73 protein-coding genes and 2 pseudogenes are annotated in these 103480 nt (G+C 62.4%); 38 read left to right on the top strand and 37 right to left on the bottom strand.

Annotated elements, in window-relative coordinates; translation table 11 throughout:
- The first annotated feature begins 138 nt into the window (after positions 1–138).
- The 14 genes and pseudogenes from AC1A0G_RS06900 to AC1A0G_RS06835 all read left to right on the top strand — a co-directional run bounded on the left by AC1A0G_RS06900 (position 139) and on the right by AC1A0G_RS06835 (position 20259).
- Positions 139–3399, top strand: coding sequence for a tubulin-like doman-containing protein (locus AC1A0G_RS06900; protein WP_476528462.1), 3261 nt, complete (start codon positions 139–141; stop codon positions 3397–3399).
- A 75-nt stretch (positions 3400–3474) separates the two neighbouring features.
- On the top strand, positions 3475–3789 hold the full coding sequence (locus AC1A0G_RS06895; protein WP_476528461.1) for a hypothetical protein: 315 nt from the start codon (positions 3475–3477) through the stop codon (positions 3787–3789).
- The gene (locus AC1A0G_RS06890) at positions 3725–5512 is read left to right on the top strand and encodes a hypothetical protein (protein ID WP_476528460.1); all 1788 of its coding nucleotides are present in this window, start codon (positions 3725–3727) and stop codon (positions 5510–5512) included. Before AC1A0G_RS06895 ends, AC1A0G_RS06890 begins: the two co-directional genes overlap by 65 nt.
- Before the next feature lie 10 nt (positions 5513–5522).
- Positions 5523–6197, top strand: coding sequence for a hypothetical protein (locus tag AC1A0G_RS06885; protein WP_476528459.1), 675 nt, complete (start codon positions 5523–5525; stop codon positions 6195–6197).
- Positions 6198–6272: 75 nt separating this feature from the next.
- Entirely contained in the window at positions 6273–7829 is a 1557-nt protein-coding gene (locus AC1A0G_RS06880; protein ID WP_476528458.1) for a TRAFAC clade GTPase domain-containing protein, read from the top strand.
- Between the two features lie 14 nt (positions 7830–7843).
- A complete protein-coding gene (locus tag AC1A0G_RS06875; protein ID WP_476528457.1) occupies positions 7844–10627 on the top strand; it encodes a hypothetical protein in 2784 nt (927 codons plus the stop codon).
- Positions 10628–10630: 3 nt separating this feature from the next.
- Positions 10631–11878 (top strand): hypothetical protein, encoded by a 1248-nt coding sequence (locus AC1A0G_RS06870; protein WP_476528456.1) that lies wholly within the window; start codon positions 10631–10633, stop codon positions 11876–11878.
- A gap of 2 nt (positions 11879–11880) precedes the next feature.
- Positions 11881–13461 carry a DoxX family protein gene (locus AC1A0G_RS06865; RefSeq protein ID WP_476528455.1) on the top strand — a complete coding sequence of 527 codons (1581 nt, stop codon included), beginning with the start codon at positions 11881–11883 and terminating at the stop codon, positions 13459–13461.
- A gap of 41 nt (positions 13462–13502) precedes the next feature.
- A complete protein-coding gene (locus AC1A0G_RS06860) occupies positions 13503–15284 on the top strand; it encodes a hypothetical protein (protein ID WP_476528454.1) in 1782 nt (593 codons plus the stop codon).
- 132 nt (positions 15285–15416) lie between these two features.
- Entirely contained in the window at positions 15417–16220 is an 804-nt protein-coding gene (locus AC1A0G_RS06855) for an amino acid ABC transporter ATP-binding protein (protein ID WP_476528453.1), read from the top strand.
- A 62-nt stretch (positions 16221–16282) separates the two neighbouring features.
- Positions 16283–17083: a glutamate ABC transporter substrate-binding protein gene (locus tag AC1A0G_RS06850; RefSeq protein ID WP_214373340.1), complete on the top strand. Its 801-nt coding sequence runs from the start codon at positions 16283–16285 to the stop codon at positions 17081–17083.
- Complete coding sequence (locus AC1A0G_RS06845) at positions 17083–17760, top strand: amino acid ABC transporter permease (protein ID WP_476528465.1); 678 nt, start codon at positions 17083–17085, stop codon at positions 17758–17760. Before AC1A0G_RS06850 ends, AC1A0G_RS06845 begins: the two co-directional genes overlap by 1 nt.
- Positions 17761–17766: 6 nt before the next feature.
- A pseudogene (locus AC1A0G_RS06840) lies at positions 17767–18864 on the top strand (amino acid ABC transporter permease); the annotation flags it as partial.
- 630 nt (positions 18865–19494) lie between these two features.
- On the top strand, positions 19495–20259 hold the full coding sequence (locus AC1A0G_RS06835; RefSeq protein ID WP_476528452.1) for a 4'-phosphopantetheinyl transferase family protein: 765 nt from the start codon (positions 19495–19497) through the stop codon (positions 20257–20259).
- Between the two features lie 55 nt (positions 20260–20314).
- On the opposite strand, the gene AC1A0G_RS06830 is transcribed toward AC1A0G_RS06835, so the two are convergent.
- From AC1A0G_RS06830 to AC1A0G_RS06785, 10 genes are all read right to left on the bottom strand, one after another.
- Positions 20315–20584 (bottom strand): acyl carrier protein, encoded by a 270-nt coding sequence (locus AC1A0G_RS06830; protein ID WP_476528451.1) that lies wholly within the window; start codon positions 20582–20584, stop codon positions 20315–20317.
- The gene (locus AC1A0G_RS06825) at positions 20577–22076 is read right to left on the bottom strand and encodes an AMP-binding protein (protein ID WP_476528450.1); all 1500 of its coding nucleotides are present in this window, start codon (positions 22074–22076) and stop codon (positions 20577–20579) included. Before AC1A0G_RS06825 ends, AC1A0G_RS06830 begins: the two co-directional genes overlap by 8 nt.
- 1 nt (position 22077) lies before the next feature.
- On the bottom strand, positions 22078–23112 hold the full coding sequence (locus AC1A0G_RS06820) for a protein kinase domain-containing protein (protein ID WP_476528449.1): 1035 nt from the start codon (positions 23110–23112) through the stop codon (positions 22078–22080).
- A 15-nt stretch (positions 23113–23127) separates the two neighbouring features.
- A complete protein-coding gene (locus AC1A0G_RS06815) occupies positions 23128–24750 on the bottom strand; it encodes a GNAT family N-acetyltransferase (RefSeq protein WP_476528448.1) in 1623 nt (540 codons plus the stop codon).
- The gene (locus tag AC1A0G_RS06810) at positions 24740–25963 is read right to left on the bottom strand and encodes a glycosyltransferase family 4 protein (protein ID WP_476528447.1); all 1224 of its coding nucleotides are present in this window, start codon (positions 25961–25963) and stop codon (positions 24740–24742) included. Before AC1A0G_RS06810 ends, AC1A0G_RS06815 begins: the two co-directional genes overlap by 11 nt.
- A gap of 4 nt (positions 25964–25967) precedes the next feature.
- Positions 25968–27128: a DegT/DnrJ/EryC1/StrS family aminotransferase gene (locus AC1A0G_RS06805; protein WP_476528446.1), complete on the bottom strand. Its 1161-nt coding sequence runs from the start codon at positions 27126–27128 to the stop codon at positions 25968–25970.
- 97 nt (positions 27129–27225) lie between these two features.
- Positions 27226–27996: a Rossmann-fold NAD(P)-binding domain-containing protein gene (locus AC1A0G_RS06800; RefSeq protein WP_476528445.1), complete on the bottom strand. Its 771-nt coding sequence runs from the start codon at positions 27994–27996 to the stop codon at positions 27226–27228.
- 186 nt (positions 27997–28182) lie between these two features.
- A complete protein-coding gene (locus AC1A0G_RS06795) occupies positions 28183–28413 on the bottom strand; it encodes a zinc-ribbon domain-containing protein (protein WP_476528464.1) in 231 nt (76 codons plus the stop codon).
- A 190-nt stretch (positions 28414–28603) separates the two neighbouring features.
- The gene (locus AC1A0G_RS06790; protein WP_476528444.1) at positions 28604–31489 is read right to left on the bottom strand and encodes a hypothetical protein; all 2886 of its coding nucleotides are present in this window, start codon (positions 31487–31489) and stop codon (positions 28604–28606) included.
- A gap of 210 nt (positions 31490–31699) precedes the next feature.
- Entirely contained in the window at positions 31700–33271 is a 1572-nt protein-coding gene (locus AC1A0G_RS06785) for a glycosyl hydrolase family 28 protein (protein ID WP_476528443.1), read from the bottom strand.
- 302 nt (positions 33272–33573) lie between these two features.
- Here AC1A0G_RS06785 and AC1A0G_RS06780 point away from each other — a divergent pair, with 302 nt between their 5' ends.
- From AC1A0G_RS06780 to AC1A0G_RS06765, 4 genes are all read left to right on the top strand, one after another.
- Entirely contained in the window at positions 33574–37569 is a 3996-nt protein-coding gene (locus tag AC1A0G_RS06780) for a 5'-nucleotidase C-terminal domain-containing protein (protein WP_476528442.1), read from the top strand.
- Between the two features lie 901 nt (positions 37570–38470).
- Positions 38471–38977, top strand: coding sequence for a hypothetical protein (locus AC1A0G_RS06775; RefSeq protein WP_476528441.1), 507 nt, complete (start codon positions 38471–38473; stop codon positions 38975–38977).
- Positions 38977–41484 (top strand): hypothetical protein, encoded by a 2508-nt coding sequence (locus AC1A0G_RS06770; protein WP_476528440.1) that lies wholly within the window; start codon positions 38977–38979, stop codon positions 41482–41484. Before AC1A0G_RS06775 ends, AC1A0G_RS06770 begins: the two co-directional genes overlap by 1 nt.
- The gene (locus AC1A0G_RS06765; RefSeq protein ID WP_476528439.1) at positions 41481–42230 is read left to right on the top strand and encodes a hypothetical protein; all 750 of its coding nucleotides are present in this window, start codon (positions 41481–41483) and stop codon (positions 42228–42230) included. Before AC1A0G_RS06770 ends, AC1A0G_RS06765 begins: the two co-directional genes overlap by 4 nt.
- Positions 42231–42242: 12 nt before the next feature.
- Here the strand turns inward: AC1A0G_RS06765 and AC1A0G_RS06760 are convergent, their stop codons facing one another.
- Positions 42243–43454, bottom strand: coding sequence for a caspase family protein (locus tag AC1A0G_RS06760; protein WP_476528438.1), 1212 nt, complete (start codon positions 43452–43454; stop codon positions 42243–42245).
- Between the two features lie 76 nt (positions 43455–43530).
- On the opposite strand from AC1A0G_RS06760, the gene AC1A0G_RS06755 reads away from it, so the two are divergent.
- Together AC1A0G_RS06755 and AC1A0G_RS06750 are read left to right on the top strand one after the other, a co-directional pair.
- Positions 43531–45810, top strand: a complete 2280-nt coding sequence (locus tag AC1A0G_RS06755) for a WD40 repeat domain-containing protein (RefSeq protein WP_476528437.1) — start codon at positions 43531–43533, stop codon at positions 45808–45810.
- An 18-nt stretch (positions 45811–45828) separates the two neighbouring features.
- On the top strand, positions 45829–48057 hold the full coding sequence (locus AC1A0G_RS06750; RefSeq protein WP_476528436.1) for a toll/interleukin-1 receptor domain-containing protein: 2229 nt from the start codon (positions 45829–45831) through the stop codon (positions 48055–48057).
- Between the two features lie 49 nt (positions 48058–48106).
- Here AC1A0G_RS06750 and AC1A0G_RS06745 read toward each other — a convergent pair whose 3' ends face one another.
- Positions 48107–49642 (bottom strand): PKD domain-containing protein, encoded by a 1536-nt coding sequence (locus AC1A0G_RS06745; protein ID WP_476528463.1) that lies wholly within the window; start codon positions 49640–49642, stop codon positions 48107–48109.
- A gap of 93 nt (positions 49643–49735) precedes the next feature.
- Positions 49736–50542, bottom strand: a pseudogene (locus AC1A0G_RS06740) (SGNH/GDSL hydrolase family protein); the annotation flags it as partial.
- On the opposite strand from AC1A0G_RS06740, the gene AC1A0G_RS06735 reads away from it, so the two are divergent.
- Positions 50523–50720, top strand: a complete 198-nt coding sequence (locus tag AC1A0G_RS06735; protein ID WP_476528466.1) for a hypothetical protein — start codon at positions 50523–50525, stop codon at positions 50718–50720. The pseudogene AC1A0G_RS06740 and the gene AC1A0G_RS06735 overlap by 20 nt on opposite strands.
- 222 nt (positions 50721–50942) lie before the next feature.
- Here the strand turns inward: AC1A0G_RS06735 and AC1A0G_RS06730 are convergent, their stop codons facing one another.
- The 7 genes from AC1A0G_RS06730 to AC1A0G_RS06700 form a co-directional block, all read right to left on the bottom strand.
- Entirely contained in the window at positions 50943–51419 is a 477-nt protein-coding gene (locus AC1A0G_RS06730) for a hypothetical protein (RefSeq protein ID WP_476528435.1), read from the bottom strand.
- A 45-nt stretch (positions 51420–51464) separates the two neighbouring features.
- Positions 51465–51896 carry a hypothetical protein gene (locus AC1A0G_RS06725; protein ID WP_476528434.1) on the bottom strand — a complete coding sequence of 144 codons (432 nt, stop codon included), beginning with the start codon at positions 51894–51896 and terminating at the stop codon, positions 51465–51467.
- A 53-nt stretch (positions 51897–51949) separates the two neighbouring features.
- Positions 51950–53062, bottom strand: a complete 1113-nt coding sequence (locus AC1A0G_RS06720; RefSeq protein WP_476528433.1) for a zinc ribbon domain-containing protein — start codon at positions 53060–53062, stop codon at positions 51950–51952.
- 109 nt (positions 53063–53171) lie between these two features.
- On the bottom strand, positions 53172–53978 hold the full coding sequence (locus AC1A0G_RS06715; protein ID WP_476528432.1) for a hypothetical protein: 807 nt from the start codon (positions 53976–53978) through the stop codon (positions 53172–53174).
- Between the two features lie 87 nt (positions 53979–54065).
- Positions 54066–55307 carry a zinc-ribbon domain-containing protein gene (locus AC1A0G_RS06710; RefSeq protein WP_476528431.1) on the bottom strand — a complete coding sequence of 414 codons (1242 nt, stop codon included), beginning with the start codon at positions 55305–55307 and terminating at the stop codon, positions 54066–54068.
- Positions 55308–55340: 33 nt separating this feature from the next.
- Positions 55341–55865 (bottom strand): hypothetical protein, encoded by a 525-nt coding sequence (locus AC1A0G_RS06705; RefSeq protein WP_476528430.1) that lies wholly within the window; start codon positions 55863–55865, stop codon positions 55341–55343.
- 18 nt (positions 55866–55883) lie between these two features.
- A complete protein-coding gene (locus AC1A0G_RS06700; RefSeq protein ID WP_476528429.1) occupies positions 55884–56315 on the bottom strand; it encodes a hypothetical protein in 432 nt (143 codons plus the stop codon).
- 379 nt (positions 56316–56694) lie between these two features.
- Here AC1A0G_RS06700 and AC1A0G_RS06695 point away from each other — a divergent pair, with 379 nt between their 5' ends.
- Positions 56695–57192 carry a macro domain-containing protein gene (locus AC1A0G_RS06695; protein WP_476528428.1) on the top strand — a complete coding sequence of 166 codons (498 nt, stop codon included), beginning with the start codon at positions 56695–56697 and terminating at the stop codon, positions 57190–57192.
- Positions 57193–57551: 359 nt separating this feature from the next.
- Here AC1A0G_RS06695 and AC1A0G_RS06690 read toward each other — a convergent pair whose 3' ends face one another.
- The 3 genes from AC1A0G_RS06690 to AC1A0G_RS06680 all read right to left on the bottom strand — a co-directional run bounded on the left by AC1A0G_RS06690 (position 57552) and on the right by AC1A0G_RS06680 (position 61415).
- On the bottom strand, positions 57552–58547 hold the full coding sequence (locus AC1A0G_RS06690) for a hypothetical protein (RefSeq protein ID WP_476528427.1): 996 nt from the start codon (positions 58545–58547) through the stop codon (positions 57552–57554).
- A gap of 365 nt (positions 58548–58912) precedes the next feature.
- Entirely contained in the window at positions 58913–59461 is a 549-nt protein-coding gene (locus AC1A0G_RS06685; RefSeq protein ID WP_476528426.1) for a hypothetical protein, read from the bottom strand.
- Positions 59462–59519: 58 nt separating this feature from the next.
- Entirely contained in the window at positions 59520–61415 is a 1896-nt protein-coding gene (locus AC1A0G_RS06680; protein ID WP_476528425.1) for a hypothetical protein, read from the bottom strand.
- 1644 nt (positions 61416–63059) lie between these two features.
- Between AC1A0G_RS06680 and AC1A0G_RS06675 the strand changes: the two genes are divergently transcribed.
- On the top strand, positions 63060–64088 hold the full coding sequence (locus tag AC1A0G_RS06675; protein WP_476528424.1) for a PPK2 family polyphosphate kinase: 1029 nt from the start codon (positions 63060–63062) through the stop codon (positions 64086–64088).
- A gap of 334 nt (positions 64089–64422) precedes the next feature.
- Positions 64423–67053: a family 78 glycoside hydrolase catalytic domain gene (locus tag AC1A0G_RS06670; RefSeq protein WP_476528423.1), complete on the top strand. Its 2631-nt coding sequence runs from the start codon at positions 64423–64425 to the stop codon at positions 67051–67053.
- Here the strand turns inward: AC1A0G_RS06670 and AC1A0G_RS06665 are convergent.
- Positions 67043–68317: an ATP-binding protein gene (locus AC1A0G_RS06665; RefSeq protein WP_476528422.1), complete on the bottom strand. Its 1275-nt coding sequence runs from the start codon at positions 68315–68317 to the stop codon at positions 67043–67045. The genes AC1A0G_RS06670 and AC1A0G_RS06665 overlap by 11 nt on opposite strands.
- Positions 68318–68513: 196 nt before the next feature.
- Between AC1A0G_RS06665 and AC1A0G_RS06660 the strand changes: the two genes are divergently transcribed.
- Positions 68514–71084 carry a DEAD/DEAH box helicase gene (locus AC1A0G_RS06660; protein WP_476528421.1) on the top strand — a complete coding sequence of 857 codons (2571 nt, stop codon included), beginning with the start codon at positions 68514–68516 and terminating at the stop codon, positions 71082–71084.
- 68 nt (positions 71085–71152) lie between these two features.
- On the opposite strand, the gene AC1A0G_RS06655 is transcribed toward AC1A0G_RS06660, so the two are convergent.
- Both AC1A0G_RS06655 and AC1A0G_RS06650 read right to left on the bottom strand, forming a co-directional pair.
- On the bottom strand, positions 71153–71929 hold the full coding sequence (locus AC1A0G_RS06655) for a hypothetical protein (protein WP_476528420.1): 777 nt from the start codon (positions 71927–71929) through the stop codon (positions 71153–71155).
- 10 nt (positions 71930–71939) lie between these two features.
- Complete coding sequence (locus tag AC1A0G_RS06650; protein ID WP_476528419.1) at positions 71940–72482, bottom strand: matrixin family metalloprotease; 543 nt, start codon at positions 72480–72482, stop codon at positions 71940–71942.
- Between the two features lie 199 nt (positions 72483–72681).
- Between AC1A0G_RS06650 and AC1A0G_RS06645 the strand changes: the two genes are divergently transcribed.
- Both AC1A0G_RS06645 and AC1A0G_RS06640 read left to right on the top strand, forming a co-directional pair.
- Positions 72682–74061 carry a replication-associated recombination protein A gene (locus tag AC1A0G_RS06645; protein ID WP_476528418.1) on the top strand — a complete coding sequence of 460 codons (1380 nt, stop codon included), beginning with the start codon at positions 72682–72684 and terminating at the stop codon, positions 74059–74061.
- A gap of 275 nt (positions 74062–74336) precedes the next feature.
- A complete protein-coding gene (locus AC1A0G_RS06640) occupies positions 74337–75911 on the top strand; it encodes an MFS transporter (RefSeq protein ID WP_476528417.1) in 1575 nt (524 codons plus the stop codon).
- 337 nt (positions 75912–76248) lie between these two features.
- On the opposite strand, the gene AC1A0G_RS06635 is transcribed toward AC1A0G_RS06640, so the two are convergent.
- Positions 76249–77115, bottom strand: coding sequence for a D-hexose-6-phosphate mutarotase (locus AC1A0G_RS06635; protein ID WP_476528416.1), 867 nt, complete (start codon positions 77113–77115; stop codon positions 76249–76251).
- 152 nt (positions 77116–77267) lie between these two features.
- A complete protein-coding gene (locus tag AC1A0G_RS06630; RefSeq protein ID WP_476528415.1) occupies positions 77268–78656 on the bottom strand; it encodes an FAD-dependent oxidoreductase in 1389 nt (462 codons plus the stop codon).
- 566 nt (positions 78657–79222) lie between these two features.
- On the opposite strand from AC1A0G_RS06630, the gene AC1A0G_RS06625 reads away from it, so the two are divergent.
- The 4 genes from AC1A0G_RS06625 (at position 79223) to AC1A0G_RS06610 (ending at position 84165) form a co-directional block, all read left to right on the top strand.
- The gene (locus AC1A0G_RS06625) at positions 79223–80479 is read left to right on the top strand and encodes a trans-sulfuration enzyme family protein (protein ID WP_476528414.1); all 1257 of its coding nucleotides are present in this window, start codon (positions 79223–79225) and stop codon (positions 80477–80479) included.
- Between the two features lie 441 nt (positions 80480–80920).
- Entirely contained in the window at positions 80921–81985 is a 1065-nt protein-coding gene (locus AC1A0G_RS06620; RefSeq protein WP_476528413.1) for an ABC transporter substrate-binding protein, read from the top strand.
- Between the two features lie 213 nt (positions 81986–82198).
- The gene (locus AC1A0G_RS06615; RefSeq protein WP_476528412.1) at positions 82199–83350 is read left to right on the top strand and encodes an ABC transporter permease; all 1152 of its coding nucleotides are present in this window, start codon (positions 82199–82201) and stop codon (positions 83348–83350) included.
- Positions 83347–84165: an ABC transporter ATP-binding protein gene (locus AC1A0G_RS06610; protein WP_476528411.1), complete on the top strand. Its 819-nt coding sequence runs from the start codon at positions 83347–83349 to the stop codon at positions 84163–84165. The genes AC1A0G_RS06615 and AC1A0G_RS06610 overlap by 4 nt, the downstream gene beginning before the upstream one ends.
- Before the next feature lie 487 nt (positions 84166–84652).
- Here AC1A0G_RS06610 and AC1A0G_RS06605 read toward each other — a convergent pair whose 3' ends face one another.
- Positions 84653–85960: an O-acetylhomoserine aminocarboxypropyltransferase/cysteine synthase family protein gene (locus AC1A0G_RS06605; RefSeq protein WP_476528410.1), complete on the bottom strand. Its 1308-nt coding sequence runs from the start codon at positions 85958–85960 to the stop codon at positions 84653–84655.
- Between the two features lie 462 nt (positions 85961–86422).
- Here AC1A0G_RS06605 and AC1A0G_RS06600 point away from each other — a divergent pair, with 462 nt between their 5' ends.
- The 7 genes from AC1A0G_RS06600 (at position 86423) to AC1A0G_RS06570 (ending at position 93698) form a co-directional block, all read left to right on the top strand.
- Complete coding sequence (locus AC1A0G_RS06600; protein WP_476528409.1) at positions 86423–87811, top strand: M20/M25/M40 family metallo-hydrolase; 1389 nt, start codon at positions 86423–86425, stop codon at positions 87809–87811.
- A 153-nt stretch (positions 87812–87964) separates the two neighbouring features.
- Positions 87965–89158, top strand: a complete 1194-nt coding sequence (metK, locus tag AC1A0G_RS06595) for a methionine adenosyltransferase (protein ID WP_476528408.1) — start codon at positions 87965–87967, stop codon at positions 89156–89158.
- Complete coding sequence (locus AC1A0G_RS06590; protein WP_476528407.1) at positions 89155–89880, top strand: class I SAM-dependent methyltransferase; 726 nt, start codon at positions 89155–89157, stop codon at positions 89878–89880. The genes metK and AC1A0G_RS06590 overlap by 4 nt, the downstream gene beginning before the upstream one ends.
- Positions 89881–89915: 35 nt before the next feature.
- Positions 89916–90368 carry a hypothetical protein gene (locus AC1A0G_RS06585; protein WP_476528406.1) on the top strand — a complete coding sequence of 151 codons (453 nt, stop codon included), beginning with the start codon at positions 89916–89918 and terminating at the stop codon, positions 90366–90368.
- A gap of 382 nt (positions 90369–90750) precedes the next feature.
- Entirely contained in the window at positions 90751–91479 is a 729-nt protein-coding gene (locus AC1A0G_RS06580) for a class I SAM-dependent methyltransferase (protein ID WP_476528405.1), read from the top strand.
- 36 nt (positions 91480–91515) lie between these two features.
- Positions 91516–92715 carry a MalY/PatB family protein gene (locus tag AC1A0G_RS06575; protein ID WP_476528404.1) on the top strand — a complete coding sequence of 400 codons (1200 nt, stop codon included), beginning with the start codon at positions 91516–91518 and terminating at the stop codon, positions 92713–92715.
- An 89-nt stretch (positions 92716–92804) separates the two neighbouring features.
- Positions 92805–93698 (top strand): MetQ/NlpA family ABC transporter substrate-binding protein, encoded by an 894-nt coding sequence (locus AC1A0G_RS06570; RefSeq protein ID WP_476528403.1) that lies wholly within the window; start codon positions 92805–92807, stop codon positions 93696–93698.
- 653 nt (positions 93699–94351) lie between these two features.
- On the opposite strand, the gene AC1A0G_RS06565 is transcribed toward AC1A0G_RS06570, so the two are convergent.
- The 8 genes from AC1A0G_RS06565 to AC1A0G_RS06530 form a co-directional block, all read right to left on the bottom strand.
- Positions 94352–95218, bottom strand: coding sequence for a MetQ/NlpA family ABC transporter substrate-binding protein (locus AC1A0G_RS06565; RefSeq protein ID WP_476528402.1), 867 nt, complete (start codon positions 95216–95218; stop codon positions 94352–94354).
- Positions 95208–95885, bottom strand: coding sequence for a methionine ABC transporter permease (locus AC1A0G_RS06560; RefSeq protein ID WP_476528401.1), 678 nt, complete (start codon positions 95883–95885; stop codon positions 95208–95210). The genes AC1A0G_RS06565 and AC1A0G_RS06560 overlap by 11 nt, the downstream gene beginning before the upstream one ends.
- The gene (locus tag AC1A0G_RS06555; protein WP_476528400.1) at positions 95882–97006 is read right to left on the bottom strand and encodes a methionine ABC transporter ATP-binding protein; all 1125 of its coding nucleotides are present in this window, start codon (positions 97004–97006) and stop codon (positions 95882–95884) included. Before AC1A0G_RS06555 ends, AC1A0G_RS06560 begins: the two co-directional genes overlap by 4 nt.
- A 173-nt stretch (positions 97007–97179) precedes the next feature.
- The gene (locus AC1A0G_RS06550) at positions 97180–97623 is read right to left on the bottom strand and encodes a GNAT family N-acetyltransferase (RefSeq protein ID WP_476528399.1); all 444 of its coding nucleotides are present in this window, start codon (positions 97621–97623) and stop codon (positions 97180–97182) included.
- 717 nt (positions 97624–98340) lie between these two features.
- Complete coding sequence (locus AC1A0G_RS06545) at positions 98341–99366, bottom strand: D-2-hydroxyacid dehydrogenase (protein ID WP_476528398.1); 1026 nt, start codon at positions 99364–99366, stop codon at positions 98341–98343.
- 132 nt (positions 99367–99498) lie between these two features.
- Positions 99499–100713 (bottom strand): pyridoxal phosphate-dependent aminotransferase, encoded by a 1215-nt coding sequence (locus AC1A0G_RS06540; protein WP_476528397.1) that lies wholly within the window; start codon positions 100711–100713, stop codon positions 99499–99501.
- Positions 100714–100808: 95 nt separating this feature from the next.
- Positions 100809–101879, bottom strand: coding sequence for an Ldh family oxidoreductase (locus AC1A0G_RS06535; RefSeq protein ID WP_476528396.1), 1071 nt, complete (start codon positions 101877–101879; stop codon positions 100809–100811).
- An 851-nt stretch (positions 101880–102730) separates the two neighbouring features.
- A partial coding sequence (locus AC1A0G_RS06530) for an IS256 family transposase (RefSeq protein WP_476528395.1) occupies positions 102731–103480 on the bottom strand: 750 nt, incomplete at its 5' end.

Raw genomic sequence — 103480 nt, 5'->3', positions numbered from 1 at the left:
CCATGCTGATCCTGTCTTCCATAAGACAAGCCAAACAGGACCGATACCGTTCGCGCTCATTCCCGATGAGGCACCACCACACCCTACGCGCTCAAAAAACGTGAGGCACGTCGCTGCCTGCGCAACCTCAAGCGGAAGATGTACAATCGCGTCAAGCCCGATGACCCGACGGCAACGGTGCCGCAGTACTCGCACGTCAAGTATCTTGCGGTGGACACCGACCTGCAGGACATGAAGAAGAAGAGCGAAATGGCCCGTCAGGGCGCGGACGGTTCGCTGGGCGCCATCAACCCGGACACCGAATTCTTCGATCTGTCCTACGCCGCACGTATTGAAGATCTATTCTTGCAAACCCGTATACAGCTGGCAAAAAATCCGGTATATCGCGAGTGGTTGCAGTTCGACAAAATTAAGACAGGTACTGTAGCTACCGCCGGTGCAGGTGCCATCCGTCAGCTCGGGCGTTTCCTGCTGATGCAAAAGGCCCGAGAATTTGTGACCAAGGTGCAGCAGCTTGTTGCCGAGGCAAAGACCGGCTTGGGAGGATGTGACGTTTACGTGCACATTTATTCCGGCATCAGCGGCGGCACCGGTGCCGGCACGTTCCTTGATGTGTGCTATCTGGTGCAGAAGGCGCTGGAATCCGAGAACAGATTGAAGGTACTTGGCTACTTCTTCCTGCCGGATGTGAACCTGTCGAAGTCGACGCTGCCGAAGGAAGTGCGAGATTATATCAGGGAAAATGGCTACGCGTCACTGCAGGAACTGGATTACTGCATGAACTTCCCGAACAACGGCGATGAGTGGCATCAGAACTACGGTGCCGGCCTTGACGTGCGCAGTTCGAAGCAGCCGGTTGACCTGTGCCATCTCATTTCCGCGACAACCGCCGACGGTGCGGTGATTCCGGAGGCTTACCAGTATGCGATGAACGTGGTGACCGATTACACTATGGACTTCCTCGTCAAGTCCACAAGCCCGGATTTCAACCTTGAATCCCATCTAATCAACGTGGGTAAAATCAAGCAACAGATATCTAAGAACACTGGTTCTGTCTATGATTATGTGGTGCTTGGCGCCGCGAGCACGATGGTGCCGTTCAAGCAGATGCTGACGTATCTGGCGGCGAAGGTGTTCGAGGGCTTTGCCGGCGTGCGCAATCTGGTGCCGAGCGATCAGGCGTCGGAACAGTTCCGCAAGGAGATCGGATTCGAGTTCGATCCGATCCTGCACAAGATGGAGAGCGGCGTGAACATGTCGTTCCCGATGCCGGATGTCAAGCCGAACGATGCGCTGGAGAACGAACGTCTGTATGAGGACTGGTTCGCGAATCTGCAGTCCAAGGCGCAGGGTGCTCTGCAGCAGAACTTCGAGAACCTGTCGGCTGCGTTGACGTCGTATTCCACGACGGTGGGCGGCGGTGCGACGAATATGCGCTCGCTGATCGGTTCGGTGCTGGACGCGATCCGCCCGGTGATGGTTGATCCGAAGCGTGGCCCGTATTATGCGGCGGCGCTGGTGCGCGGCCTGAGCGGTTCCGATCTGCTGGCCGCGGCGCAGGGCATCCGCGAAACGGCACTGACTCGTTTGAACTATGAGCGTCAGAATCTCAACAACATCATTCAGCCCCGTTATGAGCAGGCGAAGACCGCGTTCCGTGGCTCGAACTTCCTCAACCGTAACCGTACATGCAATGAGTGCCTGAACGCGACCCGCAATCTCGTGATGTCGGACACACGGTGCGTCGAATACCAGCACATCGTCAACCTCATGGATGCGGTGAGCGACCAGCTACGCAAGATGGCCGATGCATACACGGACCCGTTCACGAAGACGATCGGCAACCTGTTTGATACGTTTGAGGCTGATCGTGCTGAGTTGGAGGTGTTTGCTGATCGTAAGAATCCGTATGAGTTGCCGTTGGTGACGATGCAGGAGATGATGCCTTCGTTGCAGCAGACGATCAAGAGCATGGATATCGACGGCCAGGCGTCCGAGGTCATGTCCCTGTTGCTGAGTGACGAGGGTTTGAAGGGCTGGATGAATGGTGGTGACGAGGCGTTGCTGTCGCATCTGGTGTCGGATTATTTCGTGAATCGTTTCCAGCAGTATTCGAACCGTTCGTTGACGTCGTTCTTGGAGGATAAGTATCAGACGACTGATCCGGATAAGCTGTCGGATTATGTGCGTAATGATCTGTTGCAGACGGTGAACGAGAACGCGTCGCCGTTGTTCGCGACGGAGACCGGGTATACGACGGCGGATGCGTCGGAGATCGGGTATTTCACGGTGCCGCAGACGGCTCCTGTGGTGATCGACGCGGCGAAGAAGCTGGCATTGGGCAACCCGGAGTTGGTGATTCGTGAGACTGATGTGCGTGATCGTATCAGTATTCTGCGGTTCCTGACTGGTGTGCCGATGTGGGGCTACCGTGGCGTACGAGAATACGAGCTGGAGAACGCCACCAAGCCGACTCCTGGCAAGCATCTGTATGAGCCGGCGGAGTATGTTGATGACGTGTCGTCCGACGCCGAGTCCCGTGATTGGTCGTTGCTGCCGTCCCCGACGCCGTTGAGCGCGATGAACGCGAACACGAACCCCGAGATGCGTGCCCGCGCCGAAGTGGCGAAGGACCTGTACCAGCAGGCCGTGGACGCGAAGGTTGTGGAGAAAGTCAACGGCCGCTATGAGATCCACGCGCTGTCCGACTCGTTCGTGCAGCGGTTCCGCGCGGCGTTCGACGCGGCGAAGAACCAGCCGAACGACGTGAAGTACGAGGCAAAGACGACGCTGGAAGGCATGCTGGCGAACCCGGAGTTCGAGAAGCCCGTTCCGACGCTGTCGACCGAAACCGGTGGCGTGTCCGAGCAGGACATCTGCATTGACCGCATTGACCAGTCTCTGGTGTTCCAGAGGCTCATCTCCAACGAGCTGAAGGTGCGGCAGGAACTGCAGGACGACCTGAAGGCCCTCGAACCGAAGATTGATACGGATGCTGACGGATTCCGCAAGGCCCTGTTCTCCGGTGTGATTGTGCTCGACATTCCGCTGATCACCTACACCGACAAGGAGTTCGGCGACGAGACGCTGCTGTCGAAGCCTCAGATGCCGCACGGCGGTGCACCGCTCTACCAGGCGTATCTGACGTTCAAGTCGTTGGACGCCGACGTGCGTTCGTCCATCGTCGAACAGGCCGGCGAAGTCCTGAACATGGACCGCTTGCCCGCCGAGGTGACGACCGCATGTCAGGCGGTGAAGGCCGAGCTGGATCGCAAGAAGGACTATGTGATGATCGCGAACGCGACCTTCCCGCAGGAGACCCAGGAGCTCAAGTCCTTCATCAAGGAGCTGGAGAACGCGCTGAAGCTCTTCACGGCCCAGTACTTCATCAAGCTCTAACCAGCACCCTATAACCGGCTTCCTCCCAGTACCGTGGGAGGAAGCCGGTTCCGCACTTCAAGGAAAGATACGGGAATGGAAACCGTCAATGATCTGGTCAATGCCGCGATTGGCGACCTGCGCACGCGGCGTAGCACCGAACTTATCGATTACTCCGCGCCGCAATACCCGGCGTGCATCTTCTTCTTCGGCCAACGGTCCGCGGATTTCTATCAGGACATCTACCGGGGCCTGAGCGACGGATGGGGCGACAACATCACGACCATTCCCTTCTTCGCGCTCACCGACCCGACCGGTCTCGCCCCAGCCGCATCGCAGCCGGCCGATGCCGTCGCAGCCGGCCGATGCCGTCGCAGCCGCGCCGGCGAGCGATCAGCAGCCGCTGCTTGATCTGACCAACGGCAGCCATGTGGGTGTTTCGGCTGTGCAGCAAGCCGTAATGAACATGCTCAGCCATCAGACGTCCTTCGGCAAGATGAACCAGGTCGCGGTCTACTGCGTACTGGATTCCACCGGATTGACGCCCGATCAGTTCCGCCAGTGGTATCTGGCCGTCAACGACATCAACAAGGCCCTCGCCGGCATGCAGACGCGCACCATGCTGATGGTGGTGCTCAACAATTCGCTCGGCACCGCCAACGCATCGCAGATCACCGAACAGCTGGCCGATCTGTATGCGGACGAGAGCATCGGCGGAGCGGGCCGTCATCTATACGACAGTGTGTTCCTGTACGGCAACCAGCGCAAGGACGGTTCGTATATCAACCTGTTCAGCACCGACGACGTGCAGTCCTGCGACGAGCGCAACCTGTTCGCCGATCTGGTGCTGCTCACGAACTCGCAGACCGATTCGGTGGAGGAATGTGAAAGCCGTCTGTTCTCCACCGGTCGGCCGGCCATGACCGCCGCGTTCTCCTACGTGGACAAGCCGCGCCGCGACATCGTCGTGGTGGCGCTTAAGGTCATCGTCTCCGTGCTCGGGCAGCTGATGGAAGGGCTGTCGCGCAGCGTGCCGAGCAATGACGACATCAACCATGCGCTGGGCATCGAATCCGGCCATTCGCTGATCGCGGAGGAATACCAATCCACGATCGACGACATCAACGCGCAGTACCAGAACTTCCTGCAATGGGTGCCGACGCATCAGCTGCCGTCCAATATCGCCGGCATGCCGTTCGACCAAGCCGACAGCGAATCGTTCGGCTGTCTGAGCGCATTCCTCAAGGAGAACCAGTACCGCAAGCTGAATCGTGCCCTGAACGGTTCGTCCGGTTCCGGCAGCCTTGACGCGCGCATCACCGCGCAGCTCACGCGATCGTTGAACGCGGTGCAGTTGCTTGCGCTGCCCGAACAGGAATGGGATCGCAAGATCGCCACGGCATTCAACGATCTGGCGCTCAACGAACAGACCGCACGTCGCGCCCCGACCCCGGCCGCGATCAGCCAGATGATGCTGTGCGCGGTCACCGATCAGGTTCGCGAGCACACGCTGCAGATCGTGCACAAGCTGCGTGCCGCCGCCGAACGCACCGTCAACGACTTCATCGCCATCCAGCGCAGCATCGCCCGTGCCGCTTCCGTGCAGGAGGACGGTACGCACATGGATGTCGATTCGTTCTACCGCAGCTGCGTCGAATCGTTCTTCGCGGATGCGCAGCGCCGCAACGACGTGTTCGCCAAACTGCTGCGCATCGGCAACAGCGCCGGCGACATCCTCGACGTGCTGCACAAGGAGGCGCTGCAGCCGCTGTTCGTCAGCGAATACAATGGCCGCCACATCTTCGAAATGGACTTCATGGACGAGATGGTGGAGCGTCTGGCCGCAGGCAAGGCGTCCGACGCCGCACTGCAGGTCGTTGGCAAGGAACTGGTCATGAACGTGTCCGATTACGTGGGCTACCGCACGCTGATCCCGTTGCAGGAGCGCACGATGGAGGCGTACATGCTGCACATCGACAACAACCCGCTCAGTGCCGCCGGCAAGCTGTACCGCTTCCTGGACGAGTACAGTCTGCCCGCCGGCGTGGGCCGCGTGTTCTTCAACTCCGGTTCGCGTGACAACGCGACCTCGATCTGGTTCTACCAATTGACCGAGCAGAATCTGAGGGCATAAGGGAGCAGTCATGAACATCATCAAGCGCGAAGCGAACAGCGAACATTACGCGGCGCATCTGAAGAACCTCGGTACCAGCCTGAGCTGGTCGCAGATCGGCTGCACTCACGTGCTGCTGGTCCGTGGCACGTTCGATACGCCGATTGATTTCGACAGGGACGCCATCGCCACGTTGCAGTCATTGGACCCGCGCGATATGGAACGGCTGCTCGACGGTCGTGTTGTGGAGCCCGACGGCGGTTCCGCCCTGCAGCTGCTGCGCGACGGACAGGTCCCGGCGCAGCCGGTGCCGCACAGCCGGTACGCCGCCTACGGCTGCGTGATGGATGGCGATACGTTGGCCGTATATAAAAGCGACGAGAATTACGGTGCGCAGCGTGACATCCCGGCGAAGGTGCATGTCACGCGTCGCCCGGTGATTCACGTGGTCGGCAGCGGATTCCTTGGCCTGAAGAAAACCGAGACCGTGGTCGGCTACAGTCTGGAGATCGACAAGATCGCGGGCTACCAAGGCGGACTGTACTATCGGTTCGCCGGCCTGAACGAGGACTGGGCCTATCCGATCACCCCGCAGATGCTGGGAACCAGGGTCATGGTGCCGGTATTCGCGAAAGGCACCGTTGAACCGCCCGAGATCGGCGGCGACGAAAAAGGCTACACGATCACCGTATCGGATGCGCGGTAGCCGTCCGTTTCTGACATTGGTCACTCCCATTTTCAAGCGTTAGTTGTTATCCCATACGAGAAGAGGACCCCGTTCATGGTTATGATTACCTGTCCGTACTGCTTTGAGTCCTTCGGCGACGACGAAGTGATGTTCCGCATGCCGACCGTCACCAAGGAGATCAGCGAGAAAAAGCTGGAAGACCGGCTGAACAACGGCGAGATCACCGATAACGAATACAAGAACCAGCTGGCCCAGGCACAGCTGAACAACGCTTTCGCTCCGAGGCAGGACCCGGTGTACACCCAGTGGTGGAGCGCGTTCGGCGGCACCACCGAAAACGACGCCAGTCTTGATGGCGTGGCACCGTACCTGCATCGCGTCTACAGCTTCGCGCACGATCCGCAGTATTTCAATACCAACAGGGGACTGTTGCGCACGGCCGAAGGCATGGTGTACGCGGCATACGATCGATTCGACAAGAAGACCGACAACCGTGTATGCCCGCACTGCCATAATCCGCTGCCGGGTCTGTTCGGGCAGTATGATGTGGTGTCGATCGCGGTCATCGGCATCACCGGTGCCGGCAAAACCGTGTACCTGTCGCAGCTGTGCCAGTGCATCAGCTCGCAGCTGGCGAACTACGGCATCACGGTGAACATGGCCAACACCGCGTTGCAGCAGTTCATGACCGACAACCCGGTGCGTGCCGGCAAGCCGTTGCCGACGCCGACGGAAAGCGAACGATTCCAGCAGCCGGTGGTGTTGGACCTCGGGCTGAACGATCCAGCGACGGGAATGTCATGGCGCCGCACGTTGGTGTTCTACGATATCGCAGGCGAAAACACGGTGCCGAACGCGGCCGGCGTGGCCGAAGGCATGAAGCAGTTCGGTCCGTTCATCGGCCATGCGAACGGCATGATCCTGCTGATCGATCCTGATCAGCTCAAAAGTGCCACCGAAGACCGGCAGAAGAACCTCAATGCCGTCACCCAGACACTGCATAACTATTTCCAATTCGACGAGAGCAAGCTCAGGAACATGCCGTTCGCCGTGTGCCTGTCCAAGGGCGATATGGCGGTTGAGGACATCTTCGGTTCCGATGATCCGCTGCCCGATATGACGTTCCTGACCGACCGGTACGGCGAAGATGTTCCCACCTTCAACGCCGGGGAATACAACAAGCTGCGTGCCAATGTCTCGAAGTACATCGAGGATCGGGCGATCGCCGTCGGCTTCAAGGATTTCATCCTTGGCCTGCACAGAAACTATCTGTTCAACTACTTCATCGTCTCCGCCATCGGCGGCAATACCACGATGATCACCAACGAGCAGGGCGCGAAGGTCGCCGTTCCGGTGGCTCCGCAGCAGATCCGACTCATCGAGCCGCTCGCATGGATTCTGTACCAGCTCAAGCTGATCGGAGCATCTGAGCACGTGATGCAGTCCGACGAATGGCAGTGCCCGAAGTGCCATAACTGGTACGAACTGTACAAGGTCGAATTCTGCCCGAACTGCCGCATTAACGACAAGGGCCAGTGGCAGTGCCCGAAGTGCCAGACGATGAACGACGATTCCGCCGAGATGTGCGTGACCCGAGGCTGCAAGACCAATCGATATGGGCAGCACAAGGGCCTGTTCGGCTGGAAATGATGGAAAGAGGGACCATGACTGAGTCATATGCGGTGCAGGATCGGCAGATCTGCTTCTCCCGTCTGGGACGTCAGGGTTCAGGCTCCGGCTGGCAGACCTTCAACATCACCCCGGGCACCGATCAGCGCGCGGTCGATGCGTATCGACTGATCCAGAACGGCAACGCGCCGAGCGCGCAGATGAACATCGATTCGGACGACCAGACCGTGACCGAACTGCGTATCGCGAACGGCTATGCGTTCATGTCGCGGCTGAACTACGGACTGGCCGATCCGTTCGGACGCAAGATCGTGTTCTCGCACGGCTATGTGTTCGATCTCGACCGGTTCCGCAGCGATCCGCAGATCGCGCTGAATCTTGATCGGTCGGACTTTTCCTTCAGCGAGGAAAGCACCTCGTCGCTGCCCGATCCGGTGGTTCGTGCGCCGCGCATGTCCTTCGTACAGGCCATGCATGCATTGAACCTGCATGGCGAACAGGGCAAGACCGTGTATGCGAATCTGATCTACTCGGTATACGGCGCGATGCTAGACGATACCGGCAACTCGCTGACCGTGATCTGCGACTGCACGCCCGAAACGATCCGCGCCGTCATGGTCACGATCTACGCCGCCGTCCCAGTGCGTATGCGCGGCGGACTGTCGTTCTCCACATTCGTCACCAATCGTGCGGCACCGACAACGCTGGTGTTCGCCACAGCCCGTCGTTCCGCAACCGATATCTGCGTAGACCTCACACAGTCGCCGCAGAGCAATGATTTCAGCGAATCGTATGAGGATACCGGCGTCATCACGCATATCATCGACGAACTGATGGCGGTGGCTGATGCCGGCACGTCTTCTGATGCGTCGCCACTTGATGGTGCATATCAGCAGTGGGATGCCATCATCGCCCAACTGACCGATCTCGATCGCGCTGAAGAGAGCATCAGACTGTACGATCTCGCCTTTGACCTGCAGCAGGAGGAGACCGAGACTCCGCACCAGCCCACTCGCGTTGACTGCTCGCGCCGGCTGAACAAGTGCCTGTCGGTCCCGGCCAAGCAAGGGGGAGTACGCAGCTCGGTATTGGATCAGCACATCGCACAGGTACTCGGCCAAATCAGCGAATACGGCTATCCGATACTCGGCAATATCCCGAACCGTCTGCTTATGGTGCTTAAGGCCACCTCCGACGAGGATCTGCTTGCGCTCGGCTACGCATGCCTGGCTCGTGACATCAGCAATGATTCGGAAGACAAGGCGGAAGCGCGTATCGACGAACTGGCGAAGCGTGATGATTCCTTCCAAGCCGTCAAGGACGGCATCTTCCGGCAGCTGGCCACAACGCCTGCCGGTCGAGTGCGCTTGGCCCGGTATTTCGTTCGCATGTGCGAACACCTGCGTGGTGGTGCAACGACTCCGGATATGGCACTGGTGCAACGCATGCATGCCGTTATCTCGCGGTATTTCGACATGTCCGATGCCGCCGCAGCGTCGGGAGACCAAGTGACGTTGAGTCTGCGTGGCGAACTGTACACGTTGGCCGAGTCCACATTGACGGTGTGGCTGTCGCAGGCCAAGGGACTGACATGGGCCCAATACCGGCAAGGTGCGTCTCAGATCGCCGCCGTGGCCGGATTCGGCGAACAGTCCGGGGAATACGGCCGGCTGGCCGATCTTGCCACGCGTGCGTACTGGAAGCAGACGCCGTGGGAATCCTTTGACGTCAAGCAGTTCGTGTGGGACGACCGCATGAATGTGCCGGGCGATGCACACTGTGCGCTGATTCATCATGTCGTACTGGCTTGGCAGGCGTACCAGCAGCGTGATCTCGTCCTGTTCGACAGCACCATGAAGGCGCTGCAGTGGAGCGGGCCGACAACCCAGACTGCTCAGACGGCGGATTCGGAAACCACCGTGAAGGACAAGGTGTGTCTGAATCTGGTCGATACCTGCATGAACGCGATACCGCAAGGCGGCTATGCCAGCGATCCCCGCATTCTTGATTGCTGGCTGAGCATTCTGGCTCGGTGCTACGGCATGAATGCCGCATGGCTTCTGCTCACTACGCCAAGATTGACCTCAGTGGTGCCGTTGCTGGACGAATGGCCGAATGCATTGCAAACCTCGCAGCTGATCGCCGATACGGAAGTGCGGGGCATACTCGCTCAGTCGTTCGAACAGGCCGCGCACGTGTTCGACCATAATATCGAAGCATTGGAGGAGCAGATCCGGGCTTCCAAGGGCCCGATGCACCGTGAGGACGACGGCACGGTTGCACAACTGAGCCGTCAGCGCGAGCAGTACAAGCAGAAGCGCGTGTATGCCATCACGTTCAGGCGTGTTCTGGAAGAGATGGCGCGTACGCGGCAAGCGGCTGCCCAGGCATCCGCCGCGCAGGCCCTGCAGAATGCGCAGAACGGAGACGCCGGGCTGGCGAATCTGGCGGCATCCACGTCGGCCGCGACACCTACGCCGGTCGCGCAGCCGGCCGTCTCCCAGCCGTTGCAGCAACCGGATTCCAAGCAGTCCGCCGCACAGCCGGCAGTCTCTGTGCAACCTGTCGCCTCCGCGCCGCGGAATGCTTCGATGCCATCGGCCGAACCCGTGTATCAGCCGGTTGCGCCGGTTGCTCCACCTGCACCTCCGACTGCCACACCGGCTCCCGCCGCACCGAAGGCCGCTCAGCCGCGCGAACAGCTGGTTCAGCCGCCGGTGGTGGAGCCCCAGGTGAAGAAGACCAGTCACAAGGAAGAGAAGCACAAGAAGGATGAGGGCCTCTTCGGTAAGATCTTCGGATTCGGAAAGAAGCACTGATTCATGACGGACAATCAGAACTTCGGCTCGGTCACCGTCCCGTACGGCGGCTATGTGCGCAGTCTGCTCGGTCCGCGCATGTACGCCGTCGACGAGACGTCGTCCGCATCCTTCTCTCCCAGCGACCAGCAGTACACGCCGGACGGCAAAACCGCGACCTCCATCAAACGGTACATGTGCGTGTCCGATGGTCGTAAGCAGTATGTGCTCGTCCCCTGCACGCCGGCCATGCCGGCTTGGGCGTGGCCGAACAGCACGGAGAAAACGGATACGTACACGGCCATCAGAGACATGATCGACGACATCACCGGTACTCAGCACCATGATCGTGCCCACTGGCTGTCGCTGCTGAACAATCCGCCGGATACCGGCGTCATGCCGTGGCCGGTCGATGTGGTCGGCGTGGGACGTGATGGCACGCAGGAGGCCCTGCTATTCGAGCCGTTCGACGAGCGGGACTACCTGCCTGTTGCGCATATGAGTACCAATGTGCTGCGTAGGCCGCGTCCGTGGTTCGCGAAGCATGCCGCCGTGCAGGGAGACAACGATTCACGAACGATCCTGCGCGGCGTGCTCGACATCTGGGCACAGCTGGAACGCCAAGGGTACATATTGCCTGGGTTCAACGCGAACAGGACGTTTTACCGGCGTGACGACCATACCGGCGGCCATGCGAACGTGATGATGGACTTTTACGCCAACTGGGCGGATTCGCTCTACCAGCATCTGCCCACGGTGTCGGTTAGCCCCATTGGATTCGTTGATGTGGACCGCGACTATGCGGACCCGCTGTGGTATCGATACAACGGAAAAGCGAGTGAGGACCGCTCGTCGAATACGTGCAAGCTTTCCAAGGGCAGCGCCTACTTTTCGCTGGCGGCCGGACTGTTCCGCCTGCTGGTGGGACGTTTGCCGTTCGACGGTGCGATGATGAACGGTACGGTCGCGGAACTCACCGCCGGAGGCAACGGCAACGACAGTGAGCACGAACTGTGGCTCGACCGCTACCACGACATACGCAATGCGGTGTTCATCTTTGATCCGGCCCATACGGAAAACGCCATCGGCGGAGAAGACCGTCCGCAGGAGGAGCAGGAGTTCGTGGACAACTGGCATAAGGTTCCCAAGCAGGCGCAGGACATGTTCGTGAACATGTTCCGTACGGCCAAAGTGCCCAACCCTAGCATCAGCACACAGATGACGGCGCAGGCATGGCAGCATGCGCTGCGCGACATCATAGGAGAAAAGTAGACATGGCAAACGAACAGAACGCTATGCGACCTCGGCAGTCGCAACCTGCGCCTCAGCCGGCTCAGGATTTCGGGTCGTCGGATTATCTGCAGTCGCTGCTCGCGCAGCCGGGTTCCGCGCAGCCGACCCCGGCACAGTCCGGTTCCACCCAGCCGGCACAGCCGACCCCGATGCCGTCGGCTCCATCTCCGACTCCCGTCCAGCAGGACCAGGCCGAGCCGCAGCCGGCCATCCAACAGTCCGAAGCCGCAACGATACCGTCCGTCGAACCGGCCCCCGCCGCGGATGCCGCGCCGACTCAGCCGGAAACGTCCCAGTCAGCACCCCAGTCGGCAGCTGACCACGAGACCCAGCAGCCGGAAACGACGCAATCGACAACTCCGCAGCCGGCAGCGTCCCAATCGAAGCCATCGCAGCCGGCCGCCGAAACCCCGCAACTGGCATTGCACGCCCGAACGCTGGGCCATTCGGAGTATGCCGAACAGCTACGCGACATCATCGCCAAGGCCGGCGGCCCGGCACAGTTCTGGCGCGCACAGTCCAATGCGGTTAAGTCCGATCCGACCCACAGGGATACGTTCTCCCAGCCTCAGGCCGAGGTGACCATCACCACATTGCCGATGCCGGCCGTCCGCCGGGACCAGCTGTTGCTGATACTGCACAGCGGCGCAGTGGTCAACGTGCTGGCCAATATCAAGCCGGGTGATGCCGATTCCAGCAACATGACAGCCTTCGACAATGCCATCCGCGATGCATACCGTGCGACCGGACTGTCATACGGCACACTGGTCTCCTGCATGGCCGACCTGTTCTATGCCAGCGGCTGTGACATACTGTGGGAATCCGCGGTCAGCATCGATGCCAATGGCGATGCCGTCCATTGCACGCGCCAGCCGATGTCCGACGACGATACGGCGAAGGCATGCAAGGATGGTGCCCATATTCTGGCCCAGTACAGTCGAATCAGTGACAGCGACAACCCCGACGAGTCCTCGCTGAACGCACTCGGCGTACAGCTGCAGGACATCGCGACCAAGCTGTGCGACGCGGCCGTGCCGTTCGGCTTCTTCCTGCGCGGCGTGTGCTACCAGCAGGGACTCGGCAGCACCGCCGTGGATGCCGATAAGGCCATCGAGAATCTGAACATCGCGGCGAACCACGGTGTTCCCGAGGCGGCCACCCTGCTGGGCGATACGTATTTCCACGGGGAACCGGGCTACGGTGTGTCCAACTACACCAAGGCCCGCGCATACTACACCATGCCTGGCGGCGCCCCGCTGACCGACGAACGTGCCGAAGCCGTGCGCACCATCGAGGCGCAGGGCAAGGAGAACAAGCTCACTTGGGTGTTCGCCGCGGTGCTGGCGGTGCTTATGGTCGTGTTCATCGTGTTCTTCCACGCCGGGCTGATCGGCGGCGGCGCGTTCGTCGTGCGGACGATCCTGTGCATCGTGCTTGCATTGCTGGCGGTCGGCGGATACGCGTACGTCTACCGAGGCGCGGTGTATAACAATATCCGCACGCTGATCGCGGTGCTGTTCATGATATTCATGCTGTACTGCGTGTTCCTGTTCGTCGCGTGACCGTATCATCGGTCTTTTTTGGTGTGTAAAGGCATATCGTTATGAAACCGTCATTGAAAAGCAATCTGTGCCCGGCGGTGCTGTCCATCGCCATCGTCGCTTGGTACGCCGTCTCCAGTTCGGCCCCGAGCCTGTATCTTGGAATCGCGGTCACGGCGATCCTCTCCGGTGCATTGTTGGCATACCGGGGCAACAAGGACATGTTGGCGGCCACCGGCTGGGGAATGTATTTCCTGAGCGCCGCAATCGGATGTCTGCTGAGCTGGCATGAGATCATGCTGCCCGGTTGGAAGAGCGTGTTCCAGAACATATCCGCCGCGCAGCTGCTGTCCACCCTGTTCTTCATCGCAGTGCTTGTGGTGGTTGCCGGCTTCATGTCGGGCGGCAGAGTGCTGGTATTGGTGCTGGCGACGCTCGCCGGATACATCGCCTGCGCGGTGATCGGCAAGACTTGGCCTCAATCGCTGTTGACGTCGAGCGTGACCCCCTATGGTCTGGGATGGGCGCTCACCGCGCTGATCGTGTTCGTTCCGCTGGGAGCCGCGTTATATGCCCGCGCGGCGCAAAGCCCGGATGCGTCCCGTGTACGCAACACCGCGTTCCAAGGCTATGCCGTGGCGATGATCATCGCCGTGCCGAAGACGATGTTCGGACAGTGGAACCCGCTGTCGATGACATGGAGCGCGTACATCGACAAACTGCTGACTTGGCCGATGCTGATCGTGCTGTTCATCGTCGTAGTCGTCTGGTGCATCGTCCTTGCGCACGATCTGCCGTTGCCGGGAACCGATAATGCGGCCGGCGCCGGACTGAGCGCCGATATGGACTGCTTGGTGCCGGCGGTGTTCGTCGGCGTGCTGTGGACTGTCAAGGCGACACTGGCCTATCCGTTCCAGTTCGCGCTGCTGGTGCCCGCGGCGTATGCGATCGTACTGCTGGTCGTGGTGCCGTCCTTCGGCAAGATCGCATCGGGGCCTCGTCAACAGGCGATCGCCAAGAACGACTCGCGGGTCGGTGTGATCTTCCGGATGGTGTGGTGTTCGATCCCGGTGACGGTGACCGCGCTGCTGACGCCGCTGGCGCTGACCGCGGTGGCCGCGTTGACGTACCACGGCTACGGGCTGACCGTACTTGCCGTGGTGCTGGGCATTGTGGCCTGCGCGTGCGTTCGCCCGCGTGTGCGGACGTGGGGCGGTGATGGTCTGTACTGGCAGCTGGTGTTTGCGGCGATTGCCGTGACCGCGTGGACCATCGCTCTGCAGCATGCGGATCTCAAGAACAAGACGGTCGTCATCGTCGCCGTGTTTATCGTTGCCAGCGTGGCGATGTGGATGATGAACGTGCATGAGGAAATCGGCCGCAACCGGTTCCCGGTGCTCAAGCCGGTCATGGCAGTGGTCTTTGCGCTGGTCATGCTGTTGGGCGCGTTCCGAGGCGCGGTGCCTGCCACGGTGACGTTCGCGAACGAGCAGAGCCATAACGGCGCCATGCTGATGAGCCAGGACGGCTATCAGATCAAGGTGGGAGCCAAAGACGCCGCAACGGTGAAGTCGATCTCGTATGCATGGTCGGACACGTTCGTGATCGACAAGGCCAAGGCCACCAAGGTCGATAAGAAGAACTTCGGCGGCGTCGACGTCACCGTTGCCGGCAGCCACCTGCGCGTGTGGGTGACGTCCACCGACGGCGTGACGACCACGCTCGACCGTTGGTTCGACCTCAACGGGTTCGCCAAGCCCGAAGCCAAGAAGGATGGCCAGAAGGACCAGAAGCAGGGCGATCAGAAAGATCAGAAGAATCAGAAGACCGACCAGAAGAAGTAGCGGCCGGCGATATCCCGATCTGACATCAGTGAGCGTTCACGGTTCGTGCGTGAACGCTCACTGTCTCATGAGGCGTCCGCAACATGGACGTGGGGTAGCGAATCGGTAACATGCGGCCGATATACTGCCCGCATGCCAGAAATCCAAGAAGAAGAGAACATCGCCCGCACTCCGCTGGTTCCGGGCGTCGAATACCCTGATCATCCGCTCGTCGAGCTGACCCACGTCGAAAAGTACTTCGGCGACCTGCACGTCCTCAAGGACATCAACCTTTCCGTCAACAAGGGCGAGGTGCTCGTCATCGTCGGTCCGTCCGGCTCCGGCAAGTCCACCATGTGCCGCACCATCAACCGACTCGAAACCATCGACTCGGGCGACATCCGCATCGACGGCAAAGCCCTGCCGCAGGAAGGCAAGGAACTTGCGAACCTGCGCGCCGAGGTCGGCATGGTGTTCCAGTCGTTCAACCTGTTCGCCAACAAGACCATCCTCGAGAACGTCACCCTCGCGCCGATCAAGGTGCGCCACATGAACAAGACCGAGGCCGAGCACCTCGCGATGGACCTGCTCGCCCGCGTGGGCGTCGACTCGCAGGCGCATAAGATGCCCTCGCAGCTGTCGGGCGGCCAGCAGCAGCGCGTCGCCATCGCCCGCGCGCTCGCCATGAAGCCGAAGGTCATGCTGTTCGACGAGCCGACCTCCGCGCTCGATCCGGAAATGGTCAACGAGGTGCTCGACGTGATGGTCGAGCTGGCGCACGAGGGCATGACCATGCTGTGCGTCACCCATGAGATGGGCTTCGCGCGCAAGGCCGCGGATCGCATCGTGTTCATGGCCGACGGCCAGATCCTCGAACAGAACACGCCCGACGAGTTCTTCGAGCATCCGCAGACCGACCGCGCCAAGGACTTCCTGTCGAAGATCCTCACCCACTGAGATTCGCGCGGGGAGACTATCACATGACTGTGAAACTATCTGTGAAACGCATTGCCACGCGCATGATCGCCGCCGTGGCCGCGCTCGCCTGCACGTTCTCGCTCGCGGCGTGCGGCGAGGACGAGGCCGGCAAGATCCGCATCGGCATCAAATTCGACCAGCCGGGCCTCGGCTTCAAGAAGTCCGGCACCTACGTCGGCTTCGACGTGGACGTGGCCAAGTACATCGCCAAGAAACTCGGCTACTCCGAGGACGAGATCATCTGGAAGGAGGCGCCGAGCAAGCAGCGTGAGGCCATGCTGCAGAACGGCGACGTCGACATGATCCTCGCCACGTACTCGATCACCGACGAACGCAAGAAGGCCGTCTCCTTCGCCGGCCCGTACTTCGTCGCCGGCCAGGATCTGCTCGTACGCAAGGACGACCATTCGATCAAGGGCCCGGAGGACCTGAACGGCAAGCGCCTGTGCTCCGTCACCGGTTCGACCTCGGCCGCGACCGTCAAGGAGAAGTTCGCCTCCGAGGTCCAGCTCATGGAACAGCCCGGCTACGCGGAATGCGCGACCGCGCTGTTCTCCGGCATCGTGGACGCGGTGACTACCGACGACATCATCCTCGCCGGCCTCGCCTCCGCCTCACGCGGCAAGCTGCGCGTCGTCGGCAAGCCGTTCACGCAGGAATACTACGGCGTGGGCATCAAGAAGGGCGACACGAAACTCGCCACGCAGATCAACAATGCGATCGTGCAGATGATCCAGGACGGCTCATGGCAGCGGGCCATCAGCGACAACACCGAAGGCACCGACTACACACCGGACGTGCGCTTCAATCCGCCGACGCCGAACGAAGGGGAGGGGGAGTGATGAACGGATTCCTCGAACTGTTCAGCCAGTACGACGTGCTCGGCGCGTTCCTCGTCAACATCGAACTGACCCTGTGGAGCGCTCTGTTCTCGCTCATACTCGGCGTGATCCTCGTCATGATGCGTATCTCGCCGATCTCGTCTCTGCGTTTCGTGGCCGGCGCGTACGTCGAGCTGTTCAAGAACCTGCCGTTGACCATCATCATGGTGTTCATGGTGCTCGGCGCATACGCGCAGTTGAAATTCAGCTTCTCCGACACGTTCGCCACGAACTTCTTCTGGCTCGCCGTCACCGGCCTGAGCCTGTACACGGCCGCGTTCGTGTGCGAGTCGCTGCGTTCGGGCATCAACACGGTGCCGATCGGCCAGGCCGAGGCCGCACGCGCGCTGGGACTCGGCTTCATGCAGGCGGCCACGCAGATCATCCTGCCGCAGGCGTTCCGCGGTTCGGTGGCCCCGCTCGGCAACACGCTGATCGCGCTGCTCAAGAACTCGACCGTCGCCGCGGCCGCGTCCGTGTCGACCGAAACGTCGTCGCTCATGAGTTCGATGATCGAATTTAGACCAGACGTGATCATCCAGATCTTCCTGATCTTCGCGTTCGGCTACGTGATCCTGATCATCCCGATCGGCATGCTCACCACGTACCTGTCCAACAAGCTCGCCGTCAGGAGGTGATTTCGGATGGCTGATACTTCCAATTCCGTACTGTTCGACGCGCCCGGCCCGAAGGGTCGACGCACCATCCGCATCGCCAACTGGATCGCCGGCGTGATCTTCGCGATTGTGCTCGTGCTGATTTTGATGCGTCTGCACAATCCGCCGCAGGGCGAGAACCAGCTGAGCTGGGAACTGTGGAAGCCCGCGATCGAACGCGAGGCGTGGACCGACTTCTATCTGCCCGGACTGTGGGCGACCATCCGCGCGACGATCGTCGCCGTGGTCGGTGCGGTCGCGTTCGGCCTGGTGTTCGGCGTCGGCCGACTGCTGCCGAACATCGTGATCCGGTCGGTCTCCGCGGTGATCGTCGAGTTCTGCCGTGCGGTGCCGGTGCTGCTGCTCATGATCTTCTTCTGGCGTTGGTTCGCGTTCGCCGGATTGCCCAGCCCGTCGTACTGGGCCGTCGTGCTCGCGCTCGTGCTGTACAACGGTTCGGTCGTGGCCGAACTCGTGCGTTCCGGCGTCGGCAACCTGCCGAACGGGCAGCGTGAGGCCGCCGTCGCGCTGGGCCTGACCGAAACGCAGTCGCTCATGCAGGTCGAAGTGCCGCAGGCCGTGTACGCGATGCTGCCGGCCGCCGTCACGCAGCTGGTCGTTGTGCTGAAGGACACCGCGCTCGGCTCGATCATCATGTACACCGACCTCTTGCAGGAGTCGCGCCGACTCGGCTCGATGTACTTCAACATTCTGCAGACGCTCGTCATGGCCGCGGTGATCTATTTCATCGCCTGCTGGCTGCTGTCGCGTCTGGCCGAATGGCTGCCCGAGCGCATGCAGCAGCGCACGGCCGCGCCGGCCGAACCCGAGCCGGTCGCGCCGATCGCCATCATGGACCCGTCGAACGTCAACCAGATCGCCGTCGCGAAGGAAGTCAAGGAACTGCCGCTTGGCGGCACGCCGCGCAAGTACCATGTGCACCACCGCGGCACGAACGCGTCGATCCGCAACTGGCGGCGCACCCGCTACGAGCAGGGTTACGACGAGACGCATCCCGAATCGCAGGTCGACCCGCTGACCGGCGAGTTCCCGGCCGCCCGCAAGGCCGCCGAGGACGAGAAGGCGGCGAAGGCGAAGGCCGCGCGCGCCAAGCGCAAGGCCGAGGCGGAAGCCGCCGACGGTGCCGACCGCCACGGCGACAAGGCCGCGCACCACACCGACGCCATGCCCGAACACAACCCCGTGTTCAAGCACGGCAACGACGTGGGCAAGGGCCATCCGAACCTCGGCGGCAAGCCGAGGATCTGATCTGGGTATGTGCAGGGCCGACTCTCTTATGGAGAGTCGGCCCTTTGGTTTTGGGGCTTGGTGGTATTGGTATCGCGCTGTGCGCGATGCTGTGTTGTTGGCGGCACTGGCGTGCCGCTGACGCTCCCTCAGTCACGCTTCGCGTGCCAGCTCCCTCAACCGAGGGAGCCGAGAATGGTGACGCGTTGGTTTGGGGGTGTGTGGTATTGGGATTGTGTGGTGCGTGATGCTGTGTTGTTGGCGGCACTGGCGTGCCGCTGACGCTCCCTCAGTCACGCTTCGCGTGCCAGCTCCCTCAGCCGAGGGAGCCGAGGTCGTTACGCATATTTTCTCGGCCCCCTCGGCTGAGGGGGCTCCCGGCGAAGCCGGGTGGGGGAGCGTCGGCGCCGTGCGCCTGATAACACGGCAGCGCACACACAGCGCGATGCCGACGGTATGATGGCAGGCATGATGCGCGGGAAGGCCGAACCGGTCGATGTATGGGTCGCTCGAGTGACGAATGACGGTTTGCGCAAGGGGCCGGATACCGGCATTCATCACGATGCGCGTGCGGTCGCACGCGCCATGCTGGCCGGACTGTGTTCGTCTCACGGGGGAGTGCTGCGGTATTCGCCCGTCGGCGTGCCGCAATGCGTGGCAAGACCCGATGCGCGGCAACCCCACCGGAACGGCGATGCCGAACCATTCCCCGTGTATGTGAACGCGTCGCATGACGGTGACTGTGCGCTCGCGGCGGCATCCCGGCATCCTGTGGGTGTTGACGTGGTGTCATGGTCTTGGCCGGCCGGTACCGCGCAGGAGGCACTCTGGCCAGCCGATCATGCCCGGAGCCGGCAATATGCCGCATGGGAACGTATGATCACGAGCATGTTGTCTGCTCCGGAACAGGAACGGTACGAGCGGATGGAACCGGAACACCAGGCACGATGCCTATGCGATGCCTGGGCGGCACGCGAGGCCGCGCTGAAATACCTCGGCATCGGCCTCGCCGTGCATCCGCGTACGCTACGCGTCGTGCCGGGTACCGAGACGACGTCGATCATCGCCACCGAGCACATCACGATCACCCGGACGGCACTATGGCGGGTCGATGCGGCACAGTTGCCCGCCGCGAACGTGCTCACCATGTGGTCCGAGGATGCCCGGTGCTCGATGGCGGTGGCGTCCGGCCCTATGCCGTCGCTGGCGATATCGCGGCATTGGATCGGATGACACCGGTTCGGTCGCCCCGCCGCATCTGCCATCACGCACCGCCGGCGGACGGTCGTCACGCGGTATCGGACTGCGCAGCCAGCGCCTTCTCCACCTCATCCGCCAACGTCGAGAACGTGGCGGCATACCGGAACACGCCACGGTCGGGCAGCGTCACGCCGAACTCCTGCTCGACCGCGGTCAGCATGACGACCAGCGCCATCGACCCCATGCCATAGTCGAATGCGAAATCGGTATCATCCCGGATATCGGACATGCCGAGCTCATGTTCCAGAAACGTGCGCAACCGGTCGCGCAGCGCCTCGCCGGTCCTGTCGTCAGTCATGACGTATCACCTTTCCCAATGTCGTGACCGCAGGCTGTCGGTCCAACAGCCGATACCGCCTGATCCGTTTGAACGGCGACAGCATGGCGTTCGCCCGGTCGACCGTGTCGCGCACCTGCTCGGCGGACAACGTACGCGTGAACAGGTCGGCCACGATATTGTCACGATCCGCATACACCTTGCAGTATATGATGCCTTCGTCGCGCAGGATCAGATTCTCAACCTCCTCGGGGCTCACGTTCTCGCCATTGGACAACACGATGATGTTCTTCGCGCGTCCGGTGATGACGATGGACCCATGTTCGTCCACATGACCGAGATCGCCGGTGCGCAGCCACTGCCCGTCCATGGTCGCGGCGGTCGCCTCCGGATTGCGATAATAGCCGTTCATCACCGCGGGGGAGCGTACCTCGAGTTCGCCACCGGCCACGAACCGCACATCGACGTACCGGCATGGCTCCCCGACGGTACCGGCGGTCGCGCGGCCCGGTACGTTCACCGATACGATCGGCGAGCATTCGGTCAGACCGTAGCCGATGATGAGCTCGATGCCGTGCTTCATGAACCGGGATGCGACCTCCTCGCTGATCGGTGCTCCTCCGCAATACACCTCCTGGAGATTCGCCGCGATCCGGTGAACCTGTTCGGCCGGCGCGATGCGGAAGTACATGTTCAACGCGGCGATGATGCCCGGCACGCACATGACATACCGCGGACGTATGGTGGCGAGCGCCTCCATGAACGTATGCTGTTCGACGCCGGTCACGATGGCCGATCCGCCGATGAGATGGTACAGGATGCCGAGATTCAGGCCGAAGCAGTGACTGAATGGCAGAATGGATAGGACGACACCGCCGCTGTCGATCGGCACGGTGGCGAACAGGTTCAGTGCCGCGACGATCATGTTGCGTTCGCTGAGCATGCAGTACTTCCGCTTTTCCGTGGTGCCGGACGTGCCCATGAGCAGGCAGGTGCGTGTGGGGTCATCCGGTTGGGCGACGGTGTCGGATGGTTCGGCGCCTGGCTGGTCCACGGCTGCGGCGGCCATGATGCTCCGTATGGTGAGGACGGGAACGGCACCCGGCAGGTTCAGACCGTTCACTCGGCTGGTGTCGTCGACGACGATGATGTCGACGTCCGCGTCGTTGACGGTTTCCGTGATCTCGCGTGCGGTGGCGTGCTCGTCCATCGGTACGGCGACGGAACCGCTGCAGATGATGCCTGATAGGATCACGAACCAGTCGTACGAGTTCTCCGCCAGCAGCATGACGTGGCGCCCGTTGCCGTGTTCTCGCCGCCAGTATTGCTCGTTGCGGCGGACGTCGGCCCACAGTCGGCGGTAGGATGCCGTCGGCCGCAGGCCGGTGCCGTCGCTGGATGCGTCGTACACGCAGAAGGCCGTGGCGTCGGCGTGCCGTTCGCATACCGCGCGCAGCATGCGTGCATAGCCCATGTTCAGCAGGGTTGCCGCGAATGTCTGGTGTTCTGTCATGTCATGCCTTTTCTTCATCGGTGGTCTGCTCCGGCTGCCGCACCGGCATGCTGCGTATCGCCGGGGTTCCGGGACCGGTGCGGAACGTGCGCGACCACGGGTCCACCGAGAGCGCGTCCAGTATCGTTTCGGTCCATGCCTTCACGTCCGGTTCCGTGCGGGACAGTCGTGCCAGGTTTCGTGCCGCGTCCTGGTATTCCTGCCGGTAGATCCGCATGGCGGTGCCGAGGTCGTCACACAGATTGGTGAACGGATACTCCAGGAACAGGGTGTAGTACAGCAGGACGCCGTAGGCGAAGTAATCGATGCCGCGTGACAGCAGGTCGGGGACTTCGGCAAGCTGCTCGGGCGGGCGGTAGAGGAATTTGCCGCTGCCGAGCTCGTGCCGTGGCGTTCTGGTCGGGCTGGTCAGTTCCGTTTCCCGACGTGAACTGCCGTAGTCGATGAGGATGAGCCGTCCGCTTGAGGTCATCATCATATTGCGTGATTTGAAGTCGCGGATGACGATGCAGCCGAACGGCCCGTCATGGAACAGCCGGAACGTCCGCCGCGCGAATCGCGCCTCGACGAGCAGCAATCGGATGCGGTCCTCCAACGACATGGTCTGCAGGGAATCGAACAGCGTGGGGGCGTCGATGTATTCGCGGATGAGGAACCGGCCCCGGTCGGACATCGCTGCGAACCTTGGCAGAAAATCATGGGAGCCGATCTGCGATGCGCGGTGCAGGATGATGGCTTCCTTGAGGATCGCGTGTTCCGCGATGGCGGGGGAGCGGTGCTTCGCGTAATACGGCACCTTGATGAGCAGCGGATATGCGCGATGCTGGTCGTCGACGCGAAACGTGATGCCCTGTCCGCCGCATCCGCAGTATTGCGCGCGGTCGATCGGCATGTTGAGCTCGGCCATCGCCTCGCGTAGCGCTTGCCGGACATGCGGATCGGTCATGGCATAGTATCGGTCGTCGTCCATGTCGCAGGGCTGGCTGGACGGATGTCCGACATGGATCGTGGCATCGGCGGTGAGCGTAATCGTCATTGGTGCGGTCATCCTTTATATGCCGAGGAATCCGACTACCTGCGAACGTCCCACCTGCTGGTAGAGATCGTGCCATCTGCCGGCCTGCCTGTCCAGCCGGTACTCGTCCGCCGTGTGCCGGCCGTTCTCGATGAGACGTTCGATTCGCGGTCCGTCGGCCATCATGCGATTGGTCGCATCGGCCAGCATCTGCGGATCGTCGGGGTTCACCAGCAGACCGTTGCGGTCGTCGTCGATGAGATCGGCGATGTGCCCGCTGTGCGTGGTGACCACCGCCATGCCGTGCGCCATCGCGTACAGCAATACCTGCGGGATGCCTTCGGCGTTCCCGTCGGCTGCGGTCGTTGCCGGATGCCAGAGTATCGCGTCGCGGTCCAGTATGCCGATCATCTGCTCGATGGGCAGCATGCCATGCCAGTCGATGCGCTCGGCCACTTCTTCGCTCGCGGCGAGTTCATGCAGGGTATCCCATAACGGTCCGTCTCCGACGATGTCGAGTCGGTATTCGCGCGGCATGTCGCGCAGCGCCCGTATCGCGGTGTCGATGCCTTTTTTCTCGACGAGCCGGCCGACCACGGCGATGCGATGTCGGTCTTTGCCGACCGGTGCGGCCGTGTCTGTCGTGAAGTCGCGGATGCCGGGAGGCATGATGAGTATCCTGCCGGTGACGCCGATGGATCGCAGCGACTGCTCGTCCTGCTTGCAGACCACGGTCACGGCCGCGGCCTGGCTCGCATACCATGCCGTCTTCTCGCGAATGCCGTCGCGGAAGATCTTGGCGTTCATGTCGTCGCCGCCGTGGAAGGTGAGAATGTACGGGATGTCGTACACGTATCCGATCGAGCACAGCATCAGGGACGGTTCCCCATCGTAGATGATATGCAGCAGGTCAACGCCTTTGAAATACGGTTTCCAGATCGGTATGGCACTCAGCAGTTCGATGTCGGGGGAGCCGATCTGTTCGTATACGGCGTTGCGCAGCACGCGCTTGGCGGCGAATCGGAACTGGACGCCGGACTCCTGCAGCGATTGGATGAAGTCTCCGATCGCGTGGTGCGTCTCCTCGATCATGTTGTGCTGGAAGAACAGACAATGGATATGCTTGGATCGCTCGTACCGCTGCCGGTCGATGGTCAGGCGCACCAGATTGTCCTGATATTCGGCCCTGCGGTCGTCATCCCGCTCGCGGAATCCGAGACGATTGCAGAGGGCCAGGGACAGTCGATTGTGCTTCATGACCTCGGCCTGCAGCTCATCGACGGGGAATTCGTCGAACAGGCGTCCCAACAGCATGCGTTCCGCCTGTTCCATGTCGCCGGTCAAATCGTGGATGGTGCATCCCGCAGCGAGCAGCGCGCGCATGGACGGGGTGTACAGTCCCAGTCGACCCACGTCGATGAAGTCGCCTTGCACCGTGTATCCGACGGTACCGAGAAAGGTGCGTTCCGGCAGATGGATGATTTCCAGCAGCGCATCGGACGGATCGTTGCGGTGCGTTTCGATCCATGCCCTGCTGGCTGCGGCATCGGGATTGCCGGTGACGTAGAAGTCGGCGTTGTTGGCGCGGCACTGGACCGCAAGATCGAGATGATCGTCCGCAACCGGCTGGATGCGGACGTTGCCGGACTCAACGATCATGCCGTCTGCGCTCCAGAATATTGGAAAACAGTGCGAGATACGTCTCGGTTTCCTTGCGTGACGTGAACTCGGACGCAATGGTGTCGCGCGCCGCCCGGCCCATCGTGGCCCAGCTGTCACGGTTCGTGTCCATGCGTGTCATCGCGTCGGCGAGCGCGTCCTCATCGTCGTAGTCGATCACCAGCCCCTCCCGGCCGTCGGTCACGACGTCGTCGAAGATCGTGGAGACGATGGACGGCAGGCCGATGGCCATCGATTCGAGCAGTCCGTTCGCCATGCCGTCCTCGTTGCTGGGGTAGCAGGCCACGTCGCATGCGGCGATCAGATCGGGGACCTCCTCGCGGGAGATCTGTCCGCTGAGTCGGATGATGTTGCGTTCCTTGAGCTCATCCCAGATATCGCCCACCATCATGTGCTCGGGCTTGCCCAGTTCCGGTCCGACGACGAACAATCGGATGTGCGGCTGGCTTTCGTTGACCGTACGCAGGGCGCGCATGAGCGCGATGACGCCTTTCTTCTCGCGCAGGCTGCCCGCGAAGTTTAGGATCATGTCCGACTCATTCCATCCCATGCGTTCGATGAGCCGTTGCCGCTTATTCGCCCGGTCGTGCGATGCGGCCTCGAACTGCGCCGCGTCGATGCCGTTTTTGGTGACCAGGGTCTTGTCACGGATTTCGGGGAAGGCCATGATGGCGCGGCGCATGAGATGATGGTTGACGCAGGCCACGGCGTCGGCGCCGTCCACGGTCCAGCGGATCGCCGCGAATCGTTCGCAGTCGAAGATGTTGCGGCCGATGTCATTGCCGCGTACGCCGGCCACGACCGGTACGTCCAACGCGTTGCCGAGCATCTGGGCCATGAATCCGGCGTTGAGCAGGTAGAACGAAAGGATGACGTCGGGCTGGTAGCGCTCAAGGATCTTCACCATCTGGTTGAAGGCGCGGCGGCGCAGCATCGCCTTGTCCTTTTCGGTGAGCGCGCCGACCGTCATGTGATTGTTCTTCAGGAAGAACGGTCCGATGCGGCGGACCGGCACGTTCCCGTCCATCTCCTCGATGCAGGTGTCGGGCACGATCACGTCGTGCAGATTGTCGAACGTCAGCACCATGACGTCCTGCCCCGCTTCGGCCAAGCCCTTCGCCACGCGGCGGGCCGACGTGGCGACGCCTCCTGACATCGGCGGGTATCCTTCGCTGACCAATGCGATTCTCATAACGTTATCCTTTCTGCGATTCCTGCGCGGCGCCCGTGAGTCCTTCCACGACCGTCCGCGCGACGTACCGTGCGTCGTCGTCCGTCAGACGCAAATGCATGGGCAGGGACAGCACATGGTCGGACAGATACTCCGCTTCGGGGCAGGTGCCGGCCGCGTACCGGTACATGTCGTAGCGGGTGTTGGAGATATAGTGGACGCCGCTTTCGATGCCGTTGTTCCGCAGGTACTCCCACAGCGCGTCACGATCCTGCACGACGATCTGGTACAGATGCCGAGACGACACGCAGCCGCCGGGTATGGTCGCCAAACGCAGCCGTCCATCCGCGGCCAATGGTGTGAACAGGCCGTCGTAGATGCCGGCGATGGTCCTGCGCCGCATGTTGCCCGGTTCCAGCTGTGGCAATTGCGCGATGGCGATGGCCGCGATGACGGAATTGCCATGCAGCTTGTACCCGACCTCCCCGACGTCATACTGCCACTTGTAAGAGGGCCCCTCGGCACGCGTATAGGTGTCCTTGTCGATGCCGAGCCACGCCTTGCGACGGGCCATGCGGTCAAGCTCTCCTTGCGCGAAGCACACCATGCCGCTGTCCGCGGTGGGCAGGTTCTTCACCGCCTGGAACGACCAGCACACGACGTCGGCATCTGCGCCGACCGGCTTGCCGTCGACACGCGTGCCGGCCATGTGCGAGGCGTCGAGAATCAGCGCCAGCCCGTGACGCCGGCACAGGTCCACGATACGGCCGTAGTGTCCCGCGTTGCCGCCGACGCCGACGTACATCACGGCACGGGTGCGCTCGCCGATCCGGCGTTCCACGTCGTCCGGGTCCAGGCAGAACGTGTCGTCGATGTCGGCGAACACCGGCTTCAGGCCGTTGGCGAGGATCATATGGTTCGTGGAGACGAACGTGTTCGGCGTGCTGATGATCTCGTCGCCGTCTTCCCAGCCGCGTGTCTCCTTAAGACAGTTGACGGCGAGATACAGCGCCGCGGTGCACGAGTTCACGAAGAAGGCATTGGCCAGTCCGGTCTGCTGCTTCCACAGGGTTTCAAACCGTTCGGTCTTGTATCCCATGCCGGTCCATCCGACCTCGAAGCAGTCGCGGATCTCGTCAAGACAGGAGTCGACGTCGTACGTCGGCGCGAACAGCCGAATCACCATCTGGTGTTCCTCCTCGATATCGGGCGACGGTCATGCGGCACGTACTGCGTATGTGGGACGCCGGTCGCCTCGTTTCCGGTCGAGCAGATCGAAGCGTTCAGTGCTCGTATGCCGACCGGTACGTGTCGTTGGTGCGCGAGACCGCTTCTAGCAGCGGCACATCCACGCCGAGCTCGTGTGCCTGGAAGATGGTCGCCGCCATGTCCTTGGGCAGGCAGGAACCGGAGTATCCGCGATTGTCCGGGTACACGAAGGTGTGGCTGCGGCCGATGCGCGGGTCGAGCAGCCAGGTTTCGCGCAGCTGATCGTAGTTGACGCCCATCGCCTGCGCCAGATCGTAGAACTGGTTGCAGAACGTCACCTTGAGTGCGAGGAACGTGTTTTCCATGTATTTGGCGGCTTCCGCGGTTTTCGCGTCGACCTGGTTGACGATCAGTTCGGAGGTGAACACCGTCTCGTACAGGTGCGCGGCCTCGCTGGTGTCCTCGATCGCGCCGCCGAGCGTGATCCAGTTGCGGTGATGCGGGTCGGCGAACGGGTGGGCTACGGTTTCGCCGTAATATTCTGGCTGGAAGACGATGCGCTTGCCGAGTTTCGTCCGGCGATCATCGGTGAAGCCGACCGGTACGGTGGACCGCAGCACGATGATGTCACTGGTCAGCCAGGACAGCACGGAGTCGACGATCGACGTATCGCAGGAACCGTCCTCGGACTGCGGGGTGGGCACGCATACGAACGCGATATGGCATTGGTTGACGGATTCGCGTGATCCCAGATGCTTCGGCTCGTCATACACTACGGCGTCCGGGAACAGGCCCTGCATGGTCGAGCCCACATGCCCCAGACCAATAATCGCTACATCGTTCACGTCGGCTCCTTCCCGGCCCTGTCTCTTGTGATGGCGTATGGCATCCATTGTCTACCGCTTGGCGACAGCGGGACAGGATATGTCCATTTATGAAGGGGGGAGCAGTGTCCGAAAGCAGCCTTCATTATATGCGGCGCGTGGATATGAGTATCCCGCGCCGCGTGATGCCTGCGTTTTGCCTTGGTTTCAGCCGATTTTCGTGCCGCACTGGGTACAGAACCGCATGTTCGGGATCAGGGCCGCGCCGCAGTTTGTGCAGAATCGTGGTGCGGGCTGGGGTTCGGGCTGCGTGGGTTGCGGTTCGGGTTCGGGTTGTATGGGTTGTGCGGGTTGCTTGGGAGCGGGTTGCGCAACTGCAGCCGGTTCCTCGAAGGCGGGCGCGGACTGCGCCGGCTCAGGCTCCGCCGGGGTCGGCATTGGCTTCAACGGGACTGCTGGCTCCAAGGGAGCGGCAGTCGGTTCCTCCAAGGGTGCCTTGGCATATGAGTCGAGTGCGTTCTGCAACAACTGGTCATCGTTGAGCGAATGGTCTGTCATGGTGTTCTCCTTAGCTGTGGCTCGGTGCCGGCACGATCTGCGGGCCGGCACATGATTCGGATGCGATCGGTCAGTACCGTTCCATTGTCGGCGGAATGACCTCGCACATCTTGTCGCCGATGTCGCGGTTGCTGGTCGAATACTCGAGCTTGGTCATGAGGATCTTGTCGCTGGAGACGATCAGCCGCTGGTAGATGATGGTGTCGCCGTCCTGATAGGAGAAGTACACGTTGTCCGAGGAGGTGATCGCAAGACCGACGTTGTCCGACGGTGCCTCCTGCTTGAGCTTATCCAGCTCGTCCTGTGCGGACAGGGATTCGTCGTTGGTCCATCCGGAGAGCGTGACCTTGACGCCGGAGCCGTCGAAGACGGCGGTCGAGCCGTTGCCCTGATTGGTCATCGTGAAGTTGTCCGGGACCTTGGCCTTGAGACCGACCCCGGGGAACGACCACTCCTTCAGGGTGGACGATGGCTGCTCGTTGGACTGCGAGGACGAATTGTCCGAATCCTTGGAATCGTTGTTGCCGGAATCGGAACCGTTGCTGGAACTGTCGTCGGGGAAATGGTATTCGAGATGGTATCCCGTGTTGTTGGCCTTGTAGCGGTTGACGATCTTGTCGATGTCGTCCGTGCAGTCACTGGCGTCATAGGTCAGTTCGATCTTGGTGTCCGAGCCGGAGATCAGCGGGGCCGGATCGCCGGAGAAGTCGAAGGTCTTGCTGGCGACGGTGTCGTAGTATGCATCGGTCAGCACAACGGATACGGCCGAACTGTCGAGCAGGCAGCTGCCGGAATGTTCGGGGTTGATGGTTGCCTTCACGACCAGCTGGTTGTCCTTCTGCGAGATGCTGGTGATGTTCGTATCCAGATAATTCAGATACAGGTTGTCTGCGCACGAGTTGGTCGGCGCTGACTCAGTGGAGTCCTTGGGCTTGTTCGAGTCCTTGGAGTCATTGCCGCCCGTCGTGGTCTGCGACGAATTGCCCGACTGCGACTGCTGTGCGTTGGACGAGGCCTGAGTGTGGTTGCGCCACACCAGGACGGCCGCCGCGGCGATCGCCACCGCCGCGATCACGGCGATGATCGCGATCACGATGCCGCGTACACTGCGGGGTTTGCCGGCGGGCTGTGAAGCGGGCATCGGCGATGGCGCAGAGCCGCCGGCGTTCAACGGAGTCTCAGGCGCCGACGGCGGAACGGACGGCGGCATTGACGGCTGGTAAGGTGCCTGAGGCTGCGGAATGGCCTGAGTGGGCATATCGTAGGCGGGGATCGTCCGCGTTGCGGGTTCCGGCTGTGCGATGCTGGGTTCATTCCATGCCGGGGTAAACGTCGGTTCAACCGGAGCTTGGATCGGCGTAGGCTCCGATGGAACGGTCATGAACGGTTCCGCAGGAGCCGGGCTGACGGTCGGTTCGTCGGGAACCGGCGTCTGCATCGACTCGGTCGGAGGCTGGACGGGAGCCGGCTCGTCGGGAACGGTTCCATTCGGATACGGGTCGGCCTGTCCGTTGCGCACACAGGCCCACCGGTACACGGCCGCAAGCAGATCATGAGCCTGACGATCCACCTGATCGCCCGTCGCAGTGTCATCCACCGGCGTGACGGCCAGAATACGGTCATCATCCGGAGCGGCCGCATGGTATGGGCCGAACTGCGCAAGATCATGGGACAACGACTCCAACCGGTCCGCGGGGAGCGTTGCCTTGCCGATCTCGAATGCCATCTCAGGATGATCCGCGTATGCGTCGGACGTGATCTCCACGGTCTTGCCGTCCGAGAAAAACGGGGTATTGAAGCTCTTGCGGTACGGTCCGTTTCCGATGCCGTCCCATCCGGTGCGCGGCAGTTCGTCACGCAGTCGGGAAGGGGAGACGCCCGAATCCGGGACGAAAGTCATGTCGTCCGTCTTGGTATCGTTCGGCTCGGTATCATCCGGTCCGGCAGGAATCTCGTCCGGTTCAGTATTGTCCGGTTCGGTATTTTCCGGTTCGGCAGGGAGGCCGTTCGGATAGGGATCATCCTGACCATTCTGTATGAGTATCCACCGGTACACGGCCGCGAGCAGGCTCTGGGCCTGACGGTCCAGCTGATCGCCCGTCGCATTGGCATCCATCGGCGTCGAGATCATGACGCTATTCAGCCCTGGCATGATCGTCGTGTGATACGGGCCGAGACGGGAGATGTCATGGAAGATGGCCGTCTGCGTGTCCAGAGGAAGGTTCTCCTGACCTGTTTTCGTTGCCATCAGCAGTTGGGATTCGCCGAAAATGCCGGCACCGGCATATACCTGGATGTCGTTCAGATTGAGAGGCGGCACGGAGACATTCTTGATATACAGTCCGGGCGTGGTCTGATTGCTCCATCCGGTGCGCAGCATGGTGCGGTACAGCTGTGGTGGCAGGCAGTATGTGTCGAGGCCGTTTTCACTGCCGGTGTTGTATGGAGTCACCGTGGATTCGTATCCGGGCACGTTCCACGGAGCAACGATGTCGCCGGTGCCGATGATGGTGGCCGCATCAAGGTCGCATGCTGCGTGCTCGATATGCGTCAGCCGCGTTGTTGTGGCACCATCCGTATGCCAATCGCCGTCTGCACCGGTCTTATCCAACAGTTCCGGATAGAGAGGGGTGGATTCGTTGATGAACAGGAAGATGATGGCGGATCCGTGGTCGCTGTCGATCAGAGACCAGAACGTCGTGGCATCGGTGGGGGACAGACTCAGCACTCCGCCGTTCCTGTGCCGTGCCTGGGTCAGGTTCACGGTGGTTAAGGCGGCGTCGACCGCCGGCAGCAGCCGTTCTGCGGGTTCCGGGGAGTACACGGCCAGTATGGTGTTCGGCACCGCCGGCAGCAGTTTGTACATGCCGTAGTCGTCACGTCCGGGGAACGCAGATTGCCGAATCTGCATGATGTTTCCGGTGCCGGTGTTGCGGTTGATGACGTCGTCGCTCATATCCTCTTTCTCCTTGCCTCAAGTGATTGGTACCGACACGGACTGTTGCACCGTTGCGTGATTCGGATACGAAAACAATGTGCCCATCATGACGAGCCTGGACGCATGCCCTTGATCCGAACGGAAGGGGAGGCCAATGCCTTGAAAACAGTTCCCACTGTAGCATCAAATGAATATGGAAGAGTCGGTCCTTCCCCATTGTTTTCGGCGCTACTCGCAATCGGCGGCGAAGCTGATGCCGCGCGCGTGCAGCAGGCGGATGTTGGCCGCACCGTTGGCGTTCGGGTCGATCTCGCCGGGCTGCGTCGGCGTAAACGTCAGGTCGCGGAAGACTATGTCGCGCACCGGATGATCGCCGTCGAAGCCGCACACTTCGATGTCGCGCCCCTTGCCGCGCCGGTCGCCGGTGGCCGGGAAACGGTCCTCGATGCGCACACGGTCGAACAGCATGCGCTCGAACACCGGCACCTGACCGGAATCCTCGCCGTCGTCGTTGTACGGCACGCCGTGCAGCTGGATGTGCGAGAATGTGCTGTCGGCCGCGACGACATCGCGCACGTAGCCGCCGCGCTTGCGCGTCGCCTTGATCTCCAATCCGAACGACGTGCGCGACATGTCGCAATCCCAGATGCGCACGTCGTCGATCCCTCCCGACATCTCCGAGCCGAGCGTGATCCCGAACCCGAACTCGGCCCGGCAGTCGAAGATCCGGATGTTCCGGCTCGGCCGGCCGATCAGATTGCCTTCCGGGTTCTTGCCGGACTTGATCGCGATCGCATCGTCGCCGGTCTCGAACACGCAGTCGAAGATCGTGCAGTCCTCGCACGAGTCCGGGTCCCAGCCGTCGCCGTTGAACACGCCCTTCGACCGGAACGTGCAGCCGTACGTGACGATATGGTCGCTGTAGATCATGTGCACGTTCCAGCTGGCCGACTGGCCGAGCGTGAGTCCCGCGATCGTGACATGGCTCGCGTTGCTCATGTTGATCAGCCGCGGCCGCACGCGTCCCGGCACCGTGTCGTCGCCGTCCGGGCGACCCACCGCGGCCGGTGCGGTCGACAGGCCGTCGCGGATGCGCCGCTTCTCCCGTTCGATCACGTTGCGCATCAGCTCGCGGCCGCCGCTCAATATCGCGCCTTCGCCGCGGATCGTCACGTCCGTACAGTTGGCCGGGCCGTCATGATCGAGCTCGCCGATGTTGATCAGGCTTGACAGGCAGTCCATTTCGATGCCCTCGAACCGGCTGCGGATGTACGGCTCGTAGTCGGCCGGGTTCGTCGTGCCTTGTAATGTCGCGCCCGCGGCGACGACGAGCTCGGTGTGCGAGTGCATGCGCAGCGCACCGGTGAGGAACGTGCCGGCCGGGATGAGGACCGCGGAGGCGGCATCGCAGTCGTCCAATGCGCGTTGGATGGCCGTCGTGTTGAGCGTGCGGCCGTCGCCGACCGCGCGATATGGCGGTTCGGTGACGTCGATCATGCGTTTGACGGCGGTCGTGCGGGCTGTTATGGTTCCCAGCTCCCGGGTCGCATGGCCGTCGCCGTCCGCGTCGAGAGATACGGCGATGCGGTACGTATGTGATGGCTGCAGATCGCCGATCGTGCAGTGCGTCACCGTCGTTTCGCGTGTCTGCTGCGTCTGCTGTGGTTGCTGCGTTCGGTGCGTCGCGTCGTCGCTGATCGTCACCAGATAACGGTGGCCGGGCCGTGCGTCGTCGGGCCGGTCCCACCATATCGTCAACGATTCGTGCGTCGCCGCATACCGCAGCCCTGCGTCAGTCATGTCCGCCCCTCCGTGTGTGGAACCGTTATGCTGGAGAACCACGGTATCCACAACGGATGCGTCGGCAATGGGCCGTTGCCATGTTTTGCCATATGGCGTTGCCGAGCCGACCGTGCGTGATGGCCGGTTGCGGTGCGAAGTCCGTTTGCCCAGTGTTCAGATGCGGTACGGCCGGCGTTCGCGTGGATACGGTGTCGGGTTCATGTGGGGTTTCTAGCGTGAGATTTGTCCATATCGATCGGCGGCGGGCCACGGTGAGGTGTCAAGACCCGTGCGCCGACGCAGAAGAAGGGGTATCACGCATGGGGAACCATCACCGTATCGCGGCGTCGCGCCGTGTGATCGCGCTGCTGACCGCGGCTGCGACGCTGTCGGGACTGGCGGCCGTCGCAGTGCCGGCCGCAGTGGCCGAGGCTCCGGCCGCCGGCGCGTCCGCCAAGCCATCCGTCGTCATCAACGAGGTCTTCGCGGGCAACACGAAGGAGCTCGGCGATCCGGTCGCGCAGCGCGACGACTGGGTCGAACTCAAGAACACCGGTTCCGCACCGGTCGACGTCAAAGGCTGGGGCATCTACGACGAGAAGCAGAAGAAGCACTACACGATCGGTGTCGACAAGGAGATCAACGCCAACACCGTCGTGCAGCCGAACGGCTATCTCGTCGCGTACATCGACTACAACGGCGACCCCGGCCTCGGATCGGACGCCGACTCCGTCTACCTGACCTCGTCCGTCGGCGACAAGTACGATGCCGCCGCCGAAGTCGATACGACCACGTGGAAGCTCGCCGACAAGATGACCGACGCGCAGTCGTGGTCGCGTGCCGACGACGGCACGTTCAAGGTCAGCGACAAGCCGACGCCGGGCGCGGCCAACGAATTCCCGTCGCCGACACCGACCCCCGAGCCGGGCGAGACGATGACCGTCGACGCATGGCCGGGACTCGACACCGTCACCGCGATCGACGCCGACGGCGAATTCGGTGCGAAGGGCCAATCCGGCGACCACACCGACGGCAACCTGTCCGGACTGGTGTATGAGTCCGGCCGCAACGGCTCCTCCGACACGCTGTGGGCCGCCGACAACGACCTCAACCCGACGCTCGGCAACACCGAAGACAAGGGGCCGGGATCGATCAACAAGTTCGTGCTTGACGCCGCGACCGGTACGTGGAAGCAGGACCCGACTGACGGATGGACGTTCGACGTGAACGGCCAGACCAAGGGCGGCAAGCAGCTGCACTTCAAGGACGGCAAGGGCGGGGTCGACTCCGAAGGCATCACGCTCATCCCGGGTGCCGATGGTTCGCCTGACTCGTCCAAGGGCGTGTTCATCGGCGCGGAACGCGACAACGAGAACAAGAACGTGCCGCGCCCGTCCATCCTCTCATACGACGTGAACGCGGCCGCCGCCGACGCGAACGGCGACGGGGCACAGGATCTGACCGCCACGCACGAGTGGAATCTCGTCGCGCCGCTGAGCCAGTTCGGCGTCACGCTTGGCAAGGATGACGCCAACCTGGGCGTCGAAGGCCTCGCGTTCATCCCGGACGCCGTGCTCACCGCCAACCATTTCCAGGTCAACCTCGACCCGAGCGACGCGCACGACTACGATCCGGCCGGCACCGCCAACGACTACGGCGGCCTGTTCTTCGCGGCGCTCGAGAAGACCAACGCGATCTACGCGTTCGCGCTCGCCACGGTCGGCGGCAATGACGTGGCCTATCCGGTTGCGCAGATCCCGCTGCCCGCCGCTGCGGCCAACGCCGGATTCGACGGGCCGCGCGACCTGACCTGGGACGGCGAACACGGCCAGCTCCTCGCCGAAGGCGACAACGACAACGGCACCGGCGCGAAGATCGCCACCTACACCTTCGACGGGAATGGCGCCCTCGCACTCACCAAGCTCACCGCGACTCCGGCCGAGATCGCCGGTCAGAACTCCGAAGGCTTCGCGATCACGCCCGATGCGGCCGCCACCACCGTCAAGGGCGGTGCCGCCGGCAAGACCTACAAGCCGGTCTTCTGGGCCGACGACGGCGTGACCAACGGCCACTCGCTGCGCCAGGGCTGGATCGAGGCGACCAACCCGAACCCGCAGCCGGAACCGCAGGAGTCCGCCAAAGTGACGCTGTTCGGCATCACCGACTTCCACGGCCACATCGAAAACGGCGGCTACCTCGCCACTGCGCTCAAGGAAACCAAGGCCGCCAACCCGAACACGCTGTTCGTCGGCGCCGGCGATCTGGTCGGCGCATCCGCGTTCGAATCGTCCATCGCGAACGACGTGCCCGCCATGAACCAGCTCAAGGCGATGGGACTCGCCGTCTCCGCCACCGGCAACCACGAGTACGACAAGGGCGCCGCCGATCTGGCGAACCGCATCGTGCCCGGCATCGCGCCGGCCAAATACGTCGTCGCCAACGTGACCGGCGACGTGCTCAAGGGCAAGGTCCAGCCGTACGCGATCGAGGAATCCGGCGGCAAGAAGATCGCCTTCATCGGCGGCATCTTCGCCACGCTCGCCGACTCCGTCTCCCCGGCCGGCATGAAGGGCATCACCGTCACCGACCCGATCGCGGCGATCAATAAGTACGCCGACCAGCTGTCCGACGGCGACCCGTCCAACGGCGAGGCCGATGCGGTCGTCGCCCTCGTCCACGCCGACGCGAACGATCTGAAGAACCTCGACGCGAACGTCGACGCGGTGCTCGCCGGCCACACGCACCTGTACGAGACCGCGAAGACCAACGCTGGCGCGCCGATCATCGAAACCGCGAACTACGGCGTCGAATACTCCACCACCGACCTCGAGATCACCGGTAGCGGCAAGGACGCGAAGGTGAGCGCCACCGCGGCCAAGCACGACGTGTTCACGCAAGGCTCGGACGGCAAGGACGTGCCGCTGTTCGAGGCCGACCCGGCCGTCAACCAGATCTACCTCGACGCGAAGGCCGCCGCAGACGCGAAGGGCGGCGAGGTGCTCGGCACGCTGGCCGACGACGCCACGTTCAACCGCGGCGCCAGCAAGCCCGGTGACCTGAGCACGGTCGGAAACAACCGCGGCGTCGAATCCACGCTCGGCATCCTCAACGGCAACGCCGCGAAATGGGCCGCCGAACAATCCGGACAGAAGGCCGACATCGGCGTGATCAACGCGGGCGGCATGCGCGCCGACCTCGACCCGAACGGCGACAAGCAGGTGACGCTCAAGGAAGCGCACGACGTGCTGCCGTTCGGCAACTCCAACGCCGTCGTCACCCTGACCGGCAAGCAGCTCAAGACGCTTATCGAACAGCAGTGGCAGCCGGCCGACGCGCAGCGGCCGGTGCTGTGGCTCGGCTTCTCCGACAACGTCGACTACCAGTACGACACGTACGTCGCCACCGTCGACGGCAAGCAGGTGCCGCGCGGCGCCGTGCACGACCTGACCGTCAACGGCAAGGCCGTACGCGACGACGACACGTACCTGATCGCCGGCAACTCGTTCCTGCTCGCGGGCGGCGACAACTTCACCGTCTTCCAGCAAGGTACGGGCTACGTCGACACCGGGTACATCGACTTCGACGGATTCTCCGACTACCTCAAGGCGCATCCGAAGCTCGAATCCGCGAAGACCCGCCACAGCGCCGGCTTCTCGGCGGCGCATCTGAGCGCCGACGGCACGGTGACGTTCACCGTGAGCGGCCTCGCGTTCACCACCGACGAGCCGCGGCCGTGGGGCGTGCGGCTGACCGCCAACGGCGTGGACTTCGGCGACCTGACCGGACTGGACTACACCGGCGAGGAGCAGGGGCCGGGCGCGGGCTCGATCACCGTGACCAAGAAGCTGACCGCTGCTGAGCGCGCCGCGTTCGTGGCCGCGGCGGATCAGGCTCCTGCGGCGGCGAAGGATGCAGCCGCGGCCGACGGCGGGGCGCTCGCGATCGGCGGGGCGACGGTGAAGACGCTGCTGACGAAGCCGGCGGAGCAGCCCCAGCCGGAGCCGACTCCCGAACCTGAGCCTGAACCGACGCCGACGCCTAAGCCGACGCCGACCCCGAAGCCGCAGCAGCCCGGCGAGAAGCCGGCTCCGCAGCAGCCGGGCAAGCAGCCTCAGCAGGGCGGCCAGAATGTGACCAAGCAGCCGTCCGCCAATCCGAAGGCCGATGCGGGTGCGAACGGCAACGTGCAGACGGTGCAACGACTGTCCGACACCGGCTCGTCCGTGGCGTGGATGGCGCTCGCCGTCGCCATCCTTGTGGCGCTCGGCGGCATCGGGCTCGCGTCCCTTGGAGTGCATCGCACCGAAGAGGAGTGACGCCCCATCCACCGTGCCCTGACCGGCATGTTCGGAGAAGATGCGGATAGCCCATCGTCCCGCCGGAATCCTTCCGGCGGGACGATTCCGTATATCGCCGGGACAATGCTGCAACGGTCTTCATGCGAAGACACGAACCCTGCATCGAGGCATGCCGGGAAGGGACTTCGACGGAACGGCTGAGGTGGCACGTCGTTTTTCCGGCTGATTTAGGGGCATATCTTGCAGTTCTAGGGCATCGGCAGCGGTACGAGACAGGAACGCTGAAATTGGTGTGTTGGAAAATAGCCGTTTTGCCGACCCGGAGTTCGTGAATATCGGCGGCATGCCCGAGTCATTGCCCTAGAACTGCAAGATAGTCTCCTTGCCCGGCTGTAATTCGCGGATCGGCTAATGTGCTTTTATTCTTGGCTTCCTCGGACGAGGAAGCCGTCGGCGAAGACGACTGAAGGAGCGTCAGACCCATCTCGGGCCAAGCTCATCGCATTAAGTCCGGCAAAGTACTAGCGAGCTGTGACGGATTCGCTGATACGCCTGAATGTGTTTCGGCCATGCGTCCCTCCTTCCCTGCGACGCTTCGCAATCGGCGTGGATTCCCGGTCGCGTCGAATTTTCAAATCCGATTCACTCCGGTTCCCGGCATGTTCCGCATGATCCGTGGCGAGCGCGGCAATGCATCCCGATCGAGGAGAGCAATCGTGCTTCCGCAGATACCCGAAATGGTTGTCTGCGCACCAAGACCGAAGGCATCTGATGCGGACGGTGCCTGAGAGACGACCGGCGCCGGCATACGAAGGGAATCGGCGTCTGCCTCGTATTCGTACGTACAATGAAGGCGGCGAAAGAACGCAACGGCCGTGGTATGGCGTGTTGACGAGTCATTGGTCGATGGGAGGCAATCATGATCATTGCGGTGACCGGTCATCAACGGATTCCCGAATCGGCCTTGCCGTTTGTGCGCGACGGCGTTCGCGCCTATCTCGCAACATGCCTCGATGCTGCTGGTGAAAAAACGCCGCCGCTCCACGAAGCCGGGAATCTGTTCGTCAGCTGCCTCGCCGTCGGTGCGGACCAGCTGGCCGCCGGCATCGCGTTGGAGCTTGGCTACCGTCTTGGGGCGGTGGTCCCGTCGCATGGCTACGAATCCACGTTCGATGATGACGGACTCGCGTCGTACCGGTGTTTGCTCGCAAGCGCCGACGAGACAGTCGCGCTCGATTTCGACCATCCATGCGGCGAGGCGTATATGGCGGCAGGCCGCAGGATGGTTGACGAATGCGACGGTCTGCTCGCCGTCTGGGACGGGTTTCCCGCCGGCGGTCTCGGTGGCACCGGCGACGTCGTGGCGTATGCGAGAAGGTCCGGCGTGCCTGTGCATGTCGTATGGCCGCAGGGGGTGGTGCATTGATGGACCGTTCCCGTACCGAAGTGTCCCCGTGGAGGCGCCCCTCCACCGACGACCGCAGCCGCCGCCTGTCCGATGACTGGTATCCGGGGGAATGGCTGGAACCGGTCGAACCGGATATCGTCAGACCATTTCTCGAACGCTATATGGATGGCATGTCGCGGCGTATGGCCGATTACATGCGAGCGCAGGGCTTTCCGGAAGATGGATGCACCTCCAGCCGCCGCGCATACGCCGTAGACTTCCTCAACCTGTGTCTCATCGTCGATCAGGATCATACGTTTCCCATCGGCGTGCGCAACCTCGCCGACAACGTCTATGAGCCGGACGAGGAGACGGCGATGGCCGCGGCGATGATGCTGCAGTTTGAATTCGACCGGTTCGTTGATTTCGTCGCGGGACTCGACCCGCATATCGACCGTCGCGGGTTCGTCGCCGCGCTGCGCTCGACATACGACTACAAGGGAGACATCGACTCCGCGGCGTTCCTGGGCATGCTCGCCGCGCGCACGGCGAGGCGGATGGCCGCCGAACGTCTGCGAGACTGGTCACGACGGGCCGTTGGGGACCTGGAAGGCAGCGCGCCGGATGGCTCCGGCACGGGTGGCGACGCGTGGGAGCGTATGATTCGGTCGCGTCTTGACCTATGGAACGTCACGGTGAGCGACGCCTCCACCGCGCTTGACCACGCGAAGGCACATTGGACGCAGTGCGTGGCTGCCGCGCGCCGTCACACTCCGCGTGCCCGACGCGACGTGGAGACATGGTGCGTCTGGCATGCGGTGTTGGAGACCGTCTGGCGTGCGGACAGACGCGCCTACGACGCGCGATGGCGGGGCGTGGATATGCCGGCACGTGATTCGCGACGGTTCGATGCTCTGCCGTCGCCTGAACCCGCCGGCACCGTGGATGACGTGTTGGACGGTTCGACGTGGAACACGCTGATGGGCCGCATGGTCGTCACACACCGGCGCGTGTCACGCGGCTACGCGCGGTGGTGTGACATGATGCCTGGCGAGAACGACGTGACGACGATCCGCCTGGCCGCGCGCACCATCGCCGACACGCCGGAGTTCATGGATCGGATGCTTGCCGCATCGTGCAACTCGCTCGTACGCGGAGACGTCGAACCGCCGCACGATGCCCGTGAAGCGATGCGCATGCTGCTCGCCTATGCGTGCGTGGGCCGGACCGTGGACCTCGACGGTCAAGGCGCGCGAGGCCAGGACCGCGGAAACGCCGAGGACTCGTCCGATGTGCCGGGCGAATACGTGTACGTCGGATTGCGCAACGCGATCCTCGGATACGCCGGCTACGGGGGCGAACGGCGCACGCTCGCACCGGACGAGTACCGTGACTACGTCGCGCTCGTCTCCGGCGGGGCCGCGACGACGAATGATGTCGCGCCGACGCGTGCTGACAGGACTGCGGATGACAGCGACGATGCCCGCTCCCGTGAGGTACGTCGCCGTGATGTGTGGATGTTCCCCGGCATGGAGGACCGATTCGACTCGGTGCGTGCGTCCATGGAGGCGCAGGTGCGTGAGGCGATGGACTTGGGATTTGACCTAGGCGTGACGGGTGACGAAACCGCGATGCCCGAAGCATGGTGGCGGTTCCACGACACGGCCGACATGGCCGTCAGCCGGTGGCTTGGCGGCGAGACCATCCACGCCCTCGCCGTCGACGGCCACGGCCACGCGCTCGCCTACCGGTCCACGAATCCGGTCGTCGCCTATCAGGACGTGAACGCCTGGCGACTTGCCGAAGCGCTCGAACGGTACGAGGGCGAACGCGGTTGGGGCAGCGGCGGGCGGCTCGCCGATCTGTACCGCGATCGCGGGCATCTGAGCAAAAACGGCGGGCGTGCCTTGGACCGCTCCATCCGCGACTATGCGGACAGCGCCCGCGGTGCAGGCGACGCCGTCCAATACCTGGCCGCCGTGACCGGACTGGGCATGATGCTCGGCACCGATGCCTCCGTCGAGACATTCGTCAGACTCATCGACCTGTGCGACAAGCGTGGCGGCGAACGCTTCCGCAAATCCTGCTGGACGCTGATCCGCGTCGCCAAGGCGAAGCGTTTGCGCCTGACCGTACCGGGCCCATACGGCAGGCATATCGGACCGCGACTCATGGCGATCATGCTGTCCGATCCGGAACGGCTCGCCGAGGCGGAACGCGAATTCAAGATCACGAACCTGCGTCGTGCGCTTGGGCGAGAGACGGAAGCCTCCGAGCCTTTCCATGAGGACGCCTGGCGTGCGGTCGCCCGTGACATCGACGCCGCCGAACATGTGGTGCGTGCAGTCGTGCTCGCCGCGTTCGCAAAGCTGCGCGTCACGGGTCGGCGTTGGACAGCGATACGCGTCACGCCGGCGGACTGCATCGGCTCGCGCATCGATCCCGCCTCCGACGGCGCGTGCGTGTTCCACGACACGTCGAAGGCTTCCGGTGCCGGCAATGGCGCCAATATGGCCACGGAACAGCGGAAAGGGGCAAGAACATGACCAATGACACGCGCATGCCCGCGAGCGGACCGTCGGGTGCGCAATCGCCGTGGAAGGACGGCGTGACGCGCCCCTTCACGCCCCGCGATGTGATCGCCGGACTCACCGGCGGATTCACCCCGACATTCGCGGGTCAGGTACTTGCCGACGACGTCGCGCTCGCCTATGCGAACCGGTATCTCACCCGCTATCTCGCGCTCGCCGGTCACCTGCCGTACCCGTACGAGAGCCGCGTGGAACGCGAATGCCGCGAATCCACACCGGAAGGCGACGCCGATCTCACGGTCGCGCTCGCCGTCGGCTATGGCGTGCCAGATGCGATGTTCGACGAGCTGACCCGAGATCTCGACGAGTGGGACGGTGCGGTGACGATGGGCGCGGCGTCTGATGCCGCCACTGCGCAGGCCGATGCGGCGGTGCACGCCGGCCGGTTCGCGCCGGTGCTGCTCGGTGACGCCGATGACGAAACCGGTGACACCGATCATTCGGCCGCGCCGGGGGAGCACTGGGATGTGATGTTCGTCTCCCAACGTTCCCGTGTGCTCGTGCGACGTGACGATGCGGACACGCTGGCGCTGCGCGTCGACATGCCGGACGCGGATGGTGCGCATCGGCTCGTTGTGCGTTTTGCCGATGGCGACGAGCTGTCCTTGGACATCGATGTGCGGCGTGGCACGTGGCGTCGCGGAGGCGTGGCGGCTCCGGCGGAGGGATTGGGTTTGCCGATCAGTTGCACCCTGCGCTGACTATTGCTCCCGTCACCGCTTGTGCTGGATATCCCAGTAGAGGCGGCCCAGATCGGTGAGACGCACGTAACCTTGCCGTCCGGTCGGCTCGTGGCGGTCCGTGTCCCATTCGGCCATGCACGCCCAGAACAGGTCCACTTCGCGCGTCGTCCCATCCGGTTCACGGATGAACGCCTCAAGCAGTTTCGCGTTGCGCAGATGCTTGAACAATTCCATGTCGCGCTGCAATTCGTCCAGCCGTTCCCACGTTTCGTCGCCGGAACGCATTACGCCATCGCGCGCGGTCGGCGCCTCATGCTCCGGGTGCACGGCGAACGCCGCGTCCTTCGTCGGGAATCCGGTGAACGTAGGCAGCGGCATGCCGTCGAACGTGCGCGCAGCGGCACGACGGCGGGTGACCGTAGCTCCATACGTATCGTCCGGGGCGATACGCGCCAGCTCATCCTCAGTGATCTGCCGGCTCGCATCCACCTGCCGCAGCACACTCGTCGCGTCGCTCCACGTGCGCAGCACCGGCTGCTGACCGTCCTCGCCCAGATTAAGCAGCGCACACACCGTCGAATGCAGCGACAACGGCGTGATCACGCCCTGCACATCCGCGGCAGCGCCCTGCAGCGCGGCCATGAGCGCACTCGTGTACATCAGATGCGTGCCGAACAGGGATTGCGACGCGGTATGCTCGTCGGTGCTGGCGAGCACGGTCGTATTGCGAGGCCACTCCATCGTGGCGGCAAGACCCGAATGGCAGCAGTCGAGGATAATGGTCATGCTGCTCGCCTGTGAGGCGTACGCGGCCTTACGGATATCGCTTACGCGAATGCCGCGGCGCGACGTGGAGTCGGTCGGATCGTCGTCCGGGGTGAGCAACAGCAGATCCGCGTCGTCGTCGACGGGAATCGCATGGCCGGTGAAGTAGAGGAGCGCGTCGCCGCGTCGCACCATGCGGAACAGGTCTCGCACGCGGTCGGTCAAGGCATCCGCCGACATTTCGGGATCGGTCGGATCGAACGGATCAGGCGTCGCGTACACGGTGCCGCCGAGCAGACGAAAGTTCGGCTGGGGCGTGCGCGGACTGTTTTCGCGCAGCAGATCGGCGAACGCATGCGCATCGACGCAGCAGCACTGCGGCTGCCGATTCCGGTACGCCTCGTTCGCATACTTCCCCACGCCGATGAACAATGCCAGCCGTTGCGCCATGTTGCCTCCCCATGTCCCTGCTGCCATCTTAACGTTTGCCTCCCCAGACACGACCGGACGTATCATGGACCATACGGGGAACGGAAGGGCGAGGAGACCGACTATGCAGACCAATGTGATGATTGTGGTGCATCCATCCGATATGGATGCGGCGCGCGAAGCCGCAACGGTGGCCGACGGATTGGGGTATGCGATCGTTCAGCCGGGAGCCGATCCGAGAACAGTGGGTTTGTGCGTGATCATCCTGTCGAAAACGGCCATAGGAGACCATGCGTTTCTGGATTACGCTTCATCCGTTGCCCGTGCGTGCCGTGTCGTGGTGCCGGTCCGACTGGACGATGTGAAGCCCGAGCGGTCAGGGCCGGACATCGACAAACACAACTGCGCTGACTTCTCATGCGGCCCGGGCGAGGAGCGCGTGACGCGTTGGAACCGTCTGTTTCGCTCCAACGTCGGTCTCTACGACGACTACAACGCGTTATACGCCCGTGCCGACCGATGGTATCGCAGCGGCCGAGGCGACGACTTCCTCATCGAGAACCTCGCACAGGCGCGGGATGCATCCCGACTGGCGTCGCAGATGGATACCGACTCGTTCAGTCCGACCACTCCCGTGATGCGTGAATACGCCGCCCGATCCTTCTCCTACGCGACGACGATGCGGCGCAAGTCGATCTGGTCGAACGTGCGAGTGACGGTCGCTGTCATGCTCGTCGCTGCGTTCGTCGCCGGCACCATCCTGTTCACCCGTTGGGCGAATCAGCGATTCATCGCATCCATACAGTCGATCTCCCGCTTCCAGATGGATTCCTGGCCCGAATTTTCCACATTCCGTACGATTCAGGCCGCCGAATCCGGTGGAATAGACGATGCGGCCGCGTTGGAGACGATTCGCGAAGGTCTGTCGCGTGAGTGGGTAAAGGCGAACATCGGCATCGAAAACGCTCGGAAGGGCGACTACACCGGGTCGGGATGGTTCTCCGACGATGACAAACGGCTCTATGCCGAATCGTCCGGCGGCGTGCTGCGCATCTGGGACGTTGCCACGGCGAAGCCGCTCAAGGCATGGCGCGTGGCGCAGGGAAATTACGATTTCTCCGTATCCTCCGACGGACGAGCGGCCGCCGTCAGCGGAGACGATGGTCTGACGCTCGTCGACCTCGAACGTGGAACGGCACGCGTGATCGACGCCAAGACGCCTGCACAGTCGCGCGTCGCCGTCAACAAGGACGCCACGCGCGTCATGGTTGGAGCGGATGACCACGTGACCGTGTGGGACGCATCTGGCGGTCTACATGATTCCACGACGACGGGCGAGGTGCTGGACGTGAAACGCACGGACGACGGATTGCGTGCGCTGGTGCGTACCGGGGACACGGTGCATGTTGTGGACGAGGACGTGGATGCGACATCCGCTGACTTCGCGCTGCCGCAGGGCTCCGGCGAGTTCGTCTACGGCGCGATAGGTGCGGATGGCACGATTGTCGTCGTTGACGCGAGAAACCTGCTCGTCGCCCGGCCCGACGGGCACGGTGGATACGCGGACGGACTGAGACCGACCGGCATCGTCACCCGTGACGCGCCTATCGGCCTAGCGGTGTCGACGAACGGTCTCGTGGCGGTGAGCACCAGCCAGGATGGCGTTCACGTGTTCGACACCGATACCGGACTCGACTTGGGAACCATGTGCGAGAGCGTCACTGCGGTCACCTATCCCGCGTTCTCCCGCAGCGGATCGTTGGCGTGCGGCAACGGTCTGGACTTGGTCATCCAGTCACTCGACGCGATCACGCCCTCCGACTCCGAGCCCGCGAATGCCGTGGTCTCCGATACGACGACGCCGAGTCTCACGGCCCAGGGGAATGGTGCCGACGGTACGGTGCAGGCGCAGGTGGACGACACTGGTAGGCTCACCGTGGCCACTCCCTCCGGCAAGACGGACACGACGATCGGCACACAGTCAGGCGCAATCGGGACCGTCACCGTCGTCGCCGTCACGCCATCCGGGGACGCGGTGGCCGTCGGCACCGATTCGGGAATCGTCGTCGCCTGGGACCTCACCCGGTCGCAGGATTCCGCGGTGACGCTGACGCGGGTGCGCAGTTGGACCGCGCCCGATGGGGCCTCCATCGATCGGCTCGGCTGGAACGCGGACCGTTCACGGCTGGTCGTGCACACCGCCGCCGGCTGGTGGAAACCTTGGTCATTGCACGGTACCTCCACATTCGCGGGCGCGATGACGGCCGCATCCGTACGCATGCCCGCATGCTGGCCGAGCAACAATACAACGGTGTTCGGCAGCTCGTTCATGAGACGTCATGCGCTGACCCAATGCGAAGCCGCGCCCGACGCCGTTGCGACGACCGAAACGGCCGACAGATAGAAGGGGAGAGAACGAATCATGGGATATGCGTTCGTGTCATACTCACGCCGTCAATCGGACGCCGTGGACGTGCTCATCGGTCTGCTTGAACGGGCTGGCATCGCCGTGTGGCGTGATACGGCGAGCATGCCGGCCGGTGTCGAATGGGAACGTCAGGTGAACGAGGCGATCCGTGGCGCGGATCTCGTCATCATGTGCGTTTCCGAACTGTGGTACGGGTCGCAGTCATGCCGTGATGAGAAGGATTGGGCGGACTACTATCACCGTCCGCAGGTTCGCGTCCGCGTCGACCGGGACGCGTTCGATCCGTCGCGTGCCGTTGCCGATATCGATGCGGCGTGGAAGGCCGTGACTCCCGAGGACAGACTCGCAGCCGATCTGGAGATCGCCGCAGGGGATTGGATGACCCGTGGCGCCAAGACGAGGGATCTCGCCCGAGGCAAGGCGTTCGCCTCCTATCGCAGGATATTCGGTTCCGCATCGGGCAGACGGTTTACCCCGGTCGCTGAGCGTTACCTGAGACGATCCGCACGGCGTCGCAGGCTCATGAGACTCGCCGCCATACTCGCCACGGCCGTCATCATCTGTTCCAGCGTGGCCGGCATGACATTCACGGCCCGCATGCGGCAGCTCGACGAAACCAGCAAGCAGTGGAACACCGAGTCGAAACAGTGGGACGCGCTACGCGCCGCCCTGCTCGACAGCCCCTATCAGGCGATGAAGACCGCGCTTGCCCAGCCGCACGACGCGGCCACGATGCGTAGCGCCATGTACGTGACCGGGATGCGCATGGTGCTCGACACGCACGTGCCCGACGATCACGGCAAGGCCACGGACGCGCGGTTCGCCGGATATGACTTCCCCGGACATCTGGACGCGACGGCACCGGAAGGACTGCCCGCCCACGGCGTGCGGGCGCGCGGCTATGCCGTCTCGCCGGACGGTCTCGCCGTCGCGGCGCTCGGTGACGGGGGAGTACGCATCCTCGACGTGCATGACGGAGACACGCTGATGACGCTCACCGGCGTGGACTTCACGACGGTTTCGTCGATGGCATGGAATGAGGACGGTTCGGCGCTCGCCATACGTTCCGACGACGGTACCGCGACCGTGTGGAAGATTCGTTCGAACACCACGATCATCAAGGACACCGACTCGTGGTTCATGGACGGCGCCGCACTGGGTAGCCCGTCATCCGGCACGACCGGCGCCGGCAGCCGCGCCGTGCTCCTCGCCCGTGACGGACAGATCACTGTGGTCGACACGGGCAAAGGACAGGTGCTTTCGGATGACACGCATGTGCCGGTCGATGTGGGCGTCGTCATCGCCGCCGCACCGGACGCCAAGAACGTCGTCTACGTGGCCGGCACACGGGACGGCGCAACCGCGTTGTACCAAGTTTCCTGGGGTTCCGATGACCTGTCCGGAACCGGCAGGGTGGCGCCTGTCACCATACCCGACGGATGCGATCCGGTCGCGCTCGCCGTCCTGCCGGGCGGGAACGAGGTCGCCATCGGATGCGGTTCCGAGATCGACGTCATTGACGTGGCGACCGGCTCGCCGACACGTCGGATCGCCAACGAATCCGGCGCGATGATCAGCACGGTGAGTGCGGACGCGCAAGGAAGACTGTTCGCCGGATTCGATGGCGGCGTGCTCGCGGTGGTGGAATCCGGCGCGGACACGTTCTCCTACCCCGACGCCGCCTCGTCCGACGCCGGCAGCCTCGGATACTGCGTCGGCGGCACGGCTCGGGCCGTCGCGGTCTCCGGGAACAAGGGACTGTTCGTGGGCGACGGCACCACTGCACAGAACTGTTCGCGCAACATCTCCCGGTCGAAGACGGGCGACGGCGGATCGAACGGTGTAGACAACGCTCGTCGCGACGACGGCTCGTGGACGATGCACGCCGGCATGTTCGACTTTGCGGTCTCCACCGACGCCCACCAGTCGCGTGCGGTCGCCGCCGCACCGGACGGCAACGCGTTCGCCGCGGGACTGTCCGACGGATCGATCATGTTCTCCCGTTACGACATGCAGCCCGGGCCGGCTATACGCGAGGTTTCCGGCGAGGTGCGCGCCGTCGTCTATTCGGCGGACGGCAAGCATGTGGTCGCCGCCACGCGCGAGGGGCTGATCTTCTCCATGACCGCGCCGGATGCCGGCGAATACGAAGGCGCGACCCTGCGCGGGCTGGTGTCGGCCCGGCTGGATCGCGCCGTGGAATTGGGTTTGCTCAAGCGGTAGCCGCGGTCTATGTGGCTGCGGCTACCGCTTGAATGTGAACTGCCGTCCGCTATGCCTTACGGCGACGGATGATGAGGGCGATGGTTGCGCCGGCCAGCAGTAGTGCGCCGCAGCCGATTGCGAGGATCACATCTGCACCGGTCTTGGGCAGCGGTTTGGCCGCCTTGGGACTGGCCGTCTTGGTGTTGTTCGGCTTCGAGTCGCTCGGGGAAGGCGTCGTGTTGTCGTTGGTCGGTTTCTTGTCCGTGCTATTCGGTGCCGGGGTAACAGCGGGCTTCGCCTTGGTGATCTTCAGCTTCGCGGAGGCCTCCAGATCGCCGGACTTGACGACCACGGTGTAGTCGCCGACCGGAGTGTCCGCCGGGATGGTCACGGTCTTGCTGACCGTCAGATCATCCTCGGACACCGGAGCCGAACCGAGCTCCTTCTTGGTCTCCTTGAGCGTGATGGTCGGGCTGGTGCCGAGGGCGTACAGGCCGGCCTTCACGTCCACGGTGCCACCCTGTTCCACGGAATCCTTGGAGAGTTTTACGGCCTGATGGCCGGGGCCGGGTTTGCCGTCGACGATTTCGAAGACACCGTCCTTGTCGCCGGTAGTCCATCCGGGGGTGTCGTCGCAGGCATCGCCGATGCCGTCATGATCCGTGTCCTGTTGATCAGGGTTGGCCACAGTGGGGCAGTTGTCCGATGCGGCCGGGATGCCGTCGCCGTCGTCCGTGATCTGCACTTGGGTGGAGCCGACCGCGGTCTGTCCCTTGGTGTCGGTGACTCGCACGCCCACGGTGCCATCGAAGAGTTGGACGAAGGTATGGGAGACCTGCGGGGTTGTGGTGGTCTGGTCGTAGACACCGTCGCCGTTGAAGTCCCATTCGTACTTCGTCAGGTCGCCGTTCGCGGAGTAGGAGCCGCGGGCGTCGAAGTCGATGGTGGTGCCGGGCTTGCCCATATACGGACCATCCAACCACACGGACGGCTTGCTGAGCGCGGTATCGAGCGCCTCGATAATGGCGTCCGAGGCTTCGGAGGCATCGGCGATGGGGTAGCTCTTGCCGCCGGACTTGTCGACCAGCTGCTGGAACGTACCGTCGGAGGTCAGCGAACCGGAGTCGATGCCGTAGATTTCCACTGGATCGATCTTGTAAGCGTGGTCGGCCACGGAACTCCATGTGAAGTTGGTCGTGGGCTCAGGATCTTTCGCAGGGGCGTCGCCGTAGACGATGTCGACCTTCTTTACGCCGTCTCGCCATTTGAGATTGAGTGAGGACTCGACGCCGGAATACACGGTCTCCTGTTCGTCGCCGCCGCCGGAGACGTCGATGGCCTCGAGCTTGCTCTTCAACGTGTCCACGTCGTCGGTGAAGTCCTGTTCGACCTGGCTCGGGTAGTCGTCGGGGTCACCGCCCTGATCGGGACGGTCCTTGTAGGTGACCAGTGCGAACCGTGCCGACGAGGACTTCTCCTTCACCTTGTCGACGATGGATTCGATGTTGTTCTTCACCTCGTCGATGTCGTCCCACATGGAACCGGTGGCGTCAAGCGTGATGACCACGTCGATGTTGCCGGAAGTCGGCGTAATTGGGTGCATATAGTCTGTCGGTATTCCGATTTTCTGTTCAAGAAGCTTCGCTATTTCTTCATGACCTGTGACGTTCGGATGATACCAATTATTCACATCTCCAGAAGGATAGGCTTGTGTGATACCGTCATCATTGGTCCAACCAGCTGTCTCGGCCAGCTCATTGATCCAGCGGTGTTTGTTTTGATATGGGCTCGGTTCATGTCCGGAGAATGCATCAACTGGATTGACGTAAACAACCTTGAGATTATGCCCCTCTTTGTTCCATTCATCGACCAGCTTTTGTTGCATTGCCGTTGCATCAGTGCCAAGCTGCCGAATGTTTTTGGTCACGTTATATCCGCCATCGAACGGATTCGGACGTTGGAAGTAGAAGTCCTGCAATGTGCTCAGTAAGGGGTATCCGATGAGAAGGGCTTCCGCATGCCGATTGTTGGCTATCTTGTTGTCCAAGGTGGCCAGTATTTTTCTGGTTTTTGCCTTCACCTCAGGGATTTTGCTCATTGCGGACTTGATGCGTTTTTCACAGCCGTAAGCGCCCAGATAACCTCCAATATAACAGTCTTGGATAATGCTGGCGAAATTGACATCGTTTCCGCCAGCGGTAAAAGCAACAAGATCAGTGGTGGCGGACAAGTTGTCAACCTGCTTTATGATTGATTGATAATCAGGTTTTTTTGTACCTGAGCCATCGGTGGTTGACCCTGAAAATGCATAATTCTTATACGCGACGCTGACGCCTTGGCTACGAAGCCACTTTGTATACAAAGATCCATAATTACGGTCGCTGCGGTATGCCGAACCGTCATTATTAGGACCACCAGTATAGGATGCGCCGGTACCCTCCAAAGTTGCGTAGGTACCATTGCCAGCGGTGTAAGAGTCTCCGATGACGGCGAAATTTAACACGCCTCTAGTAACAGTGACACCCGGCGCGGTCGTACCGTCATCGGCGACTGCGGCGGCTGCGGTGAATCCGGCCAGCATCGTGGCCACGGCGACTGCGCTGCCGATCGCCCGTATCAATCTTCCGTTTCTTCTCATGGTGTTCCTTCTGATCGACGATGACGCAATTCACGGTGAATAAAGACCGATGCATCATCGATTCGAGATTCTTGTGAACGTACAACCAGAGGGGAGAGGGCGAATGCCCCGAACAGAATGCAAGTGTAGGAGCGTCATGTGACGAACATGGCAACGTTCGTGCATCTGCACAAATATGAAGGCGTCGCACTGCGCGGGCTGGCGGTACCGGCCAGCGCAGTGCCACGCCGTGGAATTGGGTCTGTTCAAGCGGTAGCCAAGGTGTTCAAACCGTGGTCGCGGTGCGGTTCGCCTGGGCGATGACATCCTCCACCCAGGATTTGAGCTGCTGCATCTGTTCGAGATGGCGCACCACGCCGTCCACGTTGGTCCACCTGATGAACTCGAACGTGGCGATGTGGGACCGTTCGTCGAGTTCCAGATACGCCGTGAACTCGCCGGCGCTGGTGGTGTGCAGATGGAACGCGCGATACACCCACTGAATGCCGTTGGAGGTCTCCTGGGAGATCTGCAGATTGTCTCCGAGCGGCGAGGTTTCGAGCAGGGGACGTACCGTGCTCCAACTCACTTGGCACGGGTAGGTGAATTTGCCGTCGGTCAGCTCCTGTTGCGCCTTGTAGGTGCCGCGGCTGAACACGTTGCGGTTCAACGCGGCGTTCGCCTTGCGCTTCAGGATTTCCCAGATGTAGCAGACGATGAACAGACCGATGAAGATGAGAATGACGAGTACGTTATCATTCATATGGCGTCCCTTCGATTTGGGTTGCGGATGGCCGGGACCAGCAGTCTAGACTCTCCGGAATTCAAGGACGGTGTCCCCGGATTTGAGCGTCATGTGGTCGTTGCCGTCCGGGGTGACGATGAACTCGCCGCCCATACCGAGCAGACCCGTGACGGTGAGCTTGTACGTGCCGTCGCCGTTGTCCTCCAGCAGGTAGGTGTCGCGCGGGCTGAACAGGTTGCAGTTCGTGTCCTCGAAGGTCACCGTCTTGCCTTTGGCGGTGACCAGACCCCATGTGCCTTCGCCGACGCTCTGCCATGTTCCCTTGATGGTGAACGAGCCGCAGCCGGTGAGCGTGACCAGGGTGAGCAGTACCACGGCCACGGCGGCCATGATGCCGATGAAGCGCCGACGTCCGTTGACAGGATCGCCGGTCTGTTCGGCGGAGAGGGCGATGGCATTGGCGTTGGCGTTTGCGTTGATGTTGTTGTGTTCCATGATGGTGTTCCTTCGGAATTGTCGTGTGATTTCGTTATGACGTCACGATGCGCTCACTTGGAGCATTTCGCGCCGCATTGGGTGCAGAAGAGCGAGTCGCGGCTGATCTTCGCGCCGCACATGCCGCAGAATTTGAAGGCGGGGGCGGGGGATGCCGTGGGTGTGGGCGACGCCGATGGTTGGGGCGTCGGATGCAGTGCCGATTGTGGCGTCGGCTGCGCCACCGGCCGCGGCATGGATTGCGGCGCCGATGCGGGCGCCGACGGTTGTGCGGTAGGTGCCGTAGGCCGCTGGGTCGCGGAGGTAACGGAGGCCGCCGCATCCCTCGCCTTCGACGACAGATCCTGCCACGTCGCTTTCGCGCTCGACGAAGCGTCGGCGAAGACGGTGTTCGTCGAATCGGAGCCGTTCGCGCCGAAAATGCGCTTCGCCGTCGTCGTGCCGGCATCGAACCACAGATCGGTGTAGAGCAGGTACAGGCGTCCGAGGAAGGTGCGTGACCGCCGGTAGACGGCGTTCCTGTAGGCTTCCGTGATCGGCGCGTCCTCATACGCGTTGATCGCGCCGGGGCGCAGCAGCCACTCGTACGAGAAATCGGCGATGGTCATCGGCAGGTTGAGCGCCTCGTCGTTGAACCCCAGCTTGTAGGGGCCGTTCTCCGCCTCGTAGCGGTCACGGAAGAAACGGTACATGGCCTCGTCGTTGGACAGCATCGTGGCCGCGGTGCGCGAGCTGGCGTCGTACGCCATCGACAGCACGGCCACGAGGGCGACCATAGCCAGAGTGAACAGGATCCAGCCGATGAAGCCGGGCATGTTCCGCCCTCGCATATCGGCGAGAATGGAATTCAACTGGTCATCGGTCATGTATCCGAACATCGACAGCGCGTCGCCGAGACCGTAATCGGTGTACTTGTCCGGCAGAATGATCGATCCGGCGGTGTAGCCGTCATAGGAGCCAGCCGGTTTGAACCCGAAATACAGGACGCCGATGATGCCGACGACCAACGGGACCAGGGCCGCGAACTTCCACCGTTGCTGGAACATCGGGATGACCGTATGCCAGTCCTGGATGCGCCATTGGTCCGGTGTGCACACCTCGGCGGGTTTGATGGCGTTCTCGTCGAGCGCGGATGTCGCGCCCGGTGCGGGTGACGATGACGACATGATGATTCTCTCCTTCTCTTGTTACTTTGCCCGTCGTCATGCGTGACCGAAGCCACGCCAGGACGGGCGAGTGATTTCCCTGATGCAACAGATGCAACACTGAAATGCGTCAGACGGCCTGACCGCAGTGACCGCAGAATTTGGTCGCGGCATCGACCGGCTGTCCGCAGTGACCGCAGAACCGGGGTCGTTCGGCGGATGCGGACGCCGCGGGGACTGACACCGCCGGTGTGGAGTTCGACGGTTGGGTGGCGGTGTATCGCACGGACGCAGGGGTCGGGGATGACGTGGATACGGCTGGTGCGGGAACTGACGCTGGTGCGGACGGCGCAGTGGATGCCGTCCGTCGCACCCACCCGGTTGGCGAGGGGGCATGAACCTTCGGATGCGCGTCGCTCGGCGATGGGACCGTCGTGGCGTTCTGCGGAAATGCCGTGGGAACGGCGGACTGTGTGTGCGGTGCAGTCATGGAGGTCGGCGTGGAATCCGGCATGGGTGCCGCATCTCCCACCGACAGGCGTATCTTCGGCCTCGCCGGAGCGGCAACCGTAGCCGGTTCGACCGCTGCCGACCCCTGTGCTGCGGCGGATGTCTTCGACCGTCCGTAACGATCCGCCTTAGCCTTGGCGAGTTCCGCCTCGAGTGCGGCGATCTTCTTGCGCCGGTCCTCCTCCATGCTTTTGCCGAAGACCAGCATGCCGATGCCTGCGAACCATGCGAGAGCGGTTAAGATCCATAGCCACACGTAGATCGTGTTCGCGTACTCGTAGCCGATATACGATATCACCGTGCACACGACGGCCATGCCCAACGCCTTGAACGCGTTCTTGTATGTGTTGTCGTTGCGTGCCTCGTCCAGCTCCTTGGAGATGGTGCTGATGCCCCGTACGGGTTTGTTGCTGTCATTGTCGCTCATGTGAACTTCCTTTCTCCGTCATACGTCCGGCGATTCGTGCCGCTGTGACGAATATGTTGCATGCGCACCGTTTCAGGATGCGAAATATCAGCCGACCCTGGTTCCGCAGTAGCCGCAGAACTTCGCGTCCGGTGAAAGCTGTGCGCTGCATGCCATACAGAACTTCAGACTGGTGTGCGCGATGGATGGCGTGGATGAAGGCTCCACAATGGCGGGGGTCGATGCCGATGGCAGGGGAATGGATGGCGCATCCGGACGCACGGGTGTCGGTGACGACGGCGTGTCCGCCGGTGTGCGTCCGAGCGTCGCGTCGAGACGCACCTTGAGCGCGTCATGTATGCGCTGGCTTGAGACAGGGGCAGTCTGCGGCAGGTTGTGATCGACAGGGTTGTGATCGGCCGGGGCATGATCGGTCACAGCCGGCGATGCGTCATTGCGATGAAGCCATCGGTCGAACGTATCGAGCAGCTCATGGGCCTGTGCTTCCACCTGATCGGCAGTGGCATGCGGGTCGAGATCGCATATCAGGGCGCCGTTGCCGGAGACCAGACGTTTGCGGCACGGCCCGAACCGTTCGATGCCGTCGAACAGGAGCGACAGTTCCTGCTCCGTCATCCGGCCGAGGGAAAACACGAGCTTTGGGCCGGGAGTTTCATGCTCGACGAGGCATGCAACGATCAGGCTGATATTCTTTCCGTCCACGTTGGTATATGACTTCTGATATGCGCAGAAGCCGTCCTGCTGCCATGATGCCAGCGCGTGCAAGAGATCAGCCGATATGATACCGGTGATGTACCCGTCCGACGCGCCATCGGCATCCGGTTCGTGCGTACCTTCGAAACCGGGGACATACCAAGGTGCGACCACGGTTCCCATGCCGATTGCCGCGGCGGCGCCCGTCTGGGTGTGAGAGGAGACGAGCGTCGCCTCCCGCACGACGATGTCCATACGGTCTTTCGTGCCTTGTGGGGGCAGTTGGAACCGATTGATGAATTGGGGCAGAGCGTTGTTGATAAGGCACGCCAGCGCGGAACCTTGGGGGCCGTCGTACAGGAGGCAGTATATTGGCAGACCGTTGAGCTGCTGTACGTTGTCTGTGATGGTGGACGTTATACAGCCGGAGCCGCCGTGCTTCGCCGACCTCAGATTGAATTCCGGGAATAATACGTCGATAGTGGACAGGAGACGATCCGCCGATGCCGTGGAATAGAAAATGAGACCATTGGCCATGGACAGTGCTTCGTAGGCGAACTTGGTCTTCCCCGACGGTCCGCCGAACTGGTCGATCGTCGCGAGGCCATCGCTGTTGAACAGGTTGAGATCCACCATATGTGTTCCATCTTTCTTCTGAGCGGTGCCCGATCAGTCACCGAAGACACGGCGGTCCGCGTCGGCTGCGGCGACCAGCGGGTCCTTGTGATGCTCCAGGACGTTGACGAATTCGTCGCCGCTGATTTCCCACGCCTGATGCGAGCTTATGAATACCATTTCGATGAGTTCGATGGGTGGGATGAATTCCCCGCAGCACAGGCTGCTCACGCTTTGGACCGTGCCTGTGACCGGATCGAGCTGAAGATTGTAATGCATCCGATTGAAGTTCGATGCCGTGAGGAAGATCATCGCATCCGCGAGACGGTCCGTATCGTCGGTCGGTACCTGTTTGGAGACCGAGAGCGATCCCTCGGGAATCTCCGGCAAGGTGGAGATGCAGATCGTGTCGGGAGTGATGTTGATGTTGATTCGTCCTCGTTTGATGGTGGAGGTCGTCGAGAACTCCCATTCCATGGTGATGCTGCCGCGATCGTCAGCCACGTCGTATGTGAAATGCTTCGAGTCGAGATACGCGATGACCGCGTTCAGCAGGTCGGTATTGTCGTTCGTCGTCATGATGTTCTCCCTCCGGACTCAGCTCATCATGATCAGTACGGCGCTGCCCCACGTGATGACGCTGATTGCCCCTATGACGGTCAGCGCGATCGACAGCACCCAGCCGCGCGGGGCGGCGGTCTTGGGATCCAGGCCGGCGGTGCGTGCTGCGCCACGTGCCTGATACACCTGGAATGTCGCCAAAGCCGCCGTTGCACATATGACGACGGAGAGCAGGAAGACGAGGATGATGATCAGACCCATGTTTTCCAAAGTCACGAGCGCTCCCGAAAGCGTGTCGAGCACGCCATATGCGACGGCGCTCCACAGGGCGATGATCGTCCACGTACACCACTGGTCTCCGCGGAACTCGACGGTGTAGGGCAGGAACGACGCCCATGAATACTGTTCGCCGGTCTTCCGGTTGTTCGGTCCGGTTGGGGTGTTCGATCCGTTGTAGTATCCGCTCATCGCGATCTCCTCTGTTCTTCTGCTGGTGTGTTGGTATGTCGGCTCGGCGTATCTTTTTCGTTTCGCCGGTCAACTTGGACATGTCGGGGAACACCGCCGTTCGGATGCGAAAAAATCACATGGTTCGACGATGAACATAAGGAGGGGGCAACTGCCCCGAATGCAATTCCAGTGTAGACGCATTATGTGAACTTATGCGACAGCCATGCCTTCGACGACCGGTTCACCTCATCGTCAGATACAATTCGCGCCACAGTGGGGGTGCAAAACGCCTATGTCGCACCCACCGTGGCGCGCCTATGCCGCGTCATGTCATGACCTTGTCTTGATAACCTTGTTGTGACTGATGTAATAAGCAGACAACTGGAAGGTAAAGCGCATGTCATTGTCCATCCAGCAGGTTGACATCACCACTTTGGATGTGGACGCGATCGTCAATGCGGCCAATACGGAACTACTTCAGGGCGGAGGCGTATGCGGGGCGATATTCCGCGCCGCGGGCGCCAATAGACTGCAGCAATCATGCGACGCGCTGGCGCCGATCCGTACCGGTGAGGCGGTTATCACTCCGGGCTTCGATCTTCCGGCACGATACATCATTCACACGGCCGGCCCCATCTGGCAGGGTGGCGATCATGGCGAGGAACGACTGCTGCATGACTGCTATGCGAACAGTCTGCAACTGGCATGGGATCATGGCTGCGTGAGCATCGCGTTCCCGCTGATCTCCTCCGGCATCTATGGATATCCGAAGGAAGAGGCGATGCGGGTGGCATCGGAGGCCATTCATGCATTTCTGGCGGACCATGACATAAAGGTCATCATCGCGGTCCTCGGCCAACACATCTACCAGATGGGCGAACGATATTTCCACTGAATCGGGCAGTGATTAGCATGTTGTCGAGCTTAATGCGACGGGCCTGACGCTCCCCCAGTCGGCTTTGCCGACAGCTCCCTCGACCGAGGGAGCCGAGAATAAAGAACACGTCATTTAGGTCCGACAGAGTCCTAGCATTTTGCCGGATTTAAATTGACGCATCTTTATTCTTGGCCCCCTCGGCTGAGGGGGCTGTCGGCGAAGCCGACTGGGGGAGCGTCAAACCCATCACATTAAATCCGACAAAATACTAGTTGGTTCCACTGTCTTGTGCATCCGAACGAATTCCTTGCGCCGGGTTCGCCCAGGCGCAAGGAATTCGCGCCGAAATCATTTCCTCGACTGATGTTTCAGAACGGCTACCTCTGTTCGTGCCGCTTCCCATACCATTTAATGATCGTCTCGGCGAGCTGCAGCCCCTGTGCGTCCAGTTGCTCAATGGAGGCGTGGGCGTCGATTCGGGTGCATAAGAGAATGTGTCGGGAATCTCCTACTATCATTGCGGGAAAATAAGGGCCAACTTGGTCGATGCCGTCAAATGCCGCCATGTTGGGTTCGATACTGGATGCGAACATCAGCGGTTCCTTTGCGATCTGCCCATTGGCGAGTACGAGATTACCCCCTCCAATCACCTGTACGCCGTATGGCGTTGGGAACAGCGGCGTGGGGAATTTCTTCTCGAATCCACCGTAGCTGACTCGTGACCAGTGTTCCCGCAACGTGTGGTACAGTACCGGCGGAAGATATGGGTATGGTGTATTGCCCTCAGTGAGGGACTGTTTGTTGTCCGGGTCAATGGTGTGCTCGTATCCGGCGATGAACCACGGGGCCACGACGTCGCCATTGCCCAGAATGTCGACAGCCTCTTTCGTGCAGAGGCCATTGTTGATGGTTGTCGTCTTGAACTCGCCCGTATCGGAATCGTGCATTCCGAAGATTTCGGAGACGATCGGAGTGTCCGGCTGCGACCTGAGCTTGAAGAACACGATTGCGGAACCGTTGGGGGCATCGATCAGTGACCAGAGAATCGACGTATCAGGTGTTGTGATGATGCATGCGCCGCTGGCGAAATACTTGGATTGGGCCAGATCGTAGGATCGTATGTGCTCATTTACCAATCGCAGCAGATTCTCGGCGGATGTGTGTGCATACACCGCCACGACGGCATCGCCTGGGCCGAGTTTTCGCAGCATGCTGTAAATGCTGTAGATTGCTAGCTGAGGATGATCTGGACTCAGCGTCGCGCGGGCGGCGAAGAGATCCGAGTCGCCGTCTGATGGTCCGTGTTTGCCCCAAGCGTTGCTGACTGCGATTCCGATCATTATGCAAACCAGAATGATGATGATGGTTCCCATGTTGTCCCTTCCCTCATTGACGTGTTGTCAACACGGTTGATCCGGATTATTCAGAAGGGAAGGGGCGAATGCCCCGAAAAACTATTTTCATGATAGCAACGGTTTTGTGTATCGTGGGCGTATCGTGGCATTTCCTACAATGCCCGTCGCTGACCGGCGTTACCGCAGCGCGCTGAGCTTGCGCAGCGTGTTTGCGATGAGGTCGACGTCCACGAACGGCCGCGTACGTTCCTTCGACTGTACAACTACGACGATCGGCATCATACCCTCGTATTGCGTCCAAGCCGTATCGAGATGCATCTGACGGCGATCGCCCTGCCGGCGGTCGCCGTCAGACTCGGTTGATAATCGCAGGCCACGTCGCATCACAACGTATTCGGATACTCGTAGGTGACGTAGGGATGCCCTTGTAACGCGGTCTCGATCAGCGCCTCCGCCTTGTCCTTGTCGAAATCGCAGATCTTGGCGATGTAGTATGCGAAATCATTTGCATCGACCTGCTTGTGACCAATGTAGCAGCTGCCGTCCGGGGCGATTACGGCGCTGAACTGCACGTCGATGTTGTACTGCGGGAGGTTCCGGTTGCTTTGGTAGTACACGACAGTGTGGAAGTCGCCCCACTCCTTGACCACCCTTTTGAAGATGAGGCCGGCGACTTCCTGCTGCGTGGGCCACGGAATATCATCGGCCCGGAACACGCCGAGGTCGCCCACGGTCAGACGTTCCCGCTTCAATCCGCGGGCGTCCGCCTCAGCGTTGAACCCACGCACCAACTGCAGGCAGCGGGCGATGCAGTCCTTCTTGGCCTGTTCCGGGTCTTGAGCGGGTCGCGGCGCGGGTTGCGATGTTGGTTGCTGTGCCTTTCGTTCCATTCCCAGCTGCTTACGCAGTTCGTCGATATCGAATGCTCCCATGACAAACTCCTGTTCGTTCCAATCCTGTTTGTTCCCAATCTGACCTGTCTCGGTCGTCTCAATCCAGCGGTGCGTTGCGCAGCATCGACCTGAAGCCCGGATAGTCGCACATCCACAGCATCGCGGGGATGCCGAAGTTGATGTATCCACGGAGTTCCCCTTCGGGTGTCGAGAAGCGATCCAACGCCAGATTCATGAGGTTTCTGGCGGTGACGATTTCGTGCCGGTGGAGCAGAAGGAGGATGCTGGCGTCTTCCAGAAGCAGGATGCCGGCGTTGAGGTCCCCGATGCCATCGAGATGATCCGGTGTCAGCCCGTTCGATTTCATGAAGCCGAACCATTGGTCGACGGCGTCGAAGTCTATGGGATCCTTATCCAATCCGTTTAGGATGATCTGGCTTCCCTGAACAAGCAGAGGGTTGATATCCTGCTGATCGGGAATGTGTCTCAGCATGCCGACCATCTGTGCGAGGGCTTTGCCGAGATCCTTCTGCTCGGTACCGCTTCTGCCCACGATGTCGCCCTTTCGGCCGATGATGGCGTAGTTCCTCAGCAGTTCCATCTTGGTCGCGGCATACCGCTCGTCGCCGGGCATGGACGTCGGGTCCATTGAGGGACTGCGCCATGATTCCCAGCGGAACAGGTCGTCGGCGAACTGCTGGCCGAGTTCGTTCAGGTCGTCGGCGGACGCGTCCGCCGGATACGAGCGGACGATCCCGCCTTTGTCCCGAATCAGCAGGGTGCTGTACGGGCCGAGCATACACATGCCGCTGTAGGCATCGGAGAGGCTGTCCTCGTTGTAGTCCACGCCGGTGACCGTGCATAGCACCGGGTCTTCGGCATAGTCGAGTCCGAACGTGGCCGCCGTGATGATGGGCGACTGGTCGGGATGGTCGGTCACGGTAAAGGGTTTCCGGTACATCTCGACGCCGATGCGCTCCCAGCCGCCATCGTTCAACGCCTTGCGCTGACCGGAAGTCATGTAGCAGTCGATGGAACGCTTGCCGATCAGCGGCGACACGCGTTTCGTGTCTTCGAACCCCGGGTAGTTCCACGGGTTGACGAGATCCGCGGCGGACAGTATGTCGACCACGCCGGAGAACATCTCGCCGTCCTTGAGGATGCAGTGTTGGATCGGCACCCCGGCCTTGTTCGGCCAGTTGCCGGTCGGGGCGAGCAGGCCGTGGTTGTTGGCCGGGTCGTCGAGCGCCGGCGTACTGATCGTGATGAACAGGATGGAACCGAGCGGGCCGTCGACCAGCGCCCACAAGTTGTATTTCGCCGACCCGGCGGAGCCGAATCCCATGGAACCGCTGCCGCTCCAATAGGATTTCGTCAATTCCAGTTCCGGCATGGATTCGTTGGCGGCGCGCAGCAGCTGGCCCGCATCGGCCTTCGAATAGAACACGGACGTCGCGACTCCGTAATCCGGGAAATTCCTGATGAGCGACAGCTTGGGGTCCGGATCATAGGATTTGGCCGTGGAGATCTTGGCGTACCGCATATCCGCTTCGGTCCACCCCATTGCGCCGATGATGTCATTGATGCTGTCCGACATGTTCGCCTCGCCTTCCTTGCGTGGTTGTGGTTGCGTGGCCGCATGTGAACTGTGCGGCCACGTGCGTAATCGGATATGAAAAAAGAAGGGGGCAGGCGTCATGCCTGGAAACAAGTCCAGTATAAGGCTTCGTGGATTTCCGCGTGGACGGGGTTTCCAGCCGATCGTCGAACAATAATCGGATGAAAGCCCCTTGTCGTGATTCGTTGATGCGGATCGTGTTGCGCCGAGGGGATTATCGCGTCGGAGGCCGTGTCTCACCGCAGCGCGCTGAGCTTGCGTAGCGTGTCGGCGACGTTGATGAGGGCGTCCTTCATCATCAGGTTCGTCAGCAGCATGCGCGAGACGTGCTCGTTCGGCAGGAATAATCGGGGCGGCGTGTCCGGATGGTTCCATGCGGTACCGGTGGGGAACACGCGTCCGGCGTTGCCGAACACCCAGGCGGAGCGGGGCATGCGTCGTTTGAATTCGTCCACCGGCTCCTCGCCGCGCAGCACGACGACAAGCGCGAGATCGCGCAGCGTGTTCGAGATGAGGTCGACGTCCACGAACGGCCGTGTACGTTCCTTCGACTGTGCGACCACGACGATCGGCATCATCCGCTTGGGGGATCGCAGCAGATCGGTAAGCTCGCGCACCTGATCGGTGGATTGGATGATATGCGCCGGATTGAGGTTCTCCTTTTCGGGGATATCGTTGCCGCGTCGGCCTCGTTCGTCGAGGCGTGCGGCGGCGCGGCTGATCGTGTCCGCCTCGGGCATGCGATGCAACAGTCCTGTGTCGACGAGATATGCGGTGATGTCCTCGATGGCGTGTTCACGTTGCGCATGGGTGTCCGCATAATATAGTGGAGCGTCCGAAGCGTCATTCGCGCCGGTTTTTAACGAGAAACCGGCATGCGCGGGGTACAGGCGTATCGCGCCATTGTAGACGCAATACGACGCGGTGACGTTTCCTGGGTTCTTCCCGGTGTCATAAGCGTGCGTGCCGTCGTCAATCCGTTCGTTGAACGCGTCGTCGGCGGCGTCCGGTCCGCATACGGCGATGTCGAGTACTCCGCCGGTGAGCGCGGCGACGATATCCGGGTCGATGCCCGGCTTGCCGGTGTCATTGCGGCAGGTGATGACCAGTAATGGTTTCGTGCGTTTGTCAGACAATACGTAGTCCGCAAGCCTTCGTGCATCCTCGCCGTCGGTTACCCGTTGTGGGTGGGGTGAGGGGAGAGCCAACATCGTTCGATCCTTCCTCAGCGCACGAAACCGTCGTGCGCCGTTCGTTGATATCCGTCGGCGGGGATATGTCTCGGAACGGGCGCATCCGGATGCGAAAAACTGAAAATGCGTCTGCGATTAAAGATGAAGAAGGAGGGGGCGATTGCCCTGAACACGCGGTATCTTACCATAGCTGCGGCATTTCTCTGAGAATCGTCTGGGAGCCGGGTTCCCGGGTCGAGTCGTGAACACTGGCGTGGGGCAGAGATCAGCCGGTGAAGGTCGGATCCTCGAATAGACATGCATGTACGGCATCTGTCCGGCAGTGCCCTAACGGGGTGGTTTCTGAGGATTGTCGTGGAGCTGCCCCGCTGGAAGGTTGTTGAGCGGGGCGTGACCGTTATTGTTTCGGCATTTCGCCCCGCAGAGAGGTTCTGTAGCGGGGCAATTTTCGGAGTTTTCAGGGGATTGCCCTGCTGACCGGTTTTGGCGGGGCGACTCCATGAAGGTATCTTGGACCGGCCCCGCCCGGTATTCTCCTGGCGGGGCACTCGTGGGGCTTTTCATGGATTCGCCCTGCGGAAGGGCTCTCTGGCGAGGCGAATCCTAGGGGTTTCAAGGAACTGCCCCGCAGAGGAAGCTCCTAGCGGGGCGACGTCATGAAGATTCCTCGGAGTTGCCCCTCTCAGAGGAGTCTTAGCGTGGCGGTTCCCAAGGTTTTCACGGAGTTGCCCCGCCAAGAGGCACCTCAGCGGGGCGCCTTCCTGATGGGATCGGGGAAGCGCCCCACACCGCTGCCTCCTGCGCAATCAGTCGTACAATCGTGTGCATGGGCAAAGACGACAAACGAACCGACGGCGGTTCCAATTCGGGCATCGGCGGCAAATCGACCAGCAAACATATCGGCAAGACGCTCAAACGCGCCGAAAGCGGCATCGAGGCCATCGAATCGAGCGCCGGCGTGGCGGAGCGGCTCGCCCGCGCGGCCAAATCAAGCGAACTGCTCAGCGCGGTCTGGTCGCTGCCGCCCGCCCAGCGCCTCATGTTCCACGCCGGCATGCAGGTCACGCAGGTCCGCGGCGATTCCACGCCCGGCTTCGACGGCGACAAGGCCGACGCCGAGCGGTTCATCGCGCTCAGCTCCACCGAAATCGCCCGATACCAGAACCTGCTCTACGCCAACGGCGCGCATGGTTCGCGTCGTCGCCTGCTCATCGTGCTGCAGGGCATGGATGCCTCCGGCAAGGGCGGCATCGTCAAACACGTGTTCCGCCAAGGCAACCCGATGGGCATCCACTACCACGGCTTTGGCGCGCCGAGCGCCGAGGAGCAGTCGCACGACTTCCTGTGGCGCGTCGAACGCGAACTGCCCGACCCCGGCTGGATCGCCGTCTTCGACCGTTCGCACTACGAGGACATCGTCATGCCGCACATCTACGGCACCCTGCCCGAGGAGACATGGCGCGTGCGATACGACATCATCAACGACTTCGAGCGTGACCTCGCCGCCAGCGGCTGCACAATCATCAAGATCTTCCTCGTCGTCAGCCGCGAGGAGCAGAAACGTCACTTCCTCGGCCGTCTCGACGACCCGACCAAGCGCTGGAAGTTCGACATGTCCGACCTCGACGCGCGTGACCGCTGGGACGAGTACATGGCCGCTTGGCAGGAGGTATTCGAGCATACGAGCACGCCCGCCGCGCCGTGGTATCTCGTCCCCGCCGACAACCGTTGGTATTCGCGGGCCGTCGTCTCCGAACTGCTGCGCACGAGCCTGAAGAACATGAACATGACCTGGCCCGCGCTGAAGCCCGGCATCGATCCGGACGAGGCCCGGCGCCGGCTTGCGACGGATTGAAAGTGGAATTGCGAGTCTCCCCGACGGCTGACATGTCATTTGGGGAAGCGCTGTCTATGTCATTTCGATCGGAGTGGCCCTACTCATGTCATTTCGACCGAGCGCAGCGAGCGGAGAAATCTTTCGAAACTTGTTGGCCTAAAAGATTTCTCCGCTCGCGTCGCTCGGTCGAAATGACAAAAACGGTTTATGTTTGGCTGAAATGACATATTGAAATATGTAACGATACATATTGCCATTGTTAGAATTATTGTGATTATATAACTTGCTTATTCGTATCAGTATGATTACTGTATGTACCGATACAGTGATGTCGACTACGGAGCGTGACGCAATGACGACGATGACGGAACCGGTGCGCTGGCAGGCGCAGATGATCGGAGGGGCGGACGACATCGTGGCGGTTGATCCGGCCGAGGCAGGAGGTGAGATGCGCAGACCACCGGTGATCCGTTGTGATTTCAGCGTGGCCGGCAGACCGGTCGCCGCGCGGCTGTGCGTGACCGCATGGGGTCTGTTTGAGGCGGAGCTCAATGGCCGACGGGTCGGCGAGGACGTGCTCGCGCCCGGCTGGACCGTGTACGGCGAACGTTTGCCGTACTGGACCTACGACGTGACCGATCTGGTGCATGACGGCGCGAACGTGCTGGGATTCTGGCTCGGCGACGGATGGTATCGCGGCCAGATCGGATTCAATGGCGGGCGGCGAGACTGCTATGGCAGCCGGCTTGGCGTGTTCGCGCAACTGGAGCTGACGGACGCGGATGGTTCGGTCACGGTCGTCGCATCGAACGCCGACGATGGACGCTGGAAGGCGGGGTATGGGCCGATTCTCGCCAGCGGACTGTATGAGGGTGAGACGTTCGACGCCAGGGAAGGACGTGACCCGTTGACCGGGGAGTTGGAAGAAGCAGGGGTAAAGATTGCTCCGCTCGCTGCGCTCGGTCGAAATGACGTGGAAAAAGGGCTGTCCGGTCGAAATGACGTGGAAAAAGGTCTGTCCTGTCGAAATGACGGAGGGATGGCTTCTCTCGATCGAGATAGCGAGAATCTGGCTACTCTCGACCGTTACTGGCAGCCGGTCGAACGGCTCGACTTCGATCAATCGGTCCTGTACCCGGCAAACGAGGCGACCGCCGTACGCTGCATCGGCGAACATCATCCGGTGTCCATCAACCAGCTGCCGGACGGTCGCTGGCTCGTCGACTTCGGCCAGAACTGCACGCAGCGCGTCGTACTGACCGTCCCCGCAACCGAACCCGGCCATGAGATCGACATCCGGCACGTCGAAGTCATCAACCCCGACGGCACGCCGGCCACGCGCCCGCTGCGCCGCGCCATCCAGCACGACCATTACATCAGCGACGGCAATCCGGCCGTCTGGGAGCCGCGTTTCACCATGCACGGCTTCAGATACGCGGTCATCGGCGGCTGGCCGGCCGATCGCGAACTGACTGCCGCCGATCTGCATACGCGCGTATACAGTTCCGCGCGGCACCGTCTCGGCTGGTTCTCCTGCTCCGACGACCGCGTCAACCGACTCGCCGAAAACGCACGCTGGTCGATGTTGTCGAACTTCGTCTCCATTCCCACCGACTGCCCGCAGCGCGACGAACGCTTCGGCTGGACCGGTGACATCGCCGTGTTCGCGCCCACCGCCGCCTATCTGTACGACGTGAACGGCTTCCTCGACAGTTGGCTTGACGACGTCGCGATCGAAACCGGCCGCTGGGGCACCGTGCCGTATTACGTGCCGTATCCGTTCCCGGGCTGGGGCAAGCCGGACGCGGTCGCGCTGTGGGGCGACGCGGTGACGATGGTGCCGTGGGCGATGTACATGGCGACCGGCGACGTTGCGGTGCTGCGACGGCATATCGGATTGTCCCGGCGCTGGGTGAACGAGGTCGCGGGACTGCTCGCGAGCGACGGCGTATGGGATCGCAAGCCCGACGTGTGGTGCGGCCAGCTCGGCGACTGGCTCGACCCGACCGCGCCGCCGGATGATGCGGCCCGCGCCATGACCGACAAGTCGCTCGTCGCCACCGCGTTCGCCGCGCATTCGGCCGATCTGGTCGCGCGCATGCTGCGTGAGATCGCGGCGCATGTGGCTGCGGATGCGACTGTTGCCGAAACGCCTGATGACGACGTGCCGGCCGGTCAGGATCGCGGCGATGCCGCGGCAATGCTGCGCGACGCCGAACGCTATGAATCGCTTGCCGCGCATATCCGCGCCGGGTTCCGCGCGCGGTTCGTGCGATCGGACGGCACGATGACTTCGGACACGCAGTGCGCGTACGCGCTGCTCATCGCGCTCGACCTGCTGGCCGGCGTGGACGGAACCGCCGAATACGACCGGTTGCGTGCGGCCGCGGGGGAGCGGCTTGCGCAACTCGTGCGCGAACGCGGCTTCGTGGTCGGCACCGGATTCGCCGGCACGCCGTTCGTGCTGCCCGCGCTGTGCGCGACCGGCCACGCGGACGAGGCGTTCTCGCTGTTCTTGTCCGACCGCTGCCCGTCGTGGCTGTACCAGGTGCGCATGGGTGCGACGACCACATGGGAGCGCTGGGATTCGATGCTGGAAAACGGCGAGGTGAACCCGGGCGACATGACCTCGTTCAACCATTACGCGTTCGGTTCGGTGCTCGACTGGATGCACGCGGCGATCGGCGGACTGGAACTGGTCGGCGCCGGCTGGAGCCGCGTGCGCGTGCGGCCGCAGATCGCCGCGGCGTTGGCGCACGGCATCCGTTCCGGCTCCGCCGCGCACGTCACGCCGTACGGCACGATATCGGTCGCATGGCATGCGGACGGCAACGATGGCCGCACCGTCCGGCTGTCGGTCGGCATCCCGCAAGGTGTCACGGCCGAACTCGGGGATTGTGGCGATGTGCTGACTGCGGGCGAACATCGGTTCCGATTCCCGGTGAGTGACGCGGAACATGCCGAAAGCTGGATCAGCGATTAAGGAACCAGTCCCGCGCGGTGACGACGGTGATGCCATTGCCGTCTATGCCCGCGGAATACGGGTCGAGCGTGATGATCACACGGGGGAATGCGTCGGTCAGCGACAGCAGTGGCGCAAACTCCCGTGTGCGGGTCGTATCGTCCAGCAGACTGGCTGTGACTTGGATGTACTGCTTTTCCGTGCCCTGCAACCCCGTTCGACTGGCGATGAAGTCGATTTCGGCTTTATCGCTGGTGCCGACGCTTACGGTGTAGCCGCGGCGAACCAACTCCATGTAAACGGCGCACTCCAGCCTCGCCCCGACGTCCCGCGGTGAGAATCCGTTGACCAGACTGCGGAATCCGTTGTCCACCGGATAATACTTGCTCAAGGGGCGTAGCACGGTTTTGCCCTGCATGCCCTCCTGCTCCGCCTGATAGATAAGCATCGCGCTGCACAGTGCCTTGACCTGAGCCGATATGGTGACGGAACTGATACGGTGCCCGGCGCTGGTCAGCGTATTGGCTACGTTGCGTGCTGAGAACAGGGAACCGGATGTGGAGAACAGGAACCGGCTGAGTTTCTCCAATCCGTCCAGATCGCGAATGTCGTATCGCTGCGCAACATCCTTGAATAAAATCGACCGGTAGATGTCGCGCAGTTCGGCGCCGACGGTTGTCTCATTGCGTTCCCGGAGCGCGAACTGGCCGGGCATGCCGCCGTATATCAGATATTCGGCGAGCAGATCGTCTCCGGACCGGGATTCCGACTGTCTGTCGAATACGTTGGAAAACGCCGTGTATTCGGCGAATGACAGCGGATACGCCGGGATCTCGACGTATCGGCCGGTCAGATAAGTGGCGAGATCGCTGGACAGCAGATTGGCGTTCGAACCGGTGACGTATACGTCGGTGCGCTCGCGGGTATGCAGCCGGCGCACCACTTTTTCCCAGCCGGGCACGTCCTGAATCTCGTCAAGCATGACATAGAACGGGAACGACGCGTCGGCTTCCTCGGCGGCGCGCATGAGTTCGTCGTGCAGGTCGGCGGCGCTGTAGTCGAGCGGGACGTCGAACGCGTCAAATCGTTTGTGGAAAATGTTGTTGCGGGGGATGCCGTCCGTGTGCAATGCGTCGGAAAGCATGGCGAGTGCCGTTGACTTGCCGCATCGCCTGACTCCGATGATGACTTTGATATCGGGGGTGTCGTGGTGGGCGAGGAGCCGGTTCAGCAGATCGGGGCGTGGAATGTAGGCCGGTGCTGTTGCGTGATTGTTGGTGTTCATGATCTGTGCCGCCGATCTTGGAATTGCAAAGTATACTTATAGACTATAGCATGATTGATATATATTGATTAATATACTTTACAACTTAGTTATTTATTCATAGTTTGTGAATCGTACTTTACATTCTTGAAATGGGTGTACGTGGATGTGCGCGCGAGGCGAGTGCGTGCGGGCACCGAGTAGACTGGGGAGCATTATGGCAGATACTGAGACTTATGGTTCCCTGGGGGCGTTGGCGCCAAGCTGGGACGACGGCGAGCGCAACATCGACACTGATGAGATCTACGAGCGGTTCTTCGGCTGGGTGCATGACGTCAAGCACATCGAGCCGTGGCCGCATCAGGAGGAGGCCATCATGGACCTCCTCGCCGGCGATCACGTGATCCTGAACACGCCCACCGGTTCGGGCAAGTCGCTTGTCGCGCTCGGCATGCACTTCGCCGCGCTGTGCACCGGGCGACGCTCGTATTACACCGCGCCGATCAAGGCGCTCGTGTCGGAGAAGTTCTTCGATCTGGTCGACGTGTTCGGCCGTGACAACGTGGGCATGATCACCGGCGACACGCATATCAACGCGGATGCGCCGATCATCTGCTGCACGGCCGAGATCCTCGCGAACCAGGCGTTGCGCGAGGGACGGCATGCGGACGTCGGCTGCGTGGCGATGGACGAGTTCCATTATTACGGTGATCCGGAGCGCGGCTGGGCGTGGCAGGTGCCGCTGCTGACCTTGCCGAAAACGCAGTTCCTGCTGATGAGCGCGACGCTCGGCAATGTGGACGCGATCGCCGACAAGCTCGAGGACATGACCGATACGGACGTGGACATCATCGCCGACGCGCCGCGACCGGTCCCGCTCACCTACGAGTACACGCTCGACCCGCTCGAGAAGACCGTCGAACTTGCGTTCCGCGAAGGCTCCACGCCGATCTACGTCGTGCACTTCTCGCAGGACGCGGCGTTGGAGACCGCGCAGGCGCTCGCCTCGACCGGCGTGTCGAGCAAGGAGCAGCGTGCGGCCATCGCCGAGGCGATCAAGGGCGTCAAGTTCACCACCGCGTTCGGCAAGATCCTGCAGCGACTGCTGCGCACCGGCGTCGGCATCCATCACGCCGGCATGCTGCCGCGCTACCGTCGTCTGGTCGAACAGCTCGCCCAGCAGGGCCTCTTGCCGGTCATCTGCGGCACTGACACGCTCGGCGTCGGCATCAACGTGCCGATTCATTCGGTCGTCCTCACGGCGCTCACCAAATTCAACGGCACGCACATGCGCAAGCTGCGCGCCCGCGAATTCCACCAGATCGCCGGCCGCGCGGGCCGTATGGGATTCGACACGGAAGGACTCGTGATCGCCGAGGCGCCCGAGTTCGAGATCGAGAACGCGAAGGCCGTGGCCAAGGCCGGCAACGATCCGAAGAAACTCAAGAAAGTCAAGCGCAAAAAGGCTCCCGAAGGGTTCGTCACGTGGAACCAGGCCACGTTCGACAAGCTCATCGACGCGGCCCCCGAAACGCTCGTGCCGCACATGAAGATCACGCATTCGATGGTGTTGAACGAGGTCGCGCAAGGCGGCGACGCGCGCTACCGCGTCGACCGGCTCATCGACGACTCCGCGCAAAGCCCCGATCAGAAGGAGAAGCTGCACCAGCGGGCCGACGAGATCTTCCAGACCCTGTTCGACACGAAGGTCATCGAAACCGAGGATCGCGACGACGGCGGCAAGAACTATTATCTCGACGTGGACGTGCCCGACGATTTCGCGCTCGACCAGCCGCTGTCGCCGTTCCTGCTCGCGGCGCTCGAATTGCTCGACCCCGAATCCGACACGTACGCGCTCGACGTGATCTCGATGGTCGAGGCCACGCTCGAGGACCCCAAGCAGGTCCTGAAGGCGCAGGAGCGGCAGGCGCGCGACAAGGCGCTCGTCGAGATGAAGGAGGACGGGCTCGAATACGACGAGCGCATGGACAAGCTGCAGGAGATCACGTATCCCAAGCCCTTGGAGGACATGCTGCAGACCGCGTTCGACCAATACCGCGCCGACGTGCCGTGGGCGAACGACTACTGGCTGTCGCCCAAATCGGTCGTGCGCGACATGGTCGAAACTGCGTCCGACTTCACGGGATACATCGCCCGCTACAACATCGCCCGCTCCGAAGGCACGCTGCTGCGTTACCTCTCGGATGCGTACCGTGCGCTGGCTCGTACCGTGCCGGCTGAGAAGCGTGACGAGCAGCTGGACGACATCATCTCGTGGCTGCGCGTGGTCGTCCGCTCGATCGACTCCAGTCTCGTGGACGAATGGGAGCATGCGGGCGACGAGTCGGATGCGGCAGCCGAGGCCGCGGCGAATCTGGCCGCGCCGGGCGGCAGCGCTCGCGGGGCCGTGGTCGAGGACCGCCGCGGCCTGATCGTGCTCATCCGCAACGCGATGTTCCGTCGCGTGCAGCTTATGGACTTGGACAAGCCCGAAGAACTCGGCGCGCTCGACAAGGACTGGGGTTACGGCGTGCACGAATGGGAGGACGTGCTCGACGACTACTATGACGAGCATGAGTACGTTGGCATCGACGCGGCCGCCCGTTCCGGCAAGCTGTTCATCCTCGACGATTCGCTCGAAGTCAAGGAACACGCGTGGAAGGTGCGCCAGATCATCGACGACTCCGACGGCGACCATGACTGGGCCATCACCGGCACCGTCGACCTCGACACCACACAGGAGACCGGCGAGGTCGTCTTCTTCGACTACCACGTCGGCGCGGCCTGATGTGATGGCTGTGGTGGTCTGACGGCGGTGGTCCGAAAGGTGCCTCGGCCAGTCGCCATCGGTTGCCGTTAACTGTCGCGTATGTCATCCATGACGTCTGCAAATGGCCTGCTGCTTATGACATCGTGGATCGGTACATCGGCATCAAGCCGTATTCTCACTGTCGCTGTGCCGCCGCCGTTCAGGGTGACGGTCTTTGACAGGGTCGGGGCGGAACCGATGAGATTCGACCTCATCTGCGCGTTTCCTCTTTCGTCCTTCATGATGGTGAACGGTTCCACTGCTGGGTAATGGTAGCCGGTGCGTTCATCATAGTTCAGAAACAGCATGGTTTCCTGTGACAGCAGCGGCTCAATGAACAGGGGATCGTCCACGGTAAAAGTGGTGGTGGTTTCTTGCGTGGCAGGTTTGAGTATGATGCCCTCTCTATTGGTCACGGCATTTGACTCGGTGTGTGTCATGCGCTCGGACCGGCGTAGATTGATCTGTATCTGCCGTGAGTTGACGTTTCCTTTCAATACCGTGTCGATCTCAAATCGGTATAATTGTCCGGTAACGGATTCTTCGGAGGATTCCTTGGAAAGATCGTTAGGGTCCCGTGCCATGTTCCATGTTCCGAGTTTGGCGGTGTACTGTCCGATGACGATGAAGTCCGACTGTTCTGTCATGGTGCTGAGATCTTCCGCGATTGGATAATCATATGTGATATCCAGGTTGCGTTGAGCGGGGTTTGATGTCGTGCGCTGCAGTATGAGCATGATGGCGATGATGATAATCGTGAGAACAAGGATTATGAAGGCTTTCGCCGCATCCGAGGCGGGACGGGCGTGATGTGCGTGTGCCATGATCGGCTCCTTAGATCGTTCCGTAGGATGCTCGTACGCCATTAATGTCATCGGCTTGGGGAATGTATATGGACTGGCGGTTGCGGTTGCCATTCATGATAGCGGTGCCTGATTGGAGATCGTCAAGTCCTAATGCATGGCCTATTTCATGATTGGCTGTGCTTCGGGCCACATTCGTTTTAGTAATATTTGTGTTTGCGGCATTTATTTTGGCTTCGAATTGGGTGATGTATAAATCATAGGAATAGTTTATGCGTCCGTACAGGTTGGTACTGGATTCGCTGAATGAAGTCAATGTGTTTACGGAAAATGCGGAATTGTATAAATTCACTGAGGACGCCTGTCTCCAATCGGAGATCGCGCTGCCCCAAGCCTTTCGAATAATACTGTTAGGACTGCTGAGATTGGAGCCCCATTGGAAGGAAGCGGTTTTTCCTTGAATCCTATGTCCTGTGAGGGTATAGGCTGATGCGGGGATTGCCGTAAAAAAGAGTAATGCAATGCACGTGACGAGGAGTGACGACACGGTAAAGAGACGGTATGAGAATCGCATGAGAGGTTCCTTGGTAAAGCGTTGAATCGTGTTGGGTCAGAATCGAACCTGGAGTAATGCATGATGGCAACATCGCCGAATGTAATTCCATTATAAGGTATATGGGTGTTGTTGCCATTGCATGTTGGATGATGCGTCGGTACGATGCGACGCCACGCGCTCGAACAGATGTTCGATGGTTTGTGTATGATATAGAGGCATGAGCGAGACTGATCTGTTTGAGGCGAGCGGCACCGGCGACGAGGCGATGACCCGGCCGCTCGCGGTGCGCATGCGGCCGAACACCGTGGACGAGGTGGTCGGCCAGTCGCAGGTGCTCGGGGAAGGCTCGCCGCTACGCAGACTCGCCAATCCCGCATCCAAAGGATCGCTCGCCGCGCCCAGTTCGATCATCCTGTTCGGTCCTCCCGGCGTGGGCAAAACCACGCTCGCCTACATTGTGGCCAAACAGTCCGGCCGTGCGTTCGAGGAGCTGTCCGCCGTCACCTCCGGCGTCAAGGACGTGCGCGACGTGCTCGCCCGCGCCAAACGTCGTCTGATCGTGGAAGGCAAGGAGACCGTCCTGTTCATCGATGAGGTGCACCGCTTCTCCAAATCGCAGCAGGATGCGCTGTTGCCGAGCGTGGAGAACCGCGACGTGACGTTCATCGCGGCCACCACCGAGAATCCGAGCTTTTCGGTCATCAAACCGCTCTTGAGCCGATCGGTCGTCGTCAAACTCGAATCGCTTGAACCGAGCGATCTCAAAACGCTGATTGAACGCGCCGTCGAGGACCCGCGCGGTCTCAAAGGCGAAGTGCGCATCAGCGACGAGGCGATCGACGAGATCATCCGGCTCGCCGGCGGCGACGCACGCAAGACGTTGACGATCCTCGAAGCCGCGGCAGGTGCGGCCACCGGCGATCAGGAGCGCAAGAAAGGCGCGCGACGGCCCATCGTCACGCCCGACATCGTCAGCAAGGTCATGGACGTGGCCACCGTGCGCTACGACAAGGACGGCGACGACCACTACGACGTGATCTCCGCGTTCATCAAATCCATGCGCGGGTCCGACCCGGACGCGGCCATCCATTATCTCGCGCGCATGCTGCGGGCAGGGGAGGACCCGCGATTCATCGCCCGGCGCATCATGATCGCCGCGGCCGAAGAGGTCGGCATGGCCGCGCCGCAGATCCTGCAGGTCACCGTCGCCGCGGCGCAGGCCGTCGCCATGATCGGCATGCCCGAAGCGCGGATCATTCTCGCGGAGGCGACCATCGCCGTCGCCACCGCGCCCAAATCCAACGCCAGCTACAACGCGATCAACGCCGCGCTCGCCGACGTGGACGCGGGGCTGATCGGCCAAGTACCGCTGTATTTGAGAAACGCCCCCACCAAACTCATGAAGGAATGGGGCAACCACGAAGGCTACAAGTACGCGCACGACTGGCCGGGCGCGGTCGCCCCACAGGAATACCTGCCCGAGGAACTGAGAGGAAAGGAGTACTACCATCCCAACGACCGAGGCTACGAACATGAAGTGAAACCACGATTGGAGAGGATTCGCAAAATCCTGCACGAGAGCGATGACACGGAATGAGCTTTGCTTCGGCCGTACGCAGACGACGGCTTCCATGCCGGAGCGTCGAGATGATGACGGCCGCCGTGCGAGGAATGGTTTGTCCAGCATGATCGACTAAGGTGTGCGATGGTTAAGGGCGGAAACGGATGGCCGAATACCGGTTGCGATCCGTCGAGACAAGACGCCCGAACGGTTGGCAAACCACATTCCGCAGATATCATGACCGCATGTGGTCGCCACCATGCGACTGCTGTCACGTCATGAGCGTTGAAAGATAGGAAACGGGAGTACGTATGGAATCGCCTACGACACGTCAGGCAGGCAAGACCGAAACGGAACGCACCGATATCACCCATGCCGCGAATACCGACGCTGCGCGTGCGCACGCGTCCAATGCGCTCAGGAATGGCTCCGCAGCCGTCGCGCCACCCGACGAACATATTCCGCTGAGCCTGATCGGCTCGATCATCGCGGTCGGTTCGCTCGCGTTCGTCGGCATCCTCACCGAAACGGTCATGACCGTGCTGTTCCCCGAACTCATGGTCGAATTTAACGTCAACACTGCCACCGTGCAGTGGATCACCACGATCTACCTGCTGGTCGTGGCGGCCACAATGCCGCTGTCGTCGTTTCTCAACCGCCGATTCAAGCTTAAAACCCTGTTCGTGGCGGCCGTCGTACTGGCCGTCACCGGCTCGCTCATCATGATCGTCGGCCACGCGTTCCCGCTCATCCTGCTCGCACGCGTCATCCAGGGCATCGGCTCGGGCGTGGCCACACCATTGATGATGAACATCATCCTCGAACAGTCGCCGCGTTCCAAGGTCGGCCGACTCATGGGCGTGGGGTCCTTGGTCATCACCGTCGCGCCGGCCATCGGCCCGACCGTCGGCGGTGCGGTGTCCAGCGTGCTGCCGTGGCGTGCGATCTTTGTGTTCGCCGTGGCCGTCGTCATTCTGCTGTCGCTGCCGGTGGGCCTCAAGTGCATCCGCCAGACCCGGCCGACCGAGGAAGCGCATCTGAATCCGTTGCAGTTCGTGGCGATCGTGCTCGCCCTGTGCGGTCTGATCTATGCGCTCAACCAAGCCGGCATCGCGATCGGCGCGGCGGTCGGCGGCGCCGGTTCGGCCGTGCGTCCGGCGATCATCGCTGTCGTCAGCCTGGTCGTCGGCATCGGCTCGCTGCTGTTCTTCGGATGGTCGACCAAGCGATCGTTCTCGCCGCTGATCCGTCTCGGCTGGCTGCGCGACCCGGTCGTGCTGCTGCATCTGCTGCCGTACATGCTGCTGCCGATCGTCGGCATCGGATTCGGCTATGTGATCACGAACGTGGCGCAGCTCTCGCTGGGCACGACGGCGTTCGTGGCTGGCGCACTCGTGCTGCCGGGCGCGCTGATCGGCGCGTTCTTCGCGCCCGTGGGCGGCATGATGTACGACAAGTTCGGCCCCACCCGCCCCATCCTGACGGCGATGAGCGTGGCCACGCTCGGCCCGGTGTTGCTGCTCGTCTTCTCCATGCACCTGACGCCCGGGCTGCTGGCCGGCTTCTACTTCATTTTCGGCCTGTGCTATGCGCTCGGCTATTCGAACATCATGACCAGCGCGTTGAGCGGCATCGACCGCGAGTTCACCCCGGATGGCAACGCCGTGTTCCAGACCTCGCTGCAGTTCGGCGGCGCGGTCGGCACCGCATTGTTCTCCACGATCCTCGCCGTGGCGCAGGCTGGTTCGGGCGAAGAGGGATCGGCGGCGTTCCGCCACGCCACCGCGGTCGGCGGCGCGGCCGTCTTCGCCACGATGATCGTGCTGTGCGTGATCTCGATCATCTCGCTCGCCGCCGCGTTCCGCCTACGCGCCGCACGGCGGTAACTCGGCGCTCGTCACCGATCGGACACATGCGTGTGGTTAAGGAATCGTGCTTCGCACGATGCTGTGTTTCCGGCGGCTTCGCCGCAGTACCCCACCCGGCGCTTCGCGCCACCCTCCCCTGAAAGGGGAGGGAAGGCACAAAGGTGTCTGCTCGCACTTCGCCTGCAAACGCCGCCGGCGTTTGCTTCACGGCGAAGTCTTTGAGAGGGGTGAGAAGGGGTTTGATCCTTTCCCTCCCCTCTTAAGGGGAGGGTGGCGCGAAGCGCCGGGTGGGGTACTCGCGGACGAAGTCCGCCAACAATACAGATCGACCGCACGTCAGTGCGGTCGATACCATTTACCGCACGCTGACCGTCTGGGTCAGCGTATGGGATTGACCCGGCGCCAGCTCCACCGCATGCTCGCGGTTCGCTGCGGCTTCGACACACACGAAGTCGCGCCATTCCGCCTCCGCGAGATCGCCGATCGCATTGCCGGCCTTCTCGCCCGGATTCCACACCACGGTCTGCGGCGAGCCGGACTTGCCGACAGTGATCGTGCGGTCGAGCACATCGTCGTGAATCCGCAGTTCATCGGTCGAATAATAGATGCGGTCGACGGTCGTGCCGTCGAACGTCACGGCCGGCTCCGACTGCTCGCGCTCGGGAAAACCGGGCAGGGTCGTATCAAGATACGTCGACCCTTCCAAACCGAGCACCTGCGCGCGCAGCACGTCGCCCACATGGAAGTATGTGTGCAGCGCGGCCTCGTAGATCAGCGGCTGGTCGCCGGTGTTGGTCACGGTCAACGCCATCGACAGCTCGCGGCCGGCGTTCACCTCGTATTCGGCGTGGAAGCGCGAACCGGGACCGGAAATGAACTGGGCGATCAGCGAGTCGTCGATGTCGTCGGAGTCGAGCGCGTACCGGATGTGCCGGTCGGTCAGCGTCTCCTCGTCGGCCTTCCAGAAGCTCAGCCGAGCGAACCCATGCTTCGGTTTCTTATCGGTGGGCTCGCCGAACGCGAACCCGCCGTTGAACCACGGGAAGATCACCGGTACGCCGCCGCGCACCGCGGCATTGGAGCCGAGACGGACCGCCTTCGGCTGCCAGACCACGGCCGGCTCGCCACTCGGCGCCCAGTTGATGACGTGCGCGCCGTGATCGCCGATCAGCATGGAGCCGTCGTCGTTGGCGAGCGTGCGGATGATGAAGGTATCGCTCATGATCGAATCTCCTTGTTGAGGATATGTGCTTGAGATCTAACGATTATGCCTGATCTTCAGGTCCCGTGTGCATCACCCCTCAATCGGCTTCGCCGACAGCTCCCCCTTCAGGGGGAGCAAGGAGTGAGGATGGTGCTGCCGGAACGGGGCGGTCAGCTTTCCGCGACGGCCTGGATGGCGACCGCGCCGACGAAGTTGATCGGTTGGCTGAAGTTCGGCTGGAAGAACAGGTCCGCGCCGGCCAGCTGGTCGATCGTGAACCCGGCCTGGATGGCGACCGACACGACGTTTGCGGCCTGCGAGATGTCGTGCTTCGACAGGAACTGCGCGCCGAGAATGCGCCGCGTGACCGGACTCCACACGATCGTCGCCGTCACCGGCGTGGTCGTCAGCATGAAATCAGGACGGTAATCCTGCGTGATCGTCGTGGACCTGGCCGCGATGCCGCGCTTTTCGGCGCCGCCCAGCGTCAGTCCCGTCGCGCTCATCGCCAGATCGTACAGCTGCACCGCGCTCGTCGCCTGCGTGCCCGGGTAGCGTTTCGTGGCCGAGACGATGTTCTCGCCGATCAGCAGCCCCTGACGTACCGCGTTCGTGGCGAGCGGGATGTAATCGTCCGCGCCGGTCGGATTGTAGCGCACGGTCGCGCTGTCGCCGGCCGCGAACACGTCGTCGAGCACCACGTTGTCCGGCAGGGAGACATGCATGTAGTCGTCGATCACGATCGCGCCGTTCCTCAGCATACGCACCTGATCGCGGAACAGCGCGGTGTTCGGGCGGAAACCGGCACCGAGAATCGCCACGTCGGCCGTGTACTCGCCCTGCTCGGTCACGACGGTCACACCGGAACCGTCCACGCCGTCCGAACCGGCCGCCGGACGAAACGCGACGACCTTCTGTCCGAGCGCGAGCGTCACGCCGTGCGACTCGAACGCACGCTCCACCTCGTCGCTGATCGCCGCGTCGAAATTGTTCGCCAGCACGCACGGCAGGGCGTCGACCAGCGTGGTCTTCACGCCGATCTCGCTGAACTGCTCGGCCAATTCCGCGCCGATATAGCCCGCGCCGATCACCACCGCGGACTTCGCGCTCTTCGCGCGCTCCTTGATCGCCAACGCATGATTCCAGTTCTTGCATAGCATCACCGTGCCGGCCTCCATCGCCGCATCCAGACCGTCGATCGGCGGAACGACCGGCGCGGAACCGGTGGTGATCACCAGCTTGTCGAACGTGTACTCGCTGACTTCGCCGGTCTCGAGATCCTTCGCGTGCAGCGTCTTGCCGGTCACGTCCACGTCAAGCACGTCGTGGCGCATGTGCATCGTCGCGCCCGCCTCGGCCAGCGCCTCGGGCGACGAATAGAACATCTTCTTCGGGTCGGAGACGTGGTCGCCCACCCACAGCGCGATGCCGCACGAGAGGAACGAGAGCGAATCGTTGCGCTCGAACACGTGCACAGTCCAATCGGGATGCTGCTTGAGAATCGACGTGGCGGCGAACGTTCCGGCGTGCGTGCAGCCGACGATGGCGACGGTGGTCATAAGAATGTGCTCCTTTGCTTCAGGCGACGTTGTCAACCACCCATTGTGCCATCAGTCGCCGCCATCGCGGGTCGCGACACGGCCACGACATGGCCGCGGAGCAACGCAATTGTTGCGGCAGCGCACGTTCCTCTCCCCGATTTGCGTGATGTTCTGGATAGTAAGGGGCCGCTGGTAGCGGAAATATCACGCAAAAGAGATTGCTGGCGTGATGTTTTGGATAGGATCGGGCTGCTGGTAGCGGAGATGTCACGTGGAGAAGCCTGTTTGCGTGATGTTTTGGATAGAAGGGGGTTGGTAGTAGCAAAAATGCCACGCCAGGGATTGACTCGCGTGATGTTTTGGATAGTTGGGTTGCAATGATAGCCAGACCATCACGCAAGAGGGCTGGCTTGCGTGATGTTGGTGATAGCAAGGGAATGATGGTAGCGGAAATATCACGCTGGGGTAGCCGGGCGTTGCGGCGGTCATAAGAAACGCGTATAGCCACGCGGCCCGTCGGCGAGCGACGATCGGGTATGCTCGGAACCGTTCGGTTTCCACACGACATCTCAAGGGGGTGCTTCATGACGAGGTTCAACACGCAGCTGGTCCACGGCCTGCCGGTTGGAGACAACAACACCGGCGCCGTCAACCCGCCCATCTACAACTCATCCACGTACGCTTATGAATCGGTCGACAAGATGCCCCGCTGGGATTACGCCCGCTCCGGCAACCCGACCCGCGACTTCCTCGAACGCCAGATCGCGCAGCTCGAACACGGCACGCGCGGCTTCGCGTTCGCATCCGGCCTCGCCGCGATCCACGCGGTCCTGTCGGTCTTCAAGCCGGGCGACCGCGTGGTCGTCGGCAAGAACATCTATGGCGGCACGTACTCGCTGTTCAACGAGTACTTCGCCGAACGCGGCATCACGTTCGAACCGGTCGACACGGCCGACTACGAGGCGCTGGACGACGCGGTGTCCGGCCGTGCGCGCGTCACGTTCGACGGGCGCACGCTCGATGCGACCACGCCGGCCAAGGCCGTGTACTTCGAAGTGCTCACCAACCCGCTCCTGCAGGTCAACAACGTGGCGCGGATCTCCGAGGTCGCGCACCGTCACGGCGCGATCTCGATCGTGGACAACACGTTCGTGACCCCGTACCTGCAGCAGCCGCTCGATTTGGGCGCGGACGTCGTCATCCACTCGGCCACCAAGTATCTGGCCGGCCATTCCGAAGTGAACGCCGGACTCGTCGTGGTCAAGGACGAGACGGTCGGCCGCGGCATCTACTTCGCGCAGAACCGTTTGGGCGGCGTGCTGCCGCCGGCCGAATGCAACGACGTGCGCCGTGGCATCCAGACGCTCGCGCTGCGCATGGACCGCCAGCAGGCCAACGCGCAGGCCATCGCCGAATACCTGCTCGTGCACCCGCTCATCAAAACCGTGAACTATCCGGGCGTGCGCGGCGACAGCGCCCGCGTGCTCAAGGAGAACGGGCTTAAGGGCTTCGGCGGCGTGCTCTCGTTCGAGGTGGTGCCGGGCGTGGACCCGGGCATCGTGCTTGACAACCTGAAGATCTTCCGTCTCGCCGTCTCGCTGGGCGCGGTTGAAAGCCTCGCGGAGCTGCCGTGTCGCATGACGCATTTCGAACTGCCGAAGGCCGAACGGCTCAAGGTCGGCATCACCGACGAGCTGGTGCGGCTTGCGGTCGGCATCGAGGATGCGGCCGATCTGATCGAGGATCTCGGCCAGGCGCTCGACAAGGCGTATGAGGCGTATCTGCAGACGCATGCGGAGCTTGATGTGTTCGCGCAGGTGTCGTCCGGCGTGTTCGCGTAAGTTCGGGCGCGCATATATACATACGGGAAACTGGTACGAATACCACGAAATACGACTGACTTTCGTGGTATTCGTACCAGTTTTTTTGTTGTTGACGACCGATGCCGGTTTATGCGGTTGGTTATAAGTTGAGGCAGTGAAAACGGGTGGGGTTATAAGTTGGGCTGATATCCCGGTATCGGTTTAAACGAACGCGAAAATGGCGGAATTCTGCGGTTTGTTGGCGATTGTGCGGTACAGTGGAATCACTTCCGCAAGGGGAACGCAATCCGGTATGGGACAGCATGACGGACTGCGAACAGTCACGCGGAACCCGAGAGAAAGAAACAACAGTTCTCCCGATCTCACACCAATCACTTGCAGTTTTGATGATTGACAGGGCGGCTATCCGTATGCCGCGGCCGATCCGTCAAAACCAACGGGGAAGAGGGGATACCAATCATGTTTACCGAACATCGCAGCACGTTACTGAAGGCGGTCGCCATCTTCGGCACGATGCTCGCGCTCATGCCGGTCGCCGGATGCAGCATCATCACCACGGACGGCGGCGGCACCAACAGCGCGAACTCAGACAGCAGCACCACCACCAAGCAGGTCAAGGACTTCGGCACCATCGAATTCCCGAAGTCCGGCTCCCTGTGCAGCTCGCCGATCGCCATCGCCGTGGAGAACGGCTACTTCAAGGAGGAGGGCATCACGCCGAAGCTGGTCACGGCCGACGCGGAAACCCGCAAGGTCGGCCTTGACACCGGCCGCTTCCCGATCACCAACGGCGACTTCCAGTTCTTCCCGTCCATCGAAAAGGGCGTGAAGACCAGCGTCGTGGGCGCCCTGCACAAGGGCTGCATCAAGATCGCCGTGAAGAAGGGCTCGTCGATCAAGACCGCCGCCGACCTCAAGGGCAAGACCATCGGCGTGGACGAGATCGGCGGCACGCCGTACATGGCCGCCAACCTGTGGCTCGGCGACGCCGGCCTGAACGTCGACCAGAAGAACGGCGACGTCAAGTACCTGCCGTTCGACGACGCGAACCTCGAATTCGAGGCCCTGCAGAACGGCCAGATCGACGCGGCCGCCCTGTGGGACCCGCTGCCGACCATCCAGGAGCAGAAGGGCACCGTCGACATCATCTTCGACCTCGGCTCCGACCCGAAGTTCTCCAAGCGCTTCTGCTGCTTCATCTACGGCTCCAACAAGGTCATCAAGGACAACCCCGAGGAGATGGCCGCCATCCTGCGCGCGCTCAACAAGGCGCGTGACTTCATCGCCCAGCACCCGGAGGACGCCGCCAAGATCATCACCGAGAAGAAGTACTCCACCATCACCGACCAGGCGCTCGCCGTCAAGCTGTTCAAGGATTACGACTACGCCGTGCAAACGGATGAGGCCAGCCTCATCGAAAGCGACGTGGACTACTTCGTCGACGGCCTGAAGAAGATCGGATTCCTCGAGACCTCCGACACCACCGGCTTCGCCAAGAAGATCTACCAGAAGGTCGATCTGTGATCGACCGCCTGTAGTCCGGCCGGGCGCTTTCCGGATGGCAAGTCTCGCAGTCATCCTGTCATTTCGAGCGAGTCGCAGACGAGTCGAGAAATCTTTGTGCGGGCATGATCGGCACGAAGATTTCTCCGCTCGCTTCGCTCGGTCGAAATGACACATGATGAGCGATGAAACATCCGATGGCGTCCGGTCGAACGCACGGAAAGGAACCATCATATGAGTAGCGTCACCGTCGATCTCGCCGAATCCGCGGCCCCGCAGTCGCGCCAATCCGGCCGGGATCAGTCATCCGCCAAGCCGACGGCGTTGTTCGCACGTCGCAGGACGGCCGCGACACCGGCCGCATCGGCCGCACAGTCATCGGCGCGATCGACGGTCGCGCTGCGCTTCCTGCCGTATCCGCTGGTCGTCGCATTCACCGCGGCCGGCTTCATCATCGCGCTGCTGACCAACATCCTCGTTCCGCAGGTCGCCCCCGTCGAATTCAAACAGGGTCGCCTGTGGATACTCGCGCTCAACGGGCAGGAGGCGTATCAAGGACTGCTGGTCATCCTCGCGCTCGTCTACATCGTCATCGGACTGGTCGACGCGCGCAAGCCGGCGGACGCCGCACGCTTCCGCTACCGCGCCCAGTTCCGGTTCGCCGCCGGCCTCGCGCTCGCCGCATGGGACATCACCGGCACCAAGATCCAGTCGCTGCCCCAGCCGTTCTTTCCCGGCCCCGCGCAGGTGCTCGAACCGTTCCTGACCAGCGGCGACTACATCGCGCTCAACACGTTCTACTCGCTGCGCCTGTTCGCGGCCGGATTCATCGTCGGCGTGATTCTCGGCGTGGTCACCGGCGTGCTCATCGGCTGGTTCTCGCGCGCCTACTACTGGGTGTTCCCGGTGCTCAAGATCACCGGCGTCATCCCGGCCGTCGCGTGGATGCCGTTCGCGCTCACGCTCATGCCGACGCCGTTCATCGCCGCCGTGTTCCTGCTCGTGATCTGCTCGTGGTTCCCGGTCGCGTTCCTGACCGCGCAGGGCATCCAGAGCACGCCGAAGATGCTGATCGAAGCGTCGCGCACGCTCGGCGCAAGCACCCCGTACATCCTGTTCCACGTGGCCATCCCGCACGCGATGCCGAGCATCTTCACCGGCATCGGCATGGCCAACAGCCTGTCGTTCCTCACGCTCATCATCTCCGAGATGATGGGCCAGCCGGGCGGCCTCGGCTACTACATCGACCAGGCGAAGGTCTGGTCCGCATACAACGAGATCCTCGCGGCGATCGTGGTGATGGCCGTGCTGTTCTCGCTGATCATGAAACTCATCGAACTCGTGCGCGGCCGCGTGCTGCGCTGGCAGAAGGGACTGGTGAAATGAGCGACGTACTGACATCCCCGGCCGAAACGGCCGTGGCAAGCCCCGAGCGCGCCGGCGAACAGCCGCTGATCTCCATCAGCCATATCGAACGCGACTTCGTGACCGACAACGGCGACGTCGTGCAGGCGTTGTCCGACGTGAACCTCGACATCGCTCGCGGCGAGCTGATCTCGATCATCGGCCCGTCCGGCTGCGGCAAGACCACGCTGCTGAGGCTCGTGTCCGGACTCGACAAGCCGCAGCGCGGCACCGTGACGTTCAAGGGACGGCCGGTCGACGGCCCGAACCCGGAGCGCGGCTACGTGTTCCAGCAGGGCAGCCTGTTCCCGTGGTTGACCGTGCGCGAGAACGTGGCGTTCGGCCTGAAGGCGCAGGGCGTGTACAAGCAGCGTAAGGACGAGGTCGACGAATACCTCGCCAAGGTGGGTCTGACCGGATTCGAGAACGCGTATCCGCACCAGATTTCGGGCGGCATGGCGCAGCGCGTGGCGATCGCGCGCGCGTTGATCGACCACCCGGAGGTGCTGCTGCTCGACGAGCCGATGGGCGCGCTCGATTCGTTCACCCGCGCCGACCTGCAGGACCGGCTGCTCGACCTGTGGGAGCAATATCACATGACGATGATCCTGGTGACGCATGACGTGGACGAGGCGATCTACCTCGGCAACCGCGTGGTCATCATGTCGCCGCGGCCCGGACGCATCAAGAAGATCGTGCCGATCGATCTGGCGCACCGCGACCGTGTGTCGGACGACTTCACCGCCTACCGCAAGGCGCTGCTGACCGACCTGCACTTCAACGTGCACGCGGAGTGATGCTCGCCAACGGGTAATGGGGGATGGGCCAACTGGCTCATCCCCCATTTGCTATGCCCGGGGAGTTATCAGAGACGCGCATCGGGGACGGTGGATGGGGTGTATCCTCCTCTCACCTTGCCGCGCAACTATTCTCGGAAATAAGGGTTGATTGCCGGGAATAGTTGCGCTGAGTATTTGGCAGTGCAACTATTTCCGGATGATAGGGATGATTTCCCGGAATAGTTGCGCTGAGAAATGGGGGGTGTAATTATTCTCGGTCGATAGGGGAAATTTCCGGGAATAGTTGCGCTGAGTATTTGGCAGTGCAACTATTTCCGGACGATAGGGATGATTTCCCGGAATAGTTGCACTGGGAAATCGGCAGCGCAACTATTCCCGGCTGATAGGGAAAATTTCCGAGAACAGTTGCGCGGTCGAGAGCACACAACAACAATGGCACCGGCCGGTGTGGCCGATGCCATTGCGCGTATCGAGTGAGATGCGATCAGTCGCCGTAGGTGGCGGCGAACGCTTGGGTGAGGTCGGCGATCAGATCGTCCGGGTTTTCCAAGCCGATCGACAGGCGGATCGTCGTGGGCGTCACCCCGGCGATCGCACGCGCCTCCGGCGTGAACTCACGGTGCGTGGTGTTCGCCGGATCGACGATCAGCGACCGCGCATCGCCGATGTTCGCCAGATAGCTGAACAGCCGCACATGGTCGATGAACGCGGCCGTCTGCTCGGCGCCGCCCTCCAGCTCGAACGAGAGCACCGAGCCGATGCCGCGCGGGAAGTCGCGCGACACCAGCTCATGCTGCGGGTCGCCGGACAGCGCGGAATAGTTGACTTTGCGCACATGCGTCTGGCGGGCCAGGAACGCGGCCACGGCGGCCGCCGACGCCGTCTCCTTGGACACGCGTTCGCTGAGCGTCTCCAGGCCGATCAGCTGAAGGTACGCCTCGAACGAGCCGAGCACCGCGCCGCCCAGACGCAGGTACTTGAGCCTGGTGCGTCGGATGAACGCGAGCGGGCCGGCCGCCTCGACGAAACTGCGCGGCGCGCGGCCGGCCGCCTCGCCGAGGATGAACTCGGGCGTGGTGAACTGCGGGTAGCGGCCGTTCGCCCAATCGAACGTGTCACCGGACGTGACCACGCCGCCGATCGCGTTGCCGTGGCCGCTCAGCGCCTTTGTGGTCGAATAGACGACGATGTCCGCGCCGTGCTCGAGTGGGCGGTACAGGTACGGCGTGGGCAGCGTGTTGTCGATGATCAGCGGCACGTTATGGCGGTGCGCGAGCGCGGACAGCGCCTCCACGTCGGTGACGACGGTGGTCGGGTTGGACACCGATTCGGCGAAGATCGCCTTGACGTCGTCGCCGAGCTGCGATTCGACTTCGATCGGATCGTTGATGTTGCGGACGAACGTGGTCGTCACGCCGAACTGCGGCAGCAGCGTGCGCAGCAGGTCGAACGTGCCGCCGTAGATGTCGTACGGGGCGATAATGCGCCCGCCGCCTTCCGCCGCATTGAGCAGCGCCGCGTTGATCGCGGCCATGCCCGAGGCGAACGCGACGGCCTCCTTCGCGCCGTCCAGCTCCGCGATGCGCTTCTCCAGGAAACCGACGGTCGGGTTGGCGACGCGCGAGTACAGGAAGCCGGGCGTGTCGCCGTTGGCGACCGCGTGGCCGCGCTGCGAGGTCTCCAGCCAGAACGCCGCGTTCGAATAGATGACCGGCGTGACCGAGTCCAGATTGGTTGCCGGATCGTAGCCGGCGTGCACCTGCGAGGTGTCGAAACGATGATCTGCTGCCATGAAATCCCCCAATGATGACGTGGTGATGGATGATGCTGTCGATGGCGTGATGCCATGAGATTGGTTGGTTGATTGCCGGTGACGATACGGCTGCGCGCCGGCGGATGGCTCACAATCTACCATGCGCGTCATTGCGCCGTTCCGGCCCGATCATTGGGAAAACTTATATCGCGTACACGAGCGATCGCAGGCGACAAATCCCGCTATACCCGCTGCTTATACCGGTGGTCGGCCACCGGTTATAGCCACGTCGGAACAGGGCGGTGCGAACGGTTGCGACACCTCGCCCCGATGGCCGGCTCAAACTTCAGGTTATGGCGAAAATGGCGGAAACTCGCGGATTTGTCGGGTTGACGGCAGTGGAATCGTCCCATACGATGCAATCAACGTCAACGCCATGCAGGGGATGCGCGGCGATCAGACAAGGGGACTTTTCCATTTCAGTCATCAAGGGGAACCATCGTGACGAACACCATCGACGCAACCAACGCGGACGCAACCGCTGCGGCCATCACCGAGGCGCAGCGCGAAGCGGTCGAACTGACCCGTCAGCTCATCCGCTTCGACACGCGCAACAACGGCGACGGCACCTGCAACGAGCGTCCGGCCGCCGAATGGGCCGCGGAACGGCTGCGCGAAGTCGGCATCGAACCGACGTTGAGCGAAAGCGAAGCGAACCGCGCGATCCTCGTCGCGGACATCCCCGGATGCGACCCGAACCTGCCGACGCTGCTCATCCACGGTCATCTCGACACCGTGCCCGCGAACCCGGCCGACTGGTCGGTCGACCCGCTTGCCGGCGTAGTGCAGCCCGACCAGGACGGCATCGAATGCGTGTGGGGCCGCGGCGCGGTCGACATGAAGAACATGGTCGCGATGTCGCTGGCCGCGATCCGCTCGATCGTCAGGCAGGGCGTCGCGCCGCGCCGCAACGTGCGTTTCGTGCTGCTGCCCGACGAGGAGGCCGGCGGCCATCTCGGCTCCGACTGGGTCGCCGCGCATCGTCCGGACATCTTCGCGAACATCGGATTCGTGATCAGCGAGACCGGCGGATTCTCCGACTACGTCGACGGCCGGCGCGTCTACTACGTGCAGGTCGGCGAGAAAGGCGTGCAGTGGTTCCGGCTCGACGCGCGCGGCACGCAGTCGCACGGCTCGCAGATCAACCGCAACAACGCGGTGGTGCGCGTGGCCAAGGCCGCGACCCGCATCGCCGACTACCGTTGGCCTGCCGACCTCAATCCGGTGACGCGTGCGCTGCTCGGCGGACTCGACCGGATCGTCAACGACCGCGACCATGCGGCGGACGACGACCTGTACTCGGAAGACAACGTGCGCAAGCTGATCGACGCGGCCGGCGCCACCAAGCCGTGGATCGCATCGTCGCTGAGCAACACGTTCAACGTCAGCTCGATCGACGCGGGCAGCACCGTGAACATCGTGCCGGCCAAGGCCAGCGCGCTCGTCGACGGCCGCGCACTGCCCGGTCAGGAGGACGCCGTGCTCGGCAAACTCAGGGAACTCGCCGGCGACGGCATCGACATCAGTCCGATCCACCGCAGCAACGGCTACCTGATCGACCCGAACGGCGAACTGTTCACCGGCATCACCCGCGTGCTGCGCGAACTCGACCCGGACGCGATCGTCCTGCCATTCCTCTCGTCCGGCGGCACCGACAGCAAGGCCGTCGTCCAACTCAACCCCGGCGCGCAATCGTGCGGATTCATCCCGCTGCTCGTGCCGCAGGGATTCAGCTACATCGCCCAGTTCCACGGCATCGACGAACGCGTACCCGTCAAGGCGCTGCACTTCGGCGAACAGGCGCTCGAACGGTTCATCGCCACGTTCTGACGGACGCGATCCCGCGATCCGCAGGCCGTGCCGCATCAAGATTTTGACCACAAGTCAACCAACCACCATCCACCAACCATCTCAACCAAACCAATCCACCAAACAACAACCCACCAACAAACCGCCCACCACACCACAGAAGGGAACCCGCCCATGACCAGACTGCTCACCTCCGAATCCGTGACCGAAGGCCACCCCGACAAGGTCTGCGACATCGTCTCCGACACGATCCTCGACGCCTACCTCGAGCTCGACCCCGACTCGCGCGTCGCCGTCGAAACCTCCGCCAAGGACGGCCTGGTCGTCGTCGAAGGCGAGGTCTCCGCACCCAAGACTCTCGACCACGTGGCCCTCGTGCGCAAGGCCATCGCCTCCATCGGCTACACCGACGCGGCCAGCGGCCTCGACCCGGAAGGCGCCGGCGTGATCAACAACATCCGTCCGCGCGAATTCGACAGCAACGACGGCGGCGCATGGGGCAACTACGGCGACGACAAGAAGGTGAGCAAGGAAGAGGCATACAACACGTTCGGCGGCGACCAGGGCCTCATGGTCGGCTACGCGTCCGACGACACGAAGGCGCTGCTCCCGCTGCCGATCTACGCGGCCAGCCGCCTCGCGGAACGCCTTGAATACGTGCGCAAGAACGGCATCATCCCGCTGCTGCGCCCGGACGGCAAGACGCTCGTCTCGGTCGAATACGCGAACGACAACATCACCGACCCGCGCGCCATCCGCCACATCCTCATCTCCACGCAGCACTCCGACAAGCTCGCCCTTGACGACGTGCGCGAGCAGGTGCGCAAGGAGGTCCTCGAACCGGTGCTCGCCACGCTCGACGTGGACGCGTCCGAAGCCGAGGTCGTCATCAACCGCTCCGCGTTCATCAACGGCGGTCCGAAGGCCGACGCCGGCCTGACCGGACGCAAGATCATCGTCGACACGTACGGCGGCATCGCCGGCCACGGCGGCGGCGCGTTCTCCGGCAAGGACCCGCGCAAGCCCGACCGTTCCGCCGCCTACGCCGCGCGCTGGGCCGCCAAGAACATCGTCGCCGCCGGCCTCGCCCGCCGCGCGCAGGTCCAGCTCGGCTACTTCAACCGCGTCGCCCGTCCGATCACCATCGACGTCGAGACGTTCGGCACCGAAACCGTGGACCGCACCAAGATCCAGGAAGCCGTCGCCAAGACCTTCGACTTCCGCCAGCTCGCCATCATCGACGAACTCAACCTGCGCCGCCCGATCTACCGCAAGACCGCCGCGTACGGCCACTTCGGCCGCGACGACGCCGACTTCACGTGGGAGCGCCCCGACAAGGTCGAGGAACTGCTGAGGAACGTCAAGTGACGACCTCGACGACCGACACGTTCCGCCGCGAGTACTTCGACGATTTCGAACGCGACCATCCGAACATCTTCGCGTCGAAACTCGAACTGCTGCGCGTCGCGATCACGCTGAACGGCACCCGCGGCATCGGCCAGACCGTATCCGTGGGTGCCGGCACCGGCTCGTACGAGGCCGCGCTGCGCGAACAGGGGCTCGTGGTCGACCGGATCATCGAACCGTCCGTCAACCTCGCCGCCGAAGCCCGCGCCCGAGGATTCGACGTGACCGAAGCGCTCGCGCAGGACGTGCCGTTCGCCGACGACTCGCTCGACACCGTGTTCTACAACGGCAGCGCGTTCGGATTCATCACCGAAACGGACCTGCTCGACCTGTTCCGCGCCCACCGGCGCCAGCTCAAGCCGGGCGGTGTGCTCGCCTTGCTCGACGTGCCGCCGGCCAGCGCGCTGGGACTCGCGGTGCAGGCGTCGTTCGACCTGCCGGGCGGCGGCGAATCGTATATCTCGCAGGTGCTGCGGGCCAGCTGGTACAGCGACGACACGCCGCACAAAACCTACTGGCGCACGACCGGAACCTACCGGGAGCTGCTGGAATCGGCCGGTTTCGCGACCTTCCGCACCTGGCAGACGCTGCGACGGCACCTGATCTACCAGAACGACTCGCCGGAGCTGGTGACGGAAGGCTACCAGGAAGGCAGCTACGTCGCGCTCGTCGCCGTCAAGTAGACGGTTGAGCGGCTTTCATGAGAAGGGGAGAGAAGATGACCATCAAGACGACCGATACCGCGGTTGCGTGGCTGAAGCGGGCTGCGGTCGGCGTGATCTGCGCGGTCGCGCTGACCGGACTGGCGGCCTGCGGCGACGCGGGACACGCCGCGCACGACGGACAGCCGACCACGCAATCGGTGACCGGCAACGCCGCGGACAGTGCGACGTCCGATCAGTCGACTACGACCGACGACAGCACTGACGACGGCACGACCGACGAGCAGGATGCGCACGCCGATCACGTGGATCATGCCGATCATACGGATCATGCGCATCACGACAGCCAGTCGACCGACAGTCAGTCGGATACTGCCGACGATCAGTCGACCGACTCGGCTGATTCGACCGATCAGTCCGCTGCATCGGATCAGTCCGCCGACTCGACCGGCGACGACACCACGTCGGCCATCGACGCGGCGACCTCCTACGACCACAGCTGCTGCTGACCAAGACACAGCTCCGAACAAGACGTGGCGGCTTTGCGCCCCCTCAGTCAGCTTTCGCTGACAGCTCGTCCTGCAACTACGGACGACCTTGCGGTCGCGTTTTGCCGGCTCGCCTGTCGGCTCGCACGCTGCCTGCAAACAACTCCGCTGTTGCTTAACGGCAACGTCCTGACAAGGGGGGAGCAAAGGACAAGCATACTGTTGCGATGAATCGGGATATGCTTCCGTCCAACGGAACATGTTTCTGCTCCCCCTTGTCAGGGGGAGCTGTCAGCGAAAGCTGACTGAGGGGGCGCAAAACCCACCACCTCACATTCACCAAACCACACACCACACATCGAAACACCACACCGCAACCGACACTCACATAAGGGGAACCATCATGGGGGAAGCCTACTTCGACCGCTATCAGGACAACGGCCGCATTCTGGACGACACGTGGAAGGCGCGGCCCAACATCTACGAATCGCGACTCAAGCTGCTGCACCGGGCGCTCACCACCAAAGACCCGGGCAAGATCCTGTCCATCGGCATCGGCTCGGGCATCTTCGAAACGCTGCTGCGCGAACGCTACGGCATCGAGATCGCGGAGGCGGTCGAACCGTCCGCCAGCCTCGGCCAGGAGGCGCGCAACAAGGGCCTCAACGTCGTGCAAAGCACCGCGCAGGACTACGACTACGCGGGCGCGCCCTACGACACGATCGTCTACAACGGCTCCAGCTTCGGCTTCATCCCCGACGACGAGATCGAGGTGACGTTCACGCGCAACCGCGAGGCGCTCGCCGAAGGCGGCCGTCTCGTCCTGACCGACGTGCCCGAGGAGAGCGCTCTCGGCATCATCCTGCAGCTTGCGCAAAAGTATGACATCGATCGCGGCGACATCGACGACCTGCTCGCCGGCACCACGTTCTTCAACCTCAACACGCACGCGTACAAGCCGAACTGGCATCCGATCACCTGGTATGCGAACCTGCTCACGCGCATCGGATTCAAGAACATCCGCTACTTCCAGACCGTGCTCGCCAACCCTCCTTACCAGAAGGACGAAGTCGAGGAGCCGATCGAGGGATTCACCAAGGGCAACTACGTGGCCATCGTCGCCGAACGCTGAACCGTCGCGGCCTGATGGACAGAAAGGGGGCTGCCCATGACCTACGATTTCACGAGCATCATCGACCGGCGCGGCTCTCACGCCAAGGCCGTCGAGAACATTCCGATCCCCGGCGCCGCCGTGCGCCCCGGATTCGAGCTGATCCCGATGTGGGTGGCGGATATGGGGTTCGCCACCTGCCCGGCGATCACCGACCGGCTCGCCGCGCGCGTAGCCCACCCGTTGTTCGGCTATTTCAACATGCCGGACGAGTATTTCGACTCGATCATCCGCTGGCAGCGACGGTTCGGCGTGCGCGACCTCACGCGCGGCGACATCATCTACCAGAATGGCGTCATCGGCGGCATCCTGAGCGCCCTCAACGTGCTGTGCTCGCCCGGCGACGCGGTGCTGCTGCACGCGCCCGCCTACACCGGATTCATCGAATCGCTCACGCAGGCCGGCTACCGGCCGGTGTTCAGCGCGCTGCGCCGTGACGCGGGCGGCATCTGGCGCATGGACTACGACGACATGGACCGGCTGTGCCGCACGCACGACATCCACGCGGCGATCTTCTGCTCGCCGCACAACCCGACCGGGCGCGTCTGGGAACGCGAGGAGATCGAACGGGCGCTGGACGTGTTCGCCCGCCGCGACGTCACCGTGCTCTCCGACGAGATCTGGGCCGACATCACGCTCGACGGACGGACGCATGTGCCGACGCAATCGATCAGCGAGGACGCCAGACGGCGCACGATCGCGTTCTGCGCGCCCACGAAAACCTTCAATCTCGCCGGCATTCGCGGCAGCTACGCCATCGCGTACGAGCCGGCATTGCGCCGCCGCATCGCCCGCGACTACTACCGCAGCCGATTCCACGAGGAGCGCAACGTGTTCTCCGTCGAATCGCTGATCGGCGCGTACGGCGAGGCGGGGGAGCAGTGGCTTGCGCAACTGCTCGAGGTGCTGGGCGGCAACGTCCGGTATGCGGTTGACTACATCCGCGACCGGTTCAACGGTGTCGAGGTCAGCGCCGCCGAGGGCACGTACATGCTGCTGCTCGACTGCTCGGCATGGTGCGCGAACCACGGCGTGGACCTCGACGAACTGCTGCGGAGGGGCGTCGAGGTCGGCGTCATCTGGCAGGACGGTCGCGAATTCAACTGGCCCGACAGCATCCGCATGAATCTCGCACAGCCGTCCGCGCTGGTACGCGAGGCGTTCGACCGGCTCGACCGGTACGTGTTCAACGCGTGACGGCCGCCATCGGTCGTGTCATCGATCGCATCGTCATTCAACCAACTGTCACCACCAACCATCGACACATTCATGGAAAGGGGAACAACATGAATGCATCATCCACCGGTCGCGTCACGCGATCCATCCGCAAGGCCTGGCGATTCGGCGCGGCCGTACTCGCCCTCGGCGGCCTCATGCTCGCCGGCGCGTGCGGCAGCGCGAACGCGGCGGGCGGCAGCGGCATCACCACGGTCAAGATCGCCCTGTCGACCACCATCGACGAGCCGCTGTGGGAGCAGGTCAACAAGAACCTCGAGAAGGAAGGCGCGAAGGTGCGGGTCAAGACCGTGCCGCTCAAGAACGCGACGATCGGCGACCAGACGCTCAACGCGGGCGACGTGGACCTGAGCGCGCAGCAGCATTACGCGTATCTCAAGGGGCAGATCGACCAGAACGGCTACGAGTTCACGTCGATCGGGGAGACGTACATCACGCCGCTCAATATCTACTCCGAGCACATCAAGGATGTCTCCGAACTCAAGGACGGCGACAAGGTGCTCATTCCGAACGACATCACCAATGGAGCGCGCGCGATCCTCGTGCTGCAGGAGGCGGGCCTTGTCAAGGTGGACCCGGCCAAGAACGATCCGGCGAACGGCAAGTACCCGTCGCAGGAGGACATCACGTCCAATCCGAAGAACCTTGAGATCGTGCCGACCGATGCGAGCATGATCATGCCGTCGCTGCACGACGCAGCGGCCGGCATCGCCATTTCCAAGAACGTGGTCGACTACGGCAAGAGCCCGGAGAAGGACGCGATCTATTCGATCGACCCCGATCCGAAGCTCGCGGTGAACAAGCCGTGGATCAACGTGATCGTGGCCCGCACGGCCGACAAGGATCGCGAGGAGTTCCAGACGATTCTCAAGGCGTACTACCAGGACAACGTGCGCGACCTGATCAACAACGGTTCCAAGGGCGCGGAGATCGCGGTGTTCTGATCGCACGTTTCGTGGTGCAGAGTTCAGGGCTGGCTTTCGGGCTGGCCCTTTTTGTTGTTGCATGAGATGGGGGCAAGCATGCGTTGTGCGGGGAATATGGCTGGGAGGTCGATGCTGTTTGCCGGGGAATGATGGACTGGTTGTCACACATGCGCTGTATCGGCCATAACGGCATTGGTGTGGCACGGTATGGTGTCACGCTGTTGCGAATAACGCCATAATAGGGATGGTGTGACAGGCGGCATAGGTGAAGCGCGGAATGAAACATGGAGGATCGTTGATATTGCAATGATTCTTCGATATGAATATTGTCACGCTGCCTGTATATGGCCGTGTATTGTCGGGGTGTGACAAAACCGTTGTCACACCCCGACAATACACCCGACGGTGACGGAAGCGTGACAGCTCATGGTGACACACTGTGCCGGATGTCGGTTATTTCGGGAGTGTGTGACAGAACGGTTGTCAGACATCGACGAAATCAAGCGGTGACGAGGCGTTCGGCGGATGATAACATGCTTTGCCGGATGTTGGGCTATATATATCGCGCGAGGGCTTCCCCATGGGTGCCCCATGATTACGAAGTCCTGAGCATGCAAAAAGGGGATACGCGACGAATCGCATATCCCCTTGAGCGCTGCTCAGACCAAAGATCACCAGGTCGGGATCTCGGCGCCCTTGGACTCGTTCTCCATCAGCTCACGCACGTTGTCCTGATGGTAGGCCTTGATGACCTCCTTATAAATGTCCTTGTCCTTATCCTCGGTGCGCGCCACGATCACGTTGATCCACGGCTTGTTGATGTCCTTGCTCGGGTCCGGGTTGATCTTGAAGATCGAATCCTTCTCCGGGCTCTTGCCGTAATCGACCACCGCGTTCGCGTTCGCGATGCCCGCGGCCGCATCCTTGAGCGAGCTCATGATCATGTTGCGGTCGGTCGGCACCAGCTCGATGTTCTTCGGGTTGGAGGTGATGTCCTCCTCGGCCGGGTACACGCCGTTCGCCGGATCGTTCTTCTTCGGGTCGATCTTGAGCACGCCGGCCTCCTGCAGCACGATGAGCGCGCGGCCGCCGTTGGTGACATCGTTCGGAATCAGGATCTTGTCGCCCTTCTTCAGTTCGGAGACGTCCTTGATGTTCTCGGAATAGATGTTCAGCGGGCTGATGTACGACTCGCCGATCACCGTGAACTTGTAGCCCTTCTCCTTGATCTCGCCGTTCAGGAACGCGTAATGCTGCTGCGCGCTCAGATCGACGTCGCCCGCGGACAGCGCCTGGTTGCCGAGCACGGCGCTCTTCATCGGCACGGTCTTGACGCGGACCTTCGCGCCTTCCTTCTCGAGGTTCTTGTTGACTTGGTCCCACAGCGGGTCGTCGGTCGAGGTGGTCAGCGCCACCTTCAGCGTGGTCACGCCGTTCGCGCTGGTCGAGCCGCACGCGGCGGCGGTGGCGAGCATGCCGAGCGCGGACACGATGGCCAGTCCGGTGCGCAGGACCTTTCCGATTGCTTTAGTGTTCATTCTTCCTCCCAATGAACGTTCCGATGGTTTGGATGATGGTGATGAAGATCAGCAACGCGATCACGGCCGCCACGGTCACGTCAAGCTGGTTGCGTTCGAAGCCGTAGCGGTTGGCGTAGTCGCCGAGACCGCCGGCGCCGATCGCGCCGATGACGGCGATCTCGGAGTTGAAGCTGATACAGGTGATGGTGGTCACGCGCGCCAGTCCCGCGATGCTTTCGCGCAGGTACACGTGCCAGATGATCGACAGCGGGCCGAAGCCCATCGACTGCGCCGATTCGATCAGCGTCGGGTTCAGGCCGTTGAACACGGATTCGACCTGACGCGAGAAGAACGGCGTGATGCCGACGATCAGCGGGAAGATCGCGCCTTCCACGCCGATGGCCGTGCCCGCGATCAGTCGCGTGAGCGGGAACAGCAGGGCGATCATGATGACGAACGGGATCGAACGGCACAGGTTGATGAGCTTGTCGAGAAACTCGAACACCGGCCGGTTCTCCAGCAGGCCGCCCTTCTTCGTCACGCACAGCACCATACCGAAGAACAGACCGAGCACGAACCAGAACGGTGCCGCGGTGAAGAACATCTGCAGCGTCTGGATCAGCGATTCGACGAAGACGTCCGGATTCTCCATGACGTGCGGGAACAGGGTGTTCAGTATGCTCATCGTGCGTTCTCCTTCTCATGCGCGGCGGCCCGGACGTCGGTCGTCTCGTCGGCGTCGCTTTCCGCGGCCGCCACGTCGCCCGGCTCGATCAGCGTGGTGCGGATGCCCTTGCCCTTCAAAAACTCGAGCGCCTGGTCGATCTGCTCGTCGTTGCCCTTGTATTTCGCGACGATGCTGCCGAGCGGGTAGCCGTCGACGATGTCGAGCGAGGCGAACAGGATGTTGACCGTCAGGTTGAACTTCGTCGAAATGATCGACACGAGGCCTTCCGAAACGGTTTTGTCCACGTATTGCATGTGGATGAGCCTCTCTCCGGGGTCGGTTTCGAGAATCGGCGAACGCTTGGCGATCAGCTCGTAGATGCGGCTCAGACCGGTCGAATTGGAAACGAAGCGGCGGGTCAGGTCGGCCTTCGGATCGCTGAACACGGCGAACGCGTCGCCCTGTTCGACAATGGTGCCCTTGTCGATGACGGCCACGTCGGTGCAGATCTGCTTGACGACGTCCATCTGGTGCGTGACCACGATGATGGTCAGGTGCAGCTGCTTGTTGAGCCGTTCGACCAGTTCGAGGATCGTTTTCGTGGTGTCCGGGTCGAGTGCGCTCGTGGCCTCGTCGAGCAGCAGGATTTGCGGGTGGTTGGCGAGCGCGCGGGCGATGGCGACGCGCTGCTGCTGGCCTCCGGAGAGCTGAGACGGGTATTTCTTCGCCTGCGATTCGAGTCCGACGAGCTGGAGCAGTTCGGCCACGCGGGCCTTCTTCTGTTCGCGGTTCAGGTTCGATTTGCGCAGCGGCAGCGCGACGTTGTTTTCGACGGTGCGCGACGGCATGAGGTTGTACTGCTGGAAGACCATGCCGATGGACTTGCGTAGTTCGCGCAGTTCGGCCGGTTTGAGATCGGGGATGTTCTGGCCGAGTACCGTGAGCTGGCCGCCGGTGGTGGATTCGAGGCCGTTGAGGCAGCGCACGAGCGTGGATTTGCCGGCGCCGCTCAGGCCGATGATGCCGAAGATGGACCCTTCGTCGATGGTGAGGCTGACGTCTTTAAGCGCCGTGTACGGACCGTTCGCCGTGGTGTATGTCTTGTTGAGATTCGTGATCTCGATGATGGGTTTCGCCATCGGGCAACGTCCCTCCTTGTCTGGCTACGTCTGTTCGTGACAACACTTGCGAGCCTAACGGGAGTGACGGTGCGACGCGGCGGGGTCTTTATCGGCGTTGCTTATGACCGGTTACAGAAAGGCGGCTGCTGCTGTGAGCGTTCACAGCAGCAGCCGCCGGTTTGTGTGATTGATCACAGGTCGTGATCGAAGTAGATCACGTCCGGTCGGGTGTTCCATCCCTGATGCTTCCAGAACTCCTGACCTTCGATGTTGTCGACTACCACGAGGATACCGACCTTGATAATGCCCTTGGCCTTGAACACGTCTTGGACGCGGTTGATGAGCGTGGTGCCGATGCCGTGGCCGCGCCACTGCTCGTCCACGGCGACATGGTACAGGTAGCCCTTGCGCCCGTCCGTCGCGCCGAGCGCGGTGGCGATGACCTTGCCGTCGCCGTCCGTGGCCACGAGGCAGCTGTCGGGGTTCTTGGAGATCAGCAGCGCGATGCCGCCGTACGTGTTGTTCAGCGAGTGCAGGTGCATGCCGGGCGTGCGCTCCCACAGCGCGTACGCCTCGTCGTAGTCCTCCGGCGTCATGCGGCGGATATGAACGTTCTCGTCTTGCCAGTTGGTCATGCTTGTTCCTCTCTTGTGCTGGTTGTGATGCTTGTTATCGCGTATTGGTATGGGATCGTACGCACTGTCGTGCGTACGATGCTGTGCTGTTAGCGGCTTCGCCGCGTACCCCACCCGCCCGACCTGCGTCGGGCACCCTCCCCTAAGAGGGGAGGGAGAGGTGTGAGGTGCGTGTTTGGTCGTTGTGTTGTTGGCGGGATCGTACGTACTGTCGTGCGTGCGATGCTGTGTGGCTGGCGGCTTCGCCGCGTACCCCACCCGCCCGACCTGCGTCGGGCACCCTCCCCTAAGAGGGGAGGGAGAGGTGTGAGGTGCGTGTTTGGTCGTTGTGTTGTTGGCGGGATCGTACGTACTGTCGTGCGTGCGATGCTGTGTGGCTGGCGGCTTTGCCGCAGTACCCCACCCGCCCGGCCTTTGCCGGGTACCCTCCCCTGATAGGGGAGAGAAAGGGCGATCCCTCTCAGGGGGTGCAAGAGTTCATCGCTGTACAACAGGTCCTTTCCCTCCCCTCTCAGGGGTTTCGCCGTGAAGCAAACGCCGGTGGCGTTTGTGAGCGGAATGCGAGCCGACAGATGAGCCGGCAACAGCGCGGACGAAACTCCTAAGAGTGAATTGCCTTTCCCTCCCCTCTCAGGGGAGGGTGGCGCGAAGCGCCGGGTGGGGTACCGCGGCGAAGCCGCCGGAAACACAGCATCGCGCGAAGCGCGATCCCATTCCTCACTTCGCGCGCGCCAGGTTGTCGTACGGGGCGATCTCGTGCGGGCTGGTGCCGCCGGTGATGATCGCCAGCGCGTCGTCGAGCGACTGCTGGGCCATGTTCTTGACCGCGATGTCGGTGAAGAACGCGATGTGCGGCGTGATGATCACGTTGTCCAGCGCGTTGAGCCTGTTGTAGTACTCGTTGTCGATCGGCTGGTCGGGGTCGAGCTCGTTGCCGAACAGCTTCGCTTCGCCTTCGAGCACGTCGATGGCTGCGCCGGCGATCACGCCGTTCTCGAGCGCGTCGATAAGTGCGGGCGTGTCGACCACGCCGCCGCGCGAATTGTTGACGAAGTACGCGGTCGGCTTCATCTGCGCGAACCGTTCGGCGTTCATGAGGTGCTTCGTGGTCGCATCGAGATACGTGTGCATGGTCACGACGTCGGCCTTCGCGAGCAGCTCGTCCTTGCTCACCCACGTGAGGATGTCGTCAAGATCGTGGTTTTCCTTGATATCGTTGCCGAGCACGGTCGCGCCGAGCGCGTGGAAGATGCGCGCGACGGTCGAACCGATGCGGCCCACGCCGATGATGCCGATAGTCAGTTCGCTGATCTCGCGCGAGATCAGGCCGTGGACGGAGAAGTCGTGGCACTTGGCGCGCGTGTCGAACTGCGGGACGTGGCGGATGAGCCGCATGATGTGCGTGAGCGTGAGTTCGGCCACGGCGGTGGGAGAGTAGGACGGCACGTTCGTGACGCGGATGCCGTTGCGGGCCGCGGCCGCCAGGTCGATGGTGTCGTATCCGGCCGAACGGATGGCGATCTGGCGGATGCCGTAGCCGGCGAGACGACGGTAGAAGTCGGCGTCGGCGCTCGGGGCGCTGCGCTGCTTGTAGGAGATGCCGTCGAAGCCTTCGACGGTGTGCAGCGTATCCTCGTGCAGCTCGAACGGGAAGCATTCGACGTGCACGCCGTGTTCGGCGGCCCACTGCTGGGCGAACGGCAGTTCCTCGTCGATGGTGTGGTAGAAGGCGATCGAAGTCATATGCGTGGTGTCTTTCCTAATCGAAAACGGATAATGAAGTTGTCATTTCGAGCGTGGCGATGGCTTACCCTCCCCTGGCTCCCCCTTCAGGGGGAGCCAGCAGCGAAGCTGACTGAGGGGGGAACAACCACCTCAAGCCCTGTTGCGGAACGCCGCAATCCGCGACACCGCCTCCCGCAACGTGTCGAGGCTTGCCGCGTAACTGAACCTGAAGTACCGCGACGGCCTGCTGGTGAACGCCTCGCCCGGCACGCCGGCGACCTTCGCCTCGCGGGCCAGCAGCCGCGCGTAGTCGAAGCTCGACCCGTCGAACTCGTCGGGCACGGCCACGTACAGGAAGAACGATCCGGTCGGGTTCGCGGTCCGGTATCCGAGCTGGGTCAGCCCGTCCACCAGAAAATCGCGACGGCGACGGTATTCCTCCACCATCGCGTCGATCGAATCGTCGCCCCGCTCGTAGGCGACCTGCGCCGCGTCCATCGTGAACATCGCCGCCGTGGACACGTGGATCTGATGCACTTTCGCGATGAATCCGGCCAGTTCGTGCGGCGCGGCGAGGAAGCCGAGCCGCCATCCGGTCATCGCGTACGTCTTCGACGTGCTGTCGACCACGATGGTCCGATTCGGCGCGAACAATGCGATCGACGGCGCGGGCCGCGTCTCGTAGCTGATCTCCGCATACACCTCGTCGCTGAGCACGGTCACGTCGTACCGTTCGACCACGTCGGCCAGCGCGCGCAACTGCTCGGCCGTGTACGTCACGCCCGTCGGATTGTTCGGCGAGTTGAGCACGAGCACCGCGTCACGCCCGGCGACGGAGCGCAACGCATCCTCCAACGCCTCGGGCGTGAGCACGAACCCGGTGTCGGTCGTGTCTATCTCGACCTCTTCGGCGCCGGTGAGCTTGGCCATGTTCGCGTACAGGCCGAATCCGGGAACCGTGTACAGCAGCGCCGCGCCCGGATGCAGCAGCGCGGTCAGGGCGCTGCTGACGGCCTCGCTCGCGCCTTCGGTCACGATGATGTCCTCCGGCGCGAAGTCGAGGTTGCGACGGCGTGCCAGGTAGGCGCTGATCGCCTGCCGTAGGCCGGGCGTGCCGGCGTTCGGCGCGTAATGCGTGCGGTTGCGGGCGAGCGAGTCGATGGCCGCGTCCTTGATGAACTGCGGCGTGGCGAAGTCCGGCTCTCCGAGCGTGAGCTTGAGAATGCCCGGAATCGTCGATGTTTCGGCGTCGAACGATCGGATGATCGACGTGGTGAGCGTGCGCAGCTGCGGAATGACCGCGTTCGCCGGATCGAACGCGTCTGCCGCGGTCTGCCGCGATGTGGTGTCGGTTGGTTCGCTCATATTCTGCTCCCGGATGGTCGATGATGGTTGGATTGATGATTCGTATGATTAGCGCGGTTGCCGTGACGGTGACGATGCGCGTGCGATGCGTGCGGTCAGGTTTTGACCTGCAATGCGGGCACGCCGGTGCGTTGCGCGATGACGGCCAGCTGGTCGAACGTCGCCGGGTCGATCGGCACGTCGGTTCGGTTGACGGCGGACGCTGCACGTTCCTTGTCGCCGGGAACCAGCACGTCGTGACCGTCGACCGATGGCAACGATCGCAACCGTCGCGCCAATTCGGCCACGCGCGCCGCGATCGCATCCGCACCGCCGAACAGGGCCGGATCGATCGCCGCGAAACAATGGCAGATATGCTGGCCCTTCATGTCAAGCGACAGCAGGCCGCCTGACAGCACGCCGGTCAGGATCTCCACGATCAGCGCCAGGCCATACCCTTTGTATCCGGCGTTCGTCTCGCCCGCGCCGCCGAGCGGCGTCAATCCTCCGGAGCGCGGGGACGTGCGAACGTTGTCCATCGCGCGGCCCGCATCGTGCTCCACGCTGCCGTCATTATTGACCGCCCAATCGCCGGGGATCGGCTCGCCGATCTTCTCCAGAACCTCGATCTTGCCGAGCGAGACGGTGCTGGTCGCCGCGTCATACACGATCTGATCGTCGCCGCGGCCCACCGCGAACGCGATCGGATTGCTGCCGAGCGCGGGCGTGCCGGAGTGCGTGGGCACCGTCAGTGGATTGCTGTTCGTGCTCGCCCAGCCGATCAGTCCTTCGTCGGCGGCCATGCGCGCATAGAATCCGGCCGTGCCGAAATGGTTGGAATCGCGCACCGCCACGATGCCGATGCCATGTTCGCGCGCCTTCGCGATCGCCAGTCGCATCGCGTCGCGCGAGATCAGCTGGCCCATGCCGCTGTGGCCGTCCAGCACCGCGCCGGCCCGGTCGTCGCGCACGAGAGTGGCGCGGGCCGCGGGGTCGATCATGCCATGGCGCAGCTTGTGATCGTACATGGCCATGCGCTGCACGCCGTGCGAGGCGATGCCATGCCGGTCGGCGTCGATGAGCGAATCCGCGATGAACGCCGCGTCGCCGGCCTCGAAACCGCGGGCCTCGAACACCGCGGTCAGGAAGCCGCGCAGCTCGTCCACGGCAACACGAACCTCGGCCATGAATCCCTCCTGCACACGTTCGCCAACGGGTAAGTTCTTATCGGCGGCACGCCGGCCGCAAGCCGCGCGTCCGCCACTGTTTCCAGAACTTATCATCTCGACCGCGGCCCGGCCGTGGCGTGGCGTTCGCAAAAACCGATAACCCGCTACAACCCGAACCTGTACCGTGCGGGCTTGGGCGCCATTGCAGCGGAATCGCCCGCTTTCATCTCCGGCATCTCGCGCCGACGTTGAGTATTGCCGGCGCCGCACCCCCACTTCGCACCGGCACCCTGGGCTGCCGGCGCCGAGCCCCCCCCTCAGCGCAACTATTCTCGGAAATAAGGGGCCATCTCCGGGAATTGTCGCGCTGACCGCAACTCAGCGCAACCATTTTCGGAAATAAAGGTTGATTACCGAAAATAGTTGCGCTAAGTATCGGGCAGTGCAACTATTTTCGGACGAGTGGTGTTGTTTCCGGGAATAGTTGCGCTGAGACATCGTCAGCGCAACTATTTCAGGCCAAGTGGGGTTATTTCCCAAAATGGTTGCGCTGAGATTCCGCCAGTGCGACCATTTCCGGAATCCGCGGACGCGGACCATCCCATACCGAACCGGTTGCAAGGCGGTATAGATTTTTCGTATGTGCGGGGCGGTGTGGCTTGGGGGACGGCGGTGTTGAGTTGGATACGGAACATTGAGGGTGCCTGAGGCGTCAGGCATATGAAGCAGAAGGGGGAGCGGCCATGACCGACACCGCGCTGCAGCAGGAGCTGGAAACCCACTACCGCTGGTTCCACCAGCATCCCGAAGCCTCGTACCGCGAAGAGCTTGTCAAATTGTTTGTGTATGGGTGTTTTTTGTTGTTGTTTTTAGAGGTAGGGTTCCATGCGTTCCGGGTATGCGGCGACGAGTTGGGCGAGGGCCTGTTTCCAGTTGGTGGTGATCCTGCCCTCGATGAGCCGGCATTCGTTTTTCGGTCGTTTGCCTTTCTCGGTCCTCTCCCGCTGCCTTGCGCGTTTGTCCTCGATGTCGCAGATCGCGAGCCACAGGAGCTTGACGGCGGCCTGGTCGTTGGGGAACTGGCTGCGGTTGCGGCTGACCTTCCTGAGCTGGTAGTTCAACGATTCGATGCTGTTGGTCGTGTAGATCACGCGCCGCAGCATGGGCGGGAACTGCAGGAACGGCGTGAACCGGTCCCACGCCCGCTCCCACGTGGCCGCCACCGACGGGTATTTGCGGCCGAGCTCGCTGTGCTTGAACTCGTCGAGCCGTTTGCGGGCCTGGTCCGCGTCCACCGCCCCGTACACGCCCCTCAACCCGGCGCACACCTTCTTGCGGTCGTGATCGGCCACGAACCGGTTCGCCGCGCGGATGAGATGCACCACGCAGGTCTGCACCATCGCCTGAGGCCATGTGGCCTCGACGGCCTCGGGCAGGCCCTTCAGCCCGTCGCAGCACACGACCATCACGTCCGCGACGCCCCTGTTGGCCATCTGCGCGCACACGTTCGCCCAGAACGAGGAGCCCTCCGAATCCTGCATCCAGATGCCCAGCACGTGCTTGAGGCCCTCCATGTCGACTCCGATCGCGATGTGCGCGGCCTTCGACACGACCCTGCC

The organism is Bifidobacterium sp. LH_230 (assembly GCF_056357555.1).
Note: the sequence above shows the minus strand (reverse complement) of the source record. Positions and strands in the feature narration are given on the sequence as shown.

Coding starts and splice junctions, on each gene's coding strand:
- AC1A0G_RS06900 (WP_476528462.1), top strand. CDS start 139: ATGTACAATCGCGTCAAGCCCGATGACCCGACGGCAACGGTGCCGCAG.
- AC1A0G_RS06895 (WP_476528461.1), top strand. CDS start 3,475: ATGGAAACCGTCAATGATCTGGTCAATGCCGCGATTGGCGACCTGCGC.
- AC1A0G_RS06890 (WP_476528460.1), top strand. CDS start 3,725: ATGCCGTCGCAGCCGGCCGATGCCGTCGCAGCCGCGCCGGCGAGCGAT.
- AC1A0G_RS06885 (WP_476528459.1), top strand. CDS start 5,523: ATGAACATCATCAAGCGCGAAGCGAACAGCGAACATTACGCGGCGCAT.
- AC1A0G_RS06880 (WP_476528458.1), top strand. CDS start 6,273: ATGGTTATGATTACCTGTCCGTACTGCTTTGAGTCCTTCGGCGACGAC.
- AC1A0G_RS06875 (WP_476528457.1), top strand. CDS start 7,844: ATGACTGAGTCATATGCGGTGCAGGATCGGCAGATCTGCTTCTCCCGT.
- AC1A0G_RS06870 (WP_476528456.1), top strand. CDS start 10,631: ATGACGGACAATCAGAACTTCGGCTCGGTCACCGTCCCGTACGGCGGC.
- AC1A0G_RS06865 (WP_476528455.1), top strand. CDS start 11,881: ATGGCAAACGAACAGAACGCTATGCGACCTCGGCAGTCGCAACCTGCG.
- AC1A0G_RS06860 (WP_476528454.1), top strand. CDS start 13,503: ATGAAACCGTCATTGAAAAGCAATCTGTGCCCGGCGGTGCTGTCCATC.
- AC1A0G_RS06855 (WP_476528453.1), top strand. CDS start 15,417: ATGCCAGAAATCCAAGAAGAAGAGAACATCGCCCGCACTCCGCTGGTT.
- AC1A0G_RS06850 (WP_214373340.1), top strand. CDS start 16,283: ATGATCGCCGCCGTGGCCGCGCTCGCCTGCACGTTCTCGCTCGCGGCG.
- AC1A0G_RS06845 (WP_476528465.1), top strand. CDS start 17,083: ATGAACGGATTCCTCGAACTGTTCAGCCAGTACGACGTGCTCGGCGCG.
- AC1A0G_RS06835 (WP_476528452.1), top strand. CDS start 19,495: ATGATGCGCGGGAAGGCCGAACCGGTCGATGTATGGGTCGCTCGAGTG.
- AC1A0G_RS06830 (WP_476528451.1), bottom strand. CDS start 20,584: ATGACTGACGACAGGACCGGCGAGGCGCTGCGCGACCGGTTGCGCACG.
- AC1A0G_RS06825 (WP_476528450.1), bottom strand. CDS start 22,076: ATGACAGAACACCAGACATTCGCGGCAACCCTGCTGAACATGGGCTAT.
- AC1A0G_RS06820 (WP_476528449.1), bottom strand. CDS start 23,112: ATGACGATTACGCTCACCGCCGATGCCACGATCCATGTCGGACATCCG.
- AC1A0G_RS06815 (WP_476528448.1), bottom strand. CDS start 24,750: ATGATCGTTGAGTCCGGCAACGTCCGCATCCAGCCGGTTGCGGACGAT.
- AC1A0G_RS06810 (WP_476528447.1), bottom strand. CDS start 25,963: ATGAGAATCGCATTGGTCAGCGAAGGATACCCGCCGATGTCAGGAGGC.
- AC1A0G_RS06805 (WP_476528446.1), bottom strand. CDS start 27,128: ATGGTGATTCGGCTGTTCGCGCCGACGTACGACGTCGACTCCTGTCTT.
- AC1A0G_RS06795 (WP_476528464.1), bottom strand. CDS start 28,413: ATGCCGACCCCGGCGGAGCCTGAGCCGGCGCAGTCCGCGCCCGCCTTC.
- AC1A0G_RS06790 (WP_476528444.1), bottom strand. CDS start 31,489: ATGAGCGACGACGTCATCAACCGCAACACCGGCACCGGAAACATCATG.
- AC1A0G_RS06785 (WP_476528443.1), bottom strand. CDS start 33,271: ATGACTGACGCAGGGCTGCGGTATGCGGCGACGCACGAATCGTTGACG.
- AC1A0G_RS06780 (WP_476528442.1), top strand. CDS start 33,574: ATGGGGAACCATCACCGTATCGCGGCGTCGCGCCGTGTGATCGCGCTG.
- AC1A0G_RS06775 (WP_476528441.1), top strand. CDS start 38,471: ATGATCATTGCGGTGACCGGTCATCAACGGATTCCCGAATCGGCCTTG.
- AC1A0G_RS06770 (WP_476528440.1), top strand. CDS start 38,977: ATGGACCGTTCCCGTACCGAAGTGTCCCCGTGGAGGCGCCCCTCCACC.
- AC1A0G_RS06765 (WP_476528439.1), top strand. CDS start 41,481: ATGACCAATGACACGCGCATGCCCGCGAGCGGACCGTCGGGTGCGCAA.
- AC1A0G_RS06760 (WP_476528438.1), bottom strand. CDS start 43,454: ATGGCAGCAGGGACATGGGGAGGCAACATGGCGCAACGGCTGGCATTG.
- AC1A0G_RS06755 (WP_476528437.1), top strand. CDS start 43,531: ATGCAGACCAATGTGATGATTGTGGTGCATCCATCCGATATGGATGCG.
- AC1A0G_RS06750 (WP_476528436.1), top strand. CDS start 45,829: ATGGGATATGCGTTCGTGTCATACTCACGCCGTCAATCGGACGCCGTG.
- AC1A0G_RS06745 (WP_476528463.1), bottom strand. CDS start 49,642: ATGCACCCAATTACGCCGACTTCCGGCAACATCGACGTGGTCATCACG.
- AC1A0G_RS06735 (WP_476528466.1), top strand. CDS start 50,523: ATGACGGCGAAATTTAACACGCCTCTAGTAACAGTGACACCCGGCGCG.
- AC1A0G_RS06730 (WP_476528435.1), bottom strand. CDS start 51,419: ATGAATGATAACGTACTCGTCATTCTCATCTTCATCGGTCTGTTCATC.
- AC1A0G_RS06725 (WP_476528434.1), bottom strand. CDS start 51,896: ATGGAACACAACAACATCAACGCAAACGCCAACGCCAATGCCATCGCC.
- AC1A0G_RS06720 (WP_476528433.1), bottom strand. CDS start 53,062: ATGTCGTCATCGTCACCCGCACCGGGCGCGACATCCGCGCTCGACGAG.
- AC1A0G_RS06715 (WP_476528432.1), bottom strand. CDS start 53,978: ATGAGCGACAATGACAGCAACAAACCCGTACGGGGCATCAGCACCATC.
- AC1A0G_RS06710 (WP_476528431.1), bottom strand. CDS start 55,307: ATGGTGGATCTCAACCTGTTCAACAGCGATGGCCTCGCGACGATCGAC.
- AC1A0G_RS06705 (WP_476528430.1), bottom strand. CDS start 55,865: ATGACGACGAACGACAATACCGACCTGCTGAACGCGGTCATCGCGTAT.
- AC1A0G_RS06700 (WP_476528429.1), bottom strand. CDS start 56,315: ATGAGCGGATACTACAACGGATCGAACACCCCAACCGGACCGAACAAC.
- AC1A0G_RS06695 (WP_476528428.1), top strand. CDS start 56,695: ATGTCATTGTCCATCCAGCAGGTTGACATCACCACTTTGGATGTGGAC.
- AC1A0G_RS06690 (WP_476528427.1), bottom strand. CDS start 58,547: ATGGGAACCATCATCATCATTCTGGTTTGCATAATGATCGGAATCGCA.
- AC1A0G_RS06685 (WP_476528426.1), bottom strand. CDS start 59,461: ATGGGAGCATTCGATATCGACGAACTGCGTAAGCAGCTGGGAATGGAA.
- AC1A0G_RS06680 (WP_476528425.1), bottom strand. CDS start 61,415: ATGGAACCATCCGGACACGCCGCCCCGATTATTCCTGCCGAACGAGCA.
- AC1A0G_RS06675 (WP_476528424.1), top strand. CDS start 63,060: ATGGGCAAAGACGACAAACGAACCGACGGCGGTTCCAATTCGGGCATC.
- AC1A0G_RS06670 (WP_476528423.1), top strand. CDS start 64,423: ATGACGACGATGACGGAACCGGTGCGCTGGCAGGCGCAGATGATCGGA.
- AC1A0G_RS06665 (WP_476528422.1), bottom strand. CDS start 68,317: ATGAACACCAACAATCACGCAACAGCACCGGCCTACATTCCACGCCCC.
- AC1A0G_RS06660 (WP_476528421.1), top strand. CDS start 68,514: ATGGCAGATACTGAGACTTATGGTTCCCTGGGGGCGTTGGCGCCAAGC.
- AC1A0G_RS06655 (WP_476528420.1), bottom strand. CDS start 71,929: ATGGCACACGCACATCACGCCCGTCCCGCCTCGGATGCGGCGAAAGCC.
- AC1A0G_RS06650 (WP_476528419.1), bottom strand. CDS start 72,482: ATGCGATTCTCATACCGTCTCTTTACCGTGTCGTCACTCCTCGTCACG.
- AC1A0G_RS06645 (WP_476528418.1), top strand. CDS start 72,682: ATGAGCGAGACTGATCTGTTTGAGGCGAGCGGCACCGGCGACGAGGCG.
- AC1A0G_RS06640 (WP_476528417.1), top strand. CDS start 74,337: ATGGAATCGCCTACGACACGTCAGGCAGGCAAGACCGAAACGGAACGC.
- AC1A0G_RS06635 (WP_476528416.1), bottom strand. CDS start 77,115: ATGAGCGATACCTTCATCATCCGCACGCTCGCCAACGACGACGGCTCC.
- AC1A0G_RS06630 (WP_476528415.1), bottom strand. CDS start 78,656: ATGACCACCGTCGCCATCGTCGGCTGCACGCACGCCGGAACGTTCGCC.
- AC1A0G_RS06625 (WP_476528414.1), top strand. CDS start 79,223: ATGACGAGGTTCAACACGCAGCTGGTCCACGGCCTGCCGGTTGGAGAC.
- AC1A0G_RS06620 (WP_476528413.1), top strand. CDS start 80,921: ATGTTTACCGAACATCGCAGCACGTTACTGAAGGCGGTCGCCATCTTC.
- AC1A0G_RS06615 (WP_476528412.1), top strand. CDS start 82,199: ATGAGTAGCGTCACCGTCGATCTCGCCGAATCCGCGGCCCCGCAGTCG.
- AC1A0G_RS06610 (WP_476528411.1), top strand. CDS start 83,347: ATGAGCGACGTACTGACATCCCCGGCCGAAACGGCCGTGGCAAGCCCC.
- AC1A0G_RS06605 (WP_476528410.1), bottom strand. CDS start 85,960: ATGGCAGCAGATCATCGTTTCGACACCTCGCAGGTGCACGCCGGCTAC.
- metK (WP_476528408.1), top strand. CDS start 87,965: ATGACCAGACTGCTCACCTCCGAATCCGTGACCGAAGGCCACCCCGAC.
- AC1A0G_RS06585 (WP_476528406.1), top strand. CDS start 89,916: ATGACCATCAAGACGACCGATACCGCGGTTGCGTGGCTGAAGCGGGCT.
- AC1A0G_RS06580 (WP_476528405.1), top strand. CDS start 90,751: ATGGGGGAAGCCTACTTCGACCGCTATCAGGACAACGGCCGCATTCTG.
- AC1A0G_RS06575 (WP_476528404.1), top strand. CDS start 91,516: ATGACCTACGATTTCACGAGCATCATCGACCGGCGCGGCTCTCACGCC.
- AC1A0G_RS06570 (WP_476528403.1), top strand. CDS start 92,805: ATGAATGCATCATCCACCGGTCGCGTCACGCGATCCATCCGCAAGGCC.
- AC1A0G_RS06565 (WP_476528402.1), bottom strand. CDS start 95,218: ATGAACACTAAAGCAATCGGAAAGGTCCTGCGCACCGGACTGGCCATC.
- AC1A0G_RS06560 (WP_476528401.1), bottom strand. CDS start 95,885: ATGAGCATACTGAACACCCTGTTCCCGCACGTCATGGAGAATCCGGAC.
- AC1A0G_RS06555 (WP_476528400.1), bottom strand. CDS start 97,006: ATGGCGAAACCCATCATCGAGATCACGAATCTCAACAAGACATACACC.
- AC1A0G_RS06550 (WP_476528399.1), bottom strand. CDS start 97,623: ATGACCAACTGGCAAGACGAGAACGTTCATATCCGCCGCATGACGCCG.
- AC1A0G_RS06545 (WP_476528398.1), bottom strand. CDS start 99,366: ATGACTTCGATCGCCTTCTACCACACCATCGACGAGGAACTGCCGTTC.
- AC1A0G_RS06540 (WP_476528397.1), bottom strand. CDS start 100,713: ATGAGCGAACCAACCGACACCACATCGCGGCAGACCGCGGCAGACGCG.
- AC1A0G_RS06535 (WP_476528396.1), bottom strand. CDS start 101,879: ATGGCCGAGGTTCGTGTTGCCGTGGACGAGCTGCGCGGCTTCCTGACC.